This is a genomic window from Rhizobium etli 8C-3 (genome assembly GCF_001908375.1).
Lineage (GTDB): Bacteria > Pseudomonadota > Alphaproteobacteria > Rhizobiales > Rhizobiaceae > Rhizobium > Rhizobium etli_B.
Map to the genome: position 1 here is coordinate 3,737,501 of NZ_CP017241.1, position 112,412 is coordinate 3,849,912.

The window sequence follows — 112,412 nt, forward strand, 5'->3', positions numbered from 1 at the left end:
GCGATCATGGAAGTCTCGACGGTCGTCCATGACGGTGACAAGGAAATTGTCCGCCGCCAGCCATTCTCGCATGTAAAGATGCGGCTCGCCGCCAATCACGTGGCGACCGAGGACTATCCCGATTTTGACGCGCTCGCCATTTTCGCGGCCGATGAGGCACAGCCCGCTCCGGCCGCGCGCACCGGCGCGATTTACGGCTCGGACGTTGAATCCGAGGTCAGCCTCAAGACCGTTCCCTTCCCGACCGGAAAGAGCGACTTTCAGGCAGCGCCCGGCATGACCCTGGATGAAGTCGAGGAGAATGTCCGCTCGAATGGTTCGGCGCTGACCGACGGCGCCACTCAGGTGGCTGCGCTCTATTATGTCGACCCTCAGCGTTTTTCGAACGAGGACAACGATGTGGATCTGACATCGGGCCTTTCGGCCCGCGTTCTTGAGCAGAACATGACGGTGTCCGCGCCGGAATCGATCACGCCGCAGACTGAGGAATTTGCCGACGACATCGTGCCGGCCCGCCAGGACGTCACGATCGTCAAGGCACTGATGGATTCGGGCTATCCCGAGCCGCAGGCGAAGATGCTCTCTGCCAACCTTGCCCCGCCACTCGGCAGCGATGATCTTGCCAAGGGCGACGTCCTGCGTGTCGGCATCATCCAGAAGGGCGAACAGGCCAAACTCATCCGCGCCAGCGTCTATCGTGGCACGCGTCATCTCGTCACGATCGCACTCGATGACAACAGCCGCTTCGTCGAGGCAAGCGAACCGCCCATGCTTGATGCGATCGCGACTGCCTTCGACGACAATTCGCTCTCGGTTCCCGCTGGCCAGAACCTGCCGCGCATTTATGACGGCATTTATCGCGCCGCTCTTTCCTACGGCATGACCAAGGATATGACGGCGCTGATCATCAAGCTGCTTGCGGCCAATGTTGACTTCCAGGCGCAATTGAGACCGACAGATTTCCTCGAGGCCTTTTTCTCCGTCACCGATTCGAGCGGCCGCGCGACGCCGAATTCCGAGCTGCTTTACGTCAATGCCCGTTTTGGCGATACGGTGACACGCTTCTACCGCTTCCAGGACGCAGACGGCAACGTCGATTACTTCGATCAGGACGGCAAAAGCATCCGTCAGTTCCTGCTGCGCAACCCGGTGCCGAACGGCATTTTCAAGTCCGGTTTCGGCATGCGACGCCACCCGATCCTGGGTTTTGCCCGCATGCATACCGGCGTCGACTGGGCTGCTCCCCGCGGTACGCCTATCATCGCGACCGGCAATGGCACGGTCGAGAAGGCCGGCTGGGATTCCGGCGGCTATGGCAATCAGACGATCGTTCGTCATGCCAACGGATACGAGTCCTCCTACAACCACCAGAGCGCCATTGCCAAAGGTATCGTGCCCGGAGCCAAAGTTCGCCAGGGCCAGGTGATCGGCTGGGTCGGCACTACCGGTGAGTCCACGGGACCGCATCTGCACTACGAAATGATCGTCAACGGCACCAAGGTCGATCCGCTCCGCATCCGCCTGCCGGGCGGCAAGTCTTTGGCTGGCGAAGCACTGGCTAAATTCCAGGACGAGCGCAAGCGCATCGATACGCTCCTGAACAACCAGCCGGTCGATCAGGTCGCCAGCAAATAGGCCAGACAAAAATGACGGCCGCAGCCGCCATTTGTTTTTCCGGATGCTCGCTCTTTACGCTGCTTCGCCGACGGCGGAATTGCGCGGGCGGAACAACAGGCGGTCAGAGCCGTTGGTGACCTTCACCGTAGACCCGTCCGGCACCTGGCCGGAAAGAATCTGCTCGGCGAGCGGATCCTGTACATACTTCTGGATCACCCGCTTCAGGGGCCGCGCGCCATAGACCGGATCGTAGCCTTTGTTGGCAAGCCAGCTGCGGGCATCCTCGTCGAGCTCGATCGTGATCTTGCGCTCGGCCAGCAACGCCACCAGCCGTTTCAGCTGGATATCGACAATCGCGCCCATCTCGTCGCGCTTCAGGCGATGGAAGAGGATGATCTCGTCGATGCGGTTCAGGAATTCCGGCCGGAAATTGCCGCGCACGACATCCATCACCTGCTCGCGAACCGTGTCGCTGTCCTGGCCCTCGCCCAGTTGGGTGAGGTATTCGGCACCGAGGTTCGAGGTCATGATGATCATCGTATTGCGGAAGTCGACCGTGCGGCCCTGACCGTCCGTCAGGCGCCCGTCATCCAGCACCTGCAGCAGGATATTGAAGACATCGTGATGCGCCTTCTCGATCTCGTCGAAGAGCACGACCTGATAGGGCCGGCGGCGGACGGCCTCCGTCAATGCGCCGCCTTCCTCGTAGCCGACATAGCCGGGAGGGGCGCCGATCAGCCGGGCCACGGAGTGTTTTTCCATGTATTCCGACATGTCCATGCGCACCATTGCCGTCTCGTCGTCGAAGAGGAAGCGGGCGAGCGCCTTTGTAAGCTCCGTCTTGCCGACGCCGGTCGGGCCCAAGAAGATGAATGAGCCGATCGGCCGATTCGGGTCCTGCAGCCCGGCGCGCGCGCGGCGAACGGCACGCGATACCGCCTGCACCGCATCGCCCTGGCCGATGACCGACGTCGCCAGCTCGTCTTCCATCCTGAGCAGCTTCTCGCGCTCGCCTTCCAGCATCTTGTCGACCGGAATGCCGGTCCAGCGGGAAACGACATGGGCTATGTTGTCCGGAGTCACGACCTCCTGCACCATGGCACTGCGGTCGCTATCCTGGCTTTCCGCATCGGCGAGTTGCTTTTCCAGCTCCGGAATGACGCCATAGGTCAATTCGCCGGCGCGCTGGAATTCACCCTTGCGCTGAGCGATTGCCAGTTCGTTGCGGGCGTCGTCAAGCTTCTTCTTGAGATCGGCGGCAAGACCGAGCTTCTGCTTTTCCGATTGCCAGCGGGCCGTCAGCGCGTTGGCCTTCTCCTCCAGATCCGTTAATTCGGCATCGAGCCGCGTCAGTCGGTCGGCGGAAGCCGCATCCGTTTCCTTCTTTAGCGCTTCTCGCTCGATTTTCAGCTGCATGATACGGCGATCCAGCTCGTCTAGCTCTTCGGGCTTCGAATCCACCTGCATACGCAAACGCGCGGCCGCCTCGTCCATCAGGTCAATCGCCTTGTCGGGCAGGAAGCGATCGGTGATGTAGCGATTCGACAGCGTCGCAGCCGCCACCAGCGACGAGTCCGAAATGCGAACCTTGTGGTGCTGCTCGTATTTTTCCTTGAGGCCCCGAAGGATCGAGATCGTGTCCTCGACCGTCGGTTCATCGACCATGACGGGCTGGAACCGGCGGGCGAGTGCTGCGTCCTTCTCGACATGCTTGCGATACTCGTCGAGCGTGGTGGCACCGACGCAGTGCAATTCGCCGCGCGCAAGCGCTGGCTTCAGCAGGTTGGAAGCATCCATCGCTCCATCCGCCTTGCCGGCGCCGACCAGCGTGTGCATTTCGTCGATGAAAAGGATGATCTCGCCGCTTTCCGACTGCACTTCGTTGAGCACGGCCTTCAGCCGTTCTTCGAATTCGCCGCGATACTTTGCACCGGCAATCAGCGCGCCCATGTCGAGCGCCATCAGTTTCTTGTCCTTGAGAGATTCCGGTACGTCGCCGTTGACGATGCGCAGTGCCAGTCCTTCGACGATCGCCGTCTTGCCGACGCCGGGCTCGCCGATCAGCACCGGGTTGTTCTTGGTGCGGCGGGAGAGGACCTGGATCGTGCGGCGGATTTCGTCATCGCGGCCGATCACCGGATCGAGCTTGCCCTCGCGGGCCTCGCCTGTCAGGTCGCGGGCGTATTTCTTCAGGGAATCGAAGCCTTGTTCTGCATTGGCGGAGTCGGCCGTGCGCCCTTTTCGAATATCGTTGATAACCTGATTGAGGCCCTGCGCCGTTACGCCGGCATGTTTCAGCGTCGCTGACGTCGAAGCGGACGTCTCGATCGCCAAGGCCTGCAGCAACCGCTCGACCGTGACGAAGCTGTCGCCGGCTTTCTTGGCGGCCTCTTCGGCCGTGGAAAAAACTCTAGCGAGCGGCTGGGCGAGATAGATGTTGCCGTTGCCGCCGGAAACCTTCGGCAACTTTGCAAGCGCAGCATCGTTTGCAAGCCGCGCCGCCTTGGCATCGCCGCCGGCGCGCTCGATCAGCGAAGCGGCCATGCCTTGATCGTCGTCAAGCAAGACCTTGAGGACATGTTCCGGCGTGAATTGCTGGTGACCCTGCGCCAAGGCATAGGTCTGGGCGGACTGAACGAAACCGCGCACCCGCTCGGAATACTTTTCGATATTCATATTCTACCTCCATGGATCGCCCTGCCCTTATAAGGCACAGGCCGATGATTGAGATTGAGCTCCCTCAAAAGGCGAGCCGTCGCTTTATCCTTTTTGGAATTGGGACGAAGCATTCGAGCAAGAATATGGGATGGATTTTTGCGAGTTTAAAGAGCCCGGAACCATGAAACCCGGGCTGAAGAATCCCTTCGGGAGCACGCGGCGCGGCCTGACGGCACGAACGTTCAAGACCCTATCGTGGCGCTTTTGGTATGCCTAGGAGCTTCCTAAACGGCAGGTTCTTGATGACCTTCGAGCAAACGGCTGCATTTTTGGCCTTTTCGGTCGTGGGCGCCATCACACCCGGCCCTAGCAACGTCATGATCATGGCGACCGGCTCGCTCGGGGGTTTGACACGCGGCCTGCCCTGCGTGCTCGGTGCGGCCTTGGGAATGTCGTCGCTGTTCTTTTGTGCGGGCCTCGGACTTGCGCAGCTGTTTCTGCTTTATCCGCTTGCGCTGACGATCATGAATCTGATCGGCGCTGCCTTTTTGTTTTGGCTAGCCTTCAAGATCGCGACCACGGACGTGGCGCAGGCCAAAGGCGGCACGAAAGCCGTGGGCTTTGTGCAAGCGGCGGTGTTTCAGTGGATGAATCCGAAGGGCTGGCTGGTTGCCGTAAGTGGGATTGCTGCCTACTGCGGCGCATCTCCAGAAAGCGCTTTCGGCTCGGCGGCAACCTTCGCAGGCCTGTTCTTTGTGGCAGGCTTCCCGAGCGGTCTAGCCTGGTTGATGGCAGGCGCATTGATGCAGAAACTGCTTCGAGACGCGCGCATTGCGCGCGCCTTCAAGATCGTGATGGCAGTCGTGCTTGCCGGCTCTGTCACGACGATTTTCCTGTGAGCCGGGAACGAAGCCTATTCCGTAGCCGCTTCGGCCAGAGCCGGTGCTTCGGCGGAAGCGGTCTCGCCCTCGCCTTCGGCACGGCGCGGGCGGCGCGGTCGGTTGCTGGCGTTACGGCGGCGCGGCTGGCGTTCGCGCTGCTGGCCGCCTTCTTCCTCCATGGAGACTTCGGCCGGAATGCCTTCGATTTCCGGCTGAGGGCCAGTTCCGTCGTTGGTTTCCTGAGCCGGGGCGGCGACAGAAGCAGCAGTTTCTGCGCGTTGTTCGCGACGAGGTTGCTCGCGCGGCGGCTGAACGACGACGGCATCATCGCTGTCTGCCGTATCCAGTTCGTCGCCATCGCGCTCACCGCCTTCGCGGTCGGTATATTCGTTACGGTCGTCGCGCTGGAAACGTTCCTGCATCTGCGTCTGGGCGGCCGCGATGATGCGATAATAGTGCTCTGCGTGCTGGAGGTAGTTCTCGGCTATGACGCGGTCACCAGAGCTCTGGGCATCGCGGGCAAGCTGCGAATATTTTTCAGCGATATGCTGAGCGGTACCGCGAATCTTCACATCGGGGCCGGAGCTGTCGTAGGTCCGCGTCAGCGGATTGCCACCCTTGCGGTTGAAATTATTGTTGTTATTTCCGCCGCCGTTATTGTTACTGCCACGCCCTCGACCGCGCTTGTTCTGCTGTCCTGGCCTCATAGATCGTTCACCTGAATTCTCTGTTTGTGTGGAGTTATGGCACCAACCGCCGTGGCCGGTAAACCGGCTCAGGGCCTTCGTGCCGCAAGCATAATGCGCCTTCGCGCCGACCTGCCGCTTGTTCTCAAGTCATATTGACTGATTCACGCATTGGGTCGTGTTCAACCTTTGAAACTCTCGTTTAAAAGAGTGGACCCCCGAGGCCGACCAAGTAGCGAACGAATCGACGTTCCTTCTTGACTGCCCAACGCGTGAGGGCAACCTATATCGCTTCCCCGGGAAATCCAAGCCTTTTCTTCGCAATAGCAGTAATGTCCTGTTCAATGCTGCAATTTGTCGCTCGAAGCGATGGGTGCGAACACGAGCACCCGGTCATTCTGGCCATAATCCTTTGCCGAGTCGACGCATTTGAAGCCTGCGGCCTCGAAGACCGCCGTTACGTGATTGCGCTGGTCGTAACCGATTTCCAGTCCTATGACGCCGTTTGGCTGCATGAACCCGGCAGCATCCTTGGCTATCGCTTTGTATGCGTCAAGCCCATCGGGGCCACCATCCAGAGCTGTCGCCGGATCAAATTTCGTTACTTCAGGAGCGAGACTGTCAAGGATACTGGAAGCAATATAGGGCGGATTTGAGACGATTGCGTGAAACATACCGTGAATGTTTTGAAACCAACTGGATTGCACAGTCTCAAACCGTTCCTTCAATCCGTTTCTCGCAGCGTTTGATTCGGCCGTTCTGAGGGCACCTGCGGATACATCGCTTCCGATACCCGATGCTTCCGGACATTCGCTCAAAAGCGCAAGGCATATTGCCCCGGTTCCGGTTCCCAGATCAAGGATATGGAGATGTTCCTCCGTTTTTGCAAGGGTTCTTAAATAAGGAAGCATCGTATCGACGAGGATTTCCGTGTCCGGCCGCGGCTCCAGCGTCTCGGCGGAAAGCCAAAGCGGCAGGCCGTAGAACTCCCGCTCGCCGAGAATACGGTGGACCGGCTCATGCGCTAGCCGCCTTTCGACAGCTGCAAGGATCAAGGCCTCTTTGTCGCCAGCGACGGGTTCATTGCCGCGTGATAGAATTTCGGTCGAGGAAAACTTCAGCAATCCGGCAACGAGTAGCCTTGCATCCGTTGCCGGATCGGCTATGCCGGCTTCGGTGAAGCGGCGGCGGACTTCGGCGAGAACTTTGGAAACCGTCGGCCGCGTTCCGGTCATTGCTGCTCGCCAAGCAGAGCCAGTTGACTTGCCTGATAATCGGCAAGCAGGGCATCCACCACCTCGTTGATCTCGCCTTCCATCATCCGGTCCAGCTTGTAGAGCGTCAGATTGATGCGGTGATCGGTAATGCGGCCCTGAGGGTAATTGTAGGTGCGTATCCGCTCCGAGCGGTCGCCGGAGCCCACCTGGCTCTTGCGATCGGCGGAACGTTCGTTATCGGCTCTTTGCCGTTCGGCATCATAGAGCCTCGAACGCAGTACCTGCATCGCCTTGGCGCGGTTCTGGTGCTGTGACTTTTCCGAACTGGTGACGACGATGCCCGTCGGCAGATGCGTGATACGCACCGCTGAATCCGTAGTGTTGACGTGCTGGCCGCCCGCCCCGGACGATCGCATCGTATCGATACGGATGTCTTCCGGTCGGATTTCAATGTCGATTTCTTCCGCTTCCGGCAGTACGGCGACCGTTGCTGCCGAGGTATGAATTCGCCCACCTGCTTCTGTTTCGGGCACGCGCTGCACACGATGCACGCCGGACTCGAACTTCAGCTTGGCGAAGACGCCTTTGCCGGTGATCGTGGCGATAATTTCCTTGTAGCCGCCAGCTTCGCCCTCGCTTGCGGAAAGAATTTCGACCTTCCAGCCATTCGCTGCGGCAAAACGCTCATACATGCGAAAAAGGTCGCCTGCGAAGAGTGCAGCTTCCGAGCCTCCCGTACCCGCGCGGATTTCAAGGATCGCGCTTTTTTCGTCTGCGGCATCCTTCGGCAGCAGCAGGATCTGGATTTCCTGCTCCAGCGCCTCGATGCGCTCCTTCACATCCGGCAATTCCTGCTCCGCGAGATCACGCATCTCACGGTCGACGGACCTGTCTTCGAGCAAAGCTTCGAGATCGGAAATTTCCGCTTCAGCCTTTTCATAGGCGCGGATCTTGGTGACGACCGGTTGCAGCTCGGAATATTCGGAGGCGAGCTTCACGTAGACGTCCGCCGACGGGCCGGCCGACATCCGCGCTTCGATTTCGCCGAAGCGGCGTTCCAGCTCGCGCATCTTTTCAACGGGAAGCTTCGCCACCCTTCACTCCGATTCTTCTTGTAATCTGCTAAAGGGGAATATTGTGGCTCTCGGCGAAGTGGGCAAGCACCTCGCGCATCGGAGTCGTTGCATGAATATCGTCCAACGCCTCGTTCATGACCTTTGCCAGGGCCGCGGCATCAAGTCCGAGCAGCATTGCCTTTACCGGCCCGATCGAGGCCGGCGACATCGACACTGAGCGAAATCCGAGGCCGAGCAGCGCCATCGCCGATATCGGCTTGCCTGCAAGCTCGCCGCACAATGTCACCGGCGTATTGTTGCGCTCACCGGCTCGCACGATGTCGCGCAAGAGCCTTAAGAACGGCTTGCCCAGCGTATCGAAGCGGTCGGAAACGCGCGCATTGCCACGATCCACCGCCATAGCGAACTGGAAGAGGTCATTGGAGCCGACCGAGACGAAATCGACAGCCGCCATTAGTTCGTCGAGCTGCCAAAGTAGCGCCGGCACCTCCAACATCGCACCGAACTGCAGCTTGCGCGGCAGGCCGTGACCAAAGCGCGAAAGGTGCTGCACCTCCTTCTGCAAAAGCTCGCGAACGGTAGCGATCTCGGAAACCTCGGTCACCATCGGCACCATGAGTTTCAGCTCAGCGCCGGCCGCCGCCTTCAGCATGGCGCGAAGCTGCGTGCGCAACAGCCCTGGACGGTCGAGCGACAAGCGAATGGCACGCCAGCCGAGTGCGGGATTCTCCTCTTCGTGGCCGCGGAAATAGGGCACGACCTTATCGCCACCGATATCGAGCGTGCGGAAGGTAACGACGCGGCCGGCCGCCTGCTTCAGCACGTTGCGATAGAAGATTTCCTGCTCATCGGCCTTCGGCATCGTGGAGGCGATCATGAACTGCAGTTCGGTGCGGAACAGGCCGATACCTTCGGCGCCCGATTCCGCAAGCTGCGGCAAATCGACCAGAAGCCCGGCATTCATCAGCAGCGAAATCCGCTGCCCGTCCCTCGTCAGCGGCTCGACGGAGCGCAGCGCGCGGAATTGCTCCTGGCGGCGCGCGCGAAACCGGACTTTTTCCTCGTAGGACCTCTGATGCTCCGGCAACGGCCTCAGATGCACATGGCCGCCGTCGCCATCGATGATCACGGCATCGCCGTTTTCGGCAAGTGCGACGACGCCGGCCGCCTGGCCGATCACCGGAATGCCCATGGCACGGGCAACGATGACGACGTGGCTGGTGACGGCACCTTCCTCGAGGACCAGGCCGCGTACATTGGCCCGCGGGTAGTCGAGCAGTTCGGCAGCGCCCATGGCGCGCGCGAGGATGATCGCGTCACCGGGGAAACCATCCCCCGAAGTGTGGCCAGTGTAGCCAGTCAGTTGCCGCAAAAGGCGGTTTGCCAAGTCTTCGAAGTCATGCATGCGCTCGCGGAGATAAGGATCCGTCAGACGGATCATTCGCGCCTTGGTGTCGCTCTGGACTTTTTCGACCGCTGCTTCCGCCGTCAGGCCGTTGCGGATTGCCTCTTCGAGCTTCCGCACCCAGCCCTGGTCATGTGCGAACATGCGGTAGGTTTCCAGAACCTCGCGATGCTCGCCCTCCATCGACACGTCGCGACTCGAAAGCAAGTCGTCGATCGAAATCCGAAGCGAGCCCATCGCCTCCGCAAGCCTGCGGATTTCCTTCTCCGAATCTTCGTTGAGAAGATTGGTGACGACGACGCGCGGCTCGTGCAGCACGACATAACCGAGCCCGATGCCTTCGTTATAGGTATCGCCGTTGATCGTGACGGAGCGCGTCAGGTCGAGTTCGAGGCCGGGCTTCGTGATCTTCTTGAGCTCGCCGGTGGCGATCATCTCGGCAAGCACCATCGCCGTGGTCTCGAGCGCTTCTAGCTCCTCCTCGCGGTAGGTGCGGCTCGCCTTGTTCTGCACGACGAGAACGCCGAGCGATCGGCCGGTGCGCAGGATCGGCACGCCGAGGAAGGAATGGTAGATTTCTTCGCCGGTTTCCGGCAGATAACGGAAAGCGGGATGCGACTGTGCGTCGGAGAGATTGAGCGGCTGCGCCGACGCGGCGATCGTACCGACGAGGCCCTGACCCATCTTCAGTTGCGACAGGTGGACGGCCTCTTTTTTAAGGCCCTCAGTCGCATAAAGTTCGAGAACGCCGTCAGAGCGCAGCACGTAGACGGAGCAAACCTCCGCCACCATGTTGCTGGCAATCTGCCGAACGATCCGGTCGAGACGCTCCTGCGGCTCCAGCGGCTCCGCCATCAACTCGCGCAGCCGCTTGAGCAGCACGCGCGGACCGCCGGATAGGTCTCTCATGGCGTCTCAAGCTCCAAAAACAAAAGCAAAGTAACCCGGCAGACGCCGCGTGACTTCACAACTTAAATGCGGCATTCCTGCTGGGAATCAATTCTTATCCAGACCGTAGCAGGAATGCAAAGTCCTGACAGCGAGTTCCGCATAAGGACCGTCGATCAGGATGGAAATCTTGATTTCCGAAGTCGTGATCGCTTTGATGTTGATCCCCTTCTCGGCAAGAGCCTTGAAGGCGGTGGCGGCAACACCTGCATGTGAACGCATTCCGATGCCGATGACCGAAACTTTGACCAAGCCCGATTCGTTCTGCACGACGTCGTAGCCGATCTTCTCCTTGTTCTCGCCGAGCACCTTGATTGCCTTCTCAACGTCGCCCGAAGGCACAGTGAAGGTCATGTCCGTCTTGGAACCGTCCTCTGAAATGTTCTGGACGATCATGTCGACGTTGATATGGCTTTCGGCGAGGGGGCCGAAGATCGCGGCGGAAACGCCGGGCCGGTCAGCAAGACGGCGAAGCGAGATCTGAGCCTCATCCTTGGCATAGGCGATGCCGGTGACTACTTCCTGTTCCACGATTTCATCCTCGTCACAAATCAGCGTTCCGGGCGGATTCAACAAATCACCCATGCCCGGAGCATCGGGATCTTCGAAAGAGGAGCGCACGAAGGTACGGACCTTGTGCACCATGGCAAGCTCGACCGAGCGGACCTGCAGCACCTTGGCGCCGAGCGAGGCCATTTCGAGCATTTCCTCGAAGGCGACCTTCTTCAGTCGACGCGCCTGCGGCACGATGCGTGGATCGGTCGTATAGACGCCGTCGACATCGGTATAGATATCGCAGCGATCGGCTTTGACAGCAGCCGCGATCGCCACCGCCGACGTATCCGAACCGCCGCGGCCAAGCGTCGCTATCCGATTGTCCGGCCCCAGACCCTGGAAACCGGCGACGACGGCGACCTGACCTTCGCCCATGCGCTTGATGATGTCGGCACCGTCGATTTCAAGGATGCGGGCAGCGCCATGCGCATTGTCCGTGCGGATCGGGATCTGCCAGCCCTGCCAGGAGCGCGCATTGATGTCCATGGCCTGCAGCGCGATCGCCAGCAACCCGCATGTCACCTGCTCACCCGAAGCGACGACCGCGTCATATTCGCGCGCATCGTAGAAAGGTGAATTGGCACCGACGACCTTCGGCGTCCCCTGCACCCAGCCAACCAGCTCGTTAGTCTTGCCGGACATCGCCGACACCACCACCGCAACCTCGTGGCCGGCATCGACTTCACGTTTCACATGGCGGGCAACGTTCTTGATGCGGTCCAGATCAGCGACGGACGTTCCGCCGAATTTCATTACGATGCGTGCCATAAGCCTCTACCACAGCAAACGCCGGGAGAGACGAAAAGCCAGACCCGGCATGACGGAGCCCTCAAAACAGCATGGCCGAAGGACCGGACAAGGAGTCTTTGGAACCCTTCTAAGGCCTTGCACCCGGGGGCCCAAGTTGCGGCGTCTCTTAGCGAGTTTGAAACGGGGTGGCAAGGTGGCCGTCGATTGAAACGGAAGGTCCCGCGGGACAATCTCAGCCACCTTGAGGAAATCCGCTGATCGCGTATCGGATTCGGTGTAGGATGTTTGTCATGAGTGAGGCTCGGTCATTATTCGCACAACTGCGCCAGTCGGCGCAGCCGGAAATCGTAAACGCTATGGAGCGGCTCGTCCGTGACGGACCCGACCGCAAGCTTTGCCGTATCAATGCGCTTGCCTTCGCAGCCAGCGAGGACCTCGGCGAGGAGCCGGTGGTCAACGCATTTCTGCATGCGTCCCGCCTCGGCATATTCGATCTGTCATGGAACGTGCTGTGTCCCGGCTGTGGTGGGGTGCTCGATGCCAATACCTCGCTGAGGACCGTCCAGAGCGACGAGTATAACTGCGCACTGTGTGCTGCGGGCTACGAGCCGACGCTGGACGAGATGGTCGAAGTCACCTTCACTGTCAGCCCGCGCGTGCGCCGCATTGCCGCTCACAATCCGCACGAATTGCCGCCCTTGGAATATTTCCGCCAGATCTACTGGAGTTCAGGTGTCGACCTGCCGGAGGAGGATTTTGAGGCGAAGGTCGACGAATTCGTGCTTGAATGCCTCGAACTGCCGCCGGGAGAGAAAGCCGTCATCTCCTTGCAGCTGCCTTCGGATTTCGTCATCATCTTCGAACCTGTCACCCATGCAGCGCAGTTCCTGGATATCAAAGGCGCGCCAACCAAGGAGCGACAGAGCCTCTCGCTTGTATTCGATCGCGCACACCGGCACAGCGAGCCCCTTGAGCTGAGGCCAGGTCCGGTACGCATTTCGGTGGAGAACCACACCGAAGTCCGCACCTTGCCATCGGTTTGCGTTGCAAACGAGGCCCTTCATGGTTTGCTCGGCCGCCGCCGCCCGTTCCTGACTGCCAAGCGCCTGCTCTCTAACCAGACCTTCCGCGACATCTATCGCACCGACACGATAGAAGTGGATCAGCGGTTGAAGATCACCAGCCTGACCTTTCTCTTTACCGATCTGCGCGGTTCGACCGAGCTTTACGAAAGAGTAGGCGACCTCGCTGCATTCGACCTCGTGAAAACGCATTTCGGCATTCTCAACGACATCGTTGGCGCGGAAGCGGGTGCTGTCGTCAAAACAATCGGCGACGCGGTGATGGCCACTTTCCCGACCCCCGACCGCGCAGTCATCGCGGCCATGCGAATGCGCGAGGCGATGCGCAAGCTCAACCAGGAACGTGGCAGCGAAGATCTGCTTCTGAAGATCGGCATCCACGAGGGACCATGCATCGCCGTGAACCTGAACGAACGGCAGGATTACTTCGGGCAGACGGTGAACATCGCCTCGCGGGTCCAACATCTGGCCACATCGCGCGAAATCTTCGCGACCGGCTCGGTGTTAGGCGACCCGCGCGCCTTCAGCCTCCTGACGGATCGCGGCCTCAATCCCATGTCGCAAAAAGTCACGCTTCGCGGCATCACTCACGAAATCAGCATCTTTGCGATTCCGTAAGCCGTCTTCTTCCTGGCCTTCGAAACGCGGCTCAGCGCTCATTGATTTTTGATGATGCTGATGGCGCCACTCACCTCGAGGATGGCGAAGCGGATGTCCTTGACGCTGTCGACACCCTGTTGATTGCGAGCCGCCTCGAGCACGTCTTCCATCTGCAGCCTGCAGCCGCGCAAGGCCTCCTGATCCGCAACCCCGTTTGCAATCAGAATGGTCGGAACGCCGTCGATGACCTTGCCCGCCAGCGGTGACCAGCTCTTGAGATAGGAGAGCAGGATATCCGCAAGAAACAGGGTCAAGATCAGCGCGATCGCGTTGGTTATCGAAAAATCATCGCCGAGCATCGCCTGCTGCGTCGTCTCGGAGACCACCAACAGGATCACGAGATCGAACGGCGTCATCTGCGCGAGCGTCCGGCGTCCAGACAGGCGTATGATGACAAGGAGGGCAAAATAGATCGAAAGGCCGCGAATAACGCTTTCCATATCGAGTTCTCCTCACGGAAGGATCAAGACCAGCGGCGCCGAAACGTGATCGCCGATGCCGAGACGGATGCGATGAAAGCCCGGCGACTGGGTGTGCAGGCGGAACCTGACATCGATCGGCATGCCTGGATCGCCGGTAAACTGATAATGGATCGACCCGGCTTTGGTCGTCACCGCCTTTGGTGGCGGATCAATGCCCTCGACGAAGAAGCCTTTCAGAAACGCTGCATCGACCGTGAAGACGCAGTCCGCACCGCCAGGTCCGAACCGAACATGAATCTCGTCCGGCGCGTTCCATCGCGAGATGGCTGGATAGTCGACCGTTCCTTGGGGCGTTTCCACCAAGGCGCGTGAAAGATATCCGCCCTTCCCCAACGCGCCGAAGAGGCAGCCCGCAAGGATAAGGCCGAAGACGAACCAGGCAACGCGCTGAACGATCCAGACCTGCCGTTGAAAGCCGCGATGATCAGTGACGCCGTCGGGCAAATCGTCGCTGCCGGTGCCTTTGTTCGTCATCTGAGCCGCCTTAATCCGCTTGCGGGATAACGCCTTGGGCCGCAACGAGTTTCAATAATTCAAGGAACCAACGTATGCCGGGTTAGAGGTCGGAGGCGCCGTTGACAAAGGGCGGTTCGGAATGAGCGACATATCTGTGTCGACAGGCAGCCCCGATGCGCCCTGGCATGGGGAGTGCATGAGAGTATCCTCTCCGTTGACCGTGATTGCCTGGATAAGAGACCAGTCGCATGACCTTCACACGATCCAGGCAACCAAAGGGTACCGCGAAGGCTCGTGGCGGAACTATTGCGATAAGCGGTGACGATGACCGGCGGACAGTTGCTGGAAGAGATGCTGGAACTCGTGCCTCCATTGCAAGAGCTTGTGCCGCCAACCTCTTCATGGCTTGACGGCAGGCTCCTACAGTGTGTCAGGCGCAACCGCTCGAAACACTGGGAATTACAGGCGGCAAAACTGAAGCGTGCGTGATGGCGACCCTCTAGGAATTGCTCGGCTACCGCATCATCCCTGTCGAAAATGCGCTCTGCAGCAGACTTTTTGCAGCAAGCACGTGGTTGATCGAAGATGCGTCACTATATCCGGTGAAGCCAAGAGCCGCAAAAAAGCACGCACTCCTTCACGCCGGCAGAAGCCACGATGAGCAAGCCACTGGAAACTGCCACGCCACATCCGCTCGACCTTCCTGCATTGGAAATCGCAAGCGGCATCTGCCAGGGTCGGTTCACCTCCGAAAACGTTGTGGCGGAATCTCTGCGCCGCGCCAAGGCGGTGCGTGAAACGCTGAATCCGTTCACTGTCCTTCGTGAGGAGCAGGCGCTCGAAGCGGCCCGCGAGGCGGATCGCGCGGCCGCCCGCGGCGAAGCAACTGGCGCACTACACGGTGTACCGTTCGCCGCCAAGGACCTCACGCCGACCGCAGGCGATCTGACGACGCTTGGCTCATGGACAAAGGGCGACTGGGTGCCCACCGAAACAGCGCTCTGCATCCGCCGTCTCCAAGCGGCGGGTGCCATTTTGATGGGAAAAACGACAACGCCGGAATTCGCCTTTGCGAGCTTTACCGAAAGCCCGCGCTGGGGCGTGACCCGCAACCCGTGGGATCCGGAGCGCACCTCGGGCGGCTCCTCCGGTGGGTCGGCCGTTGCGGTCGCGACCGGCGTCGTGCCCTTTGCGGAGGGCACGGATATGGGCGGATCCGTGCGTATTCCGTCCGCATTCTGCGGCACGGTCGGTCTGAAACCGAGCCTCGGACGAATTCCGATGACCATTCTGCCCAGCGTTTTCGACAACATTTCGCATTTCGGACCGCTGGCGCGCACGGTGGAAGACGCAATCGCCTTCATGGAAGCGGCCTGCGGTCCAAGCGACGAGGACATTTCCTCGCTGCCGATCGGCTTCATGTCACATGCGGCACGAGACGGCCGGTTGGAAGGCAAGCGCTTCGCACTGTCAATGGACCTCGGCTATTATCGTATCCAGCCCGAGGTCGAGCAGGCGATACGCGATGCTGTGGAGGAGCTGCGCCGGGCCGGCGCCACCGTCGATGAAGTCCCGATGCATTGGACGCGCGCGGTTAACGATGGATGGTTCGATCTCTGGTGCGTCTTCATGTCTGGCTTCTTCGGCGAGACAATCGTCGAATACCGGGAGAAAATGGACCCCGCCGTGGTAGCGATGATCGAGCGCGGTTATTCAATGAACGCCACCGCCTACAAGCGCGTGGAACTGCTGCGCAGCGCAATGTGGCGCAATATGGCAAAGCTCTTCGAGAGCTACGACGCCCTGCTGTGCCCCACCTGCGCCATCACCGCTCCGCCCGCCAACGGAACTGACGACGACTATGTCGCGACCTGTCCGGACGGCCGTTTCGCCGGGCTCGACATGACCTGTCCTTTCAACATGCTGCCGCAACTGCCCGCGCTTTCACTGCCGGTCGGTCCCGCAGCGAACGGCATGCCGGTCGGGCTGCAGATCGTCGGACGTCGCTTTGCCGACGAACACGTCCTGGCGATAGGCGCCGCACTGGAGACGCGTCTTGCCGTTCCCCGTTTTCCCGGCTCTTGACTTATGCTGCTGAACGTCCGACTTCACTCACGACGAACGCGAGGAGCAGGGTCATGAGCGACGCGGCAAAAAGCACGATCGACCAGAGCGAGGTGGACCGCTTTTCCGCAATGGCGGCGGAGTGGTGGAGCCCGACCGGCAAGTTCAGGCCGTTGCACAAGTTCAATCCGGTACGTCTTACTTATATCCGCGACAAGGCAGCCGAAAACTTCGGCCGCGACCAGAAGAGCCCGCGTCCGCTGGAAGGTCTGCGCGTACTTGACATCGGCTGCGGCGGCGGCCTGCTTTCGGAACCTGTGGCCCGCATGGGGGCAAGTGTTGTCGGTGCCGATCCCTCGGAAAAGAACATCGGCATAGCCTCGACACACGCACAAGCGTCTGGCGTCACGGTCGATTACCGCGCAGTCACTGCCGAACAGCTTGCGCAAACAGGCGAGACTTTCGATATCGTGCTGAACATGGAAGTCGTCGAACATGTCGCCGACGTCGATTTCTTCATGACCACCTGCGCCAGGATGGTGCGCCCTGGCGGGCTGATGTTCGTCGCCACCATCAACCGCACGATGAAGGCCGCCGCACTCGCGATCTTTGCCGCCGAGAATATCCTGCGCTGGCTGCCGCGCGGCACGCATCAATATGAAAAGCTGGTTCGCCCTGAAGAGCTGGAAAAGCCGCTTGCGGCGAGCGGCATGACGATCATCGAGCGCACCGGCGTCTTCTTCAATCCGCTGTCGAACCAGTGGAACCTGTCCAAGGATATGGACGTGAACTACATGCTGCTGGCGAAGCGGCCCGAATAGCGATCAATTCACGTCTTCCGGCAGGACCGGAAGCGCTGCAATTTCGATACCTTCTTCGAGCAGCGCCTGGGCCTCGTCGATCGTCGCCTGTCCGATGATGCCGCGGGCGTCCGCCTCGCCGTAGTGAATCTTGCGAGCCTCTTCGGGAAACTGCGCGCCGACATCCTCGGCGGTTGCCTTGATGTGAGCGACGGCTGCCTTCAGCTTCTCAAAGGCGTCGCGGCGCGCGGCATCCATCGCCAGTGTCTTCATCTCGTCCTTCTTGCGGGCAGTCGAGACGGATGGCGCCATCAGCGCCTTGGAGATGGATGTGGAATTGCAGACCGGACAGGTGAGGTAACCGGACGCGATCTGCCGGTCGAAATCGGCACTTTCGGAAAACCATACTTCGAATTCGTGGGCATTCTCGCAGCTGAGGGAATAACGGATCAAGTGGCGACGCCTCCCACGACGGCCCCTGTAATTTTTTCGATCGAGAATTCACGGCCGTTCTTCAGATTCGGAATCTTGTCACGCGCGGCCTTGACCGCAGTTCGATCGATGTCCGCGACGATCACCGCCTCGCCGGTACCCCCGGTCGAGGCTAGAACCTTGCCCCAGGGATCGATGATCATTGAATGCCCGTATGTCTCGCGGCCATCTTCATGAAGCCCGCCCTGCGCCGCAGCAATGACGAAAACCCCGTTTTCGATGGCGCGGGCGCGAAGCAGGATTTCCCAATGCGCTTCGCCCGTCTGCCTCGTGAATGCGGCAGGCACCGTCATGACTTCCGCCCCGGCAATCGCCTGGGCGCGGAAAAGCGCTGGAAAGCGAACATCGTAGCAAATCGTAAAGCCCATTTCCGCGAACGGCAGCGACAGGACGCGCGCTTCCGAGCCCGGACGATATGCGGCACTCTCCCGCCAGCTTTCGCCGTTATCGAGATCGACGTCGAACATATGAATCTTATCGTAGCGATTGAGGATCTTGCCTTCCGGGCCGAAAAGAAAGCCGCGATTGGCGATTTTACCGTCGTCGAGTGCGATGGCCGTCGAGCCGACATGCAGGTAGATGCCGAGTTCGGCAGCTAGTGCGGATGCCGTTCTGACGATGATGTCGTCCGTCTCGTCGCGCAACACCACTTTCGCGGCAACCCTGTCGCGCTGGAGCATGCCGGTCATTTCCGGCGTCTGCACATAGATCGCACCCTGGGCTGCTGCCTCACGCACCAAGTGCATCATCGAGGCCGCGTTCTTCGCGGGATCGACTCCGGAACACATCTGAACGGCAGCGGCCTTGAACGTCATCGGACTTCCCTCAAGCTACCAGCATCGCATCGAGCCGGCCGGCCCGGTCCAAAGCATAAAGATCATCGCATCCGCCAACATGCTGCCCGCCTACGAATATCTGCGGGAATGTCGTCCTGCCATTTGACCTGCCAATCATCTCCTGACGGAGGTCCGGCGAAAAGGTCGCGTCGTATTCGACATAATCTATCCCCTTGTCTTCGAGAAGAGATTTTGCGCGCGCGCAATAGCCGCAGTATTGCCGCGTATAGATGGTGACTGGTGCCATACTTTATCTCCAGACGGATGTCGGTATCTTTCTGTCATATAGGTTCGGAGAAAGCCCTTGCAAAGGCCAAAAACCATGATGTTCACGGCGTCCGCACACCGAAGAACGCGGGGTTGCAGGCAAGCTCCGCCGTCTGACGGGACAGCATACGAGGAGCGGTGACGGCGAACCGGAACCAGCAGATCTCGGCCCCGACCATGCCGTTCCTGGCGCGAATTATCCACGCCGGCATCGGTGCGGTCGCGATATCTGTGGGGGGCAGACGAGATCGCCGACGGCATGATCGTGAGCGGAGGGCGAGCGGAGCCGGTCGAAGGAAGAGGATTTCAGATCGCCTCGGCGCTTACCTGCGCCGAGATCGGGCGAGAACTAGCTTGCCGCCCTTGGCGCGCAGGATTATGGACATGCGCATGGATATCATCTTCGACCGGACCGCGATCGCTGCAAACCGCCGTCGCGCACTGAAAAACGACGATCCGAAAGCTGCCTTTCTTCTGGATATCGCCGCCACAGAACTTGCCGATCGTCTGGCTGTCGTCGAACGCCATTTCGAGACCGCCGTGGAACTGCACGGGATGACAGGAGCAGCGGCGCGAACGGCAGTCGCGACAGGCAAGATCGGTACGATGATCCGGGTCGAGGCGGAACGGGGATTTGCCGCGCCGAATGAAGTTCTGGCCCTGGCGCCGCTTGAGGACGTGCCGATCGAGCCGCAGTCGGCCAACCTCGTTCTTGCGCCACTCTGTCTGCATCTCACCAATGATACCCCCGGCGTCTTCATCCAGATTCGCCGCGCTCTCAAGCCAGACGGCCTGTTTCTTGCAGCGATCCCCGGAGCAGGCACTCTCCAGGAACTCAGGGATGTTCTGCTTGCAACGGAAGCGGAGATGACCGGCGGCGCGAGCCCACGCGTGATTCCGTTCGCCGACGTTCGCGATGTCGGCGGCCTCCTCCAGCGCGCCGGCTTCGCGCTGCCGGTAATCGACGCCGAGACCTATACCGTCCGCTACGATTCCGTCTTCCCGCTGATGAAGGACCTGCGCGCCATGGGCATGACCAATCCTCTCACCGCCCGCAGCCGCAAGCCGCCCAGCCGCGCATTCTTTCTGCGCGCAGCAGAAATCTATGCCGAGCGCTATTCCGATCCGGACGGGCGTATCAGGGCCACGTTCTCGATCATTTATGTTTCAGGATGGGCACCGCATGAAAGCCAGCAGAAGCCGTTGCAGCCGGGCTCGGCGAAAGCGCGCCTTGCCGATGCTCTGCGTGTGGAAGAGCACAAGCTGAAGCAGTGAAGGTGCGCGCCTAGTGACTGTCGAGATTGTTGGACACCGTATTGAAGGTGTTTTGCAGGCTGTTTCCGAAGGTCGTCAGCCCCCCGACAACGGCGGCTGAAATCAGGGCGGCCATCAGGCCATACTCGACGGCAGTCGCGCCGCGAACATCTGCAAGGAAAGCTTTCAGAATGCGCATGCCCAACCTTTCCCGCCAAGGCGGATATCCGATTTCCTCAGCAGCCGGCTCCTGAACCATACCCTTGGACAACGCAGACCGAGCCGGGTGTCTCCTGCAGGACGCTACGTCGGATCGTGTAGCGCTTGCCGTTTTCGGTTCTCGGGATCGATCCGGTCGTGATCGAATCGAACTCGGCCGGAACGCTGGCGAAAACGCTCGACTTGGATTTGTCGGCGAGCATCGGCGTGAGGATGAGCGTCAGGGCAACGACCGCGGTGCCGAAAAGCAAAGCGAGATTGAGCGCGCCTGTCCTGCGCGAAGCATTCGAGCTTTGTTCTTTCTCCCGGACAGCTTTCCAGAAATCGTCGTCCATGCGTCAAGCCTTTTACTCACACGCCAGTTGCTTGAGTGAGGCCGATCTTTGGCAGAAGGTGATAAACGATCGATTAATAACTCCGGCCGAAACCGGTACTTTGCCGCAAAGAAGCAATTATTCGCTAAAGTAGATCCTGAAGCATGGGGATCAACGGCTCGTCGGCCGGCGGCATTGGATAATCCCTGAGAACCATGGGTTTTACCCATTTCAAAGCCTGACCCTCCCTGCCGTGGGCAATACCCTCATAGCGGCGGCAGACATAAAGTGGCATCAGGAGGTGAAATGTGTCGTAGCTGTGGCTGGCAAATGTCAGCGGCGCGAGGCAGGCGACCTTGGTCTTGACGCCAAGCTCCTCCTCGAGCTCGCGCACCAAGGTTACCTCCGGCGTCTCGCCAGGTTCGACCTTGCCGCCGGGAAACTCCCACAGGCCGGCGAGCGACTTGCCCTCCGGACGCTGTGCCAGAAGGATGCGGCCGTCGGAATCGATCAGCGCACAGGCGGCAACCAGCAAAATATTCTTGCCGGCTTCGCTCATTGCGGCTGTTCCCGGCGCCAGTAGCTGTATCGGTAAGCTTCACGGAAACCGAGACGGTCATAGAGCGCCAAAGCCGGCAGGTTAGCAGCCTTGACCTGCAGCCAGGCCGAGCGGGCACTGCGCATGCGCGCCCAGCGAAGGGCAGAGGTCAGGATTTCGAGGCCGAGCCCCTCTCGCCGCCGCTTCTTGGCCACCGAAAGCGACATGATGCCGGCAAGATCGTTGTCCTGAACGCAAAGCACGGTTGCAAGCGGCCCGGTTTTCAGGTCCTCGATCATGAAGAGACCGCACGGCGGTCCGATCGCGTTAATGATTTCCGCAAGCGCCGGCTTCAGCTTCGGGGAGACTTGATCCGTCGCGAGATTGGCATCGACGAAGCGGCCGATGTCATGCGTCGGAAGGTGATCGAGAGTATCGGGCAGTTCGGCATGGGCCAGGTCGCAGGTCATGACGATCGTCTCATCGAAATGGGTCCATTGCTGCTCTTTGACGAGATCGATCAGGACCGGCGACGCAAGCGGTGTCTGGCGAAGAACGGCCGGGCGGCCATAAGCGTCGAATTTGCGGCTGGCCTTCTCCAGCCGGACTTCGACGTCGCGATGATCGGAAGGGTCGAGCGGCACGATGGAATTCAGCCGGTTCGACGGATGGCCCGCCGTCAGCCTGACCTGCCAACTGCCGTCGTATTGCACGGAAGAGGCCGGCCACGCCCGGAAACCGACAGCTTCCAGCCTGCGTACAAGCGGCAAATTTGCCTTTTGGGACAATGTTTCAGTCAATGAACGATCAGCTCCGGTAATCGCCGTTGATCGCCACATACTCCTTTGTGAGGTCGCAGGTCCAGACTGTAGCCGCACCCGTGCCGAGCCCGATATCGACTTTTACCGGAATTTCCTGCTTCTTCATCACATTCGAGGCCGCCTCCTCGGAGTAATCGGGGTCGCGTTCTCCGTTAACCGCGACACGGACATCGCCGAACCAGATGGCAAGTCGATCGCGATCGGCCATCTCGCCGGCCTTGCCGACGGCCATCACGATGCGGCCCCAATTGGCGTCTTCGCCGGCGGCAGCCGTCTTCACCAGGGGCGAATTCGCGATCGAAAACGCAATGCGCTTGGCGGCCGCATCGCTCTCGGCGCCGGTCACGCTGATTTCGAGCATCTTGGTGGCGCCTTCGCCATCACGGCAAACTTGCAGCGACAAGTCCTTGAGTACTTCATTGAGCGCCGTGCGGAAGGCGGCCAGGCGCTGATCGTCGGCACGTTCGATGCGGACCTGGCCGTCCTCGGCGGCGGCGGCCGTCGCAAACAGCATCAGCGTATCGGAGGTAGACGTATCGCTATCGACCGTCATCGAATTGAAGGTCGGGCCGACGCCGTCCGAAAGCAGTCCCTGCAGGGCGGCCGGCGCGATATCGGCATCCGTGACGACGAAGGAGAGCATGGTCGCCATGTCGGGTGCGATCATGCCGGCGCCCTTGGCAATGCCGTTGATCGTCACCTTCACGCCGCCGATTTCGGCACTGCGCGTCGAAACCTTCGGATAGGTATCCGTGGTCATGATCGCCTTGGCGGCTTCGAACCAGAAATCACCAGTCGCCTCGGCATTCATCCTGTCGAGAACACCTGCGAATTTCGTCGCATCCAGCGGCTCGCCGATCACGCCGGTCGACGCCAGATAGACTTCATTCTCGGCGCAGCCGACGGCAGCGGCAGCCGACTTTGCCGTCAAGGCCGTCGCCTGGCGCCCCTTCAGGCCGGTGAAGGCATTGGCGTTGCCAGAGTTGACAACGACGGCGCGCGCCACGCCATGCGGCAGATTGCCTCGGCAGAAGTCGACGGGCGCCGACGGGCACTTCGATCGCGTGAAAACCCCCGCTACGGCGGCCGGCTTGTCGAAGACCATCATCAGCACGTCCGTCCGGTTCTTATACTTGATGCCTGCAGAAGCGGTCGCCATGCGCACACCGCGCAGCGCCGGCATCGTGGCAAAGGTTTTCGGAGCGAGCGGAGAAACGGAACCGGACATGAGGATCGACCTGGCTATAGGCATTTTCAGGCGACCTTGAAAATCGGTTCGCCGTCGAATGCGACAACAGAGGATAGTGAAGGGCCCGGAAGAACCGGGCCCTTAGTGGAAATTACTGCTGCGGCTGCGGTGCTGGCGCCTGCTGCTTGTTCGCGTCGTCGTAACCCTTGCGGAGCGTTTCGTCCATGATATCGACCTTGGAGGTTTCCTTCGCCTTGGCAAGGAGTGCAAGGTACTTGTCGCGCATGACAAGCTGACGAACCTGGTCCTTGACCTGGTCAAGCGGGGGCGGCGGAGCGTCGCGCTTGTCTTCGACCTTGATGACGTGGAAGCCGAAATCGGTCTTCACGGGCGTCTTGGAATAGGTGCCCTTTTCGAGAGAGAAGGCCGCATCCTCGAATTCCTTGACCATGCGACCCTTCGTAAAGTAGCCGAGATCGCCGCCGTCCGCCTTGTTCGGGTCGGTTGACTTTTCCTTGGCAAGCTCTGCAAAGTCCTTGCCGCCATCCAGCTGCTTGATGACGTCCTTGGCCTCCTCCTCGGTCTTCACGAGGATGTGGCGAGCATGAACTTCTTCCTGCTTGGGAAGGGCTGCGACTTCCTTGTCGTAGCGCGCCTTCACTTCATCGTCGGTAACCGTATCGACGACATGCTTCTTGAAATAGGCATTATGCAGTTCGCGATCCGAGAGATACTGCATGCGCTTCTTGAATTCACTGGTCTGATCGAGCTTCTCGGCAGCGGCATCGCCGGCCAGCAGCTTGACGTCGATCGCGGCCGAAAGTGCCGCGACCTTCTTCTGATCGTCCGGGAGCTGCGCGAGCTGCGGGTCGAGGTTGGCGACGGCCAGGTCGAGTTCCGACTGATGGATCTCAAGGTCGCCGACCTTGGCAACGACTGCATCCGGCTTGTCTTCCGCATAGACCGGCGCCTGAAGCGCAACAAAAGTTGCAAGCGCCATCATGGCGAGTTTGTTGTAGCTCAACATCCAATAACCTTTCAGAGTTACATCACCGGCTTCAGCATTCGTGAGTCCAGCCAAAAACAGCCATCAACACTGGAATGTGGCCTTTCTATATCAGCCAAATCCGTTGACATCATTCGACCCCCCTCTTATCTGTCACGCAACCTCGCGTCCAGAAAAGTTTCCTGGCGTTTCGAGACGTGTGCCTGATTTTCGGCCGGGTGTGCGTATAAGAAAAGCCGGGGAAGAATATTGAGAAAGGACCAGTCATATGGTCAGCTTCGGCGGTCTCGCCCGCAAAATATTTGGCTCTGCCAATGATCGCCGCGTGCGGTCCTTCCAGCCGAAAGTCGCCGCCATAAACTCGATCGAAGAGAAGACGAGGGCGCTGAGCGACGAACAGCTCGCCGCCCAGACGGTCGAATTCCGCAAGATGCTGGCGAATGGAAAGACGCTCGACGACATCCTCGTTCCGGCGTTCGCCGTCGTGCGCGAAGCCTCGCGCCGCGTACTCGGCCTGCGTCCTTTTGACGTCCAGCTTGTGGGCGGCATGATCCTGCATTCCAACGCCATCGCCGAAATGAAGACCGGTGAAGGTAAGACGCTGGTTGCGACGCTTCCCGTCTACCTCAATGCGCTCTCCGGCAGGGGTGTTCATGTCGTTACCGTCAACGACTATCTCGCCCGCCGCGACGCCGCCAACATGGGCCGCATCTACAATTTCCTTGGGCTCACAACGGGCGTCATCGTCCATGGACTGTCGGATGAAGAGCGCGCTGCCGCTTACAATTGCGACATCACCTACGCCACGAACAACGAACTCGGCTTCGATTATCTTCGCGACAATATGAAGTACGAGAAGAGCCAGATGGTCCAGCGCGGCCACAACTTCGCGATCGTCGACGAAGTGGACTCGATCCTGGTTGACGAAGCACGCACGCCGCTGATCATCTCCGGTCCGCTTGACGACCGCTCCGATCTCTATAACACGATCGACGCTTTCATTCCGCTCTTGTCGGGAGAAGATTACGAAATCGACGAGAAGCAACGTTCGGCGAATTTTTCTGAAGTTGGTACTGAAAAGCTCGAAGGGCTCCTAAAGCAGGCCGGCCTCCTGAAAGGCAGCGCGCTCTACGACATAGAAAACGTCGCGATCGTCCATCACGTCAACAATGCGCTGAAGGCCCACAAACTCTTCCAGCGCGACAAGGACTACATCGTGCGAAATGGTGAAATCGTCATTATCGACGAGTTCACCGGCCGCATGATGCCGGGCCGCCGCTATTCGGAGGGCCAGCACCAAGCGCTGGAAGCCAAGGAAAAGGTGCAGATCCAGCCGGAAAACCAGACGCTGGCGCAGATCACCTTCCAGAATTATTTCCGCATGTACGAAAAGCTCGCCGGCATGACCGGTACGGCGCAGACGGAAGCGGAAGAATTCGGCAACATCTACGGCCTCGATGTCATCGAAGTGCCGACCAACCTGCCGATCCAGCGTATCGACGAAGACGACGAGGTCTACCGGACCTTCGAGGAGAAGTACAAGGCGATCATCGCCGAGATCGCAGACGCCCAGAAACGCGGCCAGCCGGTGCTCGTCGGCACGACCTCCATCGAGAAATCCGAACTTCTGGCTGAGCTGATGCGCAAGCAGGGCTTCAAGGACTTCCAGGTCCTGAACGCCCGCTATCACGAGCAGGAAGCCTATATCGTTGCACAAGCAGGCGTGCCGGGCGCAGTCACGATCGCGACTAACATGGCGGGCCGTGGTACCGACATCCAGCTCGGCGGCAACCTCGACATGCGCATCGAGCGCGAGCTTGGCGAGGTCGAGCCTGGCCCGCAACGCGACGCCAAGATTGCAACGATCGCCGAGGAAATCCAGAAACTCAAGGAGCAGGCGATCGCCGCCGGCGGACTCTACGTCATCGCGACGGAACGCCATGAAAGCCGTCGCATCGACAATCAGCTCCGTGGCCGTTCCGGCCGTCAGGGCGACCCGGGCCGCTCCAAGTTCTATCTGTCGCTTCAGGACGACCTGATGCGCATCTTCGGCTCCGATCGAATGGACGGCATGCTCCAAAAGCTTGGTCTCAAGGAAGGCGAGGCAATCGTCCATCCCTGGATCAACAAGGCTCTGGAGCGCGCCCAGAAGAAGGTCGAAGCCCGCAACTTCGACATCCGCAAGAACCTGCTGAAATACGACGACGTGTTGAATGACCAACGCAAGGTGATCTTCGAACAACGCCTCGAACTGATGGAAGCTTCAAACATCTCCGAGACTGTTTCGGACATGCGTCGCGAAGTCATCGAGGACCTCGTCGAAAAGCATATTCCCGAGCGCGCCTATGCCGAGCAGTGGAATGCTGCCGGACTGAAGGAGCAGGTTGCAGCACTTCTCAACCTCGATCTGCCGATCGAGGACTGGGTGAAGGAAGAAGGCATTGGCGAAGACGACATCCGCGAACGCCTGACGGAAGCTGCCAATGCTGCCTTCACCGAAAAAGCGGAGCGCTTCGGCCCGGATATCATGCACTATGTCGAGCGTTCGATCGTGATGCAGACATTGGACCATCTCTGGCGCGAGCACATCGTCAACCTCGATCATCTGCGCTCCGTCATCGGCTTCCGCGGCTATGCCCAGCGCGATCCGCTGCAGGAATACAAATCCGAAGCCTTCGAGCTCTTCCAGACCCTGCTGAACAGCCTGCGCGAGGCCGTGACCGCGCAGTTGATGCGCGTCGAGCTGGTGCAACAGGCACCTGCCGAGCCGGAATTGCCGGTCATGCAAGCCCAGCACCTGGACCCCGATACGGGCGAGAATGATTTCGCGCCGGTCTACCAGGCATCCGAAGTGATCGTCTCGCCGGAAAACCGGGATCCGAACAACCCGTCCACCTGGGGCAAGGTCGGCCGCAACGAGCCCTGCCCATGCGGTTCTGGCAAGAAATTCAAGCACTGCCACGGTGCGTTTGCCGAAGCCTGAGCGAGGGCAGCCAGTTCAAGAATGCCGCCTTCGGGCGGCATTTCTTTTTGCGCGAAATCGGGCTGGCGGTTAAGGATAACGTGCTCGCCACAACCGTTTCTTAATCCTGATCTGACAAGACTTCCGACACGATTTGCCTGAGTTCAGAGTGTTGCGTGTTCGTAATGGCGGTCATTGAAACAGCGGAAAGACTGCTGCCTGCAGGCCTGCGTCCAGCGGGAAGCCGCCTGCTGCGCCTGCTTGCCGCGATTCTGAGCGGTCACGGCGACAAGGCAACCGCACAGCGGATGGCCCTTACCGCCTTTTCGATCCGCATAATGAGTGCCGCCCTCGCCTTCATTTCACAAATCATCCTCGCGCGCCTGATGGGCGAATATGAATACGGGATCTTCGTGTTTGTCTGGGTCCTGATCGTCCTTTTCGGCGATCTGTCCTGCCTGGGCTTTCACACGGCGATCGTTCGTTTCCTGCCGCAGTACAAGGCTGCAGGCGCCTTCGAGGAAATTCGCGGCCTGACGGGAACGGCCCGCACCTTCGCCATGCTTTCGGGAACACTGGTGATGGCTGCCGGTATGGCGGGACTCCATTTCCTGGGCGACAGGATCGAGTCCTACTATCTCATACCTGTCTTCCTTGGCCTTCTCGCCATGCCGATGATCGCGCTCGGCGACATTCTGGAAGGTACCTCGCGTGCCAATCACTGGCCGGTCATGGCGCTGAGCCCGGTCTACATCATCCGGCCTGTCCTCATCATCCTCTTTATGCTGGCAGCGATGGGAGCGGGTGCGGAGCATTCTGCCGTCACCGCCATGAAAGCCGCGCTTGTAGCAACCTATGTCACCGCCGTCGGCCAGTACATTGCGACACTCCTTCGCCTGCGCCGCCACTACAGCGAGGGACCGCGCAGGATCGATTTCCTCAACTGGCTGAACATCGCCTTCCCGATTTTCCTCGTAGAAGGCGTGAGCTTCCTCTTGACCAATTCAGATGTGGTTGTCGTCGGCATCTTCCTCGAGCCGCATGACGTCGCGATCTATTTTGCCGCCGCAAAGACGATGGCGCTGGTGCATTTCATCATGTTCTCGGTAAAGGCTGCATCTGGCCCACGCTTTTCCAGCCTCATCGCAGAAGGCACCCGCGAGCAGCTTGCCGCAGCAGCAATCGACGCTGCGCGCTGGACATTCTGGCCCGCACTGACCCTCGGACTCGCAGTCGTAGCAGCCGGTCAGTTGCTGCTGTCGCTCTTCGGCGGAGCCTTTACGGCAGGTTATGTTCTGATGGCGATCCTGCTTGCGGGCATCCTCGCCAAGGCCCTCGTCGGTCCGGCCGAAACGCTGCTGATGATGGCCGGAAAGCAGAACCTCTGCGTTGCCCTCTATGCGGCGGCGCTCACGGCAAACGTCTCCTTGAATATCGCCCTGATCCCGCACCTTGGCACCGTCGGCACTGCGATCGCGACGGCATCGGCAATGGTTGTGGAAGCGATTCTGCTGCACATCGCCGTGCGCCGGGCGCTCGGCATTGTCCTTTTTGCATTCAGCCGCCCGCCGGCAACGACAGAAACGAGAGCCTGATTATGGTGCGTGTCCCACCCGTCACCGAAAGCACCGATACCAATGCCAATCGCATGGTTCACGAGCTCGCCTCGATAAACTTCGACCTGCCGCAGGCCGAAGCGCGCGTGGAGATCGGACGTCCGGGCCGGGAGCTCTGCCTCTATCCGGGCAGGCTCGGCTATGAATTGCAGGACGAACTGGATTTCCTTTCGAACCGTGCAATGGAGCCGAATGTTTTCTTCACCGGCCGCTTCCTCGCGCCCGCCATGCCGCGGCTTGAAGACCGGAAAGTGAATTTCGCATTGATCCGCGATGAGAACGGCCGGCGCAGCCGCTTGCGTTTGCTGATGCCTTTTTCTATCGAAAGACCCGGCTTTGCCGTCGGCCCCTCGATCATCCGTGCATGGTCGAACAGCTTCGCGCCGCTCGGCACACCCCTGGTGGATGCCGAAGATGCGGCCGAGACGCTGGACAATCTCTTTGAAGGCTTGACGGCGCGCGATCTGAACCTTCCCGCAACGCTGGTGTTGCCGGATATTCGCCTGAACGGCATCTTTGCCCGGATGGCAAAGGCGGTCGCGCTGGGCCGAAACCTGCCGGTCATGGTCACCAATCCATCAAAGCGGCCGATGCTGCAAAGCGATGACGACGCCATGGCCTATCTTGGCCGTATCATCTCTTCTTCGCACAAACGGGAAATGCGCCGCCAATGGCGGCAGCTCGAAGAGCTCGGTACAGCTGTCTATGTCGTCGCGCGCCAGCCCCGCGATATACATGCACGGTTCGAGGAGTTCCTGGCAATGGAAGCCGGCGGCTGGAAGGGCAAGAAACGTAGCGCGCTGGCAACCGACCGATACCATACGGCCTTCGCCCGCGAAGCCGTCTCGAACCTTGCGGCGATCGACGCTGTGCGCATTCACACGATCGACCTGAACGGCAAGGCAATTGCGGCAACAGTCGTGCTGATGATGGGCGGCGAGGCCTATACTTGGAAGACGGCCTACGACGAGGCCTATGCCCGCTATTCTCCGGGCAAGCTGCTGATGGCCGAACTGACGGAGTGGCATCTCGACGATGCGAATATCGTGCGTTCAGATTCCTGCGCGGTCCCGGACCATCCCATCATGAGCCGCTTTTGGCAGGAGCGCGAGGAAATGGGAACGCTGGTGATCGGCCTTGCACAGAACGGCGACCGCGATGTCCGGCAGGCCGCCGCTCAGTTGCATATGTATCGCAGCACCCGCAATATGGCGAAGATGCTGCGCGAGAAGATCATATCGCTCGCGCGGCGGGGCTAGGCCCCGGCCCCTCGCCGGCCGCCCTTTCACGCAGAAGTCTGCGGATGACCTTGCCGGTCGTCGTCAGCGGCAGCGCGTCCACGAATTCTACCTCGCGCGGATATTCGTGCATCGAAAGCCGCATCTTCACCCAATCGCGGATTTCCGCGCCGAGCGCATCGCTGGGCGTGCGGCCGGGTGAAAGCACGATATAGGCCTTGACGATCTCGGTGCGCACCGGATCCGGCTTGCCGACGACGGCAGCGAGCTGCACGGCCGGGTGACCGCACAGGCAGTCCTCGATTTCGGCAGGGCCGATGCGATAGCCTGACGAGGTTATGACATCATCATCCCGGCCTTCGAATGTGACATAGCCCTCTTCATCCTGACGACCGAGATCGCCGGTCAGCAGCCAGCCTTTGATGAACTTCTTCCTGGTTGCCTCGCCGTCGTTCCAATAGCCGAGGAACATAACCGGATCGGGCGCCTTGATTGCGATCTGGCCTGTCTTGCCGGGCGACACTTCATCGCCGCTCTCGTCGATGATGGCAACCCGGTGACCGGGCACCGCGCGGCCGATCGCACCGGCCTTCGTGACACCATAGCCTGCACTGGAGGAGAGTACGAAATTGCACTCAGTCTGGCCATAAAACTCATTGACGGTGATGCCGAACGCCTGGCGCGCCCATTCATAGGTTTCTCGACCAAGCGCTTCACCGGCGGAGCCGATAGTACGCAGATTGAGATCGTATTTCGCGCGGGGATCACTGATCGATTTCAGCAGGCGGAGCGCTGTCGGCGGAATGAAGGCATTGCGCACCTTCATCTCGGCCATGATGCGATAGGCCATGTCGGCATCGAATTTCTGGGCCGGAGAGGAAACGACAGGAACGCCAAGCAGGAGGCTTGGCAGCAGCGCATTCAAAAGCCCGCCCGCCCAGGCCCAGTCGGACGGCGTCCAGACCTTGTCTCCTGGCTGCGCAAAACTTTCATGCGCAAATTGCATACCGGGTATGTGGCCCGCTAGAACGCGATGGCCGTGCAAGGCGCCCTTCGGAGGCCCCGTCGTGCCTGATGTGAAGATCATCAACGCCGGATCTTCCGGCCTTGTCGGAGCAACGTCGAAAAGCGGCGGATGCGCCTCGACGAGCGCTCCGAAAGCAAGCGCTTGGCCGCCATCGGTGCTGACGACCGTCCTGAGTTCGGGCAGGTTTTCGCGGATCTTGTTTACCCGCTCTAGCCCGAACGTGTTGGTGACGATCGCAGCCGCGCCTGACGTTTTCAGCCGGTATTCCAGCGCCTCGACACCAAAGAGCAGCGCGAGCGGCAGCGCAATTGCACCGATCTTGTAGATCGCCACATGGGCGATCGCCGTCTCGAAACACTGAGGCAGAAGCAACGCGACGCGATCGCCGCGACGAACGCCAAGTGCCGTCAATGCATTGGCAAACGATGAAGAACGCTCCGCCAGCGCACCGTAGGTCATCGACGAATGACGGCCGTCCGGACTGAAATGTTCGAGGCAGATGCGTTCGGGCGCCTGCGCCGCCCATTCGTCGCTGACGGCCCGGCCGATGTTGAAATCTTCCGGAATCTCCCACGAAAAATCGCGATAAAGACCATCATAGCGATCGCGGGCGGGAAGTTTCATACTTAAAATCCAGTGAATGCTGCACCAGCTAACACCTTGTGGCGGTGGAGTGCAAGTTTGCTCGACCCCATGTTTCCAAGCTCCACCTCATGATCGCACGGATGCCTCTGGAATTTTTCTTTGGCCGGGATTGCTGACAATCCCACCGATTGCGCCCTACATCAGCCGAAGGTGCCTCGGGGGGTCGAGATTCATTTACGGAGTCAATCATGGACTATGTCAAATTCGGAGGCACTGGCCTCGAAGTTTCGAGGATCTGCCTCGGCTGCATGACCTTTGGCGATCCGGGCCGTGGCAATCACGCCTGGACGCTCGGCGAGAAGGAAAGCCTGGCGATCATCAGGCAGGCGATCGATCTTGGCATCAATTTCCTGGACACCGCGAATACCTATTCCGACGGCTCGTCGGAGGAAATGGTCGGACGGGCGATCAAGGAATTGAAGCGCGAGGATATCGTACTTGCGACCAAGGTCTTCAACCGCATGCGACCCGGTCCGAACGGCGCTGGTCTTTCCCGCAAAGCGATCTTCGACGAGATCGACAACAGCCTGCGCCGGCTCGGCACCGATTACGTCGACCTCTTCCAGATCCATCGCTTCGACTACACGACGCCGATCGAGGAAACCTTGGAGGCGCTGCACGACGTCGTGAAGGCCGGCAAGGCGCGCTATATCGGCGCCTCATCCATGTACGCTTGGCAATTCGCAAAGATGCTCTACACCTCGCGGCTGAACGGCTGGACTCAATTCGTGAGCATGCAGGACCATGTCAATCTTCTCTATCGCGAGGAGGAGCGCGAGATGCTGCCTTTCTGCGAGGACCAGAAGATCGCCGTCATTCCATGGAGCCCGCTTGCGCGCGGCCGCCTGGCGCGCGACTGGGACGAAAAGACCGCCCGCACTGAAACCGACGAATTCGGCAAGACACTCTACAGGCAGGCCCAGGATGCCGACCGCAAAATCATCGATACGGTCGGCCGGTTGGCGAAGACACATGAGGTCTCCAGGGCCCAGATCGCCACGGCTTGGATCTTGCAGAAAAGCGCGGTGACCGCACCGATCATTGGCGCCTCAAAGCCGCATCATCTTTCGGACGCGGTCGGGGCACTGGCTGTCAAGCTCACCGCCGATGACGTCGCCGCTCTCGAAGAGCCTTATGTTCCGCATCACGTGGAAGGCTTCAAATAGGCCAGATACGTACCTGCGGGCGCACTCAGGCGCTGACAAAATTGGCCGGTGACAGCTTCTCCCGCATCGTCGAGAGGAACTGACCGGCCAATTCGCGATTTTCGACCGCGCGCGCCAGACTGACGGCCCCCATCATTGAAGAGAGCGTCGTAAAGCCATTCTTGCGGCGCTCCACGGGCGTCTCTCCTGGAGCGATCTCCGCCAGGATATCGACAAGCGTGGATAGCCCGTCGTTAAAGGTTTCCCGCACCGCACCGCTGCTGCGGCTCACCTCTTCCATCAGCGCCACGAAGACACAGCTCGAGCCCGGATTGTCGACGGACAACCAGGAAACATAGTGGTCGAGAAGCGCATCCAGGGGGCGATCCGGTGCGTCGGCGATAAGTGCCTTCCACCGCACTTCCACCTTGGCAATCAGCGCCCGGCTGACCTCCAGCTGCAGCTCTTCCTTTGATTGGAAGTGCCCATAGAAGCCTCCATGCGTCAGTCCGCAGGCTTTCATGATATCGGCGACCCCCACCCCGTCAAACCCGTTTTCGCGGAACATCACGCCCGCGACTTCCAGAATCTTCTGGCGGTGTTCTGCAAATTTTTCGCGACTGACGCGCATGACCGGCTCCGAAAATAGTCCCTTGACAAATTATATGACGCCCATCATCAATACGCAAGAAACATGATGATCATCATCTAAATCGGTGATGCATCCATCATTCCCACGAATGGAACTTGCCCATGGTTTCCACTGTGCTTGCCTCGACCCTTGCACGCCGCAACATCCATTACGGGTGGATCGTTGTCGCCGCGACTTTCCTGACCATGCTGGTCACCGCCGGCGCCATGGGCGCGCCGGGCGTGCTCATCAAGCCGCTGCAGGACGAGTTCGGCTGGGAAACGTCGCAGATCTCCTCCGCACTTGCGATCCGCCTTGTTCTCTTCGGCCTGATGGGTCCCTTCGCAGCGGCCTTCATGAACTATTTCGGTGTGCGCAAGGTCATCGTCTTTGCGCTTGCGCTGATCGGCGTAGGCTTCGTCGGCTCGCTTTTCATGACATCGCTTTGGCAGCTTCTGATGCTCTGGGGCATCGTCGTCGGTTTCGGCACTGGCTTGACGGCCATGGTTCTTGCAGCGACCATATCTGCGCGCTGGTTCACGAAGCACCGTGGCCTCGTCGTCGGGATGCTTTCGGCAAGCTCGGCCACCGGTCAGCTCGTTTTCCTGCCGCTAATGGCGGAACTAACGGAACGCTACGGCTGGCGCTCCACGGTCTTCTTCGTCTGCGCGATGATCATGGTTGCAGCCCTCGCCGTGCTTGCCTTCATGCGCGATCGGCCCTCGGACTTAAACTTGCCCTCGCTCGGCGAAGCTCACGTCACGCCGCCGCCGGCACGCGGAACGCTCGTCGGCGCGCTGAAGACGCCGGTGACGATCCTGAAAGAGATCTCCGGAACTTCGACCTTCTGGATCTTGTTCGCCACCTTCTTTATCTGCGGCCTCAGCACCAACGGCCTGATCCAGACTCACTTCGTGACACTTTGCGGCGACTTTGGCATCCTGCCTGTCGCGGCGGCCAGCGTTCTAGCCGTAATGGGTATCTTCGATTTCTTCGGCACGATCGGCTCCGGCTGGTTGTCGGACCGCTTCGACAACCGATGGCTGCTCTTCTGGTATTACGGTCTTCGCGGGCTCTCCTTGCTTTTCCTGCCCTTCAGCGATTTCAGCTTCTACGGTCTTTCGATCTTCGCGATCTTCTACGGCCTCGACTGGATCGCCACCGTTCCTCCGACCGTCAAGATCGCTGCCGACCGCTTCGGCCGGGAAAAGGCCGGTATGGTCTTCGGCTGGGTCTTTGCCGGCCATCAGCTGGGCGCGGCAACCGCTGCTTATGGCGCCGGCCTTTCACGGACCGAACTGTCGAGCTACCTGCCGGCCTTCTTCGTTGCCGGCGCCTTCTGCCTGCTCGCCTCGATCCTCGCGATCACGTTGAAGAAGTCCGGCTTGAGAGAATCGGCACCGGCTACCGCACACTGATTGCAAAGGGGTTTACGACGGAACATCGAGCCGGAAGCCGTATCAAATCAGCCTGATAAGCCCGCCCGCCGTCTTGCGCGGTCGCAGGTCGCATGGTAGACACCCGGCTCGTTGGTATCGGTTGCCCCATTGGCGGAATTGGTAGACGCGCTCGACTCAAAATCGAGTTTCGAAAGAAGTGCTGGTTCGACCCCGGCATGGGGCACCACCGACGCAAAATGACCCTCATCATTCGTATAGGCCGTCGTCTGGCGGTTGTCGTCTCAGTCAACGGCGCCAGTCTTGAAGTTTGGCCTGGGCGCACCAGTCACCAGTCCGTTGCCGAGATCGTTTGAGCACAGCGTCATGTTGCCGATGTCGTCTGCGTGGATCGTCTTCCTGAAGAACCGGGAGGATTGGCGAATCCGCAACGACCTGCTTCATCTCAGTTTCCCGCTCTCCGTCCTCCGGATCAGCGATCTGCAATTTCTCGATCAAGGGGCTCGATCTCGGCGGCGATGCGGGCTGGAGCGCGCACGAGGTCGCGGTCGGCTGCGCCCTCCTCAATCGCATGTTGGCATGTGCGCCCGAATTCCGTCCATCGCATGACACCCACCGCATAGACGATAGCATCAAAGACTACGTCCGAAAAATCCCCGATTCGTGCACCAATGCTGTGACGCAGCCTTCCTTGCGGGCCGGAACATGACCGGCTGCTGGTTCCGAGCGATGCGATGGAGGCCACGTGCCATCGGGTGTTTCGGAAATCCGTCCTTCGTCAGCCCGAGACAGATAAGGTCGACGCACTGGCGGCGGGCGCGGGCGCAGAACCAGTCCTGTCCATCTTCCCAATCGTTCACATTTGTGTGGTGCGCGCCATTGGCGCCCCATGCGGCAAGAACCGGCGTGTTCTGCGAGCGGGCGAGCGTCAAGGCGGCATCGATGAACTGGGCGTTCTTCGGGCCGCGCGGATCGTGCCACGACATCATCACGATCGGGCTCGACGAGCGGAAGGCGAAGAGGTTGACGACCAGCAGGCCGCCATAGCTCCACACCCTACCAAAATCGATCAGCGCGCGGATCGTTGGATCATCGTTGTCGGCATCGGCCGTCGAAGGGTTCAGCATGCAGGTGACGAGCAGCGGCCCGCCCTTGTCCCACACACGCGTCAGCTCGTAGCGAAATCGGCCGCAATCGGAAATGACGGCGGCCTTTTCGATTTGACAGATGCTGCCCTCGAGTCCGAGCTGCGACATGCCGCCCAATCCTTCCGAGAAGTCGATGGAAGACGTTGCGCCATGCCGACGGCGTCGACCATCATTGCCGACTTGACTTCGCCGACCAGGCCAATGAGGTCAAAGATGCGGCCTTCGCCGACAATGATCTCCACTTCGTCGACAATCAGATGCTCAAGAGCGGCGAAAACGAATCATCCATTATATCCCTGGCTGAGTTGGCCGGTGCACTCCTCAAGCGGTCGGAGCTGTGAGCAACTCAACCAATGAGATTGTTCTTGTCGCCCTTTTCATTCTGATGATCTAGCGTTTGGGAATACCTAATCCGCTGGCATCAAAAGTCTATGATCAAAAGGCGCCCCTTCAGCTTTCTCCTGCTTCTTGTCCTTCCGGTTGCTTCTTATGCAGCCGATTGCCCTTCAGCCAAGAGTGCAAAAAACGGTTTCTTATTGAGGAATTCGGACGCGATAAGCGAATTCCGGCCGGCACAAGGACCTGTGGTCGCAAAAAGCAATTCGTTAGGAAGTTCGAAGCAGACGGTCTATTCGCATCAGGGCTTTTCGATCTGTCTCGCTCCAGCAGCGATGAGCGTTACGCCATCTTTCCACAAGATGGCTTGGGCAAGCTTCTGCCCATCAAGAAGGAAGGACATCACGTGATCCCCTTCGTCCCCCTCGATCCTCAACAATCCAGCGACAAGTGGACGCTGGAGCTGTCGGTAACCAAACGCGAGACAGTTGCAGTCGGCCGGTGCAAATACGAGGTTTTCAGGATCAGGGAGGAAACCAAAAGAGGCGGCGAGCGGGTTGAGCTGTCGAGCGCTCTTTACTCCCCTGACCTGCATGCGACCCTCGCCAAGATCTACGGCGAGGGCACAAGCGAGGAATCCATCGTCAGTCACGATTATATCCAGTCCTTATCGCGCTGACTGAAGTCGATGCGGCAGGGGTTGCGGTTGCGAAAAGACCTGCAAGACGCGCTACCCTACTGGATCAGCTGAATTCTGATCTCCTCCTTAGCAGCGAAGGAGCGGCATTCGTCCAGGTCGTCGCCGACGAAGATCACATCGCCTTCGGAATCGAACAGACCCCAGCAGGCTTCGTCCTCCAGAAATACCTCCCGGACATATCCGAATTCGACGGCTCCGAAAGACCGATCAGACGCGACATCAACAGCTTCTATTTCTCGCATGGATATCTCCAATGAGACAGCGTTTCCTGTTTTAGTGTGCGCTTATATTGATCTCCGAAACTGACGCCAAACTGGTGTCGCGGCGAGAATGCCCCAATATCGCTGGAGCTCAGCAATTGCCGGTGATTTGGAAACTCAAATCAAGTATTTAATTTCACTCACACTTCGGTCAAAGTGACGGTCGCCAACGAATATCAAGGGACGGATGTGCATCAGGAAGTAACGCTTATTGCGACAGTCGCCGTCAGCTTCGTCTTTGCAGCGGTGCTCGGATATATCGCCGACAGGCTGCGGCTGCCGCCGCTGGTTGGCTATCTCGTGGCAGGCATACTGATGGGACCGTTCACGCCTGGTTTCGTCGCCGATACAGGGCTTGCCGGACAGTTGGCGGAAATGGGCGTCATCCTGCTGATGTTCGGCGTCGGGCTGCATTTTTCAGCCCTTGACCTGCTTGCCGTGCGCGGTATCGCCGTGCCGGGCGCGATCATCCGGATCATCATCGCCACGCTGCTCGGCATTGGCCTTGCGAAATGGTGGGGCTGGGGGCTCGGCGCCGGGATCGTCTTCGGCCTCAGCCTGTCGGTGGCAAGCACCGTCGTGCTGCTGAAGGTCCTGGAGGAACGAAACCTGCTGAATTCGGCCAGCGGCCGCGTCGCGGTCGGCTGGCTGATCGTCGAAGACCTGGCGATGGTTCTGGCGCTGGTCTTGCTGCCTGCGCTTGCGGAATTGCTCGGCGGCCACGCCGCCAGCGATGCTGCGCAGGGCACTGGGCTGCCGCTTTCTCTGGCGATTGCGCTCACTCTGCTGAAGGTCGGCGCCTTTGCGGGCATGGCGATCTTTGTCGGCCCGAAGATTGTTCCCTGGCTCCTGACGCTCGTCGCCCGGACCGGCTCGCGCGAACTCTTCACATTGACGGTCCTTGCCATTGCGCTCGGCATCGCTTTCGGCTCCGCCGAGATCTTCGGCGTTTCCTTCGCACTCGGCGCTTTCTTCGCGGGCGTCGTGATGAGCGAGTCCAATCTCAGCCACCGCGCTGCTGCCGATTCTTTGCCGCTTCAGAACGCCTTTTCAGTCCTGTTCTTCGTGTCGGTCGGCATGCTGTTCGATCCGTCGATCCTGGTCCGCCAGCCGATGGCCGTCATCAGCGCACTGATGTTGATCATCGTCGGAAAGGCGATCATCTCCTTTCTGATCGTCATCCTGCTTCGCTATCCGGTCGGAATGGCGTTGACCGTCGCGGGCGGGTTGGCGCAGATCGGCGAGTTTTCCTTCATTCTTGCCGGTCTCGGCGTTTCCCTCGGATTGCTGCCGAATGACGGGCAGGATATCATCCTTGCGTCCGCGATCATTTCGATCACGCTCAATCCGCTCGTCTGCGTCGGCGCTGAGGCGCTGCACACCTATGTGCACGCCCGATGGCCGGTGCTCAGCAATCATTATGGCCGCCGCCGGCATGAGGCGCTCGCGCGCGAGCTTGAAAAGATCAGGGCACTTTCCGAAGCGCGGGAGCGCCAGCATCAGTTGGAGATGCAGCAACTGATCGAGACTTTCCCGCTTTTCGCCAAGGTCGATGAGCACTCGCAGGAAGAACTGCTTCTTCTCTTCCGCCCCAAATCGGCGCTTCCGGGCGAACGCGTGATGCGTAAGGGTGACCGCGGAGACGGCATGTATTTTCTTTCGTCCGGAGCCGTGGAAGTCCGTCTGCCAAGCGGCGCCGTCCGCCTCGAACCGGGTGCGTTTTTCGGAGAAATGGCTCTGCTGAGCGGCGGGCGGCGGACGGCCGATGTCATAGCCATCGATTTCTGCCAATTCCTGGTGCTGGAACGCCGCGACTTCAACATGTTCACCGCCCGCCACCCGGCGCTAAGGGCCGCCGTCAGCGAAATGGCACGAGAGCGCTCGCACATGAACGCCCTGAACGCGAAGCGCAAGGAACAGCCGGATCAACGCGAAGTGTCGGCGGAAGGCCAATAGGCATCGGCGGAGAAGTCATGGGGGATCGGATCGAGCCGCGACAGCGTCTCGGCCGCAAAATCGAGCTGCAGCTTCAGATATCTGAGCGCTTCGGGCGCAGGAACGCCCGTTGCAGCCTCTCTCACACAAGACGAATGATAGCCGCTTTCCCGAAGCCGCCTGAGGGCTTCGCGCCGCACATCCTCGCGGCTCGGCCTTCGACCTGAAGCTACTGTTTCGCGCCCATCGGCCGTTTCGCCGAGCCCGCCCTCAATCACCCTCAATTTCATTCTTAGCCACCTGCAAAACCGATCGGAAGCCAGCTTGCAGAAGATTTGCCGATTCGCAATCTCGCGAAGATCGGGGAGCACGGCCGCTCCCTGCATCACAAAAATTTTCGTGGCACGCTGGCATCATTGCCACACTAGGCATTTACAGCGCCAGACTGCCCCCCTAAAGCTTTTGCACCGCAGCACGAAAGGAATGGAATGCTCCGCAGACTTTACGACTGGACCATGTCTCTCGCCGCCCGCAGATCGGCCGAAGTCTGGCTCGCCGTTATCGCCTTCGTCGAAAGCTCCGTCTTTCTCGTCCCGGCCGATGTCCTTTTTCTTCCCATGGCACTCGCCAAGCCCGAGCGTTCATATCGATATGCGATCGTCGCCACGGTCGCCTCGGTTCTCGGCGGCATCGCCGGCTGGGCGCTCGGCTTTTATGCCTACGAGACCGTGGCGCGTCCGGTACTGGAATTCTACGGAAAGCTCGATGCCTTCGAGCAGATGAAATCTTACGTCACTTACGAGACGATCCTGCTTTTGCTGGTGACGTCGGGACTAGCGCACCTGCCGCCTATCAAGATCGTGACGATCCTGTCGGGGGTGATTCAGGTCAATATATGGCTGTTCGTCTTCTCGGCGATCGTCGCCCGCGGTGCGCGCTTCCTATTCCTGGCCTGGCTGCTTCGCCGCTACGGCGAGCCCATTCGCCATTTCATTGAAAAGCGCTTGGGGCATATCGTCAGCATCGGTGCAGTGGTCGCCATCGTGCTTTATATTGTCTACCGCTACCTTGCCCACTGAGCCAACCTTGCGGAGTTCCGCCATGACTGCCATTGCCTCGCCTCTTTCCCGGCCGGTCGTTCTCTACTCGCTGCTTCTGGCGCTGGGCATGGCGGTCGTCGTCGGAACTGCACTCGGCTTCCAGTATATCGGCGGCTATATTCCCTGTGCCCTCTGCCTGCTGCAGCGCCAGCCCTATTACTACGGCATTCCGATCGCGATCCTCGGTGCGCTCGCATCGTTCTTCGGTCTGCCGAACTGGGTCGCTCGTGCCCTGCTTCTGGCGGCGGGTATCCTGATGGTGGTCGGTGCCGGCATGGGTGTCTATCACGCAGGCGTCGAATGGCATTTCTGGGCAGGGCCAGCGACCTGCTCGACCAGTGCGGGCAGCATGACGCAGAATGCCGGCGACCTGCTTTCGGAACTCAACACTGTGACCGGCCCGTCCTGCACGGATGCGGCGCTGCGCGTTCTTGGTCTTTCCTTTGCGGGCTGGAACGTGATCGCGAGCCTGATCCTTGCGGCCTTCGCGTTCGTCGGCGTCCGCAAATCGGCATAAGCAACAGCGGCGATCAAGGCTGCAGTTCGGTATCCCAGTAGAGATAGTCGAGCCAGCTGTCGTGCAGATAGTTCGGCGGAAAGAGCCGGCCGTTGTTGTGCAGGTCCTGCACGGTGGGCTGATACGGCTTCTGCGAGGGGAACATGCCTGCCTGCTTCGGCAGCTTGCTGCCCTTTTTGAGATTGCAGGGAGAGCAGGCGGCCACCACATTTTGCCAGGTCGTCTCGCCGCCATGGGCGCGCGGAATGACATGGTCGAAGGTCAGATCGTCATGCTCGCCGCAATACTGACATTCGAACTTGTCGCGCAGAAAGACATTGAACCGGGTAAAGGCCGGGTTTCTGGAAGGCTGAACGTAGGTCTTTAGGCAGACGACGCTTGGAAGCCGCATCGAGAAGCTCGGCGAGGAAACCGAATGTTCGTATTCCGCGATGATATTCACGCGGTCAAGGAAGACCGCCTTGATCGCGTCCTGCCAGGACCAGAGCGACAAGGGATAATAACTCAAAGGCCGGTAGTCAGCGTTCAGGACGAGCGCCGGCAGGGCCTGGGGGGAGACTGCAATCGTCAAGGTACTCTCCTGAGCGATTCGGCATCTGCATCCTTATATTAGGCCGGTTGTGACAGCCTTGTGAAGCCCAATAAATTCAGTCAATAACGGCAATTCGATGAGCCGTTGTCCCTCAGCTGACCGGAAGGAGTCCGCGCCCTAGCTTCTTGGCATAATAAGCCCAGAAAAGCCTTGCTGCGACCGATCTCCAGGGAGACCAGACCATGGCAAGCGAGGCGAGCACTTTCGCGTGCGGACGCTGTGCGAGGTCAAAGGCTGCAGCGACGGCGTTCTGCAATGCGACGTCTCCTGACGGGAAGACATCGGCGTGCCCGCCGCAAAACATCAGATAGACTTCCGCCGTCCACGGACCAACACCCTTCAATGCCGTCAACTCGGCAAGCGCCTCCGCCGGCGGCATCGAGGAAAGAAGTGCGAGATCGAGGCGCCCGGATACGACGGCTTCGGCGATGCCCGACAGTGTCGTCGCCTTGGCACGCGACAGGCCGAAACTTCGCCACGCATCCGCCGGCAGGGCGACATAGCTCTCGGCCGTCAGCACTCCTCCAGCGAGCGCCATGCGCCGCCAGATGGCATCGGCGCTTGCGCGCGAAACCATCTGCGAAACGATGATGTGGGCAAGACCGGCAAACCCCGGCTCTTGAAGGCGCAGCGGGATCGGACCAGCCTCCTTGGCAATATCGGCAAGCCGCGGGTCGAGGCGAAACAACTGCTTCAGTCCCTCGTGGATATCCGCTTCGCTTCGAATGATCTGCACGTTGCCTCGCGATGGTTTCGAATTCGTGGCAGAAGAAAGCATGACCACGTTTCAGCGTCAAAAGACCATTTTCCGTTTTGCGCCCAGTCCCAACGGCCCGCTGCATCTCGGCCATGCGCTTTCGGCCTTCCTTAACCAGGATATGGCCGCCGCAATGGACGGACGGCTACTGCTGCGCATCGAAGACATCGACCAGGCACGTTGTACACCCGAATTCGAACGAGGCATCTATGCCGATCTCGAATGGCTGGGAATCGACTGGGAGAAGCCCGTGCGACGACAATCCGATCATTTCGCACAATATCAGACAGCATTGCATGGTCTGATCGAGCGCGGATTAGTCTATCCTTCGTTTCTGACACGCGGTCAGGTGAGGGCCAGGGTGACCGCTTCCGAAGCCGGCGGCAATGCCTGGCCACGCGACCCGGACGGTTCGCCGCACTATCCCTCCGACGATCGCGACCGGAGTGAAGGCGAGCGGCGCAAGATGCTCGACTCAGGCCTGAAACACGCTTGGCGCCTGGACATGGGGCGGGCACTGCAGGCTGTCGGTCGTGTCCTATACTGGAGGGAGACCGGCGACGGCGAGACCGGGTTGATTGCCGCCGATCCGTCGGTGTGGGGGGACTTCGTTCTTTCGCGCTCGGATGCCCCTTCAAGCTATCACCTTTCGGTGGTTGTCGATGATGGGCTGCAGGCCGTCACTCATATTGTGCGCGGGCTCGACCTCTTTCATGCAACATCGATCCACCGGCTGCTGCAGGTGCTGCTCGACCTGCCTCAGCCGGTCTACCACCATCATCGCCTGGTGACGGATGCAAAGGGACGCAAGCTCTCGAAAAGCGATGGCGATACCGGGCTTGCGGATTTGCGCAACAAGGGGCTATCGTCGGCCGATATCCGGAATCTTGTCGGTCTTTGAAAGCTTGCTGCCCTGCCCGCTCAGAAAATTACGGGCGAAGATGGCGCGCACCCGAAATTTCATCAGTGCCGCATTGATTTCCGCGCCGATGATGAAGATCACGCCGACCATATAGAGGAAGATCAGTACGACCATCACCGATGCCAGGCCCGCGTAAGTTGCTGTGTAATTCGCGAAGGTGGCGAGATAAAAGGCGAATATCAGCGCGCCGGCGAGCCAGAGAAGCAGTGTCAGCAAGACCCCGGGGATAACGTCGTAAACCCGCCTGCGGCCGGCAGGCAGCCAGAGATGAACGACGAGCAGACCGACCGTCAGCACGAAGAGCGTTCCGTAGATTCGCCAGCTGAAGACGATTTCGAGCGTATCGGCAAAAAGCGGAAACCATTGCCGCGCGTAGTCGAGAGCGAAGGGCACGGCGACGAGCAGGATGCTGATGGCGGCAAAGATGATCACCGCGATCAAAACGTATCCGAGGCTGGCCAGGCGCGTGAGATACCAGGGTCTCGTCTCCGGTACGCGATAGGCACGGTTGAGAGATATGCGCAGCGCCTCGACACCGTTCGAGGCGAAGTAGGCGGCTGCCAGCACCGAGACCGTCAACAGTCCGCCGCGCGGAATCGTCAACACCTGCAGCACCTGGTCGGCCACGGGTTTGGCGATCGCTTCCGGCCAGGTATCGAAAATGAGATGCACGGCCGTGGAGGAGAACTGATCGGCGCCGAGGAAGTTTGCGAGCGTCGTGCCGAAGATCAAGAAAGGGAAAACCGCCAGCAGGATCGATAATGCGACATGGCTCGCCATCGCGAAACCGTCATCCTCGATCATGTGGCAGATCGCGTCGTATGCCACATCATAGAGCGTACGCACAATCTTCGGCATTCCACCCCCGGGCTTCGTCATTGTATCGTCGCTTCGAATATGGGAAATGAGTCCCAATTTGTACAGGAATCATTCCATGGCGGAGCAGCGCACCATCATCGTGACCGGATGCTCATCCGGCATCGGTGCCTATTGCGCGCGAGCCCTGAAGACCGATGGCTGGCGCGTCTTTGCAGCGGTCAGAAAACACGCCGACCTCGGACCGCTCCAGGAGGAGGGGATCGAAGCCTTCGTGATGGATTATACGCGCTCGGATACGATCGCTGATTTCGTTCGCGATGTAACTGTGGCAAGCGGCGGACGCATCGATGCGGTCTTCAACAACGGCGCCTACGGACAGCCCGGCGCGGTCGAGGATTTAACGACCGACGTGCTGCGTGCGCAATTTGAAACGAATTTCTTCGGCTGGCATGAATTGACACGGCAAATACTGCCGCTGATGCGAAGGCGCGGCTCTGGCCGCATCGTACAATGCTCGTCTATTCTCGGCGTCGTGCCCTATCGTTTTCGCGGCGCATACACCGCTTCGAAGTTTGCGCTCGAAGGGCTGAGCATTACGCTGCGCATGGAACTTCAAGGCAGCGGCATCCACGTATGCCTGATCGAACCTGGTCCGATTGCCTCGCGCTTTACCGCCAACGCGCTCGCGAAGTTCAAGGAGCATATCGACCTGCGCAATTCGGTGCATGCGGCAGATTACCGCCGACAGCTCGCGCGCCTTGACGGGACTGGCCCGAAGAATCGACATAAGCTAGAACCCGACGCCGTCTATGCTGCGTTGAAACACGCATTGAACTCGAACAGTCCGAAGCCACATTATCCTGTAACGACACCGGCAAAACAGGGCATGTTCCTGAAGAGGCTAATTCCGGCGGACCTTTTTTATCGCCTGATGCGCTGGACCGATTAATCAAGGAAGCCTGCTGCCATGTCCACGGCCACTTATATTCTCGCGATCATCATCATGGGCCTCGTCGCGCTCGTGCTGGTCCGCGGCCTCTTCAACATGATGAAGGGCGGCGACGCGAACACTTCCAACAAGCTGATGCAGCTGCGCGTCCTGCTGCAGGCCGTCGCTGTAATCCTGATCATGCTGACACTCTGGCTGACCGGTGGCGGCCGCCCTAGTTAACGCCGCGAAGCGAGGGATAGGCATGGTAACACTCAACAAGATCTACACGAAGACCGGCGACGACGGCACGACTGCGCTCGTTTGCGGACCGCGCCGTCTCAAATACGACCTGCGCGTGGAAGCCTATGGCACGATCGACGAGGTCAATTCCGCAATCGGCGTCGCACGACTGCATATGCAGGGCATGCCGGTTCTCGAAAAAATGTTGACGTTGATCCAGAACGACCTCTTCGACCTCGGCGCGGATCTTGCGACACCCGACGACGGCAAGCCGCCGGCGCACGAGCCGTTGCGCATCATCGACACCCAGGTGGCGCGGATCGAGAGCGAGATCGATGAACTGAACGCCGATCTGCAACCATTGAAATCCTTCGTTCTGCCCGGCGGTCATTCGGCCGCCGCCTATCTTCATTTAGCTCGCACGATCGCGCGCCGCGCAGAAAGGCTGATGGTCGAACTTGCCCGCACGGAGGGTGAGATCGTCAGCCCAGCTTCCTTGAAATACGTCAACCGGCTTTCGGACTTCCTCTTCGTTGCCGCACGCCACGCCAACGACCGCGGCAATGCCGATGTGCTTTGGGTTCCAGGAAAAAACAGATAGGCTCTCCTCGGTCACGATAGCCGGGGGCTTAATGTTCATACCGCTGCACGACGCCAATACGCTGAAGCACATCAAGGTCCAGTGGGTGACGCTGGGCTTGATCGGCATGAATATCGCCGTGTGGCTTTTCACCGGCTTCTTCGCGCCGCAACAGACGGCTCAGGCGACAGCGATCGGCCTGGGCTACATACCGGCGGTCGCCTTCGACTATGCAACACTGGCGCCCGGCCTTGCGATCGTTCCGGAACCGCTGACCTATATCACCCATGCCTTTGTGCATGCCGGCTTCTGGCATCTCGTTTCCAATATGGTTTTCCTCTGGGTCTTCGGCGATAATGTCGAGGATGCCATGGGGCATCTCCGCTTCTTGATCTTTTATCTCGTTTGCGCCGCCTTCGGGGCGTTTTGCCATGGCCTGCTGGTGTCGGAATCGCAGGCGCCGCTGATCGGCGCCTCTGGTGCGATATCAGGGGTGGTTGCCGCCTATGTCATCCTTCACCCGCGCGTGAAGATCTGGGTGCTGGTCTTCTTCCGCGTTCCGTTGCCGCTTCCTGCCTTCGTGCCGCTGCTGCTTTGGATCGGCCAGCAGTTCTTCATGCTGCTTGTCGATCCGGACGGCAATGTTTCCTGGGGCGCGCATGCCGGTGGCATCGTCGCCGGCGCCGTTCTAGTCATTTTCATGCGCCGCAAGGGTGTGCCGCTGTTCGACCGCGAGATCGTCACGCCACGCGCCGTCTCAAGCACGCCGGCTGTGAGGCGGGTGGTGGTCGCCGCCGACGACGGAACGCCGGGACACTGAAAAAATTGGGCCGCATCACGATGTTGACGTGAACGTAAACGTCATATATTTGCAGACGCAATTTGTCTGTCTGCGACCGGCAAGCGTTGTATTTGGAGGAAAAACGCGTATCCATGTCGCCATTCGACAATCGGAGCGGCGCCGAAGCGCGCATTTTCTTGGCGAAAGAGTTGAAGGAAGGACCCCATGAAAATTCTGGTCCCCGTGAAGCGGGTGGTTGATTACAATGTGAAGATCCGCGTCAAGCCGGATGGCACGGGCGTCGAGCTTGCCAACGTCAAGATGTCGATGAACCCGTTCGACGAGATCTCGGTGGAAGAGGCGCTGCGGCTGAAGGAAGCCGGCAAGGCTGAGGAAGTGGTCGTCGTCTCGATCGGTCCGGCCAAGGCCGAGGAAACGCTGAGGACGGCGCTCGCCATGGGTGCTGACCGGGCGATCCTGGTCGAGACCGACGATCAGGTCGAGCCGCTTGCCGTTGCCAAGATACTCAAGGGCGTGGCAGACGCCGAACAGCCGGGCCTGATCATCGTCGGCAAGCAGGCGATCGACGACGATTCGAACCAGACCGGCCAGATGCTCGCTGCCCTCTTGGGCTCTGCCCAGGCAACCTTCGCCTCGAAGATCGAGATTGCCGACGGCAAGGCGACCGTCACCCGCGAAGTCGATGGCGGCCTGCAGACGATCGACATCAAGCTGCCGGCCGTCGTCACCACCGACCTGCGCTTGAACGAGCCGCGCTATGCTTCGCTGCCGAACATCATGAAGGCAAAGAAGAAGCCGCTCGACAAGAAGAGCCCTTCCGACTTCGGCGTTTCCACCGCCCCGCGGCTCAAGGTGCTGAAGACCGAAGAGCCGAGTGGCCGCAAGGCAGGCGTCAAGGTCAAGTCGGTCGCCGAGCTCGTCGAGAAGCTTAAAGTCGAAGCCGGCGTCCTCTAAGGTTCGAGAAAGGAAATTCCACCATGGCCATTCTGCTTCTGGCTGATCACGACAATGCAAGCCTTTCCGACCAGACCGCCAAGGCGCTGACCGCTGCCAGCCAGATCGGCGGCGATGTCACCGTGCTGGTTGCCGGCAAGGGCGCCAGGGCTGCCGCCGATGCCGCAGCCAAGCTTTCCGGCGTCTCCAAGGTGCTGCTGGCCGAAAGCGACACGCTTGCCAACAATCTGGCCGAGCCGCTGGCCGACCTGATCGTTTCGCTCGCCGCCAGCTACGACACGATCATTGCGGCTGCGACCTCGACCGGCAAGAACGTCGCGCCGCGCGTTGCCGCCCTCCTCGATGTGGCGCAGGTCTCGGAAATCATCGAGGTCGTGGCGCCCGATACCTACAAGCGTCCGATCTATGCCGGCAACGCCATCCAGACGGTGCAGGCAACCGACGCCAAGAAGGTGATCACGGTGCGCACCGCCTCCTTCGCCGCCGCCGGCGAAGGCGGCTCCGCCCCAGTCGAGGCGATTCCGGCCGTATCCGACCCGGGGCTTTCGAGCTTCGTCAAGGACGCGCTGTCCTCCTCCGACCGCCCGGAGCTGACCTCGGCGAAGATCATCATCTCCGGCGGCCGTGCGTTGGGGTCGGCCGAGAATTTCAGGCAAGTCATTTTGCCACTCGCCGACAAGCTGGGAGCCGCCGTCGGTGCAAGCCGTGCGGCCGTCGATGCCGGCTATGCGCCGAACGACTGGCAGGTCGGCCAGACCGGCAAGGTCGTCGCCCCCGAGCTCTACATCGCCTGCGGCATTTCCGGTGCCATCCAGCACCTTGCCGGCATGAAGGATTCGAAGGTCATCGTCGCCATCAACAAGGACGAGGAGGCCCCGATCTTCCAGGTCGCAGACTACGGACTCGTCGCCGATCTCTTCGAGGCCCTGCCGGAACTGCAGAAAGCTCTCTAAACGGGCAGAATGCCAGCTTTTCGCACTTGCGAATGACTGGAAAATTATCTCTTATGGGGCTACTACTGCTGCCGGGCGATCATTTTGCCCGGCAGTTTCATTAGAAGAAAAATACGGCGGAGCGGGCGGCTGCCACGGGGGTTTGGAGATGAGTGCGGTGTTGAAAACGATCGGTATTGTCGGCGCGGGCCAGATGGGCTGCGGCATCGCCCATGTTTCAGCAGCTGCGGGCTATAAGGTCCAGCTCTACGACCTGACGCAGGAGCGCATCGAATCCGGCCTCGCGACCATCAATGGCAACCTTGCCCGGCAGGTAACGAGCGGCAAGATGACGGATGAGGAGCGCAAAGCAACCCTTTCCCGCATCTCCGGCTCCGCCAACCTCAATGACCTTGCTCCCTCCGACCTCGTCATCGAGGCGGCGACAGAGGAGGAAGCTGTAAAACGCAAGATCTACGCACAGGTCTGTCCTGTGCTGAAGCCGGGCGCCCTGCTTGCGACGAATACGTCCTCGCTCTCCATTACCCGGCTGGCTTCGGCAACGGACCGGCCCGAGCACTTCATGGGCATTCATTTCATGAACCCCGTCCCGGTTATGAAACTGGTGGAATTGGTGCGCGGCATCGCAACGGACGAAATCACGTTTTCGACCGCAAAGGAATTCGTAGCCTCGCTGGAAAAGACCGTCACGGTGGCTGAGGACTTCCCGGCCTTCATCGTCAACCGCATCCTGCTGCCGATGATCAACGAGGCGATCTACACGCTCTACGAAGGCGTGGGCACTGTCGATGCCATCGACACGGCGATGAAGCTCGGCGCCAATCACCCGATGGGCCCGCTTCAGCTTGCCGATTTCATCGGCCTCGACACCTGCCTCTCGATCATGCAGGTGCTGCACGACGGCCTAGCCGATTCCAAGTACCGGCCCTGCCCGCTGCTGGTAAAGTATGTCGAAGCCGGCTGGCTCGGCCGCAAGTCCGGCCGCGGCTTCTACGATTATCGCGGCGACACGCCTGTCCCGACGCGATAGCGTTAGGACCCGGTAGCACCCTTGATCAGGGCCTTCGCTTCGCTGCTATCCCATGCGGCAGGCCCGTTCATCGCCGAAACCAGGCACCCCTTGTCGTCGATGAGCAACGTCACCGGCAGGCCGAAAGCGAGCCCCTCTTTCTTCAGGCTGTTGAAGACGCCGATCGTGTTGTCGCGATAGAACTGCAGGGAATCGACGCCGATTTCGCTTAGGAACGCCCTTGGTTTCTCGTCGTCTCCGGTGTCGATATTGACTGCGACGACCTGGAATTTGTCACTGCCCATCTCCTTCTCCAGCGCGTTCAGCGCCGGCATTTCCTCGCGGCAGGGCACGCACCATGTTGCCCAGAGGTTGAGAAGCACGGTCTTTCCGGCGAAATTCTCGAGCGTCACCGGTTTGCCGTCCGGACCGTCAAAGACGACGGATGTGAGCTTTCGCGGCGCGTCCACAGCGACCATCGCCGCCACCGCGCCTTTGGCGAGGGGCGTAATCGTCTCGACGAGATCCTTGGCCGCGGTGCATTCGGCAGAGGCCTTTTCGCCGCCGGCATTGCCATACCCGGCCTCCTTAATGTAAACCGCTGCCGCACCGACAATTACGCCTGCGACGGCGGCTACCGCGATCAGTTTCAAGGATGGCAGCCCGAACAGCTTTCTTGTCGTCATTTCATTCTCCAGGGGCATGCACCCTTAAGGCAGGCATCTTTTCATGGGCGACGGCACAAAGGACACCAAATCCTCCAACCAGATGTGGGGCGGACGTTTCGCATCCGGTCCCGACGCGATCATGGAGGAGATAAATGCCTCGATCGGTTTCGACAAGAAGCTCTTTGCCCAGGATATCCGTGGATCGATCGCCCATGCGACGATGCTTGCCCATCAGGGCATCATTTCCGTGGACGATAAGGACAAGATCGTTCACGGACTAGGCACGATCATGTCAGAAATCGAAAGCGGCAACTTCAATTTCTCCCGCCAGCTCGAAGATATTCACATGAATATCGAAGCCCGCCTTGCCGCGCTGATCGGCCAGGCGGCCGGCCGCCTGCACACCGCCCGTTCACGAAACGACCAGGTAGCGCTGGATTTCCGCCTTTGGGTGAAGGAAGAGCTGCAGAAGACTGAAGCGATGCTGACGGACCTCATCGCCGCCTTCCTCGAGCGGGCTGAAGAACATGCCGAAACCGTCATGCCGGGCTTTACGCACCTGCAGACTGCTCAGCCCGTCACCTTCGGCCACCATTGCATGGCCTATGTCGAAATGTTCGGCCGCGACCGTTCACGCGTACGCCACGCCATCGAGCATCTGGACGAAAGCCCCATTGGCGCTGCAGCGCTGGCCGGGACCGGCTATCCGATCGACCGCCATATGACGGCAAAGGCGCTTGGCTTTCGTGAGCCGACGCGCAACTCGATCGATACAGTCTCCGACCGCGACTTCGCCATCGAATTCCTGTCGATCGCCGCGATCTGCGGCATGCATCTGTCACGCTTGGCCGAAGAGATCGTCATCTGGTCGACGCCGCAGTTTGGTTTCGTGCGGCTTTCCGATGCATTTTCGACCGGCTCCTCGATCATGCCACAGAAGAAGAACCCCGACGCCGCCGAACTGGTGCGTGCCAAGACCGGCCGCATCAACGGCTCGCTGATTGCGCTGCTGACGATCATGAAGGGCCTGCCGCTGGCCTATTCCAAGGACATGCAAGAAGACAAAGAACAGGTGTTCGACGCAGCCGAGAGCCTGGAACTTGCAATTGCCGCCATGGCCGGCATGGTCCGCGACATGACGGTCAATACGGAGCGCATGAAAGCTGCAGCCGGTTCCGGCTATTCGACGGCCACCGACCTCGCCGACTGGCTGGTGCGTGAGGCAGGACTTGCGTTCCGCGACGCACATCATGTGACCGGCCGTGCCGTGGCGCTTGCCGAAAGCAGGGGCTGCGACCTCGCGGGGCTGCCGCTTGCCGATCTCCAGGCGATCAATCCGGCAATCACGAACAAGGTCTACGAGGTCTTGACTGTCGAGGCGTCGGTTGCAAGCCGCAGGAGCTTCGGCGGCACTGCACCCTGCGAAGTGAGGAAGCAGATCGCCTTCTGGCGGGCTCGCAACTGAGAAAACAATCAGGGTGCACAAGGCGGATAAACTTCGCTATGAAGATGTCCATCAGCGCCGCTCCAAGAGGAATCCCATGCAGACCAGCTTGCCGCACCCCATCCGCCTGACGGTCGTCCTTGCCGTCATCGGCCTTGCCGTTGCCGGATGCGGGCGCAAAGGCGATCTCGACCCGCCGAGCGCGATGGCAACGAAGGAAGGCGATGTATCGAAGTCGACGAAACAGCCAGGCACCGTCGACAGACCATTCCTTCTCGATCCTTTGCTCTGATAGGCGCCTCCCGTGAACCACTTCGAATATCGCGACGGCATCCTTTACGCCGAGAACGTCCCCGTTCCGGAGATCGCCAAGGCCGTCGGCACGCCGTTCTATTGCTATTCGACCGCAACGCTTGAGCGCCACTACCGGGTCTTTTCAGAAGCCTTCAGCGATATCGACTCCATGGTCTGCTACGCGATGAAGGCGAATTCGAACCAGGCTGTGTTGAAGACTCTCGGCAATCTCGGCGCCGGCATCGACGTCGTGTCCGAAGGTGAATTGCGCCGCGCGCTTGCCGCAGGCATTCCGGCAAGCCGCATCATGTTCTCCGGCGTGGGCAAGACGCCCGGGGAGATGGATCTCGCGCTTCAGGCCGGCATCTACTGCTTCAACGTCGAATCCGAACCGGAACTCGAGATTCTCAATCAGCGCGCGATCCGGGCCGGCAAGAAGGCGCCGGTCTCCTTCCGCATCAATCCTGACGTCGATGCAAAGACGCATTCGAAGATCTCGACCGGCAAGAAGGAAAACAAGTTCGGCATTTCTTGGGAACGCGCTCGCGCCGTCTATGCGCAAGCCGCCAAGCTGCCTGGTATCGAAGTCACCGGCATCGACATGCATATCGGCAGCCAGATCACCGAGCTGCAGCCCTTCGACGATGCTTTCAAGCTGTTGCGCGAACTGGTCGACACGCTACGTGCCGATGGCCACGACATCCATCATGTCGATATCGGCGGCGGCCTTGGCATTCCTTATAAGGAAGACAACTTTCCGCCGCCGCTGCCGGACGCCTATGCGGCGATCGTCAAGAACCAACTCCGCGGGCTGAACTGCAAGATCGTGACTGAACCGGGCCGCCTGATCGTCGGTAACGCCGGCATCCTCGTTACCGAAGTCATCTATGTAAAGGACGGTGGAGAAAAGACCTTCGTCATTGTCGATGCGGCAATGAACGATCTCATCCGCCCGACGCTTTACGACGCCTGGCACGAAATCCGGCCAGTCGTGATCTCGGCGGCAAATGCGCCGCGCATCAAAGCCGATATCGTAGGCCCGGTATGCGAGACCGGGGACTATCTGGCGCTCGATCGCGAGATGGCGATGCCGAAGCCGGGCGATCTGTTTGCAGTCAGTTCCGGCGGCGCCTATGGCGCGGTGCAGGCAGGCACCTACAACAGCCGCCTGCTGGTGCCAGAAGTTCTGGTGAAGGGTGCCGATTTCCATGTGGTTCGGCCCCGCCGCACCTATGAAGAACTGATCGGCCTCGACTCCGTACCCGCCTGGATCGAGTGACGACCTCATCACTTTTTGGCGAATAGAGGTGAAAAAACGGCTTCGCCGGCCGCCTGCCCTCGCCTTCGCCACAAAGAGTGTTATCCTTTCGTCATGCGAGCATGTTGCCCAGAAAGCGCCGGAAGCGCGCTCTGTCACTCCAGATCAAATGGCGGAGACCGGATTGACGAATAGCCCCCACAGGCACAGACGTGGTGCATTTGCCCTTCGGCCCTCGCTGGCGAGGCTTGTAGCGGTAAAGCGATTTTTTGCGCGCCTGGTCCTTGTTTCCGAGCAGGTCCTGCCACCGCTCGTTCCGGTTCTTTCCGTCATTGCCTTTTATTTGACAGCGTCCTGGTTCGGCCTCTTCCGCTCCGTTCCTGACTTCATGCGCGTCGGGCTGCTGATTGCCTTCGGCATCGCCTTCCTCGGCGCACTCATCCCATTTCGCAAACTTCGCTGGCCCGATACCGCCGAAGCCGACCGCCTGCTCGAGGAGCGCAACGGCCTACCGCATCAGCCGGTGACTGTGCAGGAAGACGAACCGGCCTTCGACACGCCCTTTGCAAGGGCGCTTTGGCGCGAACATCAGATGCGGATGGCGAAGAAGATAGCAGCCCTCGACACTGGCTTTCCCCGCCCGGACATCGCAACCCACGACCGTTTCGCTCTGCGTGCCATCCCGGCCCTGCTTGTCGTCACGGCCTTCGGTTACTCGCTTTCGACCAACGGCGGCTCACTTACCGACGCGCTGCAGCCGCCCGTCGCGCCGGCAGCGACCAATCCGGCTGTGCGTATCGACGCATGGGTCACCCCGCCCTCCTATACCAGCCGCGCTCCGGTCTATCTGACGGCAACCGGCACGGAGCAGGCGATCAACGTTCCGCAGTTCTCGAACCTGACAGTTCGCGTCAGCGGCGGGCAGACGGACCAAAAGGTGGTATTCCGGAAGGAGAGCGGCGAGGTACAGGAAATCGCCTCCGAGGCAAAGGCCAATCAAGAGCCCGATGCTGCACCCCAGGCGAAGCCACAGACTCCTGCCACCCCGGCACTTGCCGCACAGACACATTTGATGAAGCTTGAGGAAAACGGTGCGCTGCTCGTCAATGGCCGCACGTGGAACTTCAACGTCATTCCCGACAAGGCGCCCGAGATTGCTTTCGACGGATTGCCCAAACCCAGCGTAAACGGGGCGCTGGAAATCGGCTTCACGGTGAAGGATGATTACGGCGTGCAGGAGGCACGTGCAGAAATCCTGCCGATGGCTTCCGATCCGCAGGCAACGCCGCTTTATCCACTGCCCGATTTCCGGCTGGACATTCCGCGCCGCAACGCACGTGATGCCAAGGCCGTGACCAGCAAGAACCTGACCGAACATCCGCTGGCCGGAAAGCGCGTACGCGTTACGCTGGTCGCCAAGGATGCCGCCGGCCAGACGGGCCGGAGCCCGCCGCATGAAATGACGCTGCCGTCGCGGCCGTTCAATGAGCCGCTGGCCGCAGCCGTTGCGGAAGAACGCCAGGTTTTCGCCCTCGATACCCGCAAGATGCCGGAAGCGATCGCTCTCAACGAGGCGTTGACGATCCGTCCTGAAGAAACGATTCCCAAGCTCACCAATTATCTGCTGCTGCAATCGGCGCAGACGCGCATGAAGCTCGCCAAGGGCGACGAGCAGTTGAAGGATACGGCCGACTATCTCTGGGATATCGCGATCGGCATGGAGGACGGCGACCTTTCGCTTGCGGAACGCAACCTGCGCAACGCCCAGCAGAATCTCGCCGACGCGCTTCAGCGCAATGCGCCGGACCCGGAGATCAAGAAGCTCATGGACGAGCTCCGCAAGGCGATGAACGAATATATGAGGGAACTGGCTCAGCGCATGCAGAATGCGCCGATGCAGCCGAACCAGAACGCGCAGAACATCATTCGCCAGCAGGATCTGGAGCGCATGATGGACCAGATTGAGAATCTCGCCCGTTCAGGCAACCGAGATGCCGCTCAGCAGATGCTTTCCGAATTGCAGCGCATGATGAACAACCTGCAGGCCGGCAGGCCGCAACAGGGCCAGCAGCAGCAGGGCGACAACAGTCAGATGCGCCAGCAGATGGACAAGCTTGGCCAGATATTGCGCGACCAGCAGAAGCTGATGGAGCAGACCTTCAAGCTGGACCAACAGTTGAAGGACCGTATGCAGCGCGGCGATCCGAACATGGATATGAACGATCCGCTGCTTGACCAGATGATGCCAGGCCAAGATGGCCAGCCGCAGGACCAGCAGCAGGGGCAGAACGGCGAGCAGGGGCAGTCACCTTCCGAGCAGATGACCGAGGAAGAACTGCGCAACGCGTTGAAACAGCTCCGAGCCCAGCAGGATGCGCTTGGCAAGCAGCTCGGCGAACTCCAGAAAGGCCTTGGTGAGATGGGTATGAAGCCCGGCCCGGGCTTTGGTCAGGCACAGCGCGAAATGGAAGGTGCCGGGCGCGAACTCGGCCAGGGCCGCGGCGAACCGGCTCTCCAGGGCCAAGGGCGCGCGCTGGAAGCATTGCGCCAGGGCGCCCGGGACATGATGAACCAGATGATGCAGGCGCAACAGGGCCAGCAAGGCCAAGGGCCACAAGGTCAGGTGGGCCAGGGCAACCAGAACGGTCGCGATCCGCTCGGTCGTCCGCGTCGCGCAGAAGGCCCGGATTTCGGCGACCAAGTGAAGGTACCCGACGAAATCGACGTGCAGCGCGCCCGTGAAATCCTGGATGCAATCCGTGAAAAGCTCGGCAACAACCCGCCGCAGGAAATGGAGCGGCGCTATCTGGAACGGCTGCTGGATATCCATTAGCTGGTCTTGGATGCGCCAGCCAAGTCCTTGGGTGCAGGCGTTTCTCTTTCAAACGATGCTGAACGCGAGCGTTCGCACCATGACTGAATTCCTGTGAAGAGAAGGGGAATGGAAAGCGGGAAGCTCCTCAGCCCGTCTCAGGCAGCCAACGCCCGGGCAACTGCCTTTCGGATGTCTGGAAGTGCAAACGGCTTTTCGACGACATCCACGATCTTTTCTGCAAGGTCGTCGGCCCGTTCGCGCTGTTCGGCATAGCCCGTCATCAGCAGGATCTTGAGCGCCGGAAAGGCCGATTTCGCCTGATGCGCAAGCTCGATGCCGTCCATGACCGGCATGCGGATATCCGAAAGCAGCAGATCGTAGATCCCGACCTTGAGCTTCTCCAGCCCCTCGGCGCCATCGGCTGCTTCGTCGGTCTCATGACCGTCAAGGCGCAAGGCGCGGGCGACGAAAGTGCGAAGCGAATCTTCGTCTTCCGTGATCAGAATTTTTGCCATGATCTGCATTGCTCCGTCTTCATGCCCCGGAACGGAAATTGCACGGCGTTCCTTTGCGATCGGTAAACGGAGGACAGCGATGGTAGGGATGGTTAACAACCCTCTTATCATCGGTGAGGTCAGGCGTCGCCGGTAACCACGCCGACGTAGGGCAGCTCGCGGAACGCATAGGCGACATCCATGCCGTAGCCGACGACGAAGTAGTCCGGGCATTCGAAACCCACATAGTCTGCCTCGAGCTTTTCTTTGCGCTTGACGCTCTTGTCGAGCAGCACGGCGATGCTGACGTTGCGCGCGCCCCGTTCATAGAGAAGTTCCTTGGCAAAAAGCAACGTGCGGCCGGATTCGAGGATGTCGTCTATCAGCAACACGTCGCGGTCTTTCACGTCGCTGTCGATATCCTTGACGATGCGCACGCCCTTAGATTCAGTTCCGGTGCCGTAGCTGGAAAGCGTGATGAATTCGACTTCGGGCGCAAGCCCGCTGTCGTGCAGAGCGCGGATGAGGTCTGCGGCGAAAATGAACGACCCCTTCAACACGGCAATGACGAGCAGGTCCTTTGTCGGACCCGCAGCGATTTGCTTTGCCATCTCGTGATTGCGCTCGGCAATCTGCTCGGCAGTGAAAAGCGGCTCGATAGTTTTTCCGCGCACGACAGGCATTACGGCTAGCTCCATGAAACGAAGGGTAAGCCGTTAGCACATAAGGAGGCCAGAAACACCCTCTTATGTTCGATTGCAGGCTCTTTGGTCATGGCACTTTTCGTTCCGGCCTCGATGACGAAGCACATGACGTGAAGCTGTTGAACAAGGCACATAAGTGCATGCCAGCCGTCGTCTAGATGCCCTCACTTTGGGCCTTGGCTGCCCACTTGGAAACTGTCGCCCCAACTCCGAAGAGATGTCGTGTAAAGACCGCATCCTGAAATCTTTAGCGTCGACGTATTCAAGCCGATGAAATCGACGCTATTCTTTTTTGTGGTTCGCCCTCACCAAGCGTGGGGCTCGGCTTCGGCCAATCCATAGAGCCTGAATTTTGCTTTTCGCGAGGGCGGGCCACCTTCATCTCGAAAAGATGCGCTCTAGGGCATGAACGAAAGCCGGACTTCCGGCATTTTTCCGCCAGAGTGCTGCACGCGTGCCGAAAAACCGCGGCTCTCTCCACCATAGATGACGTCTGCGGGCGGGGCGATGACCATGCTCGCCACCCGTCGCTCGCCCCTCATCAGATCGGCACGGATCGGCCGCACGGTCTGTGTCGTGCCACTGCCGTTTTCGATGATGCCGTTGATAACCAGGATGCGCATACCATTTGCCTCGCGCGGCGCGATCGTGACGTGGGTGAAGTGCAACGGCGAGGTCGAGGCGACCGTATCGCTCCCCGCCAGGCCGGAAAAACCGCCCGTCAGGCCGAAAACGAGAACGAAAAGCATGAAGACCAGGGCTATGAAGCTCTTTTGCGACGCCTGCTGCAGCCATTCTTCTGCGATCGCGAAGAAGATATTCGCCTTCGACAAAGCCGTGGGCGCGGCAGGGAACTTGGCAGCAGCCCGCTTACGATTGTCATTGAAACTCTTGGCATTGAAGCCCGGGCTGGGCTTGCCGATAACGACGAATTCGGCATCGGCGACATCAGCCGGGCGGCCAGGATAGCGGGGCTGACGCGCGGCAGGCTCCGGCGGCAGGAAATCGTAGGCGTTGCCCGGTGCGCGGCGCCTGAAGGTGGATGCTTCCATGTTGACGGTCTCTCCCATCTCCACATGGTTTCAGTGCACGGCGAAAATCCGGCATTGAAACGAATCCTGCCCAGTCGTAAATTTTAATGGTTAATGTATTGCTAAGCTTGCCTTCAAACAGGCATCTTTCCGACGAAATTCACTGATTGTTAACGGTGTTGGTTAACAAGTCGATGGCGTGAAACCATGAAAGACTGGGCTGCCCGTTGATCCATTTCGAGAATGTCGGTTTGCGCTATGGCATGGGCCCGGAGATTCTCCGGGACCTCACCTTCGATATTCCGAAAAAGTCCTTTCAGTTCCTGACAGGTCCGTCTGGCGCCGGGAAGACGACGCTTCTGCGCCTGCTTTTTTTGTCGCTGCAGCCGACACGAGGTCTGATCCGCATGTTCGGACGCGACATTTCCGACATTCCGCGGCCTGAGCTGCCTCTGCTTCGCCGCCGCGTGGGGATTGTCTTTCAGGATTTCCGCCTGCTCGATCATCTCACGACCTATGAGAATGTCGCGCTGCCGCTTCGCGTACGCGGCAAGGACGAGAGCTCTTACAAGACAGACGTGCTCGAACTGCTGAAATGGGTGGGGCTGGGCGAGCGCATCAATGTGCTTCCGCCGGTGCTTTCAGGCGGCGAGAAACAGCGCGCGGCAATCGCCCGGGCGCTGATCGACCGGCCCGAGGTTCTGCTTGCCGACGAGCCGACTGGCAACGTCGACCCGCCGATGGCACGCCGCCTGCTGAACCTCTTTCTCGAACTCAACCGCCTTGGTACAGCTGTCGTGATCGCAACTCACGATCTGACATTGATGGACCAGGTGGAAGCCCGCCGCATGATCCTTTCGGAAGGGCATCTTGACGTCTATGATTGAGCCCGCATCAAAAAACCGCGCGCAAAGCCCCGCCCAAGCACAGCAGAAGCGGGCGGAAATGCGCGTGCGGCCAACGGCGCCGATCCTTCCGCCCTCGAATATCCAGGGCAACGCACTGACCGTCGTCATCGCCATCATGGCCTTCCTCGCCTGCCTGACGCTTGGCGGCGTCAGCATGGTGCGTTCGACAGCGGCCAGCTGGGAGAGCCAGATCTCCCGCGAGATCACCATCCAGATCAAGCCGGACGACGGCCTCGATATGGAAAAGGCGCTGACGCAGGCACGCGATATCGCCATGACCTTTGTCGGCACCAAAAGCGGCCAGATCTTAGATGACGCGGCAACGGCCCGTCTGCTGGAGCCATGGCTCGGCAGCGGCCTTGACATCAAGGAGCTCCCCGTCCCCCGCCTGGTGATTATTACCATCGACGAGACGAACCCGCCCGATTTTGACGCGATGCGCTCACTGCTGAAGGAGAGCATCCCTCAGGCCTCGCTGGACGATCACCGCACATGGGTCGATCGCCTCGTTTCAATGGCGCATACGACTGTCATGCTCGGCACCGGCGTGTTGCTGCTCGTCTTCATCGCCATGGTGCTGACGGTCGTCTTTGCGACACGTGGCGCGCTTTCCGGCAACCGCCATATCGTCGAGGTCTTGCATTTCGTGGGCGCCGAAAGCTCCTTCGTCGCGACTGAGTTCCAGAAGCATTTCCTGAAGATCAGTCTCAAGGGATCGGCAATCGGCAGCGCTTTGGCGGCTCTCTTTTTCTTGGCGGCGGGCTTCCTGCAGAGCCGAACGATTGCGACGCCGCAGACCGATCAAGCGACGGCTCTCTTCGGCACCTTCTCGGTCGGAGCCCTTGGTTACCTCGGCATCTTTGCGACGATGATCGTCATTGCATTGCTGACGACGCTCACAGCGCGACTGACGGTGATGCGCACGATCTACGAAATCGATACGCTGCGCTCCGATCCGACGCGAAGCGATGGCATCGCGAATTGAACGGCTCAGTCTTTTTTGCCACGAAAGTGTCTGTTCCCTGCCGCAATCTCTATATATTCACGATTTATGACCATGGGCCATACTAGACGCACTCCGATTCGTCCCGACCCGGCGCTTGCCAGCTACGGCGTCGAAACGCTGCGTCGTGGTCCGCTGCGCCGGATGTTGCGATGGGGCGGTTTCGCCTTCGTCCTGGCAAGCGCGCTGCTTTTCGTCGGCTTCCTGCGGTTTGCCGATTCCGTAACCACCTTGAAACCTCCGGCCGAACCGAAAGCCGATGCCATCGTCGTTTTGACGGGCGGCTATCAGCGCATCGATCAGGCCGTCGAACTGCTTGAGAAGGGCGCGGGCAGGAGGCTGCTGATATCGGGCGTTCACCCGTCGACAACGCCGGGGCAGATTCGCAAAACCACATCGGCACCCGCTGATCTTTTCGACTGCTGCGTCGACATCGGCTATGACGCGATCGACACGATCGGCAATGCGCAGGAAGCTGCAAACTGGATCCATGCCAAAGGCTACAAGAGCGTTCTGATCGTCACCAACAACTACCACATGCCACGCAGTCTCGCCGAACTCGCCTATGTCGATGCCGAAACCCAGTTCATCCCCTACCCGGTCGTCAATTCCGACTTGAAGACCAGGGCCTGGTTCACCGATCCAAATGCGCTTCGCGTCATGCTCGCCGAATATGCCAAGGTGCTTCTGGCAGGGGCGCGCAACATCACCGGCTTCGGGCGCCATCCCGGCCTTCGCTCGGCAAGCATCACGGGCCCGGGCTGATTTCCATCAAGCGCTTTTTATGAAAGCCATTATCGTGTAGGCAGGTCCAGCCCGCCGTTTTCGCGGATACTGGCTTTGGAAAATTTCATGATCGCCCTGCGTTCCGTTCTCTTCAATACGATCTTCTACGCCAACCTCATCATCCGGATGATCGCGCTTTCGCCCTATTATTTCGTCGCGCCCCGCAAGACCGCCTATGCAATTCCCAAGAACTGGGCGCTTTCGAACCATTGGCTGATGGAAAAGATCGTCGGGACGACCTTTGAGATCGACGGCCTAGAGAACCTGCCGGACGGCAGCTACATCCTCGCACCCAAGCACCAGTCCTTCTGGGACACCTATGCACTGCTGCCCTGGTTGAAAGACCCGGTTTACATCCTCAAGCGCGAATTGATGTGGATCCCGCTGTTCGGCTGGTATGCGAAGAAACAGCGCATGATCCCGGTCGATCGCGGCGCACGCGGCAAGGTGATGGTCGAGGTGCTGAAGCGCACCAAGCAAGAGCTTGCGACAGGCCGGCAACTGATCATCTATCCAGAAGGCACACGGCGGCCCCCGGGCGCAGAACCGCTCTACAAATACGGCATTGCCCGCATGTATCGGGATCTCGGCATTCCGGTCGTGCCGGTGGCCATGCATCCCGGCCTTTTCTGGCCGCGCCGCAGCGCCGTGCGCCGTCCCGGCCATTTCAAGGTTCGCATCCTGCCTGCCATTCCGCCGGGCATGGATCCGGATCAATTCTTCGAGCATCTGATCGAGGTGACCGAAAAGGCGAGCGACGAACTTCTGGTCGATACGGTTGCGCGCAATCCGCACCTGCCACTGCCGGCGAGCGCCGTCGAGAGGCTTGCGCAGTTGCGGAAGGCAACGGCTGCTTCCGCCTAAGCGGCCCGCAACCGCTCGACCTCGCCGGCGACCCGCTCCAGCCAATGGTCGCGAATGCCCATCTCCTTCAGATGCAAAAGCGTATTGAAGACATAGGCGTCGTTCGAACCGGATCGACCTTTTGCCCCATGCACCATGCGCGCAGCTGCCGAGGCATCGAGTGCACCAGCATATTGAGCGTGGTCGCGATCAACGACGTAGGCAATCGCCTTGATGTTGCGTCGGCCGGGAAGCGATAGCGGCACATGCCGCTCCCGATAGACGTTGGTGACGAGCTCGCGGGCGCGCAGATAGTCCATCACCTCGTCCCGCCTCTCCAAGGCCACGCGAAATGCTATGCCGCGGCAGGAGCCGCCACGATCGAGGCCCAGCACGAGACCTGGATTTTGCTGCGTCCCGCGGTGAACCCAGGAATGGACGCATAGCGATCGCCGGTAGCCGTAAACGAGAGCCTGAGAGCGCTCAAGAAACTCGAAGCCCGGATTCCACATCAGTGATCCGTAGCCAAATACCCAAAATTCGTCCATATCGCACGCCAGACCGAAATTCCCATTCGCGATTCACCATTGGAGATCCATCATGGCAGCGTCAAGCCAATCCGGCAGCGGCAGAAAATTCTGGTTGCTCGGCTTGGGCATCGTTCTGGTTATCGCGATCTATACCGGCGGCTGGTTTTACGCAGCCGCCCACCTCAAGGAGACCGTGCTGAAGGTTATTGCGCCGCGCAGCACGGCCGGCGTCAGCGGTGAATGCGCCGATATCGACTTTCGCGGCTACCCGTTCCGCATTGGCCTTTATTGCTCGAAGGTGGGTGTGGACGACAACACGAACGGCGTCTCGGCTTCCTTTGGTGAACTTCGTTCCGCAGCGCAGGTTTACGCGCCGGGCCATATCGTCTGGGAACTCGATTCGCCGGCCGAAATCCGCACGGCAAACGGCCTTTCGATCTCGGCGCAGTGGGAAAACCTGCAATCCAGCCTGGTAACGAGGCTTAACGGCATCGACCGTACCTCCATGGTCATCGACGGACTGAAGGCAATCGCTGTGTCGTCCCATACCGGACAAACGGTCAATGTCGATGCAGGACGCACGGAAGTCCACCTCCGCCAGAATGCCGGCGATCTCGACGGTGCCTTCTCCCTGCGGGATGCAAATGCCCTGATCAAGGACTGGCCGCAGGTCTTCCCCAAATTCTCGGCGAGCGCAGATATCACCCTTGCGGGCAAAGGCGGAATGATCGACGGCAGCGATCCGCAGGGGCTTTATGGAGCAAGCGGAGAGCTGCGCAAGGCCGTGGCCGATATCGGCGACGGCAAGGTGATGACGTTGACAGGGCCCTTCTCCTTCGATGAGCAAGGCTTTCTGTCCGGCAAGTTCAAGCTGGAGATCGAGCAACTCGGCCCCTGGCGCGACAGCCTGAAACAGGCCCTCCCGGAAATCGCCAAGACCGTCGATACCGCCGCCAAGCTTCTGAAGGCGCTCGCAGTCGGCGGCGACAGGGTTTCGGTCGACCTCGTCGTTCAGCGCGGCAATGCCACCGTAAGCGGCTTCATCCCGCTCGGTACGATCCCACCGATCTGAGGCTCAGTTCGTCTTCGTATCCTGCGCATGTGGGCGACCGAAGTCTGGCGTGTCCACATCCTGGCCTGCCTGGACGATCGAGCGGCGGATCGCCCGAGTGCGGCTGAAGAGCTCGAAAAGCTTGTCGCCCTCGCCCCAGCGGATCGCCCGCTGCAGATAGGCAAGATCTTCCGAAAAGCGCGCCAGCATTTCGAGGATCGCATCCTTGTTGTGCAGGCAGACGTCACGCCACATCGTCGGATCGGAGGCTGCCAGGCGCGTAAAGTCGCGGAAGCCCGAGGCGGAGTACTTGATCACCTCCGATTCAGTCACGGTTTCCAGATCGTCGGCCGTGCCCACAATGTTGTAGGCAATGATGTGCGGCAGGTGCGAGACGATGGCGAGAACCTTGTCGTGGTGGTCGGCGTCCATCTCATCGACCTTGGAGCCAAGGCTTTCCCAGAATTTGCGAAGCTTTTTGAGCGCGCCCTCATCCGTACCCGCAATCGGCGTGAAGATGCACCAGCGGCCTTCGAAAAGGCCTGGGAAGCCGGCGTCGGGACCGGATTTTTCCGTACCGGCCAGCGGATGGCCGGGGATGAAGTGCACATGCGGCGGCATATGCGGTTGCATTTGCGCGATGACCGAAGCCTTGGTGGATCCGACGTCGGTGACGATCGCGCCCGCCTTCACGCTTCCTGCTATTTCCTTGGCAACACTTTCCGAGGCACCGACCGGCACGGACACGATAACGAGATCGGCATTCTTGGCGGCCTCGGCCGACGAAACCGTATAGCGGCTGCCGAGCTGCAGTTCCTCGGCACGCCTCAGCGTTTCGGCACTTCGCGTTGCAACGACGACTTCGTTGGCAAGCCCCAGCCGCTTGATGTCGTGGGCGATCGAGGAGCCGATCAGCCCGATGCCGATCAGCGCGATGCGATCAAACTGCGCTGTCATGCCGGGCGTCCCATGAATTCGCCAAGCGCTTCGATGACGCCGCGATTGGCTTCTTCGGGGCCGATGCTCATGCGCAGTGAATTGGGAAATCCGTAGCTGCGAACCGCCCGCAGGATATAGCCACGGCTCGTCAGAAAATCGTCGGCATCGGCAGCGCGCTTGCCGTCGACATCCGGAAAATGGATGAGCACGAAGTTGGTCACCGACGGCGTAACCTTTAGACCGATCGTTTCGAACGCTCCGGTAACCTTCTCGATCCACATCTGATTGAAGGAGGTCGCCTCTTGAACGAAGGCCTGATCGCGGATCGCCGCCGCACCGGCGGCAATCGCCGACGCATTCATGTTGAACGGGCCCCGCACGCGGTTCAGCGCATCGATGATCTCGGCAGGCGCATACATCCAGCCGACGCGCAGTGCGGCAAGCCCGTAGACCTTCGAGAATGTCCGGGTCATGACCACGTTCGCGTTCGAGGAGACGACTTCGATGCCTGATTCATAGTCGTTGCGCCGGACATATTCGGCATAGGCCGCATCGAGAACCAGCACGACATGCTTCGGCAGACCGGCCTGCAGGCGGCGGACTTCGCTGACCGGGATATAGGTACCGGTTGGATTGCCGGGATTGGCGATGAAGACGATCTTCGTCCTGTCTGTCACGGCGGAAAGGATAGCGTCGACATCGACGGTGTGATCCGTCTCCTTCACCACGATCGGCGTCGCGCCGGCGCCCATGATCTGGATCTTGTAGACGAGGAAGCCGTGCTCGGTGATGATGCCTTCGTCACCCGGGCTGAGATAGACGTGGCAGAGCAAGCCGAGCAGTTCGTCCGAGCCGTTTCCACACATGATGTTAGCCGGATTCAGGCCGTGAACAGCGGCGATCGCCTCGCGCAATTCGATCGCCTGCCCGTCCGGATAGCGCTCGAGATGGCCAGCGGCCTCACGAAAGGCTTCGATTGCCCTGGGGCTCGCGCCAAGCGGCGTTTCGTTGGATGAGAGCTTGTAGACGCGGGCGACGCCCGGTGCATGTTCCTTGCCCGGCACATAGGCTGCAATATCCAGGATACCGGGACGCGGAACAGGCTTGCTCATCTCAACGCTCATGGAATCGACCTTGAAAAAACGCCGGAAATTCCGGCCGGAATTGCCCTGTGGCAAATAAAGCGGAAAGCAGCCTTTGTCGAGTGAGACTTAACGGCTGCGTGTCGTCGGAACACCGTGCGGCGCAAGAACCGGCACGAAGACGCGGCGCGAAGCCCGTGCAGCTACCGGCAGGCCCTGATAGAGACGCTTCTGTGCCTCGACGATGATGACGCCCGAAAAGGCCGGCCAGAGCGTGCGGCCAATGCGTTCGAAGGCGCGACGAAGACTGAGAACCGTGCGAAGCTTCGATGGCGGGAAGAACAGCGCCTCGGCGCTCGCCCCGGGCGTGAAATTGGTCTCGCGAAGCAGATGCGTGAGTTGACCCCGTGAATAGGGGCGCCCGGAGCCGAAAGGCGTATGTTCCATGCGCGCCCAGACGCCGCGCCGGTTCGGCACCACGATGACGAGGCGCCCGCCGGGCGCAAGCACGCGCCAGAGCTCCTTCAAGGTTTCCCGCGGGCTCTCGGCAAATTCCAGCGAATGCACCATCAGCACACGATCGATGGACGAATCGGGAAGCGGAAGTTCTTCATCGAAGATCAGTGCGGTCGACGACAACGACCCCACCGGCCAGTTCACTGCGCCCTGCCCGGCGGGCATGAAGGCGAAGGTACGCTCGGTATCGGCGCTGAACCGGTCGAGAAAGGGGACGGCGTAGCCGACGCCGACGAGCCGTTCCTGCGGCAGGCGCACCCAAAGCGACGACAACGCCATGGCAATCGAGTGCTCGGCAAGGCGGCCGAGCTCGGAATGATAGAACTGGCGCAGATCGACAATATCCGTGTGCATCGCAATAAATGTTATCAGCCGGCGATTGGACTTCAAGGCCGGGGCCTCTACATTCCGGACATGTTCGTGGGAAAGGGGCCGCTTGGACAATGAAACCTCTGGAACTGGAAGTCTTTCTCTGCCGATCCGATAATTTCGGCGTTCTCGTGCATGATGCGGCGTCCGGGTTGACAGCCGCGATCGACGCGCCCGAAGAGGCGGCCGTGGCAGCGGCCGCCAAAAGGCGCGGCTGGAAGATTTCGCACATCTTCACCACGCATCACCACACCGACCACGTCGAAGGCAACCTGGCATTGAAGGAGCAATTCGGCTGCGAGATCATCGGTCCGGTCAACGAAGCCGTGGCAATTCCCGGCCTCGACAAGTCGATGGGCGATGGCGACAGCTTTCTATTCAGCGACCATGTGGTCAACGTCATCGAAACGCCGGGCCATACCGTCGGCCATATCTGTTACCATTTCGGAGACGACAAGCTGCTTTTTGCCGCCGATACGCTCTTTGCACTGGGCTGCGGCCGCCTATTGGAGCGCCCGGCCGCCGATATGTGGCATTCGCTGCAGAAGCTGGCCGCTCTGCCAGACGAGACGGCGATCTATTTCGGCCATGAATACACGCTTTCCAATGCTCGTTTCGCTCTGACGATCGATCCGGACAACGAGCGGCTGAAGACGCGCGCTGCGGAGATCGAGGCGCTGCGCGCCGAAGGCAGGTTCACGATCCCGACGACGCTTGGCCTGGAAAAGGAAACCAATCCCTTTCTTCGCGCTGCCGATCCCGCCATTCGCCGCAACCTCCTGATGGAAGGCAAGACGAACGAGGAAGTCTTTGCCGAGATCCGCAGGCGCAAGGACAATTTCTAATGTCTCCCGACGAGATTATCGAGGCGCTTTCGATGCAGCCGCATCCGGAAGGCGGCTGGTACGTGCAGACGTTTAGCGATGGCAATGGCGAGGAGCGCGGGCACTCGACGGCAATCTACTATCTGCTGAAAGCCGGCCAACGTTCGCACTGGCATCGCGTTCACGATGCTGCGGAGGTCTGGCATTATTACGCCGGTGCGCCCCTGGCACTCCACAGGTCCGCAGACGGCGAAAAAAGCGAAACCTTGATGCTCGGCATCGACCTGGAAAATGGTGAGCGTCCGCAAGCAATCATTCCGGCAAACTGGTGGCAATCGGCAGAAACGCTTGGCGAATACACGCTCGTCGGCTGTACGGTGGCACCCGGTTTCGAGTTCTCGAAATTCGAATTGGCACCGCCGGATTGGAAACCGGGCGGCTGAGACCTATTCGGCCGCCACAACCTGTTTTGCGACGCCTTTCCGGCGGAACATTTCCTGAGCCGCAAGCACTGCACCGCCGGTGACCAGCAGGCAGGCAAGCGCAATGCGCCAGCTCGGCTCGCCAAAGCCGAATATCGTCAGGACAAGCGTCGACAGCAACGGCGCCGCATAACTTGCCGCGCCGAGGATCTGAATGTCGCCGTTCTTGACGCCGTAATCCCAGGCATAGAACGCAGCGCCGACAGGGAAGAAGCCGAGGCCGGCAACGGCGATCCATTCAAAAGCCGTTTGCGGCCAAAGGGTTGTTTCCAATCCGAGATGGCAGAAGAACGACAGGATGGATGTCACAAGGCAAAAGCCGGTAACGACATCGGTCGAGACTGCATCGAAGCGCCGCGTCAGCAGCGAATAGCCGGACCAGGTGAAGGCGCAAAGGAAAGCCGCGCCGTAGCCGATCGCAAAGGCACCGTCGAAATCGATGCCGTTGCGGCCGACGATCAGGAAAGTGCCGCAGAGCCCGGCGAGCGCGCCTGCCACGTGATACCAGCGCAACCTCTCGCCCGGCAGCAACGCCGAGCCGACGACGATCAGCAGCGGCCAGAGATAGGCGATCAAGCCGGCCTCCACCGCCGGCGCGTTGCGAAGCGCGGTGAAATAGAGGAAGTGATAGCCGAAGAGGCCGGCAATGCCGGTGATCCACACCTTTGGCGGCTGCCTCAGCAGCGCCACCCGAGACGGGTTGAGGATCAGCACCGCAATGCCCGGAATGCTGCCGATCGCAAAGCAGATCGCCGACAGTTGGAACGGCGGCATCTTGCCGGATGCAGTGGTGAAGAGCGCCAGAAACGACCACATCAGGATGGCCGTGAACCCGATCAATGTCGCCCGAAGCTTCACCTGTCCCCCTTCACGGAGACCGTGCTCCGTCAGTTTGTACGGTATTTCACCGCGGTAATCGTCACCATTCCATATTGCGTCGGAATGCGAACATAGACCGGAGCATATACATTCGCCGCGTCCGCCTTTGCAAACCAGATTTCCATGTTGCCGCTTCTGCTCAGATAATCGATATCCTTGCGGCCTTTCCTGTAGCCAGACCGGGGCACGAAACGTACGCCGCAGACGGTTGCCGTGCCGGAAAACCCATCCGTCTTGAACTCCTTGGATCCCTTTGGCGAAAGCACAAGGTCCATGCGCATCTCGCCGTCATAGATCGGCAGGCGCTGCGAGCAGAGCTTGGTATCGGCCGGAAAGATCAATCCCGAGATGGGGTCAAGCACGGAGCGCATGTCGCCCGGCTTGACATCGACCCAGTTGCGGGGCTGGCGCCGTTCCGGCTTGACGGTAGTGGAGACGATATCGCCGTTTCTGTAGCGGACTTCGTATGTACGTGCGCGTTTGCCGCTCTTGTAATAAAGGTAGTAGCGCTGCGCTTGCAGTCGGTCGTTGCGCAGGACGCCGGTGACGTTGGTCTTCGCAGCAATGTTCGTCACAAGATCGGCAAGGCCCGCCGAACTGATATTGCCTGAAACCTGGTAGCGCTGACCATCGTCGATCTGGGTAACGAAGGCGGCGCGCGCAATCGGCAGGATTCCAAGAGCAACTTTATATTCCGTGCGATGACGGATCTCGCTTGCGACGGCCGGGATGGACATCAGCGCTGCAATCGACGATAGGAAAATCCGCTTGCCCAGATGTGTCATGAAGAGAGCCTTTTTCAAGGGCAGACAATGCCCTGCACTCGCGATCCATACTCCTACCGCAAAGAGAAGCAAACACGAGCTTTTTGACAGAATTGCGGGAAAGACCAAGGTTTGGCTTGACGCGGGCGGCCGGTCTGACTATAGAACCGCAACTTTCCAATTATGGCCTGTTGGATTGCAGACCCGCGTTTGCCGGGGCATCGCACTTCGATGGTCTAGAAAAACAAGAATAGGTGTTCAATGTCCCGCGTGTGCGAATTGACCGGCAAGGCCGTCCTGACTGGTAACAATGTCAGCCATGCCAACAACAAGACCAAGCGCCGGTTCCTGCCGAACCTGTGCCAGGTTACGCTGATCTCCGATGCTCTCGGCCAGCGCTACCGTCTGCGTGTTTCAGCTGCCGCCCTGCGCTCCGTCGAGCATCGCGGTGGCCTCGATGCCTTCCTGATCAAGGCAAGCGAAAACGAACTGTCGATGCGCGCTCGTCTGCTGCGCCGTCAGATCGTCAAGAAGACCGCCGAAGCCGCATAAGCTTCGACATCTTCTTCCATACGGCTTCAAAGGCTTGCACGGCTAATACCGGACAAGCCTTTTGCTTTGCCGGCCTGACACTCCAACTGGTGGCATCACCCAGGATAAAAAAATGCTGAAGAGCCGCTATACCCTCCTCTACATCGCTTTGATGACGTTCGTCGTCGTGGCTTCGAATTTCCTCGTCCAGTTTCCGGTGAACGCCGAGGTCGCGGGCATCAATCTCGCCGACATCCTGACCTGGGGTGCGTTCAGCTATCCGGTCGCTTTCCTGATCACCGATCTCACGAATCGCCAGTTTGGTCCCCAGGTGGCGCGCAAGGTCGTGTTCGCCGGCTTTGTCGTCGGCATCGGGCTTTCCTTTTTCACGTCAGTGCCGCGCATCGCGATCGCCTCCGGTTCCGCTTACCTCGCCGGCCAGCTGCTCGATATCGCCGTCTTCAATCGCCTTCGCCGCCAGACCTGGTGGCGTGCACCTCTCGTCGGCTCGCTGATCGGCTCGGCGCTCGACACCGCAATCTTCTTCTCCTTTGCCTTTGCCGCCTTCTTCGTCTTCCTCGGCCCGAACGATCCGTTTGCGCTTGAGCAGGCCCCGGTCCTCGGTGCATTTGCCGCTCAGGCGCCGCGCTGGATCTCCTGGGCGATCAGCGATTTCTCGGTGAAGATGATCATGGGCCTTGTCATGCTGCTGCCCTACGGCGCACTGATGAACGTGCTGCGGCCGATGCAGCCGGCCCGCGCAAGCTGATCGCCAGTGACGGCCTCCGGTGGGGCCTTACTCAGCGAGACGAAATTCCAGCATGAGGTTCCGCTCCAAAATCGAGTGGTTGTCATCCGAAACGATGATCACATGCGAGCTGCCATCCGGCGCCTGAAAAGTGTCGAGGCCCTCCATATTGTCGATCTGGTAACCGAAATCGGCTGTCAACAAGATGTCGCCATCGGCGACGGCGCCCGGCGTTATCTGTGCCGCCGGTATGCGCCGGATCCGCATGGCGATGCCGTTTGCGATGTTGAAACGACGCTCCAGAAGCAAGAGATCGCCATTTGGCAGAAAGGCGCCATCGGTCGGATCGAAATCACCGTTGCGCGTCACCGTAAAGCGGCCCTTGAGCGGCCCGGATAGGATTGCGCCGTAGTTGTTTCCCTTTCGATCCCGGCTCTCTTCGGAAATGATGACGGCAGCGCCCTTTAAGGCGCTCTCGGGCGGAGCAGCCGCCAGCGTCTCGAAGCCCCGGCCGCTTCGCAACGACCGTGCCGGCACGAGAATGGGGATCGAGCCGACCGATGGCGAGGTTTCAAACCCGGGATCGGGGTAGGCTTCGACGCGATGGTCTTGTTCGAAGGAAACCAGGACCTTGTCGCCCTCGAGGGCAAGACCCTCCGCATCCATGCGTCCCTTGCCCTCGAACGTGTCCCCGCTGCCGTTTTTCATAGGCGTGATTTCAACGCCGGACAAACCGGAGAGCCTTCCCTGCTGATCGCGTTCGATGCTGCCGGTCAGCCAGTGGCCTGTATCAAGCACACCAACGAAATGCTGCCGGTCGGGCGCGAAACGGATGGCCGACCATGATCCGAAAAGCCGGTTGCCGGACACCATTTCCAGCCCGCCAAGGAACTCCAGCGGACCGAACCTTGTCTCGCTGGAGCCAATCTTGAACGTCGAAATGACGCGGCTGCTGATATCCACGCTCTCGCGCGCAACGGCGATCGAATCATCCACAGCCAGACAAAGAAAAAGCAAGGCCGCGCTGGACAGACGGATCATCAAGCGCCGATTCCCTTCGGCATCAGCTTGCGCGTTTCAAACGGCCGCCACGCGACTGCGCTGCCTGATCTTCGAAGAGCGAAGCAAGTTGCTCGGTCATGGCACCTGCAAGCTCGTCGGCGTCGACGATGGTCACGGCGCGGCGGTAATAGCGCGTCACGTCGTGACCAATGCCGATCGCAAGCAGTTCGACCGGCGAACGGGTCTCGATCTGCTCGATCACGGCGCGCAGATGACGCTCGAGGTAGTTGCCGGGATTGACCGAAAGCGTGGAATCGTCGACCGGCGCACCGTCCGAGATCATCATCAGGATACGGCGCTGTTCGCGGCGAGCAAGAAGACGATTATGCGCCCAGATCAGCGCCTCGCCGTCGATATTTTCCTTCAGCAGTCCTTCGCGCATCATCAGGCCGAGATTGGTGCGCGCACGGCGCCACGGCGCGTCAGCGGACTTGTAGATGATGTGACGCAGGTCGTTGAGGCGGCCGGGCGTCTGCGGCTTGCCGCCGGCAAGCCAGCTCTCGCGCGCCTGCCCGCCCTTCCAGGCCTTGGTCGTGAAGCCAAGGATCTCGACCTTGACGCCGCAACGCTCCAGCGTGCGGGCAAGAATATCGGCACAGGTGGCTGCAACGGTGATCGGGCGCCCGCGCATGGAGCCGGAATTGTCGATCAGCAGCGTCACGACCGTGTCGCGGAACTGCGTATCCCGCTCCATCTTGAAGGAAAGCGGCTGCATCGGATCGATGATGATGCGCTGCAGGCGGGCGGTATCGAGATAGCCCTCTTCCAGATCGAAGTCCCAGGAGCGGTTCTGTTGGGCCATCAGGCGACGCTGCAATCGATTTGCGAGGCGGCCGACAGCCCCCTGGAGATGCGCGAGCTGCTTGTCGAGGAAGGCGCGCAGGCGCTCCAGCTCGGCAGCGTCGCAAAGTTCCTCGGCGGTAATGATCTCGTCGAACTCTTCGGTAAAGACGTGATAATCGACCTTCTCGTTGAAATCGGCAAACGGCATGTTTGGACGACGGGTTTCGCCCGGTGTTTCTGAATCGTCCTCGCCCTCTTCCATCATGTCGTCGTCGGAGATCTCGGCGCCTTCGGTCTCGCCATCTTCCATCTGCTCGTCGGCAACTTCGCTATCCTCGACCGGCGCGGCATCAGTGCCGGCGTCGTCATCGACCTCGTCCTGATCCGACTCGTCGCCATTCGGCTGGTCTTCCTGATCCTGCTCGTTGTCCTGATCGGGTTCGCTGTCGTCGTCGCCGTATTCTTCCGCCATTTCCATGGCCGAGAGCATGTGGCGGATCACCTTCGAGAAAGCCTGCTGGTCGTTGATGACGCCTGTAAGGTCATCGAGTTCGGAACCTGCCTTCTCCTCTATGAAGGAGCGCCAGAGGTCGAGAACCTTTCCCGCAGAGGCCGGCGGCTTCTGGCCGGTCAGCTTCTCACGCACCATCATGGCGACGGCCTCGCCGATCGGCGCGTCCTCCTGCCGCTCGATGCCGGTGAAATTCGCCTTGGAATACTTCTCCTCGGTCATCGACCGCAGGTTGGCAGCCACGCCCTCCATGCGCAGGGTGCCGATCGATTCGACGCGCGCCTGCTCGACGGCGTCGAAGATCGCACGGGCGTCCGAGCCCTGAGGCGCCATCGTCGCGTGCACTTTTTCATCGTGGCAGGCAAGGCGAAGCGCCATGGAGTCGCCAAGACCGCGCGTCACCGCCAGCTCATGCGCCGTTGGCCGCTTGGAAAGCTCGGGCAGGCGAATGCGCTCAGCCGTCATGCCGGGGCGCTCGTTGGCAAAGGTCACCTCGACCTCGCCGTCGCCGGCAATCGCGCGCACGCAGCCGGTTATCGCGCGCCGCAAGGGCTCGACGTCGACCGGGCCGTTTGGCCTTGCTTTCGAATTGTCACCACGTGATGCCATGATCGACGGGCCTTAAGCCTCCAGCACGATATTGGCCGCGCTCTCCTTGAGCTCGACACCAAAGGCGCGCTGATAGTGCTCGGCGACCAGCGGGCGCTCCAGCTCGTCGCACTTGTTGAGGAATGTGACGCGGAAGGCGAATGCGAGGTCGCCGAAAATATCGGCGTTTTCGGCCCAGGTGATGACCGTACGCGGGCTCATGACGGTCGACAGATCGCCGTTCATGAAGGAAGCGCGCGTCAGATCGGCGACGCGCACCATCTTGGAAACGGTATCGCGGCCGTTCTTGTCCTTCTGGAAGCTTTTCACCTTGGCGGTGACGATGTTCACTTCGTGGTCGTGCGGCAGGTAGTTCAAGGTGGTGACGATGGACCAGCGGTCCATCTGCGCCTGGTTGATCTGCTGCGTGCCATGATAGAGGCCGGTGGTATCGCCGAGGCCAATGGTGTTTGCCGTCGCAAACAGGCGGAAGGCCGGATGCGGACGGATGACTCGGCTCTGATCGAGCAGGGTCAGGCGGCCTGAAGATTCCAGCACGCGCTGGATGACGAACATGACGTCAGGGCGGCCGGCGTCATACTCATCGAAGACAAGCGCGACATTGTGCTGATAAGCCCAGGGAAGGATGCCGTCCTTGAATTCCGTGACCTGGAGGCCGTCCTTGACGACGATCGCGTCCTTGCCGACGAGATCGATACGACTGACATGGCTGTCGAGGTTGATGCGCACGCAGGGCCAATTGAGGCGGGCAGCGACCTGCTCGATGTGAGAGGACTTACCGGTGCCGTGGTAGCCGGAGATCATGACGCGGCGGTTGTGGGCAAAACCTGCAAGAATGGCGAGCGTCGTCTCGCGGTCGAAGAGATAGTCGTTATCAAGGTCCGGGACGTAGGCATCGCCCTTGCTGTAGGCTGGAACGCGGATATCGGAATCGATTCCGAAGACCTCCCTGACCGAAACGGTGGTGTCTGGAAGCTCGGAAATATCAAGGTCAATCTTGCTCATCATGTCTCCAAGGCGGGTGCTTCCACCCGGCCATACTATCTCAGGCCATTTCGCATCCATGACGCCGCAGCTTGTTCTGCGCCCGTTCAAGGTGGGAACGTCGGCGATACCTCTCCGGGACTGAAGCGAAACCTCGGCGGGAAATGACCGCTTGCGAGCATTCAGGAACAAAGTCCCGGACAAGAAACGCCGCGTCCGGAAGGTTGGCAAAGGCGGCGTTGGCAAAACGCACAGATGCATGCCGCGGTTGCCTGCGGCCTCAGCCGATTTGGACCATACCCGATTGAAGGCGGAGAGCAAGGACAGGAACTAACAAAAACCGTTCTGCTTCAACAATTGATAGGCCTGGATGACGGCACGGAAGCGCTCTTCGGATCCGCGGTCGCCGCCGTTGGCATCGGGATGATGCTTCTTGACCAGCTCCTTGTAGCGGGTCTTGATCTCGGCAGAGGTGGCGCTTGCCTGCAGCCCCATGGTGTCGAAGGCCTTGGCCTCCAGGCTCTTCAACTTGCGTTGCTCGGGAAAGCGCGGACCGCTGCCCTTGGCGCCACTGACGAAACCGAAGGGATCGCGCACACGGCTATAGGCGCCGGAGCGGATGTCGGAATGAAGTGGGCTGTCCTTCGCCGCCTTGTTGACGCCGACGGTCCAGGTCGGACGATGCCCGGTGATCGCCTCCTTCTGGTAGCGGGCGATTTCGCCGTCCGAGAGGCCGGAGAAATAATTGTAGCCCTTGTTGTACTCCTTGACGTGCTCAAAGCAGAAAAGAAAGAACTGCCCTTCGGCATTGCGGCCGACAGGAGCGCGATGCACGCCTTTTTTATCACAGCCGTCCCACTGGCAGGTCGGAGGAGCCTGCTCGGTTTCCTGCTCGCGTTTGCGGCGGGTGCGGATGCGATCGAAATATTTGGAATCGAGTCTCATGACGGCGCTAATTATGGGCCTGCCGCGAAGCGACGACAAGAATTGACAAACACGAATGTTGCTGGCTTGGTGGGAACCCCCTTTTTGCGAAGCAACCGGACGAAATCGTGACCCTCCAGACCCGCATCGAAAAAAAACTGACCGAAGCTTTTGCCCCCGAGCGCCTCAGCGTCATCAACGAAAGCCGCCTGCATGCCGGCCATCAGCCGGATTTCACCGGCACCGGTGAAACCCACATGCGCGTGCGCATCGTTTCAGCCAAGTTTGCAGGAATGACGAGGCTCGCCCGCCACCGCGCCGTCACCGAACTGCTGAAGCCGGAACTCGACGCAGGGCTGCATGCGCTCGCCGTGGAGCTCGCCGCCCCCGGCGAAGCAACCAGCTGGTAGCGGAACACGTCCCTCATATAGGCGTTTGCCCTCCTTTCATTCAAGGAGGAAATAGGCATGACGAAGCCGACGATTGCCCGCATCTGGCGCGGACGTACGCAAAGAGCCAAGGCTGACGAATACGAAGCCTACAACTACGAAGCGGGCATCAGGCCGCTGATCGAGAAAGCCCTTGGCGTCCAGACCTTTCGCGAAGACTGCGAAACGGAAAGCGAATTCGTGACGATCTCATATTGGGAGGACATTGAGGCGATGAGCACCTTTACCGGCACCGATCCGACGAAGATCCACCACCTCGAACGCGACAGCGAATTTTTGATCGAACTGCCGAAAGAAGTGCAGATCCTGCGTCTGCTCACCAGCCACGGAACGGTCGGATAAGGCTCAGAGCGGTTTTGTCTCGTTCTCCGCGGCAGGACGGATGCGCAGCCTTGTGATGCGGTTCTTCTCGCGCTTCATGACGATGAAGCGCTTGCCATAAAAAGTGAAGGCCTGCCGCTCCTCCGGGATCGTCATCGATTCATGGATGACGAGGCCGGCGATTGTCGTTGCCTCTTCGTCGGGCAGCTGCCAATCGAGGGCGCGGTTCAGATCCCGGATCGGCACGCTGCCATCGACAACGATCGAGCCGTCGGATTCCTGGCGCACGCCCTGCATATCGATATCGTGCTCATCGGAAATATCGCCGACGATTTCTTCCAGGATGTCCTCGAGCGTCACGATGCCCTGCACCTCACCATACTCGTCGACGACGACGGCGAAGTGCTGCTTGCGGCGCAGGAACGCATTGAGCTGATCTTCGAGATTGGTGCTGTCCGGTACGAACCAGGGTTTCTGGGCGATCTTGACGATATCAAGATTCTCCGGCTCCACGTTCGGCTCGGCCAGCGCACGCAGCAAGTCTTTTGCGTGGACGACGCCGATGATGTTGTCGATCGTGCCGCGCCACAGCGGCATGCGGGTATAGGGGCTTTCGAGGATCGTGCGAACCACTGCCTCAGGCGCGTCATCTGCATTGATCGCCCGCATCGCGGTGCGGTGGACCATGATGTCGGAGAGTTCAAGCTGGCTAAGGTCGAGTATACCGCCAAGTCGATCCCGGTCGGCCTTCACCACCGCACCCTCGCGATGCAGCAGATCGACGGCACCGCGCAGTTCCTCGTGGGCCGTCAGCATCGGGATTTCACGCGAAAGTGTGATGCCGAAGGCCCGCAGGATCCGGCGGACGACGGCATTGACGAGGGTTGAAATCGGACCGACGACAGCGACAAAGAGCTTGATTGGCAATGCCGCTCTCAATGCAAAACGGTCAGGCGACGAGATTGCCCAGCTCTTCGGCAGAACTTCCGCGAAAATGACGAGGATCACCGTCATCGCAAGCGTTGCAAGCGCCACGCCCGGGCTGCCGAAGACACTGAGGAACAAGCTTGTGGCCAGAGCCGAAGACAGGATGTTTGCAAGGTTGTTGCCGATCAGCAGCGCCCCGATCAGCCGGTCGCGCCGCTCGATCAGCTGGCGCACGACACCGGCGCGCATTTCGCCGTTTGTTTCCAGCGTATGCATGCGGCTGCGAGAGACCGCCGTCAGTGCAGTCTCCGAACCAACGAAGAAGGCTGATATGAGCACGAGTGCGACGATGGAAACGATTTCCGGCCAGTAAACCGCAAGAAATGCCAGCGTGCCTTCGAGTGTCATTGCTGCTCTTTTTGCTTGAGAAAGCCCAACACTTCGGAAGCCGGCACGTCATCGGCGATGAACGACCGGCCAATGCCGTGCGTCAGGATGAAGGTGAACTTGCCGTCTTTCACTTTCTTGTCCTGCGCCATTGCGTCGAGCAGCTTTTCAGCCGGCGGAAGAGCGCCCGGAATATCGGAAATGCGCGTCGGCAGGCCGACTTCTTTCAAATGCTTCTCAACCCGTTTGGCGTCATCGGGGCTTGCCAGATTCATCCGCGCGGAAAATTCATGCGCGAGGACCATGCCGATCGAAACCCCCTCGCCGTGCACCAGGCGTGCACTCTCATAGGCTGTGGCCGCCTCCAGAGCGTGCCCGAAGGTATGGCCGAGATTGAGAAGCGCCCGCGGACCGTTCTCGCGCTCGTCAGCGACAACGACATCGGATTTGGCCTGACAGCTTGTGGCAATCGCCTCGATACGCGCAGAGCCGCCGGCAAAGACGGCGCTCCAGTTTGTTTCAAGCCAGGCGAAAAATTCCGGCTTGTCGATAAGGCCGTATTTGGCGACTTCTGCATAGCCGGCACGGAATTCGCGCTTGCTTAGGGAATTGAGAACATCCGTATCGGCAAGGACCAGATCCGGTTGGTGGAAGACGCCTACAAGGTTCTTGCCGTGTCGGCTGTTGATGCCGGTCTTGCCGCCGACGGAAGAATCCACCTGCGAAAGCAGCGACGTCGGCACCTGCACGAAGCGCACGCCGCGACGCACGATGCCTGCGGCAAAGCCGGCAAGATCGCCAATGACGCCGCCGCCAAGCGCAATGACGTAATCATTCCGCTCGACACGCGCCTCCAGGATCTTGTCGCACACGCTCATCAGATGCTCGAAGCTCTTGGTCTTCTCGCCGGCGGGCAGCACAAGCTGCGCGGAGATGATACCTGAGCGTTCGAGGCTCTTTACGAGGGCTTCGAGATAAAGTGGCGCCACGTGCTCGTCGGTGATGATCGCGGCTTTGCGACCCTTCAGCCGTGACGCTATTTCCGCTCCGGCTCTGGCGATCATCCCCGGTCCGATCAATATGTCGTAGGCGCGCTCTCCGAGCGGTACGTGAACCTTTCGTTCGGCCGAGGAGGTGATCGCATTCATGGCAGGGTACTTTCGGTTTGGGCTTCGATCACGGCTTTCAACACTTCGTCGGCCATGACTTCCTTTCGCACGTCGCGCGACAGCACGGTGATGTCGGCTTCGGCATAGATCGGGTATCGCGCGTTCATCAGGTTTTCGAGCGTCTGCTTTGGATTCTCGGTCTTCAGGAGCGGGCGCGTGTCGCGCTTGCTGACCCGTTCCCACAGCACCTCGAGATCGGCCTTGAGCCAGACGGAAAGGCCGCTCTTCTTGATGTGCTTGCGCGTCCGGTCATTGATGAAAGCGCCGCCGCCGGTCGATACCACGCGCGGCCCGTTCTTCAGCAACCGCTTTATCACGCGTGTTTCCAGCGCACGGAATTCATCTTCGCCGTAAGCGGCGAAGAGCTCCGAGATGGTCATTCGCGAGACGCGCTCGATCTCCACGTCGCTGTCGATGAAAGGTATGCCCAGCTGATGGGCGACGATGCGGCCGACAGAGGATTTGCCGGCCCCCATCAGGCCAACGAGGATCAGATTGCGGGACCCGAGCGCGGCGCGAGCTCTGTCTTTCAGGGTGTCTCCCACTTTCAGAACTGGGTCACTCATCGGTCCATTCACACTTTGTTTGCAAACGGTATCGACAAATGCGGGTGTAGCGTCAAGTCGCCGACCGGGGAAACATGGTTCAAAACCCGCTTCTTGCACGCAAACCCGCTTCTTCATAAAAGAGGCAGAGCTCATGGAGTTGCGAAATGCCGACCCTCTTGCGTCTATTGGCTGTCCTGGCGATGATCGCTGGGGCGATTTATGGCGGTATGGTTGCGCTCGTGACCTTCGTGGAGCCACAGCCGCGCGACGTGACGATCCGCATCCCGTCGGAACGGATCAACCCGCCGGCAACTGGCGCGATCAAGCCGGCGAAGAAGTGAGCCGATGAAGGATCTGAGCCGCGCCCATGTGGAAGCCTTTCTCGAGATGATGAGTGCAGAGCGGGGCGCTGCGGTGAACACGCTGCAATCCTACGAGCGCGATCTGGACGACCTCCATGCATTCCTGAACGGCAAAAGCGTGCGGCTGAGCGAAGCGGCTTCCGGTGATCTTGCTGCCTACCTCTCCTCGCTTTCGAAACGGGGCTTCAAATCCTCGTCCCAGGCTCGCCGGCTGGCAGCCATGCGGCAATTCTACAAGTTCCTTTATGCCGAGGGCCTGCGGGTTGACGATCCGACAGGCGTTCTCGACGCGCCGAAGAAGGCGCGGGCGCTGCCAAAGACTATGGGTGTCGAGGAGGTGACGCGGCTTTTGACACAGGCCGAGACCGAAGCCGACAATGCCTCGGACGGCCGATTGCAGCGCCAGCGGATGTTGGCGCTTCTGGAGCTGCTTTACGCCACGGGAATGCGCGTCAGCGAGCTCGTTTCGCTGCCGGCACGCGTTCTCGACCAAGAAGGACGTTTCCTGATCATTCGCGGTAAGGGCAACAAGGAGCGGCTCGTACCTCTATCGCAATCGGCAATGGCTGCACTGAAGGCCTATGGCCGGTCGCTCAAAGAGGAGAATGCCAAGACGAAGGATCCGGTCGACAGTTCCTGGCTTTTTCCGGCAGCCTCCAAGGAAGGCTATCTGCCCCGCCAGGTTTTTGCCCGTGAACTGAAAAACCTCGCGATCCGTGCCGGATTGACGCCATCAATGATCTCGCCGCACGTCATGCGTCACGCCTTTGCAAGCCATCTGCTTGCGAACGGCGCCGACCTTCGCGTAGTCCAAGAACTTCTCGGACATTCCGACATTTCAACGACACAGATCTATACGCATGTCCTTGAAGAAAGGCTGCAGCAACTGGTTCAGACGCATCACCCCCTTGCCAAACAGGCGAAAAAGCACGAATAGGACCGGCAACATGGGGCAAGGCCAGCGAAATGCCCCGGGCACAAGGAACGGAAACGCACCTCATGCACAACTATCTCGACTTCGAAAAGCCGATCTCCGACCTCGAAGGCAAGATCATCGAACTGAAGAAGCTCGCTTCCGAAGACGAGAGCATCGATACGTCCGATGAGGTCGGCCGGCTGGAGGTTCGCGTCCGCGAAGCGATGGTCGATATCTATTCCAAGCTCAACGCCTGGCAAAAGACGCAGGTCGCTCGCCATCCGCAGCGCCCGCACTTCGTCGATTATGCAAAAACGCTCTTCCAGGAGTTCACGCCGCTCGCCGGCGACCGCAAATTCTCCGAGGATGCGGCAATCCAGGCAGGCCTTGCACGCTTTCGCGGCCAGCCGATTGCCGTCATAGGCCAGGAAAAGGGCAGCGATACGAAGAGCCGATTGAAGCACAATTTCGGCAGCGCCCGCCCTGAAGGCTACCGAAAGGCGATCCGCATTCTTGAAATGGCCGACCGTTTCGGCCTTCCGGTCGTCACCCTCGTCGATACCGCTGGCGCTTATCCAGGCGTCGGGGCTGAAGAGCGCGGCCAGGCTGAAGCAATCGCCCGCTCGACGGAAATGTGCCTTGGCGTGAAAGTGCCGATCATCTCCGTCATCATCGGCGAAGGAGGCTCCGGCGGCGCCATCGCAATCGCGACCGGAAACAGGGTCTATATGCTTGAGCATTCGATCTATAGCGTGATTTCACCGGAAGGCGCGGCCTCCATTCTGTGGCGCGATTCGACCCGCGCCAGGGAAGCAGCCACCAACATGAAGATCACCGCCGAGGACCTGAAGTCGCTCAGCATCATCGACGGCATCATTCCCGAACCGCTCGGTGGCGCGCATCGCGATCCGGGCAGCGTCATCGCCGCCACCGGCGATGTCATCGCCAGCGCCCTTGCCGAACTTTCGCCGCGTTCGGGCGAGCAGTTGCGCAGCGACCGCCGCCAGAAATTCCTCGCCATGGGACGGAATCTCGCCTAATTCCCCAGCATGCATGACCGGATTGCGGCCAAACCTTGGCCACAATAATGTTATCTGTAACAGTCGCTTGCGGGACATCCTTGGGCAAGTCATAGGCTGGTAAGAAATTGTGAAGTATAAGCCGCCTATGATTTTAGGGTCGCCCGGACCTTATGGACGCGGATCGGGTCTTATCGATTTAATGGGCTTGTTGGGAAATGCGCATTCGACATTTTGCCTATGTTTCGCTGATGGCGCTGGCTCTTGCCGGCTGCAACGACGCTTTGGAGGTCACCCACACTGATCTGTCGAAGGTCAAGAACAAGGTTGAGCAACCTCTTCCGGCGCGTATCCTCGCCGATATGAAAACGAAGGGCATGGATCGCAATTCCCCGATCATGATCCGTATCTTCAAGGAAGAAGGCGCTCTCGAAGTTTGGAAGGCAAAGACGGACAATCGCTTCGACAAGATCGCGGATTACAAGATCTGCGCGTGGTCCGGTCGGCTGGGCCCGAAGGTCAAGACTGGCGACCGGCAGGCTCCCGAGGGCTTCTACAACCTGACACGGGCGAACCTGAACCCGAACTCCAAATATTATCTGGCGATCAACACCGGCTTTCCGAACCGGTACGACGCCGTCAACGGCCGCACGGGCTCCGACCTGATGATCCACGGCGCATGTTCGTCTTCCGGCTGCTATTCGATGACCGACGAGCAGGTTCTGGAAATATACGCTTTCGCGCGCGATGCCTTCAAGGGCGGCCAGACAACCGTTCAGCTGCAAGCATTCCCCTTCCGCATGACGGCGGAAAACATGTTCAAGCATCGCCTGAACCAGAACTATGACTTCTGGAAGATGCTGAAGGTCGGCTACGACAATTTCGAGGTCACCAAGCGTCCGCCGGAAGTCAATGTCTGCGAGAAGAAATATGTCTTCAACCAGCAATTGGCAGACGGCAGCGGCGCCTTTAATCCTGCAGGCCAGTGCCCGGCGATGTCCACGCCTCCGGCGCTGGCGTCGGCACTTGCCGCCTATAACAAGACATACGCAGCCGACTTCGCCAGGGCCGAAAAGAAATTCGACGGCATGGCCTGGTACGACCCAACCGAAGCCGAGCGCAAGGCCGTGGTCGCCAAGCAGCGCAAGGGCCGCGAGCTTGCTTATGCTCCGACCGGCACGTCGCTGGAGGCAGGCCGCATGGTCAAGGCATCCGAACTTGAGGAAATGATGTCGAAGCCCGCTGCACCCGCGGCAAATCCGACGGCGACCGCCGCTGCAACACCTGCGGCACCGGCAGCAGCACCTGCTCAGGACAATGTGACGGCGGTTGCAGCGGTCGTGCCTGCCAATGTCCCGGTTCCGACGAAAAATCCTCTGGCCTTCGCGCCGGAACCGGCTCCGCAGGAAACGGCAGAGGCGAGCAAGAAGCCGTTCTGGAAATTCTGGGCCAGGAACTGATCGGCTTGGACGCCTTTTGCTATGACCTGCGCGGCCTGAAATGCCCCCTACCCGTGCTGAAGACCCGCCGCAAGCTTTCTTCCATGGCAATCGGGGCGCTGATCCGGGTTGAAACGACCGATCCCCTGGCTCTGATCGACATCCCACATTTCTGCACGGAAGACGGCCACGAGTTACTGGAAACGGTGAAAACCGAAACCGGTCACAGTTTCCTGATCCGCAAGAGGTAGTCTCAGATCTTCATGCCAGGAATGGCGAGCGGATTGTCGTTGAGAGCCGCGCGATCGGGCGTGTCGACCCGCGGCTTTCCGAGGAATGCATCGAAGAGATTCTTCACGAAATCCTCCGGCAGATCCTTGGTGATCAGTACCATTCGCGTGCGCCGGTCGACCGGATCGGGCCAGGCCGGAAGGCGCACGGGCGGGTGAAAGACGCTCTGCACGCCATGCAGGACCAACGGTCTCTCCGGCCTGTCGGAAACGGCAATGATGGCCTTCATGCGCAACAGCTTTTCGCCATGCGCCGAACGCAGCAGGTCGATGAACATCTCGAGCGCCATCGGATCGATCGGCTTGTCTTCGACAATCGAGAAAGACCGGATCGAGGCATCGTGACGGTTCACATCATGGGGATCCTGATGGTCATGACCATGATGGTGATGGTGATCGTGTCCATGATGGTGATGAGCGTCATGCTCGTCTTCGTCGCGAAGCCAGCGGCTGACGTCGGCGATCTTCGTTGCCGGATTGTACAGACCGTTTGCGAGAACCTCCGCGCTACCGGCAGGTGCGCTGTCAGCATCCATCGGCACTGCACGCGGATTGAGGTGACGCAGCCGCGCCTCCAGCACCGGCAACAGCTCGGCGGATGCCATTGACTGCTTTGACACGATGAGGCGATCGGCGACTGCGACTTGCCGGCGCGCCTCCTCGTGATTTGTGAGCGTCTGAAGACCATTGACTGCGTCAACGACCGTGACAACGCCCTCGAGCTCGAAATTGGTTGCTATAATCGGGTTGCCCATGATCGCCTGCATGACCGGGGCCGGATCGGCAAGTCCGGTCGTTTCGATCACGACACGTTTTACGGGCCTGACCCGGCCGGTCTGCACAGCATCCATGAGATTTGCCAGCGTATCGACGAGCTCGCCGCGAACTGTGCAGCAAAGGCAGCCGTCAGAAAGCTCGATGATCGCATCGCCCGAGCTTTCGACGAGCAGATGGTCGATGCCGACATCGCCGAATTCGTTGATGATAACGGCGGCATCCTTCATCGCCGGATCCTTGAGGATGCGGTTCAGCAGGGTTGACTTGCCGGCGCCAAGAAAGCCGGTCAGAATCGTGACCGGGATTGTGTCGTGATGAATGCTCATTTCTTTTGCCTTAGAAGGACGTCGGGCGCGGCAGCGGTACCGGAACATTGGCAAGGTCGCCGATTGCCTCGGCCTTTGCCATCTTGTCCGGCTGGACATCCTGGCCAGGAATGAGGCCGGCAAAGACGTAACGCGGCGGGTGATCCATTTCCTGGATATAGGGCGACTGCACTTTCATGCGGCCGACCTCGTCGCGCGTTTCGCTGCGCACCTTGGCACCCTTTGCGCTGCAGATATCGGCGCTCAGGTCGGCAACCCGGTCCTGCCCCAGTCCGTATGGCTTCAACGAAGCCAAGGTATCGACTGCGGGAAACTGTGCGGTAAAGCCCTTCTGCAACAGGTTCGCCGTCGCGTCCGCACGCGCCGCCAGGCTGTCTGTGCCCAGAACGACCGAAATGATGGTGCGGCCGTTACGGGTCGCCGAACCGATCTGATTGAAGCCCGACGCACAGATAAAGCCGGTCTTCATGCCGTCCGCACCGGCGAAACGGCCGATCAGCAGATTGATGTTCGGCGTATTGGTCTTGCCGTTGGTAAAGCCTTCAAGAGCAAAATAGCCCGAATATTGCGGAAACTCCCGCCGTAGCGCGACCGTCAGGACTGCGAGATCGCGTGCCGTCGTATATTGGCCCTTGCCCGGCAGGCCGTTCGGATTGACGAAATGCGAATCCGACATGCCGAGCTTTGCTGCGTCGGAATTCATGCGCAGGACAAAGGCATCCTGGGTGCCAGCGACGGCCTCTGCCACGGCAACTGCGACGTCGTTCGCCGACTTGATCATCAGGATTTTCAACGCGCTGTCGAGCGTCAGCTTCTGCCCCGGCTTGTAATACATTTTTGCAGCCGGCTGGGCAGCTGCCTGCTTGCTGATGACGATCGGCGTTTCGAGACTGATCTCGCCGGCGCGAATTGCGTTGAACACCGTATAGGCCGTCATCAACTTCGTCAGCGATGCCGGATACCATTTGCGAAAGGCTTCCTCATGCTCCAGCACGCGGCCGTTTTGGACATCGACGAGGATGTGCGGATTGGCCCGCGCCAGCGGAACCGAGAAGAAAAGAGCGGCGGTGGCGGTGGCTGCGAGTGAAATCAAACGTTTCTGGCGCGTCGACACGGTTCGTTCCTAAGATGCCCGGATATCTCGAAAGCTTCACCTATTTAGCCTATATGGCCATGACATGGCAAAGGTCATTGAATAAGTTATTTCCGCGGCACAGCGTTGCGCAAGCCGCCGGACAACCCGATTACGCGACAGGAAGTTACGTATGCCGATTTTGAACAGAGCCGCTGAAATGCAAGCCGAAGTGGCCGAATGGCGCCGCTATATCCACGCCCGGCCGGAGCTTCTTTTTTCGGTCGAAAACACGGCGGCCTTCGTTGCCGGCAAGCTCAGGGAGTTCGGTGTTGACGAAATTGTGACCGGCATCGGCCGCACCGGCGTGGTCGGCCTGATCAAGGGCAAGAAGGAAGGCAGCCGTACGATCGGCCTGCGCGCCGACATGGACGCCTTGCCGCTGACGGAGATCACCGGCAAGCCCTGGGCCTCCACGTCGCCTGGCAAGATGCATGCCTGCGGACATGACGGCCACACGGCAATGCTGCTCGGCGCCGCGAAATATCTTGCAGAGACGCGCAATTTCAACGGCAACATCGCCGTAATCTTCCAGCCGGCCGAAGAGGGCGGCGGCGGCGGCAACCTGATGGTTCAGGACGGCATGATGGAGCGCTTCGGCATCGAGGAGGTCTATGGGATGCATAATCTGCCCGGCCTTGCCGTCGGGCAGTTTGCAATCCGCCGAGGCGCGATCATGGCGGCAACGGATGAGTTTACGGTAACGATCAAGGGTCGAGGCGGCCACGCCGCCCAGCCTCACCGGACGATCGACCCGATTGCGATCGGTGCGCAGATCGTGACCAATCTGCAGATGATCGCTTCGCGCAGCGCCGACCCCCTGCGTTCTGTCGTGGTCTCGGTTACCAAGTTCAATGCCGGTTTTGCCCACAACGTCATTCCGAACGACGCGCAAATCGCCGGGACGATCCGCACGCTCGACGCCGAAGTCCGTGATCTGGCGGAATCACGCCTGAAGCAGATCATCGACGGCATAGTCGCCGCCCATGGCGCGCAGGCCGATATCAGTTTCCATCGCAACTATCCCGTCACAGTAAACCATGCCACGGAAACCACCCATGCGATTGCCATCGCCAGCGAAATAGCCGGCGCTGCGAACGTCGATTCTGAAATCGATCCGATGATGGGAGGCGAGGATTTTTCTTATATGCTGAACGCCCGCCCCGGCGCTTTCATCTTCATCGGCAACGGCGACAGCGAAGGCCTTCATAATCCGGCCTATGACTTCAACGACGAAGCCATCGCCCACGGCATCTCTTATTGGGTCCGCCTTGCCGAACAGCGTTTGGGCGCGTGACATCTATACTCGATAAGAATGTCGAAAAGGCTTGGCTTCCCGCCAAGCCTTTTGTATGCATGGCACGGAGTGGTCCCGTAGCTCAGCAGGATAGAGCATCAGATTCCTAATCTGGGGGTCGCGCGTTCGAATCGCGCCGGGATCACCATTTAAATGCAAATACTTAAGTGCGAAAGCCGGCCGAGCTGATGAGCCGTCCGATAGGATTTGGCTATCGATTCGCTAACAACGGGACCTTTTAGTGGCCGCCGAGTTTCGCCCTCCGACGCACGAACGGCTGCTCTCGACCCGTTGCAGGGGCACCGAATGGCTCCTCTCAGCCCCATTGCAGCCGCTCGGCTCGTCGCAAGAGGTGTGACCTTTTATCCTTGCCTCAACACAAACCAAGACACCGGTAATTAATCCTCAGGTCGCGCTTCCCACGCGTGCTCGCGAATCGTCAATGCATCCTTGTTATGCGAGGCCGACAACGCTCCATCGCCGCCGGCCCGCAGTTTCCTAGCTCTCGATGAACGCGAGCAGGTCAGGATTGATCACATCGGCATGAGTGGTCAACATGCCGTGCGCGTAGCCCTCATAGACTTTGAGCGTGCCGTTCCTCAGCAGCTTGACGGCCAGCCGCGCGGAACTGTCGATCGGCACGATCTGGTCGTCGTCCCCGTGCATGACCAGCGTCGGCACCTCGACCTTCTTCAAGTCATCGGTGAAGTCGGTTTCGGAGAAAGCCTTGATGCCGTCGTAATGGGCCTTGGCGCTGCCCATCATGCCCTGCCGCCACCAGTTCTGGATCGCGCCCGTCGAGACCTTCGCATCGGGGCGATTGAATCCATAGAACGGACCAGCTGGGAGATCGAGGAAGAACTGAGCACGGTTGGCCGCAAGCTGGGCGCGCAGACCGTCGAAAACGTCCATCGGAAGCCCGCCGGGATAGGCTTCTGTCTTGAGCATGATTGGCGGCACTGCGCCGACCATCACCAGCTTAGCGACGCGGCCCGCTCCATGGCGGGCAACATAGGCCAGAGCCTCGCCGCCACCCGTGGAGTGGCCGATATGGACCGCGTCCCGCAGATCGAGTTGCTCCGTAAGCGCGGCCACGTCCGCCGCATAATGGGCGATATCATGGCCATCGCTGACCTGGGTCGAGCGACCGTGCCCGCGGCGGTCATGGGCAATCACGCGATAACCCTTGCTCACGAAGTAGAGCATCTGCGCGTCCCAATCGTCGGAGGAAAGCGGCCATCCGTGGTGGAACACGATGGGCTGGCCCGAGCCCCAATCCTTGTAGAAGATCTCGACGCCGCCTTCTGTCCTGATGAAGTTCTGGGTCATGGGAACCGTTCCTTTGCTTTGGTTTGAGAGAGAGTTTTTCGCCGCGAAGGCGCCGGCCGCGATCGCAATCATGGGAGAAATACAGAGGCTCTTTAGGCGCGTCCGGAAGCGGCGGCGCCAAGGCGCGGATCAGAGCGTCGCGCTGTAATTCAGAGGGACCCAGTCGAAATTGTCGCTGTCCGTGCGGACATGGCCGATGCCAGGGAAACGCGTATGGGCGCCAGCAACAAGGTATCGCTCCTCGACGGCCTCGGCGAAGGCAGCATCGCGCGCACTTGCGGCCGCCGCCTGGTCCTCATCGAAGCCGATCGTCACATCCGGTTCGTCGAATTGGACGACGTCACCATGGGTGATATCGCCCCAGAACACCAGTTTCTGGCCCTTGCTTTCGACGGCGATGGCGCTGTGACCGGGAGTGTGTCCGGCACGCAGGGTTGACTTAAAGCCCGGCACCGGTTCGGCCCCGTCCAAAAAGGTCTTCAGCCGGCCCGCATTGCGGTAGGGCGTTAGTGCCTTAACGGCTGCGGAGAACAAGTCCCTTTTCGCCTCCGGCGCGGTGTCGCGGTTGGCCGCACTCAGCCAGAAATCGGCGTCGCGGCTGTTGAGGTGGACCGTGGCATTGGGAAAGACGATCCTATCTCCTGCAACGAGGCCGCCGAGGTGATCGACGTGGGCGTGGGTCAGGATGATATCGTCGATCTGTTCTGGCTGATAACCAGCGGCGACGAGGTTGGGAATGAGCTTACCGAGAGTCGGACCAAAGAAGTCGCCGGTGCCGGCGTCGATCATCACCAACCGCTCATTTGTGTTGACCAGAAAGGCATTGATCGACAGCTCCACAGGCGAGTCGAGAAACGCCCTCTCTAGCATGCCGGCGATCTGGTCTTTGGCACCAATATAGAGGGTCTCTGCCGGAAACTTCGCCGTCCCGTCGGAAAGCGCAGTGATCTCGAAGTCGCCCAGCATCATGCGGTAGTAGCCTGGGGCAGCGGTCTTGACTTGCGGCGCCTTTGCCGCCACGCCGAGCGGCGCAAGCGTCGTCATCGCTGTCGCGGTCAGCATGAGGGACAGCGTGCCCTTGAGTATCGTTCTGCGATTGGTCATCCTTCTCTCTCCTAATCCGTATTGAAGCGATGCTGACGCGGGGCAACCAATGCGGTTGATGGCTGCTCTGCCCCTCATCCTCGCACTGCAAAACCTAAAATACCGCCCTCGATCCATCTTGTCAGTTTCGTTTGTCTTTTTTGATAAAAGCGTCCGCGCCGCGTTTGCGCGCGTTCAGGTGCGGCCGGGATGGGGAAGATTTATCGCCAACAGATGGTTCACTACGGGCGCCTCCGGCCCCTTGTGAAAGCGGCGGACCTCATGCTGAACGTCGGCGTCGGCCTTCGAGACACGCCGGTGCTGGCGAAGGTGCTCGGCCCAGGATTCGACCATGAACCACTCGACGATTCTTTCCGGATCGGCAGCGTCCTCAGTGACACCCCAGCCATAGGCGCCATCTCGGCGACGCTCTCCGGAGAGCCTGGCAAGTCCCTTCAGAAAATCGCTCCGGTCGTCTTTGTCGACCCGGTATTCGATCGTGACGAGCACCGGACCGCGATCATGTTCGACGGGAGCAGCCGTGAGAGGTTCCGGCCAGTGATTGGATGCCACCAGGTCCGCATCGCCCTTTGGCAGCTTGACGAGATGAAAAATGAGCCCGGCCACGCCAAGTCCGGCGGCGCCGAGGACAAGGGTCGTCGAAACGCCGACGACCTCTGCGACGGCACCCCACGCGAGGCTCCCGGCGGTCATCGCACCATTGAACACAGTGAGATAGACGGCGAGCGAACGTCCCCGAACCCAATTCGGCAGGATCGACTGTGCCGCCCCGTTCAGTGTTGTCAGCGCAGTGATCCAGGCAGCTCCGAGCGCAAGCAGAGCCAGTATGGCGACCGATCGAGGCGGCGCGAAGGACAGCCCAGCCATCACGGCAGCCGTGACCAGCACTGAACCGAGCAACAGCGCATCCGCATTGAACTTTGCGCGAAGTTTCGGCATGACCAGCGCGCCGCCAATGGCACCGGCGCCGACCGCGCCAAGCAAGATGCCGTAGAAACCCGCGTCGCCGCCGAGAAGATTGCGGGCGACCAGCGGCAGAAGCGCCCAAACCGAACTCGAGAAAGCGAAGAATGCAGCCGCCCGAAGAAGTACGACATGCAGCTCTCTGCTCGCCCTCGCATAGCGCAGACCAGCGCGGAAAGCTCCGAAGAAGCGTTCGGCCAAGCCGTCGTCGACATCAGGGGCGCGTCTCCACCAGATGAGGGCAGCGATGACGAAAATATAGCTGATGAGGTCCATGCCATAGGTGAAGGCAGCGCCGAACCAGGCAAGCAGCAGGCCACCGACTGCCGGGCCAATCGCTCGGGAGATGTTGATGCCGAGTGAGTTGAGGGCCACGGCACCTTTGAGATCCTGCTTCGGGACGAGTTCGGGAACGATGGCCTGCCAGGTCGGGGCCATCAGCGCCGCTCCAATACCGCCGACGAAGGTGAGCGCGATCAAGGAGGTAACGGTTTGCAGCCCCATGGCGGACAGCAACATGAGGCAGACACTGGCTGCGGCCAGCAGGAGCTGGACGATGATCAGGAATTTGCGGCGGTCGAGAATGTCCGACAGTACCCCTGCAGGGATCGCGAGGAGGAAGATCGGGAGCGTTCCCGCCGCCTGCACCGCCGCGACGGCGGCGGGTGCGTCCGAGAGGTCGGTGACAAGCCACGAGCTTGCGACATCGCGGATGAAGCTGCCAGTGTTGCCGACAATGGTCGCCACCCAGAGAATGGCAAAGGTCTTCTGGCGAAGCGGCGTGAACCCGCCAGCCGTCGGGGTTGCAGATGGAGAACTCATGAAGTCGGTCCCTTTCCGGATGCGCCATGTTCACGCAGGTCGTGCCATGCCACCAGAGTGAACGCGCCAACGAGCCCGACATGTTCGAAGAAGCCGTTCATCGCCATCGAGCGTTCCATGCCCAGCGGCAATTCCCAGAAGCGAAGCGCGATGAAGGTCGCGGCGAGCGTGAAGACGGCAAGCGCAAGCGCGGCCGCCCAGCGGAAGATGCCGGCAAGGATGAGTGCGGACATTGACAGCTCGAATACGATCACGCCGACGGCGAAGACCGGCGCCGGATGTAGGCCGAAATGCTCCATTTCGGCGATCGCACCTGGAAAGTCGAATATCTTCGTCAGCGGTCCCTGGAGATAGGCCGAGCAGAGCGCCAGCAGGCCGAGAAACAGGGTACGCCCGTCTGCACGCCGCCGCCGAAAGGGAGCGGGTAAATGGTTCTCGAAGGAAGGCATGCTCATCGTCTTGGCTCCTTCTCGGGCCTCTTCAACTCAACGTAGGGCGGGACTACCTTCACCAAGGTCGCTGCCATTTGTATGGGGGATACTCCTTTATAATAGGCGCCAAGCTTCGGCGTTGGATGGTTCACGACGACTTTCGCCCAGGGGTGGCGGGAACTGCCCGTTGATCGGGCCGGATCATGGCCGAGAGCGACCGATGAGCTGATTAAGATTGACATTGCTGTTGTCGCCGCTGCGCTAGCGATCTTTTTCATTTTTGATCCTTACCGGGAGCTTTGGCTGACGATGATGTCCTGGTCCGCTGTCTTCACACAGCCCAGCACGAACAGCCAAGCGCGCCGAAGAAGCCCTTGAGATCGGAGATCGGCAGCTTCGATGTCCAGGCGCCGGCGTGATCATGCCCGTGGACGCCGCAGTTGTTGGCGCAGCCGCAGGAGGCGATTGCCGTTCGCCGCAGCGAATGCCTGCCGGCGCCATCCGGTTCGCCCCATGCGGCATAGCCGCCATAGGTCCTGACCGGCGACCAGTCCGGCATCGCCGGCGGCAGCGGGTTTTCATCGAGGCTGGCGAATTCGTTCGCAGCATAGACGATCCTGCCGCCGACCATCGTAAGGTCGGAGGTCAGGAACGATATCTCGTCCTCAGCACAGGCGAAGTAGTCCTTGCTCGGTACGATCAAGTCGGCGAGTTGGCCCTTCTCGATGCGCCCCTTTCTGCCTTCCTCATTTGAGAACCACTGCACCTTCTCCGTCCACATGCGGAGCGCCGTTTCGCGGTCGAGGCAGTTGGCGCGCGGATAGAGCTGCATGCCGCCAAGTGTCTTGCCCGTCACCAGCCAGGAAAGCGATACCCACGGGTTATACGAGGCAACCCGCGTGGCGTCCGTGCCGGCAGAGACATTGACGCCCTTCTTCAGCATGCGTGCGACCGGCGGCGTTGCCTCGGCCGCACCATGACCGTAGCGCTCGACAAAATATTCGCCCTGATACGCCATCCGGTGCTGCACGGCGATGCCGCCGCCAAGCGCAGCGATGCGGTCGATCGACTGTTCCGAGATCGTCTCGGCATGGTCGAAGAACCAATTGATACCGGAAAGCGGGATATCCTGGTTGACCTTCTCGAAGACGTCGAGCGCGCGGCTTATCGTCTCGTCATAGGTGGCGTGCAGCCGCCAGGGCCAGCGGTTCTCGGCGAGGATCCGTACCACTTCTTCGAGCTCGCCTTCCATTTCCGGCGGCAAGTCGGGGCGCGGCTCGCGGAAGTCCTCGAAGTCGGCGGCCGAGAAGACCAGCATCTCGCCAGCGCCATTGTGGCGGAAGAAGTCGTCGCCCTGCTTGTATTTGACTGAGGACGTCCACTTGAGGAAGTCCTCCTTCTCCTCCTTGGGCTTCTGTGTGAAGAGATTGTAGGCGAGCCGCACGGTCATCTGCCCTTCGTCGGCGAGCTTCTGGATGACGGCGTAGTCGTCGGGGTAATTCTGGAAGCCGCCGCCCGCATCGATGACGCTTGTGACGCCGAGGCGGTTGAGCTCTCGCATGAAATGGCGCGTCGAATTGACCTGATACTCGAAGGGCAGCTTCGGCCCCTTGGCAAGCGTCGAATAGAGAATGCCCGCATTTGGTTTGGCGAGCAGGAGACCGGTGGGATTGCCCTTGGCATCGCGGGTGATCTCGCCGCCCGGAGGGTTTGCCGTCTCCTTGTTAAAGCCCACGGCGCGAAGTGCAGCCGCGTTGAGCAGGGCCCGATCGTAAAGGTGCAGGAGGAATACTGGAGTATCGGGAGCGATCGCATTGATCTCGTCGATCGTCGGAAGCCGCTTTTCAGCAAACTGGTGCTCGGTGAAACCTCCGACGACGCGAACCCATTGTGGCGGCGGCGTCACAGTGACCTGCCGTTTCAGCATGTCCATCGCGTCGGAAAGAGAGCGTACGCCATCCCAGCGCAGTTCCATATTATAGTTCAGACCGCCGCGAACGACGTGGGTGTGATTGTCGTTGAGCCCCGGCAGGACGCGCTTTCCCTTGAGGTCGACGATCCTGGTATCAGGCCCGGCAAGCGCCATGATCTCCTGGTCCTGCCCGACGGCAAGGAGCTTGCCGTCCTTGACGGCGACGGCCGTCGCGTTCGGATTCGTACGGTCAAGCGTTGTCAGCAAACCTTTGTGTAGGATCAGATCGGCGCTCATTGGATTGTCTCCTGAGGTCGAAGCGGAATTGGCGGCGCGCGCCGGTGAAAACAGGTTTGGAAGCGCGAGGGCAGACGCCGCTCCCAGAAAGCCGCGGCGGGTCGGCATCAGCTGATCTCCCGCGTCGGTGCCCGGTCGGGCACGCCAGCATGATCATGATCGGCCCCGGTCGGCAGTTCGCCGAAAACGTGCGGGACACAGTGGCTATGGAACCAGGAAACGGTGACCGGATTGCCTGACGTCAGGCGCTTGACGAGGGGCACCGCCTGTTCGCCGACGAGGATCCCCAGGAGCCCCACCAGGGCGATCACCGGCGGAGCCGGGGAGCGAACGTTAAGTAGGCTGTAGATAACGCCGACGAGCAGCCCGGCCCCGAGCGAGAGGAGATACATCTTCATCGTCAATTCCCTTTCTTACGGTTTGCGGTCGCCACTCCGACCGCGAGCACGCGGCCGGAGCGATGCTGGACGGATCATCCAGTGGATGTCAGTGGCCTTCGGAAGCGCCGAACATGGTCTTGGCGTAGATGATGCCGAGGCCATAGGCGCCACCGAACCTCTTGGCGATGCCGGTGGTCATGTCGTAGGTCTCGGTGCGCGCCCAGTCGCGCTGCAGCTCGAGCATGTACTGGAGCGCCGTCATAGGCCGGACGCCGGCCTGCACCATGCGGTCCATTGCGCGCTCGTGCGCCTCGTCGGACACGTCGCCACAAGCGTCGGCAATCACATAGACCTCGAAGCCTTGATCGAGCGCCGACAGGGTCGGACCGACGATGCAGACGGAGGTCCACAGACCGCAGAAGACGAGGCGCTTCTTACCGATGCGATTAACCTCTTCGATTACGGCCGCATCTTCCCAGGTGTTCATGGAGGTGCGGTCGAGAAGCGCCTGTCCGGAGAAGGCATCGGTGATCTCGGCGAACATGGGGCCGGAGAAGCTCTTTTCCGCGACCGTCGTCAGGATCGTGGGGACCTTGAAGCCGGCAGCCGCATTGGCGACCAGCGCCGCATTGTTGCGCAGTTGCACAGCGTCGATCGACTTTGTCGCAAACGACATTTGTGATTGAAAGTCGATCATGATCAGTGCGTGGTCCTTGGGCGAGACGAGAAGGTTGCCGGGGGTCGGTGTTGCGTTCAGCGTCATGGAACTAGCCTCTTTCTTTTGGTTGCCGATGTTCGCTACTGTGCCGGGGATGACCGCGCGTTTCTTGAAGCCAACGACGGACTTTTGTACTTTTTGATCGCCGCTGAGACTGAAGCCGGTGCGCGTTTACATGCCGACGTTGAGCGACCGAGACACGCTTCAACCGTACGGTTGCGAGGGCTCTTGACCCTTCCCGCAAGGCTCGTTGATCGGATCTGCTCTTTGTTGTCGGGCCTTGCTCAGGACTGCCGGCTTCGTCTCCAGGCTCGGGGGGCAATGCCCATGGCCCGTACGAACGAACGGGTGAAATGGCTTTGGTCGACGAAGCCGCAGACGCGAGCGATCTCGCTCAACGGGGTTTGTGAGAACTGCAGCAAATCAACCGCCTTTTCGATGCGCTGTTGCTGCAACCACCGATGCGGGGTTTTTCCCATGGTTTCTCGGAAGGCCCGAAGAAATGTCGCCTGCGACAGATTGCAGGCCGAAGCGAGCTGTTCGACGGTCAGGTCGCCATTCAATTGGCTCCGCACGAGATCCTTGATCTTGGCCTGGCAATGTGAGGAGAGCCGCCGTCCGCTGGCGGCCCCACCGCCTCGACCGTTACCATATTGCTGAACAACGTGAACTCCGATTGCGACCGAGAGCTGGTCAACAAACAAGGTGCTCCTGTCCGCGCTCCCATCCACTGTGGCAAACAGGGCGCCGAGCATGCCGCCGAGCACCGGATCGGGGTGCCCGGCAAAGGACCGCAATTCACTGACCCCTCTGAAGTCGGTCGCATCGGCGATCCGCTGGAGCGCATTGTGATCGATTTCGAGCAGCATGAAATCGAAGGAACCGCTGAGATCAGCGCGATAATCATCTGCAAAATTCCGCAAATACACGGCGTTTTGCTCGAATTCATGGACGGACGAATGATGCTCTTTGAAGATCCGGCGCCGGTGTCCACCTGCTGCGGAAAGACCGAGCAGATACCCGCGCCCGGTCGCTGGTGTCGTGACCCTGTCTGGCGGCGCCGCCGACCTCTTGCGATAGAACGTCATGTTGCGGCCCTCGATCGCTCGGTCGTCGTCGAGTCTGTCCATGGAACAACCGAGATTGTCATGTCTCTTGATTGCTGCCATGGAAGAGACGTCCGTCATGCCTTGGTCCCGTACGTTGAGCTTACCTGAAGCGAAACCTCTTCGACTACAATCGCGGCACAGGACCGAGCCGACGCGAGGATCCCTGTTCGAAGGGGCAACTTCACGCAGGTGCGCCGAGTCGCGATGAATGGCCGCATCATCGCCGCGGCCGGGGTAACGTTCTTGAACGAAACTCACGCGTTTTGAACGATTTGAGCCAATGATCGGGATCAGTCACCAAGTGGACCGAAAGCTACGTTGGAAGGCTTGTTCTTTCGTCTGAAGCGTGCCGGTGTGTCTCCCGTCAGACTTGTGAAGACCCTGGTCATGTGGCTCTGATCTGCGAAACCGCAACTGATCGCGACCTCCGCAATAGACAGGTCCTGCAACAACAGCTCTTTGACCCGCGCGACCCGGTACTCGGTGAGCCATTTCGAAGGGGTGCGCCCAAAGCTCTCCTTGAAAGCTTTATTGAAATAGCTCCGCGACAGTTCGCAGCGAGATGCCAGATCCCCGACCGAGAACGGCTCGTTGAAATTCGCAGCCAGAAATTCGGTAGCCAGTCTTTCCTGCCAGGGCGCCAGGGTGCCCTTCCTGCCTATCGGGAAGTGCAGACCGCCATAGGTCTGACTGAGATGTGTCAGCATGGCGAGATTGATCTGCTCGAGGAACAGTGGATTGGCCTGTTGCGGGTTGTCGAGCGATGGCAGCAATGCCTGCGCAAGCCCGTGCATCACCGGATCGATACGGCCCTCAACGCAAGATAGCGCTGCGTATGCGCTGCGCCCAACCTCTTCCGAAAAGGCGCGCAGCCGGGCAAATGGAATATCGAAGCGGATGTTGTCGAACGGCGAGAGTTGATGACTTTGCCATTGATACCGAAGATCGGTTATCGCAAGCGAAGCCCTGGGACGGCGGCCCTCAAACACCAACTCGCCAGCTCGCCACAGCCTATGGGAGGCGAAGTCACGTAATTGAACGGTGACGCCGAATGCTTGCGCGCACGGAATGGCCGCCGCATCCAGATCGGGACGTTCGGAATAGATCCTCGTTACGGTTATATCGCCAGAAGCAATCGACTTGACGATGGGCCACGGCCCGCGAGTTATGCCGCTCAACCCCTCATGCAGTTCCATCGGCGTTTCTCCGAATATCTGGCTAGGTACGACCGTTCGGCGCTGTTTCGAATGCTGCAATAGCCCAGGATCGGACGGCGGAGCGACTGCGCAATAGTCCCAGGACCGGCCTCATCGCACGCAATCAATGCAGCCAACGCCCCCGCCATGCTGCCGGGGTCGTACCCGTCACCCGACGGAAAGCCTTGGTAAAATGATCCTCGTCAACGAAGCCGCACCGGTTGGCGATCTCCCCGAGTGTCAAGGAACGCTCGCCGAGATACTCCTTGGCACGTGCTGTTCGATAACGCACAAGCCACTGTTGCGGCGTCTGGCCCGTCACTCCCTTGAAGCCTTCGATAAAGCGACGGAGGGAAACACCAGCCGCCGAAGCTGCTGCCCCCATTGGGAATTGATCTGCAAAATGGTCGATCATGAAGTCCTTGGCTGACTTTTCCTGCCAAACCGTAAGCTGCGTTGAATGGGCCTCCCCCCCACCGCCATGGTCGCCATAAACGTGAAGCAGGTGGGCACCGATGGCGATGGCAATGTGCTGTAAGAGCGGAGTGTGGGAGTTTCCTTGCCGATCGAACAACGGCAAAAGAGCCCCTCCTAGATTGCGCATGACATCATCTTCCTCACCCCGCCGGCATCTGAGCCTGATTGCTTTTGGGGCGGTGGAGAACTCGGCAATTTCCCGAAGAAGTTCTCGCGGCAGTTGGAAGGCGAGGGAATCGAGATCGCTGACCAACCGGATGCAGGCGCCATGGGCAAGATCGACGAGGCAAATGGAACCTTGCCGGAAGCGGCGAGTCTCGCTCTCGGTGCCATCGGGAGCAACGTCGCAATGCGACGCGTCCTTGATGTACAGCATCAGAAAGTAGGCTTCGGCCGGCGGCAAGGAAACCAGGCGGTTGGCATCCCCGTTGCTCCGCCACTCCAGGCGCGTCACGGAAAATCCGGCGTCCCGAACCGGCCGAGCCGGGAGACACGGAGCATCCGGCAACCCAAAATGAGCGCCGACGCCCTCTTCCGTTCCCGTCCTCATCCGCGCCTCCAGTTAAATTTGCTTTTCTGCTGCAAGAGGTCCGGCCGCGAGCGGGCCGAAATATATCGACACCAGAAGGGTTCCCATATAGACCCTTCATGTTCGATTCAAAGAAAGAATGCCCGCGAGCGCGTTCAATTTCTTGTAATATCTGCTCGCCTTTTGCCGGATAAGGCACCTTTTACGGGAAAATTGACCGGCGTTCGCCCGCGTTTCACAGGGGGCGTGTATGAGTCACGTATCGCTCGAAGAAGTCCGAGAATCTTGCGACGCGCATTGGCAGTTTCTCGTACGGCGGATAGTATAATGTCAGCCAGAGCTCGGGAGGCTCCCACTCAGCAAGAACCTGCTTTAGCACGCCCCGCGCAAGCGCGTCGTCCACAATGAAATGCGGCAGCAGGGCTACGCCTTGTCCGTCTTCGACAAGTCTGGCGATAAGCTCGCCGTTGTTCGCCGCCAATACTTTCCCGGCCAATGCCTTTCGTGTCCGCCCGGCGTGCGTCAGCTCCCAGCTCTCGGCGATCGCCTCCTCGTCGTACGCGATACAGGTATGTCGATGGAGGTCATCGGGACTTTCGGGTGTTCCGAAAGCGGCGAGATAGCCTGGGGAGGCGACAAGGATGCGCCGCACGCGACACACTTTGCGCCATATTGTCGACTTGTCGCGCGGCGTCTCCGAAACCCTCAATGCGAGATCGAACCGCTCGGAAAGGATGTCGATGAACCGATCCGTCAGGGATAGCGAAACGCTCACCTGCGGATATTCGGCCCGAAACCCTAAGACGATGTCCGGCAGGAGCTGTTGACCGAGCGATAGCGGCGCGTTGATGCGGATCAGCCCGGCCACGTCCCCATGCTCGTCGCGAATTTCCTCCCTCACTTGGTCGAACTGCCTGATCAGTGGCTCTACGCGCGCCGCGTAGACGGCACCGGCGGACGTCAGAGAGACCTGACGTGTGGTGCGCAGCAGGAGCTGCACTCCCAGACTCTCCTCCAGCGCACTGACGGCGCGGGTCACCGTCGGCGGTGTCATCGATAACTGTCGCGCCGCCGCCGTGAAGCTGCGCTGCTGCGCTACAGCCAGGAATACTCGGATATCGCTGAGATCACCCATGGCCCTTTTATTGCAGTTTTTGCAGCAATATTGTCAATATTATTGCTATTCACTTCCGTTAAGACCTGACCGATTTTGTCTCCAGATCAACCGATAGACGCTAGCCCCGGAGAGAAATCTGCCATGCTCACACAGATCAAAGGCCTTCATCACGTCACCTCGATGGCCGCCAGCGCCCAGGAGAACAGCGACTTCTTCACCAAGACGCTCGGCCTGCGCCGCGTAAAGAAGACAGTGAATTTCGATGACCCTGAGGTGTATCACCTTTATTACGGCGACGAGATCGGCACGCCGGGCTCGGTGATGACCTATTTCCCGTTTCCCCATATCGCCAAGGGACGTCAGGGTGCCGGCGAAGTCGGCGAGACCGCTTTCGCCGTCGCTAAGGACGCGCTCGGCTACTGGAGGGAACGACTCGTCTCGCACGCCGTCACGGGGCTGTCGGAGCACGAACTCGGCGGTGAAAAGTGCCTTCGCTTCAAGGGTCCCGACGGCGATGCCTTTTCGCTGGTCGAAGTCGATGGTGATGCTCGCCCCGGCTGGGCGAGCGTAGAGATCGACGCGGACAAGGCTATCAAGGGTTTCCGCGGCGCAAGTCTGCGCCTTAGGGATCCGGGCGCGACGCGGGAACTGCTCAGCTTCATGGGTTACCAGGAGGTGGATCGCAAAGGCGATTGGTCGCGCTACACCGTTAGCGGTGGCAACGGTGCCGACATCATCGACCTGGATATCGCCCCCGCGGCCGTTCTCGCCCGCATCGGCGCCGGATCGGTACATCACATCGCCTTCGCCGTGGAGGATCGGGCAGCTCAGCTCGAAGTTCGCAAGTCCCTGATCGACACCGGCTATCAGGTCACGCCTGTTATAGATCGCGACTACTTCTGGGCGATCTACTTCCGCACGCCCGGCGGCGTGCTGTTCGAAATCGCGACCAACGAGCCGGGATTTGACCGCGATGAAGACACCGCGCACCTCGGTGAAGCCCTGAAGCTTCCCACGCGCTACGAGCCTTATCGCGACCAGATCTCACGGCATCTCGAGCCTATCAGGGACTAACCGGCTTAAAGCCGCGGCAATTCGGGTCCAGCCCGAGGGAGAATACTACCATGACGATCTCATCCTATCAGGCGCTCGTAAGAGCGCCGCGAGGCAACGCGCCCATCGTCTTCGCATTTCACGGCACGGGTGGAGACGAATATCAATTCGCTGAGCTGGTCGGGCAAATTTTGCCGGACGCGGGGCTGATTTCCCCGCGTGGGGACGTCCCGGAGTTTGAGACTTTGCGCTTCTTTCGCCGAACGAGCGAAGGCTCCTACGACATGCAGGATCTGGCGAGACGAACAGAAAAGATGATCGGTTTCATTGCTGCCCACAAGGCAGAAAATCCGGGGAGGGAAATATACGGGCTTGGTTATTCAAACGGAGCAAACATCCTTGCGTCAGTTCTGTTCAGAGAGCCACAGCTTTTTGATCGAGCCGCCCTGCTCCATCCGCTCATCCCTTGGATCCCCGCAGATAACCCACAGTTGAGAGAGCGCTCAGTCCTCATTACCGCTGGCCAACACGACCCGATCTGCCCCCTCCCGCTGACAGAGCGACTGGTTGACTATTTCGCGGCACAGAAGGCTCGCGTAGAGGCATGCTACCATTCTGGGGGGCATGAGATACGAACTGAGGAGTTGGGCCCATTGTACTCGTTCCTAACCTGGAGGAAGACGGGTGCGGCCGACCTCGGCCGCAGAAACAACCGCTAGACTCTCTGCGGTAACAAGCCAGGGCCGCCCTGGGCGTGGCGGTCTGGTGAAAGCGTATGTTTCTGAAGCGCTTGTGATAGTCAGTCCGACCACCGGATCAGCCCACTACGCCTGCTGAGGATTGAAGACAGAATCTAAGCACCGGGCCCGCCACGCTGGATCACCAAGACATTCCGCGGAAGCCCTGATGCCGACAGCGCCTCACTGAATGGGCTTGTGAGGGCTGGCAGCGTGTTCCTTTACCACTTCATTTGAACTGTCGACTTCCTGAAGCAAGACGTCATAGCCCCAAAGATTGGCGAGATGCTGCAGGACGAGCTTCGTATCGGCTTCCTGAAGAAACCAATCGTTCGTGACGTTGTGGCGCAAGAGAAGGCGGCGGTCACCGGCAAGATCGACATCGACGATGTCTATTCCCGGGTCAATCCAGCCGATGTCGTATTCGCGGGAAAGCTGGCGGCGGATGCGCCGATAGCCGCGTTCGTCGTGAATTGCCGAAACCAGGATTCCTTCTTCCTGCTCCGGATCGTCGTAAAGATGGAAAAGGCGCAACTGGCGAATCAGGTTGGGGCTCAGGAACTGATTGATGAAACTCTCGTCGCGATAATCGGCCCAGATGTTACGCAGCACCGACATTGCATCGCCTTGTCCGGCAATGTCCGGGAACCACGCCCTGTCCTCCTCCGTCGGTGCCGTCACGATCCGCTCGATATCTTGCATCATCGCAAAACCCAGCGCATAGGGATTGAAGCCCGAGAAACGACGATCGTCGTAGTTGGGCTGGAAGACGACATTGGCATGTGATTTCAAAAATTCGAGGAAGTTTCCGTCACTGATCTGCCCGCGCTCGTGAAGTCTGTTCATGATCCGGTAGTGGACGTAGGTAGCCGTACCCTCGTTCATCACCTTGGTCTGACGCTGCGGATGAAAATACTGCGCGACATGGCGGACGATCCGCAAGATCTCACGCTGCCATGGCTGCAGCAATGGCGCTGATTTTTCGAGGAAGTAGAGGATATTGTCCTGTGGAAGGCCAAGCGCGAGGCGCCGCTTCTCCAGGCCGACATCGGCTGCGGTGCGCTTCTTGCCGGTGGGAACAGTGCGCCAAAGATCGTTGAACACCTGCTCTTCGTGGACGCGGCGCTCCTGCTCCCGCCGCTCCTCGTCGCGAAGGTCGACCTTCGTCTTGCCGGCGTGCCGATGTACGCCGTGCGACATCAGCGCGTGCGCGGCATCGAGCGTCCGCTCGACCTCGACCTCGCCATAGCGCTCCTCGCAGCGGGCGATGTAGCTCTTTGCGAAATTGAGATAGTCGAGAATGCCATCAGCATCCGTCCAGAGCTGGAAGAGATAGTTGTTCTTGAAGAAGTGATTATGTCCGAAGGCGGCGTGTGCGATGACCAAGGTCTGCATCGTCGCCGAGTTTTCCTCCATCAGGTAGGAGATGCAGGGCGAACTGTTGATGACGATTTCATAGGCAAGGTCGCGCATGCCGCGCCGGTAGAATGCCTCGTGATGGGCAAAATGCTTGCCGAAGGACCAATGGCGATAAAAGAGCGGCATTCCGGTCGATGAGTAGGCATCGAGCATCTGTTCCGATGTGATGACCTCGATCTGATTGGGGTAGACATCCAGGCCGAGCTCGCCGAGCGCGATCTCCTCGCAGGCGTCATGGACACGCTGGAGCGTTGGAAAATCCCAGTCGGCGCCGTTAAAAAGCAACCGCTCCTTTGACATCGCCGTGGTCGTCATGGGGCAACCTTCGATTGTGCATCGCGTTTCTGGAAGAGATCGTGGAAGACCGGGAATATCTCGTTCCGTCGGCACACCTTGCGCATGGACAGGGGCACCTGCTCGGCGCGGATCCCTTCATAGAGCGTCCAGAGCGGTGAGCGGGATACGGAGGAGTCGTTGTCTTCCTCGCCGACCTCGATATAGGCGAAATACTGGCATAGGGGCAAAATCTCATGACGCAGCAGTTGCCCTGTCGTGGTGCCGTCCGAATAGGAGTTGTCGCCATCGGAAGCCTGGGCGGCATAGATGTTCCACTCAGCCGGATCGAACCGGGCCGCGACTATCGCGCGCATCGCCGCAAGTGCGCTTGATACCAGCGTACCGCCTGTGGCCGGGCCATAGAAGAAGGTTTCCTCGTCCACTTCCTCGGCCTTGTCCGTATGGCGGATGAAGACGATTTCGACCTTCTTGTAGCGCTGCGACAGGAAAAGGTAGAGCAGAAGGTAGAACCGCTTGGCAAGATCCTTCATATGCTCCGACATGGAGCCGGAGACGTCCATCAGGCAGAACATGACGGCTTTCGCCACCGGTTTCGGCTCGCTTTCGAAGCGGCGATAGCGCACATCGAGCGGATCTATATAGGGAATGCGCCGGCTTTTTTCCGTCAACGCGTTGAGCTTGGCCTCAAGATCCCGGCGCTTCTCGTCGTCTTCGCATTCCCCGATCTCGCGCCGAAGTTCCTCCATCTCCTGGATGCGCGGGCGGCGAAGCGCGATACGTCGCATCATCGCCATCCGCGTCGTGCGCCCGACAGCTATGTTGGACGGTGAACCGGACACCGAATAACCAGCTCGCACGGGGCTTTCTTCCTCGGTTTCCGTCAGCCGGCGCTTGGCAAGATCGGGCAATTCCAGATCATCAAGAAAGACGTCGAGGAACTCCTCGCGCGTCAGCACGAAACGGAAACCATCCTCCCCGTCGCCTTCACCTGCCTCCTTCGGCCTGCCACCGCTCCTGCCAGGCGGCCGAGGGATGATGTCCCCCTCGACGAAAGCTCTGTTTCCGGGCAGGATTTGATCGCTGATGCCACCCTCGCCCCGGCGGAATCCCGGCTCCGTCAGGCCGTCAATCGGCAGTGTGATTTCGCCACCGTCGAGCACATCCCGAATATTACGGCTTTGCAGAGAACGTTTCACCGCCTGCTGCACGGCGCTTTTCGCGCGCCGAAGAAACCGTTGACGATTCTCTAAGCTTTTACCGCGCGGATTCAGCCGGCGGTCGACAATGTGCATGATAGCTCCCGCGTGAGCGTTAACTTGCCTGCTTAACGCGCATGTACCATTCCACTAGGCGCCGAACCTGTCTTTCGGTGTAGCCGCGCGAGGTCATGCGCGAAACGAATTCACTGTGTTTCTTTTCGGCTTCGCCGTCCTTCTTGGTGCCAAACGAAATAACTGGCAGCAGGTCCTCGACTTGTGAGAACATGCGTTTTTCGATCACCTCCCTGATCTTTTCATAGCTTGTCCAAGACGGGTTTTTCCCGCCGTTGTTTGCTCGCGATCGCAAGCAGAACTTGACGATCTCGTTGCGGAAATCCTTCGGGTTGGCGATACCCGCCGGCTTTTCAATCTTCGTCAGCTCCTGATTGAGCAGTTCCCTGTCGAGAAGCTGGCCGGTGTCCGGATCCTTGAAGTCCACATCCTCGATCCAGGCATCGGCATAGTCCACGTAGCGATCGAAAAGGTTCTGTCCGTAATCGGCATAAGATTCCAGATAGGCTTTCTGAATCTCGTTGCCGATAAACTCCGCATAGCGCGGCGCGAGCTCGGCCTTGATGAATTCCATGTAGCGTTTCTCGGTCTCGTCAGGAAACTGCTCACGGCGGATCGCCTGTTCCAGAACGTACATCAGATGAACCGGATCGGCCCCCACTTCGCTCGTATGATGATTAAAGGTCGAAGCGAGCACTTTGAAGGCGAAACGTGTCGATATTCCGTCCATTCCCTCGTCAACGCCGCCCGCATCCCGATATTCCTGGACGCTACGGGCGCGCGGATCGGTTTCCTTCAGGCTTTCGCCATCATAGGTGCGCATCTTGGAAAAGTATGTCGAGTTTTCATGCTTTCGCAAGCGCGAGAGCACCGAAAAGCGCGCCAGCATTTTGAGCGTCCCCGGTGCACAAGGAGCATCCGCGAGTTCCGATCCTTCGATCAGTTTCTCGTAGATCTTCTGCTCCTCGGTGACCCGGAGGCAATACGGCACCTTGATGACGCAGATGCGGTCGATGAAAGCCTCATTGTTCTTGTTCGCCTTGAAGCTCTGCCATTCGGCCTCGTTGGAATGCGCAAGAACAATGCCGGAAAAAGGAATGGCGCCGATATTTTCGGTACCAATGTAGTTCCCCTCCTGAGTCGCGGTCAGAAGGGGATGCAGCATCTTGATCGGCGCCTTGAACATCTCGACGAATTCCAGCAGCCCCTGGTTGGCGCGATTGAGCGCGCCTGAATAGCTGTAGGCGTCAGGATCGTTCTGGGAATAGGTCTCAAGCTTGCGGATATCGACCTTGCCCGCCAGCGAAGAAATATCCTGGTTGTTCTCGTCGCCCGGCTCGGTCTTGGCGATCGCGATCTGGCGCAATCGCGAAGGCTGCATTCGCACGACGCGAAATTTGGAAATATCGCCGCCGAATTCGTCAAGCCGCTTCAGGCACCAAGGGCTCATTAGCCCGGTCAACCGCCGCGTCGGAATACCGTATTCCTCAAGGAGCAGCGACCCCATCGTGGCTGGATCAAAGAGGCTGAGCGGACTTTCAAAGACCGGACTGACCTCCTCGCCCGCCTTCAGCACAAAGATCGGATGGACTTCCATCAACTGCTTCAAGCGTTCAGCTAGCGAGGACTTGCCGCCGCCCACCGGACCGAGGAGATAAAGAATCTGCTTGCGTTCCTCGAGCCCCTGTGCGGCATGGGTGAAGAACGAAACGATCCGCTCGATCGTCTCTTCCATCCCGTAGAACCCAGCGAAGGCAGGATATGTCCGGATCGTCCTGTTCATGAAGACCCTGCCCAGGCGCAGATCCTTGGCGGTGTCCAATACTTCCGGTTCGCCTATCGCCGCAAGGAGACGCTCCGTCGCGTTGGCATAGGCAAGCGGCTCCTGTTTGCAGAGCGCCAAGTATTCTGCGATGGACATCTCAGTTTCGCGTCGCGTTTCGTAGTTACGCGTAAACGCATCGAACACGGATTCATTCAGCATGGGCCCTCCATTCAAGGTTTATGCCACAGGCTCCCGAAATAGCCGTACCACCGCAATGGAAACAACATTTCGTTGAGAATCAATATGTTTCGTGAATTGATTGGACACCCGTCCGCCGTCTATGGCAATGCACAAAAATGTGCATCCACCGGTGGTTTTTGGCTCCAATCAAACTAACTATACTATATCCTAATTCGTAAGGCGCCAGTGCGATATCAGCACATTTCAGGACGTGACATGAGGCCGCAAAGGGCTTCTAATGCCGCTGCTACTGATTCCCGCGCGCGGAAAACCGAAAGTTTCCACGCTTGAACCGTTGCGCTTACGATTTTGATCTTCCCACGAACCGGCATAAGCAGCCCGGGACCGCGAGCCTTGCATGCTCCAGCGGACACTTTTGCTATATTTGCCGACTCAAACATCAAATTCCTCATCCGAGGTTACGCCCCTTGTTGAAAGGGGCGTAACGAAAGCTGTCAAGCAGGGGTGAGCGTCATCGACGCCCCGGCTGCTGCAATATTGAGACCAAGCTGGCCTGTTACGCTGAGAGGCTGGAGATGGATCGATCCCGCGGTACCACCGACCAGGACATTCGCACCGACACCGGCGCCAAGCGTGGCTTCAGCCACGGCGCCGACATAAAGGCCACCGAGCGAGCCGCGGTGATAACCGGCAGTCGGCGCGAAGACGGCCCAAATGAGGCGGCTGCGCGTCGTGAAGCCGAGATCCACACCAAGTTTCCTGATGTCGCCGGTATAGTGATCGGAAATCTCCTGACCAACACTTGAAGTGAAAACGCAGTCGGCTTCCTTTGCTGAGCCCAGCACGTAACCGAGGCCGCCACCGACATCGCATGTCAGGAGGCCAATCTTTACTCCACCGCGTACGTCCGGCTCTTGGTAGCGCCGAATCGTGTCTGCTGCACTTGCAGCCGTCACGCAGGCTTGAGCCAGTGATGCTGCGGCAACTATCATCGCAATGGACTTTTTCATCATGGTCTCCTTACTAAAATGGCGATGGCATTAGTGTTCAGCCAGCGAAGAACCAACTCTGAAACACATAACGTGTGTCGTCGAAGAATGATCCAAGCTGACTTCACCTATCTGCATGTCTTGGCGCCGCGCCTTGGTTGCATGGTGCGGACAACCAACACTGCTCACATCGCAAACGGACATTTCGAAGGCGCAGCCCAAATCGGCGTGGGTCGGCTTCCTTTTTCTTTCGACACGTGGCGGAAAAGCGACAGCGAGCAAATTGGCACTCGATATCGTCTTTGGGAACTTTGAAACAGGGTTGGCGTTGAGGGCAAAACAGGGAGTGTTTCGTCATGCGTACAAAGATGACTATCCTTGCAATTGCTTACGTCGCAATCAGTGGCCTGTTGCTTGCAGTCGCTCATCAGTCGTCCGGCCCAGTCACAACAGAAAAGACCGACCGCTGGCGGTGCCGACAACGGCGCGGTATTCCTTAGCGAGCGCTTTGCCGGCTGAGCTGCATTCAACCAACCAGTATCCGGTTTCGAACCGAAGCTACGCCCTGAACGCCACGGGCCACGGCCGTCGCGCGTTCGATTTCATCGGCAGTACCAACCGTGCCGGTAAGTACGACGTCGTCGCCATCGGCGGTGACCTCGACGTCCGAAGCGTCAATGCCGCCAGCTGTCGCAAGCGCGCCAGCCACTGCCCTTTCAAGCGATGCATGATCCATCGATACTGCTTCGATTTCAGGCTGCCTCCCGTGGAATGTAGCCTTCTTGAATACCATGATCGTTCCTCCTGTTGGATTGCGGAGAAACGCAAAGGCATCCGGCTTTGTTGCAACCTCGATCTTGGGATCGCCTACCAGCTTACCCGGTAGTTGACATTGACGCTGGCTGAACGTCCCGGCGAAAGCGGATCAGTGACCGAAGCATTGAGATTGAGGTTCGGAAGAACAGCCTGGCTGACGCCGACCGAAGTCGAAAAGTCCTTGCCGAAATCGGTCAAGCTGCTTCCTGCCGAAATTGACGTTCCCGTCCAGGGATAGATCAGTTTCAGCGCCTGGGTTGCCGTCACCGACGTCTGACGTGTTTCGACGGGAGCGTAGCCGAGGCTGACAGCGCGGCTTGTCTGCAGATCGAGCGAGTCAGAGAGAATAAAACTGCGCGAGCGGCTCAGCATGAGCGAACCACTGCCGCGCAACGTATCGATCCGGAGGCTTGCATCCTCTTGCGCCCTGCCTGCCGGCGTGACGCGCGCCTTTGTGATTTTTCCCCAAAAGGTCGCCTGTCCGGAGCCGGGCTGGATGGCTTCGCCATCGGTCGATGCGAGCGCCAGGTCGGCGCCGGCGCTCGTTTCCCATTCGAATGGAAGGCGAAAGCCCATCGTCGCCTTGTAGGACTGCTCGGAAACCCGCACCGGCGCCCAGATCAGGAGATTGTCCGCCTTGGCGGGAAGTGGCCCCAGAAGGCATGCCCCCGACAATAGTATTTTCTTCAACGTCGTCATCAAATCCAATCGCACTCAGCACGCGAGGCGCAAATACCCGCTGATGCGCTTTCGCGCATCCCTTCAACTCCTCCCGATGTATGAACTGGCCCGGCATCTGATGCCGTTTGCCATGCGGCGCAGCATCAATCGTAGGCGACCGCAGACCAACCGCGGAGCTAAATCCCGCAGAACCGTTACAAAATTACATCCGAAGCTGATCGTGTAAACCCCTCAACGGCAGAAAAGTGCTGCACTGCACACTTGCCGCCCATTTCAAAGCCTTGTAGAGCCAGAGGCTAATGGCAAATTTTCGGCAAAAAACCCGCATGACGACCGGCACAAACGCGCCGCGGCGCCTCAGCATCTTTGGTTCAACGGGCTCGATCGGACAAAATACGCTCGATGTCATCCAGCAGCTGGGCGGCCGTGAGAGCTATGAAATTTCCGTGGTGACCGGAAATGAGAATGTTGAGCTCCTTGCGCAGCAGGCAAGGTCGACCGGCGCGCGGCTAGCAGTCACGGCAAACGACAGCAAATACAGATTGCTGAAGGCCGAGCTCTCGGGCAGCGGCATTGCGGTCGCGGCCGGCGCTCAAGGACTGGCGGAAGCCGCCGACATCGAAGCGGACTGGGTCATGGCCGCCATCGTCGGCACGGCGGGGCTGGCGCCGACACTGGCGGCAGCGGGCAAGGGTGCGGTGATCGCGCTGGCAAACAAGGAGTGCCTTGTTTCAGCAGGCGATCTCTTCGTCGAAGCAGTACTCAACGGCGGCGGGCTGTTGATCCCGGTCGATAGCGAGCACAGTGCCATTTTCCAGTCGCTTGACGAAAATCAGCGGCACGCCGTCGAACGGATCATCCTGACAGCATCGGGCGGGCCTTTCCGCACATGGTCGCGCGCCGAGATGGCGAATGTGACTGCGGCAACCGCACGCGCCCATCCGAACTGGTCGATGGGGTTGAAAATCTCCATCGGCAGCGCCTCGATGTTCAACAAGGCCTTGGAGATGATCGAGGCTAAGCACCTTTTCAGCGTCTGCCCGGACCAGATCGAGGTGGTCGTGCATCCGCAATCCATCGTCCATTCGATGGTCGGTTATACCGATGGATCCATCATCGCCCAACTCGGCAGCCCGGATATGCGAACGGCGATCGGTTATGCGTTGGAGTATCCGCACCGGCCGAAGCTGAATGTCGAGCGCCTGGATTTCGCAAAGCTTTCCCGTCTGGACTTCGAAGCGCCGGACGAACGTCGTTTCCCCGCTCTCAGGCTCGCGCGCACGGCATTGGAGCGAGGCGGCTTGCAAGGGGCAATCATGAACGCTGCTGAGGAAGTAGCCTTTCATGCCTTCGTCGACGAAAGGATCGGCTTCCTGCAAATGGCCGATATTGTCGAAGCCGTTATGGACAGGATGGCCGGCACGGGCGGCGCGCACTCGATGGATGACGTCTTTGCGGCCGACGCCGAAGCTCGCAGACTTGCAGCCGAACTGGTTGCAGTCAACGAAAAGGCCGCCTGAGGGCGGACCGGTCCTTCTTTCCGCCCGGTGTAGCGGTGCAACCGCAACGTCGAGACAAGCCACTGGTCCCGATGGTCTGGTGACGAATCCGAAGCAGGGAACAAGTCTCGAGTGCTGGCTCGTCTTATTCGGTGAAGCCGATCGCCCTTATGCGACCTGCCTTGCGAGCGCGCATCGTGACCAGAGGGAATGGAGTGCTGCGACCAGTTGTTCGATGTCGGCATCGGAATGCAGCGGCGTCGGGGTGATGCGCAGCCGTTCGGTCTTCTTCGGCACCGTTGGATAATTGATCGGCTGGACATAGACGCCGAAATTGTCGAGCAGCAGATCCGAGATCCACTTGCACTTTGCCGCATCGCCGACCACGACCGGCACGATGTGGCTCGGGTTCGGCATATGCGGGATGCCGCGCTGGTCGAGCAGTAATCTCAGCTTGCGCACCCGGTCCTGATGGCGGGCGCGCTCGAACTGGCTGACCTTCAGGTGCTGGATCGAGGCCACCGCCCCGGCAGCAAGTGCTGGCGGCAGCGCCGTCGTGAAGATGAAGCCGGAGGCAAACGAGCGGATGAAATCGCAAAGCGCGCTCGAGGCGGCGATATAGCCGCCCATGACGCCGAAGGCCTTGCCGAGCGTGCCTTCGATGACGGTCAGCCGGTCCATCAGCCCCTCGCGCTCGGCAATGCCGCCGCCGCGCGGACCATACATGCCGACGGCATGCACCTCGTCGAGATAGGTCATCGCGCCATACTTGTCGGCGAGATCGCAGATCTCCCTGATCGGTGCGATATCGCCATCCATCGAATAGACGCTCTCGAAGGCGATCAGCTTCGGCGCCTTCGGATCGGCGGCCGCGAGCTTGGCTTGGAGATCGGCCACGTCATTGTGCTTCCAGATCACCTTGCTGCATTTTGCGTGGCGAATGCCTTCGATCATCGAGGCATGGTTCAGCGCGTCGGAAAAGATGATCAGCCCGGGGATCCTGGCGCCGAGCGTGCCGAGCGATGCCCAGTTGGAGACATAGCCGGAGGTGAAGATCAGCGCGGCTTCCTTGCCGTGCAGATCGGCAAGCTCGCGCTCGAGCAGCACGTGGTGGTGATTGGTGCCAGAGATATTCCGGGTGCCTCCCGCACCCGCGCCACAGTGGTCGATGGCCTTCTTCATCGCCTCGACCACCTTCGGGTTCTGGCCCATGCCGAGATAGTCGTTGGAACACCAGACGGTGACGTCCTTCTGACCGTCTGCCGTATGGCGCGTGGCGCGCGGAAAGCTGCCGCGATGACGCTCGAGATCGGCGAAAACCCGATAGCGGCCTTCCTTGTGAAGCCCGTCCAGCTCGCTCCTAAAAAATCCTTCGAAATCCATCCATGTGCTCCAGTATCGCGCGACGGTTTTGCTGAGCGGACGATCGCGCGTCAACCCTTACATCACGCTTTAGCATCAACTGCGGCAAATGGCCCATATTTTTGAATGATTCCAGACAAAAATTCCGCCACCCTCGCTGATCCGGGCGCGTTCCTGCACAGTTGATGGAGCCGGCGAGCCGGCTCCATTCGATATGCTAGCCCGCTCTCGCAATGGCGCGCTTTGCCATCACCTTCACCAGATTTGCGCGATATTCCGCGCTGGCATGCAGGTCCGACATCAACCCCGCCGGATCGACATTGACACTGGTGATCGAAGCCGGCGACCAGTTGGCGCCCAGCGCCTGCTCCATCGCAGATTGGCGAAAGACACCGCTGGAGCCCGCACCGGTTACGGCGACGCGCACGCCGCCTTGTCCCTTGGCAACGAAGACGCCGGTCATGGCATAGCGGGAAGCCGGATTCGCAAACTTGGCGTAGCCGGCCTTCTCCGGCGCCTCGAAGCTGATCGCTACGATCAGCTCACCCTCCTCAAGCGCCGTTTCGAAAAGGCCGGTGAAGAAATCGCCGGCTGCGATTTCGCGTTTATTCGTGACGATACTGGCATTCAGGGCAAGGATCGCAGCCGGATAATCGGCAGCAGGATCGTTGTTGGCGATTGAGCCGCCGATGGTGCCCATATTCCGCACATGCGGATCGCCGATCCGTCCCGCGAGTTCGCACAACGCGGGGCAAATTGCGCCGATTGCGGCAGAAGACGCCACTTCCGCATGTGTCACTGCCGCACCGATCCGCACCTTGCGGCCTTCGACCTGGATACCCTTCATCGACTCAATGTGGCGTATATCCACCAGGTCGCTTGGCGCGGCAAGCCGTTGCTTCATCGTTGCGATCAAAGTCATGCCCCCGGAGACATATTTGCCCTCTGGTGCGCCGGTGATCATGCTCACGGCCTCATCGACTGTCGAGGCCCGGTGATAGTTCGTCTGATACATGGCCGTTCCTCCTCAGTGGGTTGGTTGTGCAGCCATCCACACCTTCTGCGGCGTAGCTGGCATAGTCAGCATGTTGTTGCCGATCGCATCGGTGATCGCATTCATCAGCGCTGGCGGCGAGCCGATCGCGCCCGCCTCGCCGCAGCCCTTGACGCCCAGCGGGTTGCTCGGACATGGGGTGTTTTGATGCGACAGATCGAAGGATGGCAGGTCGTCGGCACGCGGCATGGCGTAATCCA

The 112,412-nt window shown here is 59.8% G+C and carries 112 protein-coding genes and 2 tRNA genes (2 of these 114 running past the window's edge); 50 read left to right on the plus strand and 64 right to left on the minus strand.

The window, feature by feature from the left end:
- Positions 1–1,635, plus strand: the 3' portion of a protein-coding gene (locus AM571_RS18470) for a M23 family metallopeptidase (RefSeq protein ID WP_074062642.1). The gene continues 297 nt to the left of window position 1, outside the view; 1,635 of the gene's 1,932 nt are visible here — the last part of the coding sequence; its start codon lies beyond the left edge, outside the window; its stop codon occupies positions 1,633–1,635.
- Positions 1,636–1,689: 54 nt separating this feature from the next.
- On the opposite strand, the gene clpB is transcribed toward AM571_RS18470, so the two are convergent.
- On the minus strand, positions 1,690–4,293 hold the full coding sequence (gene clpB / locus AM571_RS18475) for an ATP-dependent chaperone ClpB (protein ID WP_074062643.1): 2,604 nt from the start codon (positions 4,291–4,293) through the stop codon (positions 1,690–1,692).
- A gap of 284 nt (positions 4,294–4,577) precedes the next feature.
- On the opposite strand from clpB, the gene AM571_RS18480 reads away from it, so the two are divergent.
- Positions 4,578–5,174: a LysE family translocator gene (locus AM571_RS18480; RefSeq protein ID WP_074062644.1), complete on the plus strand. Its 597-nt coding sequence runs from the start codon at positions 4,578–4,580 to the stop codon at positions 5,172–5,174.
- Positions 5,175–5,188: 14 nt separating this feature from the next.
- On the opposite strand, the gene AM571_RS18485 is transcribed toward AM571_RS18480, so the two are convergent.
- The 5 genes from AM571_RS18485 to AM571_RS18505 all read right to left on the minus strand — a co-directional run bounded on the left by AM571_RS18485 (position 5,189) and on the right by AM571_RS18505 (position 11,811).
- Positions 5,189–5,863, minus strand: a complete 675-nt coding sequence (locus tag AM571_RS18485; protein WP_074062645.1) for a DUF4167 domain-containing protein — start codon at positions 5,861–5,863, stop codon at positions 5,189–5,191.
- Positions 5,864–6,183: 320 nt separating this feature from the next.
- A complete protein-coding gene (prmC, locus tag AM571_RS18490) occupies positions 6,184–7,077 on the minus strand; it encodes a peptide chain release factor N(5)-glutamine methyltransferase (protein WP_074062646.1) in 894 nt (297 codons plus the stop codon).
- Positions 7,074–8,153, minus strand: a complete 1,080-nt coding sequence (gene prfA / locus AM571_RS18495; RefSeq protein ID WP_074062647.1) for a peptide chain release factor 1 — start codon at positions 8,151–8,153, stop codon at positions 7,074–7,076. The genes prmC and prfA overlap by 4 nt, the downstream gene beginning before the upstream one ends.
- A 28-nt stretch (positions 8,154–8,181) precedes the next feature.
- Positions 8,182–10,449, minus strand: a complete 2,268-nt coding sequence (ptsP, locus tag AM571_RS18500) for a phosphoenolpyruvate--protein phosphotransferase (RefSeq protein WP_074062648.1) — start codon at positions 10,447–10,449, stop codon at positions 8,182–8,184.
- Positions 10,450–10,536: 87 nt separating this feature from the next.
- Entirely contained in the window at positions 10,537–11,811 is a 1,275-nt protein-coding gene (locus AM571_RS18505; protein WP_074062649.1) for an aspartate kinase, read from the minus strand.
- Between the two features lie 272 nt (positions 11,812–12,083).
- Between AM571_RS18505 and AM571_RS18510 the strand changes: the two genes are divergently transcribed.
- Positions 12,084–13,493: an adenylate/guanylate cyclase domain-containing protein gene (locus tag AM571_RS18510; protein WP_074063350.1), complete on the plus strand. Its 1,410-nt coding sequence runs from the start codon at positions 12,084–12,086 to the stop codon at positions 13,491–13,493.
- A gap of 38 nt (positions 13,494–13,531) precedes the next feature.
- On the opposite strand, the gene AM571_RS18515 is transcribed toward AM571_RS18510, so the two are convergent.
- A complete protein-coding gene (locus AM571_RS18515; protein WP_074062650.1) occupies positions 13,532–13,975 on the minus strand; it encodes a DUF421 domain-containing protein in 444 nt (147 codons plus the stop codon).
- 12 nt (positions 13,976–13,987) lie between these two features.
- Positions 13,988–14,491, minus strand: a complete 504-nt coding sequence (locus AM571_RS18520) for a hypothetical protein (protein WP_074062651.1) — start codon at positions 14,489–14,491, stop codon at positions 13,988–13,990.
- Between the two features lie 639 nt (positions 14,492–15,130).
- On the opposite strand from AM571_RS18520, the gene AM571_RS18525 reads away from it, so the two are divergent.
- Both AM571_RS18525 and ubiG read left to right on the plus strand, forming a co-directional pair.
- Positions 15,131–16,558, plus strand: coding sequence for an amidase (locus AM571_RS18525; RefSeq protein WP_074062652.1), 1,428 nt, complete (start codon positions 15,131–15,133; stop codon positions 16,556–16,558).
- A gap of 53 nt (positions 16,559–16,611) precedes the next feature.
- Positions 16,612–17,358 carry a bifunctional 2-polyprenyl-6-hydroxyphenol methylase/3-demethylubiquinol 3-O-methyltransferase UbiG gene (gene ubiG / locus AM571_RS18530; RefSeq protein WP_074062653.1) on the plus strand — a complete coding sequence of 249 codons (747 nt, stop codon included), beginning with the start codon at positions 16,612–16,614 and terminating at the stop codon, positions 17,356–17,358.
- A gap of 3 nt (positions 17,359–17,361) precedes the next feature.
- Here the strand turns inward: ubiG and AM571_RS18535 are convergent, their stop codons facing one another.
- Genes AM571_RS18535 through grxC form a run of 3 tightly spaced genes read right to left on the minus strand, consistent with a single transcriptional unit; the run spans position 17,362 to position 18,912 of the window.
- Positions 17,362–17,790: a DUF1178 family protein gene (locus AM571_RS18535; RefSeq protein ID WP_074062654.1), complete on the minus strand. Its 429-nt coding sequence runs from the start codon at positions 17,788–17,790 to the stop codon at positions 17,362–17,364.
- Complete coding sequence (locus tag AM571_RS18540; protein ID WP_074062655.1) at positions 17,787–18,644, minus strand: carbon-nitrogen hydrolase family protein; 858 nt, start codon at positions 18,642–18,644, stop codon at positions 17,787–17,789. Before AM571_RS18540 ends, AM571_RS18535 begins: the two co-directional genes overlap by 4 nt.
- A gap of 10 nt (positions 18,645–18,654) precedes the next feature.
- Positions 18,655–18,912: a glutaredoxin 3 gene (grxC, locus tag AM571_RS18545; protein ID WP_074062656.1), complete on the minus strand. Its 258-nt coding sequence runs from the start codon at positions 18,910–18,912 to the stop codon at positions 18,655–18,657.
- Between the two features lie 410 nt (positions 18,913–19,322).
- Here grxC and AM571_RS18550 point away from each other — a divergent pair, with 410 nt between their 5' ends.
- The gene (locus AM571_RS18550) at positions 19,323–20,207 is read left to right on the plus strand and encodes a methyltransferase domain-containing protein (RefSeq protein ID WP_074063351.1); all 885 of its coding nucleotides are present in this window, start codon (positions 19,323–19,325) and stop codon (positions 20,205–20,207) included.
- Between the two features lie 10 nt (positions 20,208–20,217).
- Here AM571_RS18550 and AM571_RS18555 read toward each other — a convergent pair whose 3' ends face one another.
- The 6 genes from AM571_RS18555 to AM571_RS18580 all read right to left on the minus strand — a co-directional run bounded on the left by AM571_RS18555 (position 20,218) and on the right by AM571_RS18580 (position 24,294).
- On the minus strand, positions 20,218–20,385 hold the full coding sequence (locus AM571_RS18555; RefSeq protein WP_074063352.1) for a Flp family type IVb pilin: 168 nt from the start codon (positions 20,383–20,385) through the stop codon (positions 20,218–20,220).
- A gap of 37 nt (positions 20,386–20,422) precedes the next feature.
- A complete protein-coding gene (locus tag AM571_RS18560) occupies positions 20,423–20,740 on the minus strand; it encodes a hypothetical protein (RefSeq protein ID WP_074062657.1) in 318 nt (105 codons plus the stop codon).
- Between the two features lie 124 nt (positions 20,741–20,864).
- Positions 20,865–21,278: an 8-oxo-dGTP diphosphatase MutT gene (gene mutT / locus AM571_RS18565; RefSeq protein ID WP_074062658.1), complete on the minus strand. Its 414-nt coding sequence runs from the start codon at positions 21,276–21,278 to the stop codon at positions 20,865–20,867.
- Positions 21,275–22,096, minus strand: coding sequence for a GNAT family N-acetyltransferase (locus AM571_RS18570; protein WP_074062659.1), 822 nt, complete (start codon positions 22,094–22,096; stop codon positions 21,275–21,277). Before AM571_RS18570 ends, mutT begins: the two co-directional genes overlap by 4 nt.
- Positions 22,065–23,306 (minus strand): bifunctional glutamate N-acetyltransferase/amino-acid acetyltransferase ArgJ, encoded by a 1,242-nt coding sequence (gene argJ / locus AM571_RS18575; protein WP_074062660.1) that lies wholly within the window; start codon positions 23,304–23,306, stop codon positions 22,065–22,067. The genes AM571_RS18570 and argJ overlap by 32 nt, the downstream gene beginning before the upstream one ends.
- Positions 23,307–23,418: 112 nt before the next feature.
- Complete coding sequence (locus AM571_RS18580; RefSeq protein WP_074062661.1) at positions 23,419–24,294, minus strand: peptidylprolyl isomerase; 876 nt, start codon at positions 24,292–24,294, stop codon at positions 23,419–23,421.
- Between the two features lie 247 nt (positions 24,295–24,541).
- Between AM571_RS18580 and secA the strand changes: the two genes are divergently transcribed.
- From secA to AM571_RS18595, 3 genes are all read left to right on the plus strand, one after another.
- Positions 24,542–27,256, plus strand: coding sequence for a preprotein translocase subunit SecA (secA, locus tag AM571_RS18585; protein ID WP_074062662.1), 2,715 nt, complete (start codon positions 24,542–24,544; stop codon positions 27,254–27,256).
- Between the two features lie 164 nt (positions 27,257–27,420).
- Positions 27,421–28,830, plus strand: a complete 1,410-nt coding sequence (locus AM571_RS18590) for a lipopolysaccharide biosynthesis protein (RefSeq protein WP_074062663.1) — start codon at positions 27,421–27,423, stop codon at positions 28,828–28,830.
- Between the two features lie 2 nt (positions 28,831–28,832).
- Positions 28,833–30,110 (plus strand): GNAT family N-acetyltransferase, encoded by a 1,278-nt coding sequence (locus tag AM571_RS18595; protein ID WP_074062664.1) that lies wholly within the window; start codon positions 28,833–28,835, stop codon positions 30,108–30,110.
- Here the strand turns inward: AM571_RS18595 and AM571_RS18600 are convergent.
- The gene (locus AM571_RS18600; protein WP_074062665.1) at positions 30,085–31,740 is read right to left on the minus strand and encodes an AMP-binding protein; all 1,656 of its coding nucleotides are present in this window, start codon (positions 31,738–31,740) and stop codon (positions 30,085–30,087) included. The genes AM571_RS18595 and AM571_RS18600 overlap by 26 nt on opposite strands.
- A 209-nt stretch (positions 31,741–31,949) precedes the next feature.
- Between AM571_RS18600 and AM571_RS18605 the strand changes: the two genes are divergently transcribed.
- Entirely contained in the window at positions 31,950–32,927 is a 978-nt protein-coding gene (locus tag AM571_RS18605; protein ID WP_074062666.1) for an aldo/keto reductase, read from the plus strand.
- Positions 32,928–32,952: 25 nt separating this feature from the next.
- Here AM571_RS18605 and AM571_RS18610 read toward each other — a convergent pair whose 3' ends face one another.
- Positions 32,953–33,537, minus strand: coding sequence for a TetR/AcrR family transcriptional regulator (locus tag AM571_RS18610; RefSeq protein WP_074062667.1), 585 nt, complete (start codon positions 33,535–33,537; stop codon positions 32,953–32,955).
- Positions 33,538–33,659: 122 nt separating this feature from the next.
- Between AM571_RS18610 and AM571_RS18615 the strand changes: the two genes are divergently transcribed.
- Positions 33,660–34,955, plus strand: a complete 1,296-nt coding sequence (locus AM571_RS18615; protein WP_074062668.1) for an MFS transporter — start codon at positions 33,660–33,662, stop codon at positions 34,953–34,955.
- Positions 34,956–35,078: 123 nt separating this feature from the next.
- Positions 35,079–35,163, plus strand: a tRNA-Leu gene (locus tag AM571_RS18620).
- A 403-nt stretch (positions 35,164–35,566) separates the two neighbouring features.
- Here AM571_RS18620 and AM571_RS18625 read toward each other — a convergent pair.
- Complete coding sequence (locus AM571_RS18625; protein ID WP_074062669.1) at positions 35,567–36,190, minus strand: DUF1643 domain-containing protein; 624 nt, start codon at positions 36,188–36,190, stop codon at positions 35,567–35,569.
- Positions 36,191–36,225: 35 nt separating this feature from the next.
- On the opposite strand from AM571_RS18625, the gene AM571_RS18630 reads away from it, so the two are divergent.
- Positions 36,226–36,423: a hypothetical protein gene (locus AM571_RS18630; RefSeq protein WP_074062670.1), complete on the plus strand. Its 198-nt coding sequence runs from the start codon at positions 36,226–36,228 to the stop codon at positions 36,421–36,423.
- A 362-nt stretch (positions 36,424–36,785) separates the two neighbouring features.
- A complete protein-coding gene (locus AM571_RS36975; RefSeq protein ID WP_196776294.1) occupies positions 36,786–37,097 on the plus strand; it encodes a hypothetical protein in 312 nt (103 codons plus the stop codon).
- A gap of 56 nt (positions 37,098–37,153) precedes the next feature.
- Here the strand turns inward: AM571_RS36975 and AM571_RS18640 are convergent, their stop codons facing one another.
- Entirely contained in the window at positions 37,154–37,360 is a 207-nt protein-coding gene (locus AM571_RS18640; protein WP_074062671.1) for a hypothetical protein, read from the minus strand.
- Positions 37,361–37,567: 207 nt separating this feature from the next.
- Between AM571_RS18640 and AM571_RS18645 the strand changes: the two genes are divergently transcribed.
- Positions 37,568–39,334, plus strand: coding sequence for a cation:proton antiporter (locus tag AM571_RS18645; RefSeq protein WP_074063353.1), 1,767 nt, complete (start codon positions 37,568–37,570; stop codon positions 39,332–39,334).
- Here AM571_RS18645 and AM571_RS18650 read toward each other — a convergent pair.
- The gene (locus AM571_RS18650; protein WP_074063354.1) at positions 39,304–39,603 is read right to left on the minus strand and encodes a hypothetical protein; all 300 of its coding nucleotides are present in this window, start codon (positions 39,601–39,603) and stop codon (positions 39,304–39,306) included. The genes AM571_RS18645 and AM571_RS18650 overlap by 31 nt on opposite strands.
- A 198-nt stretch (positions 39,604–39,801) precedes the next feature.
- On the opposite strand from AM571_RS18650, the gene AM571_RS18655 reads away from it, so the two are divergent.
- Complete coding sequence (locus AM571_RS18655; protein WP_074062672.1) at positions 39,802–40,392, plus strand: YqaA family protein; 591 nt, start codon at positions 39,802–39,804, stop codon at positions 40,390–40,392.
- 22 nt (positions 40,393–40,414) lie between these two features.
- Positions 40,415–40,930: a disulfide bond formation protein B gene (locus AM571_RS18660; RefSeq protein ID WP_074062673.1), complete on the plus strand. Its 516-nt coding sequence runs from the start codon at positions 40,415–40,417 to the stop codon at positions 40,928–40,930.
- Between the two features lie 13 nt (positions 40,931–40,943).
- Here the strand turns inward: AM571_RS18660 and AM571_RS18665 are convergent, their stop codons facing one another.
- The gene (locus tag AM571_RS18665) at positions 40,944–41,501 is read right to left on the minus strand and encodes an HNH endonuclease (RefSeq protein ID WP_074062674.1); all 558 of its coding nucleotides are present in this window, start codon (positions 41,499–41,501) and stop codon (positions 40,944–40,946) included.
- A gap of 112 nt (positions 41,502–41,613) precedes the next feature.
- On the minus strand, positions 41,614–42,300 hold the full coding sequence (locus AM571_RS18670) for a DNA-3-methyladenine glycosylase family protein (protein ID WP_074062675.1): 687 nt from the start codon (positions 42,298–42,300) through the stop codon (positions 41,614–41,616).
- Between AM571_RS18670 and gluQRS the strand changes: the two genes are divergently transcribed.
- On the plus strand, positions 42,299–43,180 hold the full coding sequence (gene gluQRS, locus AM571_RS18675; RefSeq protein ID WP_074062676.1) for a tRNA glutamyl-Q(34) synthetase GluQRS: 882 nt from the start codon (positions 42,299–42,301) through the stop codon (positions 43,178–43,180). The genes AM571_RS18670 and gluQRS overlap by 2 nt on opposite strands.
- On the opposite strand, the gene AM571_RS18680 is transcribed toward gluQRS, so the two are convergent.
- A complete protein-coding gene (locus AM571_RS18680) occupies positions 43,142–44,059 on the minus strand; it encodes a YihY/virulence factor BrkB family protein (protein WP_074062677.1) in 918 nt (305 codons plus the stop codon). The genes gluQRS and AM571_RS18680 overlap by 39 nt on opposite strands.
- A 76-nt stretch (positions 44,060–44,135) precedes the next feature.
- Between AM571_RS18680 and AM571_RS18685 the strand changes: the two genes are divergently transcribed.
- The 7 genes from AM571_RS18685 (at position 44,136) to AM571_RS18720 (ending at position 49,510) form a co-directional block, all read left to right on the plus strand.
- A complete protein-coding gene (locus tag AM571_RS18685; protein WP_074062678.1) occupies positions 44,136–44,969 on the plus strand; it encodes an SDR family oxidoreductase in 834 nt (277 codons plus the stop codon).
- An 18-nt stretch (positions 44,970–44,987) separates the two neighbouring features.
- Positions 44,988–45,191 (plus strand): twin transmembrane helix small protein, encoded by a 204-nt coding sequence (locus AM571_RS18690; RefSeq protein ID WP_074062679.1) that lies wholly within the window; start codon positions 44,988–44,990, stop codon positions 45,189–45,191.
- Between the two features lie 22 nt (positions 45,192–45,213).
- Positions 45,214–45,792 (plus strand): cob(I)yrinic acid a,c-diamide adenosyltransferase, encoded by a 579-nt coding sequence (locus AM571_RS18695; RefSeq protein ID WP_074062680.1) that lies wholly within the window; start codon positions 45,214–45,216, stop codon positions 45,790–45,792.
- Between the two features lie 31 nt (positions 45,793–45,823).
- Positions 45,824–46,591 (plus strand): rhomboid family intramembrane serine protease, encoded by a 768-nt coding sequence (locus AM571_RS18700; protein WP_074062681.1) that lies wholly within the window; start codon positions 45,824–45,826, stop codon positions 46,589–46,591.
- Positions 46,592–46,777: 186 nt separating this feature from the next.
- Positions 46,778–47,527: an electron transfer flavoprotein subunit beta/FixA family protein gene (locus AM571_RS18710; RefSeq protein ID WP_074062683.1), complete on the plus strand. Its 750-nt coding sequence runs from the start codon at positions 46,778–46,780 to the stop codon at positions 47,525–47,527.
- 23 nt (positions 47,528–47,550) lie between these two features.
- Complete coding sequence (locus tag AM571_RS18715; protein ID WP_074062684.1) at positions 47,551–48,480, plus strand: electron transfer flavoprotein subunit alpha/FixB family protein; 930 nt, start codon at positions 47,551–47,553, stop codon at positions 48,478–48,480.
- A 148-nt stretch (positions 48,481–48,628) separates the two neighbouring features.
- Positions 48,629–49,510 (plus strand): 3-hydroxybutyryl-CoA dehydrogenase, encoded by an 882-nt coding sequence (locus tag AM571_RS18720; RefSeq protein ID WP_022718092.1) that lies wholly within the window; start codon positions 48,629–48,631, stop codon positions 49,508–49,510.
- Positions 49,511–49,512: 2 nt separating this feature from the next.
- Here AM571_RS18720 and tlpA read toward each other — a convergent pair whose 3' ends face one another.
- Positions 49,513–50,175, minus strand: coding sequence for a thiol:disulfide interchange protein TlpA (gene tlpA, locus AM571_RS18725; protein WP_074062685.1), 663 nt, complete (start codon positions 50,173–50,175; stop codon positions 49,513–49,515).
- A 43-nt stretch (positions 50,176–50,218) separates the two neighbouring features.
- Here tlpA and argH point away from each other — a divergent pair, with 43 nt between their 5' ends.
- From argH to AM571_RS18745, 4 genes are all read left to right on the plus strand, one after another.
- Positions 50,219–51,622 (plus strand): argininosuccinate lyase, encoded by a 1,404-nt coding sequence (gene argH / locus AM571_RS18730; protein WP_074062686.1) that lies wholly within the window; start codon positions 50,219–50,221, stop codon positions 51,620–51,622.
- A gap of 76 nt (positions 51,623–51,698) precedes the next feature.
- The gene (gene lptM / locus AM571_RS18735; protein ID WP_074063355.1) at positions 51,699–51,893 is read left to right on the plus strand and encodes an LPS translocon maturation chaperone LptM; all 195 of its coding nucleotides are present in this window, start codon (positions 51,699–51,701) and stop codon (positions 51,891–51,893) included.
- Positions 51,894–51,905: 12 nt separating this feature from the next.
- A complete protein-coding gene (gene lysA / locus AM571_RS18740) occupies positions 51,906–53,174 on the plus strand; it encodes a diaminopimelate decarboxylase (RefSeq protein WP_074062687.1) in 1,269 nt (422 codons plus the stop codon).
- 148 nt (positions 53,175–53,322) lie between these two features.
- Positions 53,323–55,986 carry a TIGR02302 family protein gene (locus AM571_RS18745; RefSeq protein WP_074062688.1) on the plus strand — a complete coding sequence of 888 codons (2,664 nt, stop codon included), beginning with the start codon at positions 53,323–53,325 and terminating at the stop codon, positions 55,984–55,986.
- Positions 55,987–56,123: 137 nt separating this feature from the next.
- Here the strand turns inward: AM571_RS18745 and AM571_RS18750 are convergent, their stop codons facing one another.
- The 3 genes from AM571_RS18750 to AM571_RS18760 form a co-directional block, all read right to left on the minus strand.
- Positions 56,124–56,483 (minus strand): response regulator, encoded by a 360-nt coding sequence (locus tag AM571_RS18750; RefSeq protein ID WP_074063356.1) that lies wholly within the window; start codon positions 56,481–56,483, stop codon positions 56,124–56,126.
- Between the two features lie 119 nt (positions 56,484–56,602).
- Positions 56,603–57,145, minus strand: a complete 543-nt coding sequence (gene hpt / locus AM571_RS18755) for a hypoxanthine phosphoribosyltransferase (RefSeq protein ID WP_074062689.1) — start codon at positions 57,143–57,145, stop codon at positions 56,603–56,605.
- A gap of 419 nt (positions 57,146–57,564) precedes the next feature.
- Entirely contained in the window at positions 57,565–58,218 is a 654-nt protein-coding gene (locus tag AM571_RS18760) for a hypothetical protein (RefSeq protein ID WP_074063357.1), read from the minus strand.
- Positions 58,219–58,424: 206 nt separating this feature from the next.
- Between AM571_RS18760 and ftsE the strand changes: the two genes are divergently transcribed.
- The 4 genes from ftsE to AM571_RS18780 all read left to right on the plus strand — a co-directional run bounded on the left by ftsE (position 58,425) and on the right by AM571_RS18780 (position 61,758).
- Positions 58,425–59,084 carry a cell division ATP-binding protein FtsE gene (ftsE, locus tag AM571_RS18765; protein WP_074062690.1) on the plus strand — a complete coding sequence of 220 codons (660 nt, stop codon included), beginning with the start codon at positions 58,425–58,427 and terminating at the stop codon, positions 59,082–59,084.
- Positions 59,077–60,090, plus strand: a complete 1,014-nt coding sequence (locus AM571_RS18770) for a cell division protein FtsX (protein ID WP_074062691.1) — start codon at positions 59,077–59,079, stop codon at positions 60,088–60,090. Before ftsE ends, AM571_RS18770 begins: the two co-directional genes overlap by 8 nt.
- A 66-nt stretch (positions 60,091–60,156) precedes the next feature.
- Complete coding sequence (locus tag AM571_RS18775; RefSeq protein WP_074062692.1) at positions 60,157–60,873, plus strand: YdcF family protein; 717 nt, start codon at positions 60,157–60,159, stop codon at positions 60,871–60,873.
- Positions 60,874–60,960: 87 nt separating this feature from the next.
- Complete coding sequence (locus AM571_RS18780; RefSeq protein WP_074062693.1) at positions 60,961–61,758, plus strand: lysophospholipid acyltransferase family protein; 798 nt, start codon at positions 60,961–60,963, stop codon at positions 61,756–61,758.
- Here AM571_RS18780 and AM571_RS18785 read toward each other — a convergent pair.
- On the minus strand, positions 61,755–62,285 hold the full coding sequence (locus tag AM571_RS18785) for a gamma-glutamylcyclotransferase (RefSeq protein ID WP_074062694.1): 531 nt from the start codon (positions 62,283–62,285) through the stop codon (positions 61,755–61,757). The two genes, AM571_RS18780 and AM571_RS18785, sit on opposite strands and share 4 nt — an antisense overlap.
- 52 nt (positions 62,286–62,337) lie before the next feature.
- On the opposite strand from AM571_RS18785, the gene AM571_RS18790 reads away from it, so the two are divergent.
- Positions 62,338–63,339: a DUF2125 domain-containing protein gene (locus tag AM571_RS18790; RefSeq protein ID WP_074062695.1), complete on the plus strand. Its 1,002-nt coding sequence runs from the start codon at positions 62,338–62,340 to the stop codon at positions 63,337–63,339.
- A gap of 3 nt (positions 63,340–63,342) precedes the next feature.
- Here AM571_RS18790 and AM571_RS18795 read toward each other — a convergent pair whose 3' ends face one another.
- The 3 genes from AM571_RS18795 to AM571_RS18805 all read right to left on the minus strand — a co-directional run bounded on the left by AM571_RS18795 (position 63,343) and on the right by AM571_RS18805 (position 66,245).
- A complete protein-coding gene (locus tag AM571_RS18795; RefSeq protein WP_081377125.1) occupies positions 63,343–64,275 on the minus strand; it encodes a prephenate/arogenate dehydrogenase family protein in 933 nt (310 codons plus the stop codon).
- Positions 64,272–65,381, minus strand: a complete 1,110-nt coding sequence (gene hisC, locus AM571_RS18800; RefSeq protein ID WP_074063359.1) for a histidinol-phosphate transaminase — start codon at positions 65,379–65,381, stop codon at positions 64,272–64,274. Before hisC ends, AM571_RS18795 begins: the two co-directional genes overlap by 4 nt.
- An 87-nt stretch (positions 65,382–65,468) precedes the next feature.
- Positions 65,469–66,245 carry a class I SAM-dependent methyltransferase gene (locus AM571_RS18805; RefSeq protein WP_074062696.1) on the minus strand — a complete coding sequence of 259 codons (777 nt, stop codon included), beginning with the start codon at positions 66,243–66,245 and terminating at the stop codon, positions 65,469–65,471.
- A 53-nt stretch (positions 66,246–66,298) separates the two neighbouring features.
- On the opposite strand from AM571_RS18805, the gene gloB reads away from it, so the two are divergent.
- Entirely contained in the window at positions 66,299–67,069 is a 771-nt protein-coding gene (gene gloB / locus AM571_RS18810) for a hydroxyacylglutathione hydrolase (protein WP_074062697.1), read from the plus strand.
- Positions 67,069–67,491: a cupin domain-containing protein gene (locus AM571_RS18815; RefSeq protein WP_074062698.1), complete on the plus strand. Its 423-nt coding sequence runs from the start codon at positions 67,069–67,071 to the stop codon at positions 67,489–67,491. The genes gloB and AM571_RS18815 overlap by 1 nt, the downstream gene beginning before the upstream one ends.
- 3 nt (positions 67,492–67,494) lie before the next feature.
- On the opposite strand, the gene AM571_RS18820 is transcribed toward AM571_RS18815, so the two are convergent.
- Complete coding sequence (locus AM571_RS18820) at positions 67,495–68,388, minus strand: DMT family transporter (protein ID WP_074062699.1); 894 nt, start codon at positions 68,386–68,388, stop codon at positions 67,495–67,497.
- Between the two features lie 29 nt (positions 68,389–68,417).
- Positions 68,418–69,194, minus strand: a complete 777-nt coding sequence (locus AM571_RS18825; protein WP_074062700.1) for a DUF3108 domain-containing protein — start codon at positions 69,192–69,194, stop codon at positions 68,418–68,420.
- Positions 69,195–69,434: 240 nt separating this feature from the next.
- Between AM571_RS18825 and rpmB the strand changes: the two genes are divergently transcribed.
- The gene (rpmB, locus tag AM571_RS18830) at positions 69,435–69,725 is read left to right on the plus strand and encodes a 50S ribosomal protein L28 (protein WP_022718069.1); all 291 of its coding nucleotides are present in this window, start codon (positions 69,435–69,437) and stop codon (positions 69,723–69,725) included.
- A gap of 112 nt (positions 69,726–69,837) precedes the next feature.
- Positions 69,838–70,473, plus strand: a complete 636-nt coding sequence (locus AM571_RS18835) for a queuosine precursor transporter (RefSeq protein WP_074062701.1) — start codon at positions 69,838–69,840, stop codon at positions 70,471–70,473.
- A 27-nt stretch (positions 70,474–70,500) separates the two neighbouring features.
- On the opposite strand, the gene AM571_RS18840 is transcribed toward AM571_RS18835, so the two are convergent.
- The 4 genes from AM571_RS18840 to AM571_RS18855 form a co-directional block, all read right to left on the minus strand.
- Positions 70,501–71,493 (minus strand): esterase-like activity of phytase family protein, encoded by a 993-nt coding sequence (locus AM571_RS18840; protein ID WP_074062702.1) that lies wholly within the window; start codon positions 71,491–71,493, stop codon positions 70,501–70,503.
- Positions 71,494–71,515: 22 nt separating this feature from the next.
- The gene (gene cobT, locus AM571_RS18845) at positions 71,516–73,417 is read right to left on the minus strand and encodes a cobaltochelatase subunit CobT (RefSeq protein ID WP_074062703.1); all 1,902 of its coding nucleotides are present in this window, start codon (positions 73,415–73,417) and stop codon (positions 71,516–71,518) included.
- A gap of 12 nt (positions 73,418–73,429) precedes the next feature.
- Entirely contained in the window at positions 73,430–74,422 is a 993-nt protein-coding gene (gene cobS / locus AM571_RS18850) for a cobaltochelatase subunit CobS (protein WP_022718065.1), read from the minus strand.
- 309 nt (positions 74,423–74,731) lie between these two features.
- Entirely contained in the window at positions 74,732–75,346 is a 615-nt protein-coding gene (locus tag AM571_RS18855; protein WP_074062704.1) for a J domain-containing protein, read from the minus strand.
- A gap of 104 nt (positions 75,347–75,450) precedes the next feature.
- Here AM571_RS18855 and AM571_RS18860 point away from each other — a divergent pair, with 104 nt between their 5' ends.
- Both AM571_RS18860 and AM571_RS18865 read left to right on the plus strand, forming a co-directional pair.
- Complete coding sequence (locus AM571_RS18860) at positions 75,451–75,735, plus strand: BolA family protein (RefSeq protein WP_196776338.1); 285 nt, start codon at positions 75,451–75,453, stop codon at positions 75,733–75,735.
- Between the two features lie 57 nt (positions 75,736–75,792).
- The gene (locus tag AM571_RS18865) at positions 75,793–76,116 is read left to right on the plus strand and encodes an antibiotic biosynthesis monooxygenase family protein (protein WP_074062706.1); all 324 of its coding nucleotides are present in this window, start codon (positions 75,793–75,795) and stop codon (positions 76,114–76,116) included.
- A 3-nt stretch (positions 76,117–76,119) separates the two neighbouring features.
- Here AM571_RS18865 and AM571_RS18870 read toward each other — a convergent pair whose 3' ends face one another.
- The 3 genes from AM571_RS18870 to AM571_RS18880 are packed head-to-tail and all read right to left on the minus strand — an operon-like array spanning position 76,120 to position 79,144.
- Positions 76,120–77,430: an HlyC/CorC family transporter gene (locus AM571_RS18870; protein WP_074062707.1), complete on the minus strand. Its 1,311-nt coding sequence runs from the start codon at positions 77,428–77,430 to the stop codon at positions 76,120–76,122.
- The gene (aroB, locus tag AM571_RS18875) at positions 77,427–78,557 is read right to left on the minus strand and encodes a 3-dehydroquinate synthase (protein ID WP_074062708.1); all 1,131 of its coding nucleotides are present in this window, start codon (positions 78,555–78,557) and stop codon (positions 77,427–77,429) included. Before aroB ends, AM571_RS18870 begins: the two co-directional genes overlap by 4 nt.
- Positions 78,554–79,144, minus strand: a complete 591-nt coding sequence (locus AM571_RS18880; protein WP_074062709.1) for a shikimate kinase — start codon at positions 79,142–79,144, stop codon at positions 78,554–78,556. The genes aroB and AM571_RS18880 overlap by 4 nt, the downstream gene beginning before the upstream one ends.
- 146 nt (positions 79,145–79,290) lie before the next feature.
- Here AM571_RS18880 and AM571_RS36980 point away from each other — a divergent pair, with 146 nt between their 5' ends.
- The 5 genes from AM571_RS36980 to AM571_RS18900 all read left to right on the plus strand — a co-directional run bounded on the left by AM571_RS36980 (position 79,291) and on the right by AM571_RS18900 (position 83,113).
- Positions 79,291–79,467 (plus strand): hypothetical protein, encoded by a 177-nt coding sequence (locus tag AM571_RS36980; protein WP_165918585.1) that lies wholly within the window; start codon positions 79,291–79,293, stop codon positions 79,465–79,467.
- A 4-nt stretch (positions 79,468–79,471) separates the two neighbouring features.
- Positions 79,472–80,425: a site-specific tyrosine recombinase XerD gene (gene xerD / locus AM571_RS18885; protein WP_074062710.1), complete on the plus strand. Its 954-nt coding sequence runs from the start codon at positions 79,472–79,474 to the stop codon at positions 80,423–80,425.
- 62 nt (positions 80,426–80,487) lie between these two features.
- Positions 80,488–81,444, plus strand: a complete 957-nt coding sequence (locus tag AM571_RS18890) for an acetyl-CoA carboxylase carboxyltransferase subunit alpha (RefSeq protein WP_074062711.1) — start codon at positions 80,488–80,490, stop codon at positions 81,442–81,444.
- Positions 81,445–81,641: 197 nt separating this feature from the next.
- A complete protein-coding gene (locus tag AM571_RS18895) occupies positions 81,642–82,883 on the plus strand; it encodes a L,D-transpeptidase family protein (protein WP_074062712.1) in 1,242 nt (413 codons plus the stop codon).
- Positions 82,884–82,888: 5 nt separating this feature from the next.
- Entirely contained in the window at positions 82,889–83,113 is a 225-nt protein-coding gene (locus AM571_RS18900; RefSeq protein WP_074062713.1) for a sulfurtransferase TusA family protein, read from the plus strand.
- A gap of 2 nt (positions 83,114–83,115) precedes the next feature.
- Here AM571_RS18900 and AM571_RS18905 read toward each other — a convergent pair whose 3' ends face one another.
- Positions 83,116–84,255 (minus strand): CobW family GTP-binding protein, encoded by a 1,140-nt coding sequence (locus AM571_RS18905; RefSeq protein ID WP_074062714.1) that lies wholly within the window; start codon positions 84,253–84,255, stop codon positions 83,116–83,118.
- Positions 84,256–84,265: 10 nt separating this feature from the next.
- On the minus strand, positions 84,266–85,369 hold the full coding sequence (locus AM571_RS18910) for a D-alanyl-D-alanine carboxypeptidase family protein (RefSeq protein WP_074062715.1): 1,104 nt from the start codon (positions 85,367–85,369) through the stop codon (positions 84,266–84,268).
- A 151-nt stretch (positions 85,370–85,520) separates the two neighbouring features.
- Here AM571_RS18910 and AM571_RS18915 point away from each other — a divergent pair, with 151 nt between their 5' ends.
- Both AM571_RS18915 and AM571_RS18920 read left to right on the plus strand, forming a co-directional pair.
- Positions 85,521–86,684 (plus strand): M20 aminoacylase family protein, encoded by a 1,164-nt coding sequence (locus AM571_RS18915; RefSeq protein WP_074062716.1) that lies wholly within the window; start codon positions 85,521–85,523, stop codon positions 86,682–86,684.
- Between the two features lie 71 nt (positions 86,685–86,755).
- Positions 86,756–86,832 (plus strand) — tRNA-Arg (locus AM571_RS18920).
- A gap of 350 nt (positions 86,833–87,182) precedes the next feature.
- Here AM571_RS18920 and AM571_RS18925 read toward each other — a convergent pair.
- The 11 genes from AM571_RS18925 to AM571_RS18975 form a co-directional block, all read right to left on the minus strand.
- Positions 87,183–88,013: an alpha/beta fold hydrolase gene (locus AM571_RS18925; protein WP_074062717.1), complete on the minus strand. Its 831-nt coding sequence runs from the start codon at positions 88,011–88,013 to the stop codon at positions 87,183–87,185.
- A gap of 129 nt (positions 88,014–88,142) precedes the next feature.
- On the minus strand, positions 88,143–89,117 hold the full coding sequence (locus tag AM571_RS18930) for an MBL fold metallo-hydrolase (RefSeq protein WP_074062718.1): 975 nt from the start codon (positions 89,115–89,117) through the stop codon (positions 88,143–88,145).
- 174 nt (positions 89,118–89,291) lie between these two features.
- Complete coding sequence (locus AM571_RS18935) at positions 89,292–90,902, minus strand: MFS transporter (RefSeq protein ID WP_074062719.1); 1,611 nt, start codon at positions 90,900–90,902, stop codon at positions 89,292–89,294.
- On the minus strand, positions 90,899–91,357 hold the full coding sequence (locus tag AM571_RS18940; RefSeq protein WP_074062720.1) for a DoxX family protein: 459 nt from the start codon (positions 91,355–91,357) through the stop codon (positions 90,899–90,901). The genes AM571_RS18935 and AM571_RS18940 overlap by 4 nt, the downstream gene beginning before the upstream one ends.
- A 307-nt stretch (positions 91,358–91,664) precedes the next feature.
- A complete protein-coding gene (locus AM571_RS18945; RefSeq protein WP_074062721.1) occupies positions 91,665–93,650 on the minus strand; it encodes an amidohydrolase in 1,986 nt (661 codons plus the stop codon).
- Entirely contained in the window at positions 93,650–93,940 is a 291-nt protein-coding gene (locus AM571_RS18950) for a XapX domain-containing protein (protein WP_074062722.1), read from the minus strand. Before AM571_RS18950 ends, AM571_RS18945 begins: the two co-directional genes overlap by 1 nt.
- A gap of 88 nt (positions 93,941–94,028) precedes the next feature.
- Positions 94,029–94,679, minus strand: a complete 651-nt coding sequence (locus tag AM571_RS18955; RefSeq protein ID WP_074063360.1) for a hydrolase — start codon at positions 94,677–94,679, stop codon at positions 94,029–94,031.
- Between the two features lie 245 nt (positions 94,680–94,924).
- On the minus strand, positions 94,925–95,827 hold the full coding sequence (locus AM571_RS38185; RefSeq protein ID WP_074062723.1) for an AraC family transcriptional regulator: 903 nt from the start codon (positions 95,825–95,827) through the stop codon (positions 94,925–94,927).
- A 212-nt stretch (positions 95,828–96,039) separates the two neighbouring features.
- Entirely contained in the window at positions 96,040–96,945 is a 906-nt protein-coding gene (locus tag AM571_RS18965) for a helix-turn-helix domain-containing protein (protein WP_074062724.1), read from the minus strand.
- Between the two features lie 124 nt (positions 96,946–97,069).
- On the minus strand, positions 97,070–97,972 hold the full coding sequence (locus tag AM571_RS18970; protein WP_074062725.1) for a helix-turn-helix domain-containing protein: 903 nt from the start codon (positions 97,970–97,972) through the stop codon (positions 97,070–97,072).
- A 214-nt stretch (positions 97,973–98,186) separates the two neighbouring features.
- The gene (locus tag AM571_RS18975) at positions 98,187–99,086 is read right to left on the minus strand and encodes a LysR family transcriptional regulator (protein ID WP_074062726.1); all 900 of its coding nucleotides are present in this window, start codon (positions 99,084–99,086) and stop codon (positions 98,187–98,189) included.
- A 123-nt stretch (positions 99,087–99,209) separates the two neighbouring features.
- Here AM571_RS18975 and AM571_RS18980 point away from each other — a divergent pair, with 123 nt between their 5' ends.
- Together AM571_RS18980 and AM571_RS18985 are read left to right on the plus strand one after the other, a co-directional pair.
- Positions 99,210–100,142 carry a VOC family protein gene (locus AM571_RS18980; protein ID WP_074062727.1) on the plus strand — a complete coding sequence of 311 codons (933 nt, stop codon included), beginning with the start codon at positions 99,210–99,212 and terminating at the stop codon, positions 100,140–100,142.
- 50 nt (positions 100,143–100,192) lie between these two features.
- On the plus strand, positions 100,193–100,840 hold the full coding sequence (locus AM571_RS18985) for an alpha/beta hydrolase (RefSeq protein ID WP_074062728.1): 648 nt from the start codon (positions 100,193–100,195) through the stop codon (positions 100,838–100,840).
- A gap of 201 nt (positions 100,841–101,041) precedes the next feature.
- Here AM571_RS18985 and AM571_RS18990 read toward each other — a convergent pair whose 3' ends face one another.
- The 6 genes from AM571_RS18990 to AM571_RS19020 all read right to left on the minus strand — a co-directional run bounded on the left by AM571_RS18990 (position 101,042) and on the right by AM571_RS19020 (position 108,315).
- A complete protein-coding gene (locus AM571_RS18990; protein WP_074062729.1) occupies positions 101,042–102,592 on the minus strand; it encodes a SpoVR family protein in 1,551 nt (516 codons plus the stop codon).
- Positions 102,589–103,866: a YeaH/YhbH family protein gene (locus AM571_RS18995; protein ID WP_074062730.1), complete on the minus strand. Its 1,278-nt coding sequence runs from the start codon at positions 103,864–103,866 to the stop codon at positions 102,589–102,591. Before AM571_RS18995 ends, AM571_RS18990 begins: the two co-directional genes overlap by 4 nt.
- 19 nt (positions 103,867–103,885) lie before the next feature.
- Positions 103,886–105,829 carry a PrkA family serine protein kinase gene (locus tag AM571_RS19000; protein WP_074062731.1) on the minus strand — a complete coding sequence of 648 codons (1,944 nt, stop codon included), beginning with the start codon at positions 105,827–105,829 and terminating at the stop codon, positions 103,886–103,888.
- A gap of 476 nt (positions 105,830–106,305) precedes the next feature.
- On the minus strand, positions 106,306–106,821 hold the full coding sequence (locus AM571_RS19005; RefSeq protein ID WP_074062732.1) for a DUF992 domain-containing protein: 516 nt from the start codon (positions 106,819–106,821) through the stop codon (positions 106,306–106,308).
- Between the two features lie 505 nt (positions 106,822–107,326).
- Positions 107,327–107,593: a BON domain-containing protein gene (locus AM571_RS19015; RefSeq protein WP_074062734.1), complete on the minus strand. Its 267-nt coding sequence runs from the start codon at positions 107,591–107,593 to the stop codon at positions 107,327–107,329.
- Positions 107,594–107,667: 74 nt separating this feature from the next.
- Positions 107,668–108,315: a hypothetical protein gene (locus tag AM571_RS19020; protein ID WP_074062735.1), complete on the minus strand. Its 648-nt coding sequence runs from the start codon at positions 108,313–108,315 to the stop codon at positions 107,668–107,670.
- A gap of 308 nt (positions 108,316–108,623) precedes the next feature.
- On the opposite strand from AM571_RS19020, the gene dxr reads away from it, so the two are divergent.
- Positions 108,624–109,817 (plus strand): 1-deoxy-D-xylulose-5-phosphate reductoisomerase, encoded by a 1,194-nt coding sequence (gene dxr, locus AM571_RS19025; protein ID WP_074062736.1) that lies wholly within the window; start codon positions 108,624–108,626, stop codon positions 109,815–109,817.
- 147 nt (positions 109,818–109,964) lie between these two features.
- Here dxr and hemA read toward each other — a convergent pair whose 3' ends face one another.
- The 3 genes from hemA to AM571_RS19040 all read right to left on the minus strand — a co-directional run.
- Positions 109,965–111,179: a 5-aminolevulinate synthase gene (gene hemA, locus AM571_RS19030; protein ID WP_074062737.1), complete on the minus strand. Its 1,215-nt coding sequence runs from the start codon at positions 111,177–111,179 to the stop codon at positions 109,965–109,967.
- A gap of 196 nt (positions 111,180–111,375) precedes the next feature.
- The gene (locus tag AM571_RS19035; protein WP_074062738.1) at positions 111,376–112,173 is read right to left on the minus strand and encodes an FAD binding domain-containing protein; all 798 of its coding nucleotides are present in this window, start codon (positions 112,171–112,173) and stop codon (positions 111,376–111,378) included.
- A 12-nt stretch (positions 112,174–112,185) separates the two neighbouring features.
- On the minus strand, positions 112,186–112,412 hold the 3' portion of the coding sequence (locus AM571_RS19040) for a xanthine dehydrogenase family protein molybdopterin-binding subunit (protein ID WP_074062739.1). Its footprint extends 2,119 nt past the window's final position; 227 of the gene's 2,346 nt are visible here — the last part of the coding sequence; its start codon lies off the right edge, out of view; the stop codon is at positions 112,186–112,188.

Bases quoted from the DNA above. Each gene is read 5' to 3' on its own strand.
- clpB (WP_074062643.1), bottom strand. From the start codon at position 4,293: ATGAATATCGAAAAGTATTCCGAGCGGGTGCGCGGTTTCGTTCAGTCC.
- AM571_RS18480 (WP_074062644.1), top strand. From the start codon at position 4,578: ATGACCTTCGAGCAAACGGCTGCATTTTTGGCCTTTTCGGTCGTGGGC.
- AM571_RS18485 (WP_074062645.1), bottom strand. From the start codon at position 5,863: ATGAGGCCAGGACAGCAGAACAAGCGCGGTCGAGGGCGTGGCAGTAAC.
- prmC (WP_074062646.1), bottom strand. From the start codon at position 7,077: ATGACCGGAACGCGGCCGACGGTTTCCAAAGTTCTCGCCGAAGTCCGC.
- ptsP (WP_074062648.1), bottom strand. From the start codon at position 10,449: ATGAGAGACCTATCCGGCGGTCCGCGCGTGCTGCTCAAGCGGCTGCGC.
- AM571_RS18505 (WP_074062649.1), bottom strand. From the start codon at position 11,811: ATGGCACGCATCGTAATGAAATTCGGCGGAACGTCCGTCGCTGATCTG.
- AM571_RS18510 (WP_074063350.1), top strand. From the start codon at position 12,084: ATGAGTGAGGCTCGGTCATTATTCGCACAACTGCGCCAGTCGGCGCAG.
- AM571_RS18515 (WP_074062650.1), bottom strand. From the start codon at position 13,975: ATGGAAAGCGTTATTCGCGGCCTTTCGATCTATTTTGCCCTCCTTGTC.
- AM571_RS18520 (WP_074062651.1), bottom strand. From the start codon at position 14,491: ATGACGAACAAAGGCACCGGCAGCGACGATTTGCCCGACGGCGTCACT.
- AM571_RS18525 (WP_074062652.1), top strand. From the start codon at position 15,131: ATGAGCAAGCCACTGGAAACTGCCACGCCACATCCGCTCGACCTTCCT.
- ubiG (WP_074062653.1), top strand. From the start codon at position 16,612: ATGAGCGACGCGGCAAAAAGCACGATCGACCAGAGCGAGGTGGACCGC.
- AM571_RS18540 (WP_074062655.1), bottom strand. From the start codon at position 18,644: ATGACGTTCAAGGCCGCTGCCGTTCAGATGTGTTCCGGAGTCGATCCC.
- grxC (WP_074062656.1), bottom strand. From the start codon at position 18,912: ATGGCACCAGTCACCATCTATACGCGGCAATACTGCGGCTATTGCGCG.
- AM571_RS18550 (WP_074063351.1), top strand. From the start codon at position 19,323: ATGGATATCATCTTCGACCGGACCGCGATCGCTGCAAACCGCCGTCGC.
- AM571_RS18555 (WP_074063352.1), bottom strand. From the start codon at position 20,385: ATGCGCATTCTGAAAGCTTTCCTTGCAGATGTTCGCGGCGCGACTGCC.
- AM571_RS18560 (WP_074062657.1), bottom strand. From the start codon at position 20,740: ATGGACGACGATTTCTGGAAAGCTGTCCGGGAGAAAGAACAAAGCTCG.
- mutT (WP_074062658.1), bottom strand. From the start codon at position 21,278: ATGAGCGAAGCCGGCAAGAATATTTTGCTGGTTGCCGCCTGTGCGCTG.
- AM571_RS18570 (WP_074062659.1), bottom strand. From the start codon at position 22,096: ATGTGGCGATCAACGGCGATTACCGGAGCTGATCGTTCATTGACTGAA.
- argJ (WP_074062660.1), bottom strand. From the start codon at position 23,306: ATGTCCGGTTCCGTTTCTCCGCTCGCTCCGAAAACCTTTGCCACGATG.
- AM571_RS18580 (WP_074062661.1), bottom strand. From the start codon at position 24,294: ATGTTGAGCTACAACAAACTCGCCATGATGGCGCTTGCAACTTTTGTT.
- secA (WP_074062662.1), top strand. From the start codon at position 24,542: ATGGTCAGCTTCGGCGGTCTCGCCCGCAAAATATTTGGCTCTGCCAAT.
- AM571_RS18590 (WP_074062663.1), top strand. From the start codon at position 27,421: ATGGCGGTCATTGAAACAGCGGAAAGACTGCTGCCTGCAGGCCTGCGT.
- AM571_RS18595 (WP_074062664.1), top strand. From the start codon at position 28,833: ATGGTGCGTGTCCCACCCGTCACCGAAAGCACCGATACCAATGCCAAT.
- AM571_RS18600 (WP_074062665.1), bottom strand. From the start codon at position 31,740: ATGAAACTTCCCGCCCGCGATCGCTATGATGGTCTTTATCGCGATTTT.
- AM571_RS18605 (WP_074062666.1), top strand. From the start codon at position 31,950: ATGGACTATGTCAAATTCGGAGGCACTGGCCTCGAAGTTTCGAGGATC.
- AM571_RS18610 (WP_074062667.1), bottom strand. From the start codon at position 33,537: ATGCGCGTCAGTCGCGAAAAATTTGCAGAACACCGCCAGAAGATTCTG.
- AM571_RS18615 (WP_074062668.1), top strand. From the start codon at position 33,660: ATGGTTTCCACTGTGCTTGCCTCGACCCTTGCACGCCGCAACATCCAT.
- AM571_RS18625 (WP_074062669.1), bottom strand. From the start codon at position 36,190: ATGTCGCAGCTCGGACTCGAGGGCAGCATCTGTCAAATCGAAAAGGCC.
- AM571_RS18640 (WP_074062671.1), bottom strand. From the start codon at position 37,360: ATGCGAGAAATAGAAGCTGTTGATGTCGCGTCTGATCGGTCTTTCGGA.
- AM571_RS18650 (WP_074063354.1), bottom strand. From the start codon at position 39,603: ATGAAATTGAGGGTGATTGAGGGCGGGCTCGGCGAAACGGCCGATGGG.
- AM571_RS18655 (WP_074062672.1), top strand. From the start codon at position 39,802: ATGCTCCGCAGACTTTACGACTGGACCATGTCTCTCGCCGCCCGCAGA.
- AM571_RS18660 (WP_074062673.1), top strand. From the start codon at position 40,415: ATGACTGCCATTGCCTCGCCTCTTTCCCGGCCGGTCGTTCTCTACTCG.
- gluQRS (WP_074062676.1), top strand. From the start codon at position 42,299: ATGACCACGTTTCAGCGTCAAAAGACCATTTTCCGTTTTGCGCCCAGT.
- AM571_RS18670 (WP_074062675.1), bottom strand. From the start codon at position 42,300: ATGCTTTCTTCTGCCACGAATTCGAAACCATCGCGAGGCAACGTGCAG.
- AM571_RS18680 (WP_074062677.1), bottom strand. From the start codon at position 44,059: ATGCCGAAGATTGTGCGTACGCTCTATGATGTGGCATACGACGCGATC.
- AM571_RS18685 (WP_074062678.1), top strand. From the start codon at position 44,136: ATGGCGGAGCAGCGCACCATCATCGTGACCGGATGCTCATCCGGCATC.
- AM571_RS18690 (WP_074062679.1), top strand. From the start codon at position 44,988: ATGTCCACGGCCACTTATATTCTCGCGATCATCATCATGGGCCTCGTC.
- AM571_RS18695 (WP_074062680.1), top strand. From the start codon at position 45,214: ATGGTAACACTCAACAAGATCTACACGAAGACCGGCGACGACGGCACG.
- AM571_RS18700 (WP_074062681.1), top strand. From the start codon at position 45,824: ATGTTCATACCGCTGCACGACGCCAATACGCTGAAGCACATCAAGGTC.
- AM571_RS18710 (WP_074062683.1), top strand. From the start codon at position 46,778: ATGAAAATTCTGGTCCCCGTGAAGCGGGTGGTTGATTACAATGTGAAG.
- AM571_RS18715 (WP_074062684.1), top strand. From the start codon at position 47,551: ATGGCCATTCTGCTTCTGGCTGATCACGACAATGCAAGCCTTTCCGAC.
- AM571_RS18720 (WP_022718092.1), top strand. From the start codon at position 48,629: ATGAGTGCGGTGTTGAAAACGATCGGTATTGTCGGCGCGGGCCAGATG.
- tlpA (WP_074062685.1), bottom strand. From the start codon at position 50,175: ATGACGACAAGAAAGCTGTTCGGGCTGCCATCCTTGAAACTGATCGCG.
- argH (WP_074062686.1), top strand. From the start codon at position 50,219: ATGGGCGACGGCACAAAGGACACCAAATCCTCCAACCAGATGTGGGGC.
- lptM (WP_074063355.1), top strand. From the start codon at position 51,699: ATGCAGACCAGCTTGCCGCACCCCATCCGCCTGACGGTCGTCCTTGCC.
- AM571_RS18745 (WP_074062688.1), top strand. From the start codon at position 53,323: ATGGCGGAGACCGGATTGACGAATAGCCCCCACAGGCACAGACGTGGT.
- AM571_RS18750 (WP_074063356.1), bottom strand. From the start codon at position 56,483: ATGGCAAAAATTCTGATCACGGAAGACGAAGATTCGCTTCGCACTTTC.
- hpt (WP_074062689.1), bottom strand. From the start codon at position 57,145: ATGCCTGTCGTGCGCGGAAAAACTATCGAGCCGCTTTTCACTGCCGAG.
- AM571_RS18760 (WP_074063357.1), bottom strand. From the start codon at position 58,218: ATGGAAGCATCCACCTTCAGGCGCCGCGCACCGGGCAACGCCTACGAT.
- AM571_RS18770 (WP_074062691.1), top strand. From the start codon at position 59,077: ATGATTGAGCCCGCATCAAAAAACCGCGCGCAAAGCCCCGCCCAAGCA.
- AM571_RS18775 (WP_074062692.1), top strand. From the start codon at position 60,157: ATGACCATGGGCCATACTAGACGCACTCCGATTCGTCCCGACCCGGCG.
- AM571_RS18780 (WP_074062693.1), top strand. From the start codon at position 60,961: ATGATCGCCCTGCGTTCCGTTCTCTTCAATACGATCTTCTACGCCAAC.
- AM571_RS18785 (WP_074062694.1), bottom strand. From the start codon at position 62,285: ATGGACGAATTTTGGGTATTTGGCTACGGATCACTGATGTGGAATCCG.
- AM571_RS18790 (WP_074062695.1), top strand. From the start codon at position 62,338: ATGGCAGCGTCAAGCCAATCCGGCAGCGGCAGAAAATTCTGGTTGCTC.
- AM571_RS18795 (WP_081377125.1), bottom strand. From the start codon at position 64,275: ATGACAGCGCAGTTTGATCGCATCGCGCTGATCGGCATCGGGCTGATC.
- hisC (WP_074063359.1), bottom strand. From the start codon at position 65,381: ATGAGCGTTGAGATGAGCAAGCCTGTTCCGCGTCCCGGTATCCTGGAT.
- gloB (WP_074062697.1), top strand. From the start codon at position 66,299: ATGAAACCTCTGGAACTGGAAGTCTTTCTCTGCCGATCCGATAATTTC.
- AM571_RS18815 (WP_074062698.1), top strand. From the start codon at position 67,069: ATGTCTCCCGACGAGATTATCGAGGCGCTTTCGATGCAGCCGCATCCG.
- AM571_RS18825 (WP_074062700.1), bottom strand. From the start codon at position 69,194: ATGACACATCTGGGCAAGCGGATTTTCCTATCGTCGATTGCAGCGCTG.
- rpmB (WP_022718069.1), top strand. From the start codon at position 69,435: ATGTCCCGCGTGTGCGAATTGACCGGCAAGGCCGTCCTGACTGGTAAC.
- AM571_RS18835 (WP_074062701.1), top strand. From the start codon at position 69,838: ATGCTGAAGAGCCGCTATACCCTCCTCTACATCGCTTTGATGACGTTC.
- AM571_RS18840 (WP_074062702.1), bottom strand. From the start codon at position 71,493: ATGATCCGTCTGTCCAGCGCGGCCTTGCTTTTTCTTTGTCTGGCTGTG.
- cobT (WP_074062703.1), bottom strand. From the start codon at position 73,417: ATGGCATCACGTGGTGACAATTCGAAAGCAAGGCCAAACGGCCCGGTC.
- cobS (WP_022718065.1), bottom strand. From the start codon at position 74,422: ATGAGCAAGATTGACCTTGATATTTCCGAGCTTCCAGACACCACCGTT.
- AM571_RS18855 (WP_074062704.1), bottom strand. From the start codon at position 75,346: ATGAGACTCGATTCCAAATATTTCGATCGCATCCGCACCCGCCGCAAA.
- AM571_RS18865 (WP_074062706.1), top strand. From the start codon at position 75,793: ATGACGAAGCCGACGATTGCCCGCATCTGGCGCGGACGTACGCAAAGA.
- AM571_RS18870 (WP_074062707.1), bottom strand. From the start codon at position 77,430: ATGACACTCGAAGGCACGCTGGCATTTCTTGCGGTTTACTGGCCGGAA.
- aroB (WP_074062708.1), bottom strand. From the start codon at position 78,557: ATGAATGCGATCACCTCCTCGGCCGAACGAAAGGTTCACGTACCGCTC.
- AM571_RS18880 (WP_074062709.1), bottom strand. From the start codon at position 79,144: ATGAGTGACCCAGTTCTGAAAGTGGGAGACACCCTGAAAGACAGAGCT.
- AM571_RS36980 (WP_165918585.1), top strand. From the start codon at position 79,291: ATGCCGACCCTCTTGCGTCTATTGGCTGTCCTGGCGATGATCGCTGGG.
- xerD (WP_074062710.1), top strand. From the start codon at position 79,472: ATGAAGGATCTGAGCCGCGCCCATGTGGAAGCCTTTCTCGAGATGATG.
- AM571_RS18890 (WP_074062711.1), top strand. From the start codon at position 80,488: ATGCACAACTATCTCGACTTCGAAAAGCCGATCTCCGACCTCGAAGGC.
- AM571_RS18895 (WP_074062712.1), top strand. From the start codon at position 81,642: ATGCGCATTCGACATTTTGCCTATGTTTCGCTGATGGCGCTGGCTCTT.
- AM571_RS18905 (WP_074062714.1), bottom strand. From the start codon at position 84,255: ATGAGCATTCATCACGACACAATCCCGGTCACGATTCTGACCGGCTTT.
- AM571_RS18915 (WP_074062716.1), top strand. From the start codon at position 85,521: ATGCCGATTTTGAACAGAGCCGCTGAAATGCAAGCCGAAGTGGCCGAA.
- AM571_RS18925 (WP_074062717.1), bottom strand. From the start codon at position 88,013: ATGACCCAGAACTTCATCAGGACAGAAGGCGGCGTCGAGATCTTCTAC.
- AM571_RS18930 (WP_074062718.1), bottom strand. From the start codon at position 89,117: ATGACCAATCGCAGAACGATACTCAAGGGCACGCTGTCCCTCATGCTG.
- AM571_RS18935 (WP_074062719.1), bottom strand. From the start codon at position 90,902: ATGAGTTCTCCATCTGCAACCCCGACGGCTGGCGGGTTCACGCCGCTT.
- AM571_RS18940 (WP_074062720.1), bottom strand. From the start codon at position 91,357: ATGAGCATGCCTTCCTTCGAGAACCATTTACCCGCTCCCTTTCGGCGG.
- AM571_RS18945 (WP_074062721.1), bottom strand. From the start codon at position 93,650: ATGCCGACCCGCCGCGGCTTTCTGGGAGCGGCGTCTGCCCTCGCGCTT.
- AM571_RS18950 (WP_074062722.1), bottom strand. From the start codon at position 93,940: ATGAAGATGTATCTCCTCTCGCTCGGGGCCGGGCTGCTCGTCGGCGTT.
- AM571_RS38185 (WP_074062723.1), bottom strand. From the start codon at position 95,827: ATGACGGACGTCTCTTCCATGGCAGCAATCAAGAGACATGACAATCTC.
- AM571_RS18965 (WP_074062724.1), bottom strand. From the start codon at position 96,945: ATGGAACTGCATGAGGGGTTGAGCGGCATAACTCGCGGGCCGTGGCCC.
- AM571_RS18970 (WP_074062725.1), bottom strand. From the start codon at position 97,972: ATGAGGACGGGAACGGAAGAGGGCGTCGGCGCTCATTTTGGGTTGCCG.
- AM571_RS18975 (WP_074062726.1), bottom strand. From the start codon at position 99,086: ATGGGTGATCTCAGCGATATCCGAGTATTCCTGGCTGTAGCGCAGCAG.
- AM571_RS18980 (WP_074062727.1), top strand. From the start codon at position 99,210: ATGCTCACACAGATCAAAGGCCTTCATCACGTCACCTCGATGGCCGCC.
- AM571_RS18985 (WP_074062728.1), top strand. From the start codon at position 100,193: ATGACGATCTCATCCTATCAGGCGCTCGTAAGAGCGCCGCGAGGCAAC.
- AM571_RS18990 (WP_074062729.1), bottom strand. From the start codon at position 102,592: ATGACGACCACGGCGATGTCAAAGGAGCGGTTGCTTTTTAACGGCGCC.
- AM571_RS18995 (WP_074062730.1), bottom strand. From the start codon at position 103,866: ATGCACATTGTCGACCGCCGGCTGAATCCGCGCGGTAAAAGCTTAGAG.
- AM571_RS19000 (WP_074062731.1), bottom strand. From the start codon at position 105,829: ATGCTGAATGAATCCGTGTTCGATGCGTTTACGCGTAACTACGAAACG.
- AM571_RS19005 (WP_074062732.1), bottom strand. From the start codon at position 106,821: ATGAAAAAGTCCATTGCGATGATAGTTGCCGCAGCATCACTGGCTCAA.
- AM571_RS19015 (WP_074062734.1), bottom strand. From the start codon at position 107,593: ATGGTATTCAAGAAGGCTACATTCCACGGGAGGCAGCCTGAAATCGAA.
- AM571_RS19020 (WP_074062735.1), bottom strand. From the start codon at position 108,315: ATGACGACGTTGAAGAAAATACTATTGTCGGGGGCATGCCTTCTGGGG.
- dxr (WP_074062736.1), top strand. From the start codon at position 108,624: ATGACGACCGGCACAAACGCGCCGCGGCGCCTCAGCATCTTTGGTTCA.
- hemA (WP_074062737.1), bottom strand. From the start codon at position 111,179: ATGGATTTCGAAGGATTTTTTAGGAGCGAGCTGGACGGGCTTCACAAG.
- AM571_RS19035 (WP_074062738.1), bottom strand. From the start codon at position 112,173: ATGTATCAGACGAACTATCACCGGGCCTCGACAGTCGATGAGGCCGTG.